The following is a 115,343-nucleotide window of genomic DNA, read 5'->3' as shown; positions in this document are numbered from 1 at the left end:
TGAAGTTCAGTTGGCTATTAATCAAATCGGTTATTCAGACTGGATCACTATTGAACAAGAACGTGATCCCCAAAATTCTGCTGGAACTTTAGCTGATATTAAACGCAGTCGATTGTTTTTAAAGCAAAAAGGGTTTGGTTAATGGTAAGGAAGGGCAAAGCTAAAGTAGCCTTCGTCAACAAATGGTAGAGCTCATGCCCATTGTAACCGAACTTTGGTTTTACGTGACTGCGATTCCCGCCGTGTTGATTTATGGAATTGGAAAGGGGGGGTTAGGCGGTGCCTTAGGTATTATCGCTGTTCCCCTCATGGCTATGACCATTGCACCTTCTCAAGCTGCTGCCATCTTATTGCCAATATTGTGTGTAATGGATGGGTTTGCGGTAAAACATCATTATCGTAATGCTGATTATTCAGTCATTAAGAATATGCTTCCGGGGGCAGTTTTTGGCGTTATCTTGGCAGGGTTGTTTCTGAGCATCACACCTGAGGCTGGATTGAAGTTACTCATTGGTCTTCTTTCCCTGCTGTTTTGCGGTCAGTATTTACTCTTGGGTGTAGATGAGAAAAAAGCTGGTGGAAAAATAAGTGCATGGTTTTGGAGTACGTTGAGTGGCTTTTCTAGCACTGCGATTCACGCGGGCGGTGGACCAGCCAGTATTTACATGTTGCCATTGAAGCTAGATAAAGTTGTTTTGGTAGCGACCATGGCCGTATTGTTTGGCTTAGTCAACTTAGCCAAGCTTGTTCCTTATGCTGCATTAGGTGAATTTGACACGACCAATATGATGACAGCATTGATTCTGATGCCTTTAGCTCCTGTTGGGGTTAAGCTAGGAGTGTGGTTGTTGCATCGCGTCAATCAAATATGGGTGTATCGATTGTGCTATCTGTTTCTCTTCATCTCGGGAGTGAAATTGACCATTGATGGTTTAAATCTTTGAGCGTTTATCGTGTTCTATAGACCCCGAGTAATGTAAAAAAAGCAGCCTTTAAATCGGCTGCTTTTTTGATTGATGAGTTCCTAATCTGCCTATTTGGCAAGCTTAGCTTCAACTTGGCCTAAAGCGCGTTGGTACATAAACCATGCACACGTTCCGGCAAACACATTACCTATCATGGCACCCCAGAACAGGCCTTCAATTCCAGCCAGATGAGAGCCAATCCATAAGCAAGGCAAGAAGAAAGCGAACAGACGCAGTGCTGAAATTGTTAATGCGGTATAAGACTTACCTAGGGCGTTCGAAACCGACACCATAAGCATGCAAATACCCAAAGGACCAAGGCTGATTGGGACAATCATGAGGTGATAGTTGAGGATTGTGGTCACTTCACTATCGCTCGTCATTAATCCTGCTAATCCACTTGAGAATACCCACGTAACAAGCGCAATTACGACTTGAAAGCCAAGCACAAAGGTTGCGGCAATCTTGATCAAGCTGCGAATATCAGTCAGGTTCTTTTCTCCCAACATGCGACCAACCATTGGTGGCATCGACATGGTCAAGGCAAGCACCGCAACAATCGAGAAGAATTCAAAACGAGAACCCAGCGCCCAAGCCGCAACGGCAGCCGTACCGTAGCCTGCCAGCAGTTTAGTCGCCAACATAGAGGACACAGGTGGAAGCAATTGACTTACCATCGCAGGCCCCATGATGTTGCCAATTGAGCGAACACTCTTGCCGATATCAAGATCGTGCCAGTCGAACGTCATCCAATGTTTCTTGGTTACTTTGGGCGCCACGATAAAGATGCCCGCACCAAAAGCTAAAATGGTCGCGATAGCCGCACCATTGATGCCCATGTCGAGAGTAAAGATAAAAATCGGGTCCAATATTAGGTTGATGATACTGGTTGCGATCATCATCGAACCGGGCAGCATAGTATTACCGTTGGCACGACATACACTGTAGTAAAAGTAGAGCAGTGCACCTGTCCAAGAACTGACTAGCCAATAGATCCAGTAAGAATCAATGATCGGTAATACCGTCGGTGGCGCATCCAACAACTGTAAAATTGGCCCACGTAATAGATAGATGATGACGGAGAAAAGCGCGACACTCACGCTGCCCATCGCAACCACCAATCCACCTAGCTGCTTGGCGTAGCGCATTTCGTTAGCACCAATTGCACGAGCAATTACGGCTGTCGTCGCAATGCCTAACCCGACTTGAATACCGATGATGATCATCTGGATTGGCAGAGTGAAACCTTGAACAGCAAGCGGCAGTACGCCCAATTGGCCAATAAAGGCACTGTCTACAAGCTGGAAGCTCATTAGGGAAAGCACTCCGAACAGCATTGGCCATGTCATGGTATAGAGTTGTCGGCCAAGTGAAGGCGTGGGAGTTGCGGTAGTAGAATTCATATTAATCTTTTTGGTCTTGAAGATAGACTCACAGCGGTAAACATCGAGCTGTGAAGAATTGTGTAAAGGATAACGTAAGGTCAGCGCGATACCAATCATTGTTACCGGATCTCGGTAGATTCCTTAACTCTGCGGTTGATAGAATTGGCGCATTTTGTGCTGCGACTTTATGGAACTACCTCTCAAACCTTATTTATTTTATAGGGTTACCCTTGTTGGCTAATGTAATTATCAAATCCATAAACTAGTATCGTTATAGGAAAAAGGATTGCTAATACGACAGCACAGAATCAACTGCATATTGGAGAGGGAACTAAGATATGCCGACCACAGAAGAAATTCAGATTAGCCAAGAGCAAGTTAGGAAGAATAAGGCAAAGGTGCTTGCTAAGATAAACCAGCAAGGCATCATGTCTCAGGGCTTTCGATTGGTTAACGTCAAAGATTACCAACAGAAGTTACAAGCTCTGAAACAGAAGGTCGAAAACTTCGATTACCTGAATGACGCCAATAAAAAGCAAGATCAGGTGATTCTCGACATCATGACTCAGAAAGAGAAGATCCATAACTATCTAGATGAAACATCGAGTCAGAAGCTAGCGAATGGGAGCCTTGATTTTGGTTCTCGAAATCAGGTAGCTAATGCCACGCTCAAGAAGAAGCAGCTTTTCATGATGTTTATGGAAACGGTTGAAGCACAAGAGGCGCTTAGGGAGTTTGCTGTCAAGGTGGCTTCGGTGTGTAACGGAACACTCAAACAGCCACCCGGTGCTTATTTAGGTGTAAAAGATTTCCATGGTGCGCTAGATAAGATCACCAATCGTAAACGTCATTACGACATTGGTGATCTGAAAGATGCAGCTCGTATGACCATCGTATTCGAAACGATGGAAGATATGATCATAGCCAAAGCGATGATCATCCTGACCAAAGAGTTTGTAGAGCTGAAACATCACCAGTCTGCGATGAAAGATCGCTACGGCACCAGCCAAGGCGACAACGCTAAGTTCAACTGTGGTGCAACTGACGCTGGCTACAAAGACATTAAGTTCTTCTTAAAAATGGCCAACGGACACATTGGTGAGCTGCAACTCAATACCAAGAACATGATGGTGGCTAAGAAGAACGGCCACATCATTTATGACATCCTTCGAGACGGAGGAAACCTTGATAAAGCATTTACCATTACCAATAGCGAAGTGCTTGCCAAGATAAGCCGTAACATGAGTGAAAAGTGGTTCACCTTTATGAATACTCGAGTGCCAAAAGCGAGAGATGATTTGCAGGCAGTTCAACAACTCGTTAACCGTCTAAGAGCGAATCTAGGAAGAGGGCAGAACTCACTTCAAGTCAGCATGGAAGAGATAACCATACTGTCTCGCGTCAGCCTCTATATCTACGAGCAGGGCGATAATGCGAGAGCTTTATTGGAGTAGGTGGAAATAAAAAAGCCAGTCGTAATGACTGGCTTTATTCGTAGCTCGATTAGAGAAGGTTACTTGCTAGCAACGTTGCCTAATTTCAACCAAGTATCGATAACCGTGTCTGGGTTCAACGAAACAGAGCTGATGCCTTGTTCCATTAACCATTCCGCTAGGTCATCATGGTCAGATGGACCTTGACCACAAATTCCCACGTACTTACCCGCTTTGGTTGCCGCGTCGATAGCCATTTTCAGCATCGCTTTCACAGCAGGATTACGCTCGTCGAATAAGTGCGCAACGTCACCTGAATCTCGGTCTAGGCCAAGTGTCAGCTGTGTCATGTCGTTCGAACCAATAGAGAAGCCATCGAAGTACTTCAAGAACTCATCAGCCAAAATCGCATTGGATGGCAGCTCACACATCATGATGACTTTCAGGCCTTGGTCACCACGGCGAAGGTCGAACTTAGCCAAAATATCGATAACCGATGCCGCTTCGCTTGGAGTACGAACGAATGGGATCATGATTTCAACGTTCTTAAGACCCATTTCGTTGCGAACACGTTTGATCGCTTGAGTCTCTAGCTCGAAACAGTCTTCGAATACTGGCGAGATGTAACGAGATGCGCCACGGAAGCCCAGCATTGGGTTCTCTTCATGTGGTTCAAACGTTTTGCCGCCGACTAGGTTGCTGTACTCGTTCGACTTAAAGTCAGACATACGTACGATCACACGCTTAGGCCAGAATGCAGATGCGATAGTCGCGATGCCTTCTGTCAGTTTGCTTACGTAGAAGTCGATTGGATCTTTGTAGCCGCGAATGCGTTCGCTGATTTCTGCTTTTAGCTCGTCAGTTTGTGCATCGAAGTTTAATAGGGCTTTCGGGTGAATACCGATCATCTTGTTGATGATGAACTCTAAACGAGCAAGGCCAACACCTTCGTTTGGAATCTGTGCGAAGTCGAAGGCGCGATCTGGGTTACCCACGTTCATCATTACTTTGGTTGGCAGCATTGGTAGCTCATCAACTTCAGAACGTTTGATTTCGAAGTCGAGCTCGCCTTGGTAAACGTAGCCAGTTTCACCTTCAGAACATGACACTGTCACGGTGTCACCGTCGTTTAGGTTACTTGTCGCTGTACCACAGCCAACGATTGCAGGAATACCGAGCTCACGAGCGATGATTGCTGCGTGACAAGTACGGCCGCCACGGTTAGTGACAATCGCAGAGGCTTTCTTCATTACAGGTTCCCAGTCTGGGTCTGTCATGTCTGTTACCAGAACATCGCCTTCTTGAACCAGTGACATTTGGTCTAGTGAGTCAACCAAACGAACAGGGCCAGAACCGATACGTTGACCTATAGCACGGCCTTCAACTAAGACATCAGCCTTGTTGTTTAGCTCGTAACGCTCGATAACGTTTTGGTCGCTTTGAGAACATACAGTCTCTGGGCGAGCTTGAACAATGTATAGCTTGCCGTCGATACCATCTTTTGCCCACTCAATGTCCATCGGACGTTGGTAGTGCTTCTCGATGATCATCGCTTGTTTTGCTAGTTCTTTGATCTCTTCATCGTTCAGTGAGAACTCGTTACGCTCTTGAGTATCGGTGTCGATGATATCAACTTGCTTGCCAATCTCTTGGTTGGTTGAGTAGATCATCTTGATCAGCTTAGAACCAAACGTCTTCTTAACGATTGGGTAGTGACCCGATTCTAACATTGGCTTGTGGACGTAGAACTCATCTGGGTTCACAGCGCCTTGTACAACCATTTCGCCGAGACCCCAAGACGAAGTGATGAACACGACTTGGTCGAAGCCTGACTCTGTATCAAGTGTGAACATCACACCTGAAGAGGCTTTGTCTGAGCGAACCATGCGTTGAATGCCCGCAGACAATGAAATGCCACGGTGGTCAAAGCCTTGGTGTACACGGTAAGAGATAGCGCGGTCGTTAAACAGAGAAGCGTAAACGTGCTTGGTTGCTTCTAGTACAGCGTCGATGCCTTTCACGTTAAGGAAGGTCTCTTGCTGGCCTGCGAAAGATGCGTCCGGAAGGTCTTCTGCAGTTGCAGATGAACGCACAGCTACAGACAATTCTTCGTTGTCTTCAATTAGCTCGCGGTAGTTATCACGGATGTCTTGCTCTAGTGATTCTGGGAAGGGGGCGTCTAGAACCCACTGTCGAATCGTTGCACCTGTCTTACGCAGTGCGTCAACGTCTTCAACATCAAGTTCATCAAGTAGTTGGTGGATGCGCTCATCTAGACCTTTGTAATCAAGAAAGTCGTTAAACGCATACGAAGTGGTAGCAAAACCATTAGGTACAGAAACACCAGCATTGGATAGGTTAGAAACCATCTCGCCCAGTGAGGCGTTCTTACCGCCGACTTTGTCGACATCTTCCATGGATAGGCCATTGAACCATAGGGTATTATTTTGCATTTATTTCTCCAGAAACATAGCAAGCATTGTAGGGATTTAAAGGCAAACGATTACGTATCAGTTTAAAAAAATGTAAATTATTTTTAAAAGCTGTGGGGGACGTAATAGTCAGCAGGGTTTCGTTATATATATTATGGTTCCCATCCTACTCAAAATAATTTTAAACATTAAATAAAAAATGCAAATTGATATTCAAAGTCGTGATGTATTCTATGTTTCTGATGGAACGGCCATAACATGTGAGACTTTAGGGCATGTTGTTCTAGGTCAATTCCCGTTCAAAGCCAATGAAAAAACCTTCCCGTTTGTGGAAAGTGAGGACAAACTTTCTGATTTATTAAAAGAGATTGAAATTTCGTATCGCGATAATGGAGTCGAACCATTGGTGTTCTTTTCGATTGTGATACCTGACATCAAAGCGAAATTGCTTCAAGCGCCTGCTCACTGTTATGACGTGTTGGAAAGCATCGTGCAGAAAGTACAGGATGACATTCAGATGGCTCCTGTTCCCAAATTGCAGCGCTCACGCAGTGTAAATAAGGACTCAGTGAAGTATTTCGACCGTATTGCTGCGATTGAGTACACCTTGGCTCATGATGATGGCATCACGCTCAAAGGGCTGGAAGAAGCCGACATCATCTTGTTAGGTGTATCTCGAAGCGGTAAGACACCAACAAGCTTGTACATGGCGATGCAGTTTGGTCTGCGTGTAGCGAACTATCCATTCATCCATGATGATTTAGCGCGCTTGAAGCTGCTGCCTGAGTTTGAGATATACCGACACAAGTTGTTTGGTTTAACGATTGACGCAGAAAGGCTGACTGAGATTCGTGAGAACCGTTTAGCGGGCAGTGAATACGCGAGTGATTCGCAATGTTTGTATGAGCTACAAACCGTAGAGGCGATGTTCCGCAGAGAGGCTGTGCCGTACATCAATACCTCATCGTTATCGGTTGAAGAGATTTCAACGCGAATCTTAGAGCGAACTGGCTTGAGACGCCGGTTGCTTTAGCGTGTTATCGACGATACCTAAATTGTGATTTCATTGCGTCTGTTATAAGGAGCAGTGAAGTCGCTTTTTCTGTTATTTATATCTGCTACATCCAACCTTCCCCTCTCTCATTGTTAGCTCTTTCCTCTAAAATACTTATGAAAAAATAGCTTATTTCTTTGCCTATTTACCGGATGTGTACCTATTGTTTAGAGAACGGTTAACTAAATAACCGATAATTATTACAAATACATACGTCAGTTCATCAACAGGTTAGGGAAAACAGTTTATGAATATATCAGAGCTTACTATTCGCAGTAGGTTACTTTTCGGTAATGTCATCACGGTAAGCATTTTAGTTACGCTGTGCGTCGTCGTGTGGAATTCGATTAAAACGTTGAATAGCACCGATGCAATGGTTACGCATACCTACCAGGTGATTGATCAATCCAATCGCTTAGTTAATTCGATGGTCGACCAAGAGACAGGCTTGCGAGGTTATGCGATCGGTGGCCAGGAAGAGTATCTAGAACCTTACCATGCAGGTAAGCAGGCTTTTGAAGAGAGCTTATCGACAGTCAAAATGCTCACTAGTGACAACCCTGCTCAGCAACAACGATTTGATGAAGTAAATCGAGCAGCTATGGAATGGCAGAAGTATGCTCAAGAAGTTATTGTTTTACGTAAGAGTATCCATGATGGACAGGCTTACGTTAACCAACTCCAAGCATTGATCGCGAGTGGTGTCGGTAAAGAGAAAATGGATAACCTGCGAGCTGAGATTGCTACAGGGCGTTACCTAAATGGCGAGGCTCTTATTAATCACATGGTAAACATGGAAACAGGTTTACGTGGATTTATGCTAAATCGTGAAGAAGCTTTTTTAGAACCTTACCATCAAGGCAAATCGAAAGTTGATAAGCAGCTAGCGTCTATGGGGAATAGCCAACTATCGCGTGATATTCAATCATGGATTGACGATTATGCATCGAGCGCGATTACATTGGTGCGTGAATCCAACCGATTTAGTTCCATTGATGAACTTTACGTTAAGCTTGCCAAAAAGCAGGGCAAGCAATATATGGATGGCTTGCGTAATAAAGTGGCTGAAATCATTAACGTCGAGCAAGTACTCATGGTAGAAAGAAAAGAGGCAGCAAGCTCAGCCTCCGATTTAGCTCTGATGGTACTCGTTGTTGGTGGTGTATCTTCAGTCGTATTCTGTTTCGGTTTCGGTGCTTTGATCTCTCGAAATATCACCTCACAGATAAACTACGTTATCGGTGTCGCTAAGCAACTAGCGAAAGGGGATCTCACCGTAAATATTGAAAAAGGTGCGAAGAATGAAATTGGAGAGTTAACCAACGCGTTGAAAGCAACCGCAGAAAGCTTAAAAACAATCATTGGCAACATGATGGTTGCAAGTGAACGATTGAGTAGTTCATCAACTCAGCTCACCAATATTACGGTGACTACGAATAGCGGTGCAAATGAGCAAATGTTGATGACAGATCAAGTTGCTGTTGCGATGAACCAGATGTCTATATCCGTTCAAGAAGTCGCAAGAAATGCTGTTGATACTGCTCAATCAGCAAGTGAAGCGAGTGAGGAAGCGATGCAAGGTTTGACCGTAGTGCAAGAGACAACGATGAGCATTAATTCTTTGGAGTCTGAGATCGAAAGCACGATGGATCGTCTTGAAGATCTTTCCCGTGAAGCCACCAATATTGGCGGTATTCTTGATGTGATATTAGATATTGCCGCTCAAACTAACTTGCTTGCATTAAATGCAGCTATTGAGGCTGCGAGAGCGGGAGAGCAAGGAAAAGGCTTTGCTGTTGTCGCTGATGAAGTGCGAAGTCTTGCTCAACGAACACAAGATTCGACCTCTGAGATACAAGGCTTAATTGAGCGCTTACAGCTTGGGACGAAAGATGTAGTGAACAGCATGCAGAAAAGCAGTGATATTGCCAAGAAGAGTGTAGAGAATGCTGAGAAATCAGGGCAAGCTTTTGATGTTATTACTCGTTCCATTAATAGTATCTCTGATATGAGTACGCAGAGTGCCAGTGCCTCAGAAGAGCAGAGTGTCACGGTAGAACAGATTAATCAGAATGTAGTGAATGTTAGCCGTATTACTAAAGAAAGCGTTGTGGGTGCTGAACAAACGGTAGAGTCGAGCCAAGAACTGGTGAACTTATCGGAACAACTTCAGAACATTGTTGGTCAATTTAAAGTGAAGAATGTCAGCTGAGAAAACCGTGAAGGAGCTAGAGTTTTTAAACCAGCACAAGAAGTGAAATATCCAGCATTTACTCAATGATATGAGGTGACTTCACTTCACTCACTTTCAGAAAGGAAAAAGCAGCCTTGATGCATGTTTGTATCGAGGCTGCATTGTTTCTAGCGTGTACTTTAGTCTCTAAGCTACTATTTCATCTTAGCTGAGACGACTAACGCAGTAGGCTGATATCGAGCACTTTGCTTTTGTTCTCCATCCAGCGGTTCAAGTCATGTGGCCACTCTATTGTCGCCTCTGCGTAGAAGCCACGAAGCATCGAGAAATACACTGCTTGGTCGATAAGAGGCTGTGATGACTCACCATTCTCTAGATCCAGTAAGAGCTCGGCATCTTTCAGTAATGGGTTAATCAGTTGAACGAACTGAGGTGTCTTTTCTAAGAGCTCTTGAAAGTTAAAACCTTCAGTCTCTTTACTGGCACGCCAAGCTTCTTTGGCTCCTGGAGAGCGATATTCAGCCAAGTCGAGGTTACACCAGCGTGGGCGTCCAATCTGTTGAGTTAGCGGGAATGCGCGAGCTTGGAATACAGTGACTTGCTCTGATGGCACACGCTGCTCATCGCTTGATTTCAAATCCAAGAAGTACGCGATGATATCTAAGCTCTCAGCCATGATAGAACCGTCGTCTTTTTGTAACACAGGCACCATCTTTTTGCCGATCAAATCGATAAGGGTTTGGGCATCATCATAATCCACAGAAACAAGTTCGATGTTTAAGCCTAGAGATTGAGCGATGTAGGCTACTCGTGCGCAGAAAGGGCAGTGGTCGTAAATATAAAGCTTCATAGCTTCCTTTAGTTCAGGTAATTACAAATATAAGATAATGCTAATGTACCAGAAAGTCTTGCAAATACTAAGCTTCAATAGACGCTAAGTCTCAATAAACGTTAAGCACCAATAAACTGTAGGCATTAACAAACAACAAGTACTTGATGCAAATAGTCTTTGATTCATTCAATTGTCTGTTGGAGCTAGTTTTACTGCAATGAGTAAACTAATGGGAGGCTGGTAAGGGATTGTAGGTATAAAAAAGGCCCTGGCTGTTCACTCTAATGCAGAAGAGTGAAATCAGCCAAGGCCTCAATTTTGTTACCTTTAGCAGAGTGACTACTAAAAGAGCGGAGCGGTTAGACTATGCTTTTTTAAGGTCTTTTGCAGGGTAAGTAAGCGTCATTATTGCGCCTTCTACTGTTGTAACGTGAACGTAGCCGCCACCAGCACTTAGGCCAATTACTACCATTTCACCTAGCTCAACACCTTTTGTTGCTACAACGCGATCATCAACTGAAAACACTTTACACACCTTCAATAAATTAAATTAATACGATAGATATCGAACGCGGATTTAAACAGATGGTACCCCAATCGACTAATCCGGTTGTTTGTCGTAAAGATTAAATTTAGTTATGCATAAATCGGTATTTATTAAAAATCAGCTGGTTACCCTAGCAGTGATGTTATTTATCGGCTGGATAAACGACACCGACTTGCTGACGCATCTCTGTAATTAACTTGGCAACAGTTAAAGCGCGTTGTTGGGCGTGAGCTTGAGTTTCTTTATCACCCTCAATGCAGCTTACAAAGCCTTGTGCTTCATAACTCATTGAGTTCTCGCTTTGTGCTTGAGTGAGGTTTTCAATGCTGCCATCACGGTAGCGGATCTTAACATCAGTACATTCAGCGATGTGATCGATGATGATTGCTCCTTGCTCGCCTTGGATCTCGCTTGGTGCGTAAGAGTCGCTGACTTTGGAGTGAGCAAGCGTCACGTCAAACTCAGGATACTGGAAGATCGCACAACCATGCGCATCCACACCGGAATCAAGTAGCTTTGCAGAAGCCTGTGCATTTTTGGGTTTGCCAAATAGCGCGACTGTCGCGGCAACACAGTAGAAGCCAATATCGACTAATGAGCCGTTAGAAAAAGCAGGATTGAAGGTGTTTGGGTTCTCACCGTTTAGGTATTTTTGGTAGCGCGATGAATATTGGCAGTAATTGATGTGTGCCTTATGTACCTTGCCAATCTTTTCTAACCCAAGTTGAACTTGCTTAAAGTTCGGTAGGAATTGAGATTTATACGCCTCAAACAACACTACACCGTTTTGCTGAGCAACCTCAAACATTCGGGTTGCTTCATCAATATTCGATGCGACAGGCTTCTCACAGATGACATGCTTGCCGTTTTCCATCATGAAGATAGATTGCTCGCAATGCAGCGAGTTTGGTGAAGCGATGTACACGGCTTCAACAGTTTTGTCATTTGCCAATGCGTCGAGTGAATCATAAGTTGTTTCAACGTCAAATTCTTGAGCGAACTGTACCGCGCTGTCTAGGTTTCGAGAGTAAACCGCAGCAAGTTGCATCGATTGAGATTCGTGAGCAGCTTGAACAAACTTTTGTGTAATCCAATTGGTTCCAATTACAGCAAACTTAATCATAGTGGTATCCAGTTGTTAGCGTATTGATTCTGCAGAGATAGTAGCACTCAACGCCTAGCAATGTGCCCGAGATTTACGGAACAATTTCCCCAAATTTAGTACCTAATATTAATAATCAGCCTTCACTGAGCGTCTGGGTTGATCAGTGTAACGGTGCACAACTAAGCCATTTTTGCTAAGGTATTATGGAATTCAAATAAGGTAATAATATGCAAATCCGGACCGCCAAGGTAACTGATATTAGCTCGATCTTGGAGCTCTCTGAGCAGATAAACCGTCAACATCATCTAGGTGCGCCTATGGTGTTTGCACCAGTTTCACAGAGCCGGGCCGATAGTGAAGAGTATTGGTTAGGCTTAATGCTTGATCCGGTTGGTGCTTTCTTTGTTGCTGTTGATGATCAGCAGGTGATCGGCTTTTTAGCGGGGAAAGTAACGCAGAACAAAGGTGTCAGTTTCATTCAGTCTCACAAGGTGGCAAGAGTTAATACGATTGTGGTGAATGATCAGACTCAGAGCCAAGGTGTCGGTAGAGCATTAATGAAGTCATTCAATCAATGGGCGCAAGCGAGTGGCGCGATCGAACTTCGATTGGAAGTGATGGAGTTTAATCAGCAAGCTCAGGGTTTTTATGAGTCGTTGGGGATGGAAACCCAGTCACGAACCATGTCCATGCGTTTTGAGGAGCTCTAACGGTGCATCTGTTTTTGCCTTTATCACTGTGTTTACTGTTTGTGACTTCGAGTGTATACGCTGAGAAGGTTGTCGTTGAAAAGATCGTATCTGACGCGACGGCTATCGAAACTATCGTATTTGAATCGACATCTGCTCACTCTCAACGTGTCTCGACTTCTTCCTCTAGTTCAACCTCTTCAGTGAGCTCAAACTCCAAACATGTGATTGTTGTGGATGATGTTCTCAAAAGTGATTCTGGTGAACAAGTTGCTCAGCTATCTCAAGGTTCATCTAAACGTTCGCCTCAAAGTTCCTCTCGGCAGTTTTACAACGTACCGGATATCGATTCTGAGGTAGATTCGTTGTCGCAAGTGGTCACCTTGGTCAAAGTCGATAAATCGAAACGTAGGATGTATCTGCTTAAAGGCGAAAAGGTGATTCAGGAGTTTCGTATTGCGCTAGGCAAACAACCGAAAGGGCATAAACGCTTTGAAGGGGACAACCGAACGCCGGAAGGGACATACCAGCTCGATTATGTGATGGAAGAGTCGGACTTTTATCGCTCAGTACATATTAACTATCCGCAACCTTCAGATATGCAATGGGCAGAGCAAAATGATGTTGATCCTGGGGGGAACATCAAGATCCACGGTATCAAAAATGGAGAGCGTCGTTCGCCTAGTTTTATTCAAAGCTTTGATTGGACGGATGGCTGTATCGCATTAACCAATCAAGATATGGATGAATTTCTCCAACTTGTAAAAATGGGTACCCCTATCCATATCGAATGGTAGGTATCGGTACCCAATTTTCCTGAACAGCACCGCTAGAGCCAGTTACAGCAAGACTCGACCTGCACTGAATATCGCAATCACGATGAGCAGGGCAATGGTGACTGGTTTGAACTTCGCTCCGCCAAATCTCTCGAACAGTTTAGAACCGACATAGCCGCCAAACATGCTACTTGGTAGGAGTGCTAGAGTAAGCCAGACCACATCACGGTCGACTAACCCCGCGATAGATGCCGATACAAACGCACTGGAATCTGCCAACACAAAGAACGCAATCAGGCCTGCTCTGGCAATGTGGGGTGCGACTGGGCTTGCCAATGCATGCGTGCCAATCGGAGGCCCTGACATTGAAGCCGCGCCGTTCATTACTCCTGCAAGACTGCCCAGAATATAGGGAGCAAATCTAGGTTCACTTTTGTACTGGAACCCTTTGTAGATCATAAGTGCAGACGCAAAAATGAAGGCACTAATGATCAAAATTATTGTATCTTGGCTAACAGACTTGAGCAGAAGTAAGCCGACCGGAGTGAAGGCTAGACAAGGGATAAACACCTTTGAAACCCAGCGCCAATTGACGTGTTTTCGAACCTTCGGTAGCAATTGGATATTGCCTAATAGGTCGATAAGCATGAAAACAGGAACCAGTTCGATAACGGGCACGAATAACGCACTCAATGGCAATGCCACTAAAGTGAAACCGAAACCTGAGAAGCCACGAACAATAGCGGCGAAAATGAAGATTGCCCCCAAAATTGGGAAGATTGGACTAAAAATGAGATCCATAAATTAAGTAACCAATGAAGCTGTCTAAATAGAGCGAGCTAATGAAACCAAGTGAGTAGCGGAATGTACTCCTACTCACTTGTGTTTGCTACCTAATTTTAAGGTTTCCCGAGAGTTAATTTTAAAGTCTCTCGAGGCTGTTTTTGCAGTATTCGCGTGCTCAATTTATAGCGCTAAATTGATTCGGAAAATCAGTGAATACGGCATCGACTTCTGAGATGAGTTTGAAGTGAGATGGATCGTTGACGGTGTAGCACCATGTTTGAATGTTTGCTTCACTGAGCGTATTGAGATCGCTCTGATTTACATGCTCATAGTTCATGTGGCAACTGAATGCTTTAACCTCATTAATGAGCATAAGATCAGCTTGAGTCAGTTGCTCTGTGATCACACCGACGCGGTATCTCGGTAAGTGGCGAGCCATTTCAGCAACCACTTGATGGCTGAAGCTCGATAGTAAGACTTTATCGGTGTCCAAATTTGAGCGAATCAACTCTTCGTGCAGTAAATCAACGACATGAGGAGCTTGATGTCGGCTGTCGACTTTGATTTCGAGGTTGACGCTGAGATCATGTTGCTCAACAAGTGCAAGTAACTCTTCTAGCGTTAGTATTTTTTCTCCCGCGAACTGTTCAGATTTCCAACTTCCAAAATCAAGCTGACGCAGCTCTGCAAGAGTATGCTCGTCGACACGACCCTTGCCATCGCTGCAGCGCTCAAGGGTGTGGTCGTGACAAACCACAAGTTGATCATCCTGAGTCGGTTGAATATCTACTTCAATCCATTTCAAGCCGAGTTTAGCGGCTTGTTCAATGCTTGCTTTGGTGTTTTCTGGGTGAGTGCCTGCTACACCTCGATGACCTACGATGATAGACGACATAATTAATCCTTCTTGAATGCGCATCGTAAATAGTTATTAAATATCACTTTTCTCTTTTACGCTAGATTAATCGTTATATTGATTTGTCTAGAGGTTACTCTGCAAATTGAAGGTGTGCTCTAGTGGCACTGTTTTCGTTGTCCACATTAATGAAAAACCTCTCAATCGAGAGGTTTTAAAGTTCCGGTGTTAAAGACCAATATTTAGTGTGCGATATCGAGTTGGTTGTCTTTCACGCCGTTAATACGGAACCAACCTGCGATACTGAATCGCTCTGTGTTTGTCGGCAGTACCTCGTGTGGGAACTGTTCAGACAAGAACACAAATAGACGACCTGACTTTGGTGGAATGGTCGCGATATGGTTGTCTTTCAGATCGTAAACCACAAGCTCACCTGCGTCTTCTTCTGTCCACTCGTCATTCATGTAGAACACGGTAGTCAGACGGCGGTTCTCATTGCCTTTGAAGCAGTCTAAGTGCTTTTGGTAGAAATCACCTTTTTCGTATTTAGCAAAGTGCGCTTCGTACTCGAACAGACCCAAAAAGAACGCTTGGTTTGCCGCTAAACGAATTTGTTCCATCTTGTCTAGGAACAGAGAAGCTGGCTCGCCCATGTCGCGGCGTACCCACTGAATTTTGTCACTACGAATGGTCGACTCTCGTGTTACTTCATCGTTACGGCCAATCCTAGCCTTTTTCCAGTTCTCTGGAATGCAATCCCTCAATGCCACCACTTCTTCATGCGTTAAGAAGTCATCCCAAACAAAGTAACCTTGGGTAGAAAGAGCATCGATTAGTTGGTTCATGTATAGCACTCAGACAATAAATTAGAGGCGCATATATAGTCCTAATAACTCAGGGCAACAAATCACATGTTTTGTCGTCACGATAAATAGTGTTGGCAGCTTGAATCATAAGGTTTATAGAGCAAGGTTTACGGCAATGCTGCATTCGATAATGGTGAAAACTACCGGATGAAATAGATGAGTATTTTCGGAATGTGCTTCCATTGTTCTGAGTTGAATTGGATTTTAGTAACGTTGTGGATACCAATAGAAATCTTGATTGGAGCTCTCTATCTTGTTTGAGATTGTTGCTTTTAACAAAATGATCACAATTGGCTGTAAGTTTGCTATGGTGTAGGTCTGACCAGTTGGTTTATCGCAAGGAGTGGGTTTGCAGCTGCATACCATTAAAGGCTACATCCAAGATATGTACTTGGTGGAGTATCCTGACAAATTACTGTTGCTCGATGGTGCATGTCGAGCCGACATCCCGCATTTGAAGACTTTCATTGAAACTGAGCTTATGCGTGATTTTTCTGATCTACACACGGTGGTGGTGACGCATATGCACCCAGACCATGCAGGCGCTGCGCATGCACTCAGAAAACTGACTAATTGTTATTTGGTGGCAGCAAACCGAGACAAAGATTGGTATCACGGCATTGATGGTATTTTGATGCACTTGACTGATCTAGCCTTAGCAAGATGGATGGCGAACCGTTTAGGAAGACCCAAAGCGAACTTGTGGTATTCAAGAAAGTTGAAACCGGACTATAAGCTGTCGGATGGGGATAGTATTCCGGGGTTTGATGATTGGTTGGTTCTAGAAACGCCGGGTCATACCGACAGAGATCTTTCTGTCTATTGCCCATCACATAGCGTTGCTTATGTGGCTGATTTAATGGTCGAGGTTAAGAAGAAGCTGATTCCGCCTTTCCCTATCTTTCACCCTAACAAGTACCGAGAGTCAGTATCTCGTATCTATGACATGCAGCTGGATACTTTGCTAGTGGCGCATGGAGGACAAGTCGATTTTAGTGAGACAGCCTTTGAACACTTATTGATGAGCGCCCCAAGAAGACCTGTGACGCATTGGCGGGTAACCAAAATCAAAGCTAAGAAACTGCTGTTATCGATTTGGCGTTTTGGTTTGCAGTCTCATGGTAAATCCAAGAAATAGATAAGCCAAAGTAAAAAGCAGAAACTAGAAATTAAAGAATAGAACGCAATAAGGCCAGTCATGAGACTGGCCTTATATCGTTGTGACTAGCTTTAGTTATAACCTGTGGAGCGGTTACGATGACTCTGATTAGTGAGTCAGCAGGAATTCACCCGCTGGGTCAACAATCACTTTGTCACTCATGCCTTGACGACCAAGCAGCATCATATAAGTCATATCTTGACGGTTGCTTAGCGTGATATCGATAGGCCATTCCTGACCGCCGATTTTTAGCATGGTTTCAATCACACAACGGTGTTCAACTTCGCCGTTAGATGATTTGATTTTCTTACTTGTTTTCAGCTTCGCTTTGCAGCGTACTGTTTCTTCTAGGTGGTAAACGTCTGGGTGAAGATCGAATTCAACGAAGTTCTCACCGTCTGTTTTTACACATAGTAGATTGTCTACGTGTAGAGAAGAGGTTTTAGCTCCTGTATCAACACGTGTATGTAGTCCAGTTATCCCTAACTCTGGTAAGCAAAGTGCTTCTGTATTCCCTATGATCATTTTATTGTTCATGTTATTTCCAATCATGAGTTAACGGCGTTAAATCAGCCTTTGCCACGAGTACGGTTAGCGTTTGGTTTTGCATTTTTTTCGATGAATTCGAAAATCATGTCTGCTACATCTTTACCTGTCGCTTTCTCGATACCTTCTAGGCCTGGAGAAGAGTTCACTTCCATTACCACTGGGCCATTCTTAGATTGTAGAATATCTACACCACATAGGTTTAGCCCCATGATTTTCGCCGCGTTGATTGCTGTCGCGCGCTCTTCTTTAGATAGTTTAACCAGTTGAGCTGTACCGCCACGGTGCAGGTTAGAGCGGAATTCACCCTCACCAGCTTGACGCTTCATCGCTGCAATTACTTTATTACCAACAACAAAACAACGAATGTCTGCGCCATTTGCTTCTTCAATGAACTCTTGAACCAAGATGTTCGCTTTTAGGCCCATGAACGCTTCGATAACGCTTTCTGCTGCTTTGTTTGTTTCTGCTAGAACAACACCGATACCTTGAGTGCCTTCAAGAAGCTTGATAACCAGTGGCGCGCCACCTACGTTTTTGATCAAGTCTTGAATCTTATCTGGGCGGCTAGCGAAACCTGTTTTTGGTAAGCCAATACCTTTACGAGACAACAGTTGTAGTGAGCGCAGTTTGTCGCGAGAACGACTGATTGCTACTGACTCATTGATACAAAAAGTTCCCATCATTTCGAATTGGCGAACAACCGCAGTTCCGTAAAAGGTAATGGAAGCGCCAATACGTGGAATAACAGCATCGTATTGAGGTAGCTCTTCACCCATGTAGCGAATCTTCGGATTGTTACTCGCGATATCTATATCACAGTGCAGCGTGTCGATAACATCGACCTGGTGACCACGTGCTTCTCCAGCCGCTTTTAAGCGAGAAGTAGAGTATAGATTTTCGTTGCGAGAAAGAATTGCGATACGCATGGCGTTTCCTTAGTTAATACCTGATTGGTAACTGCAAATAAATTAGTTGTTAGCTGAGCTTTCAGTTTTTCTGAGGCTCTTTGCTTGCTTCGGGGCGAACCTTAAGGCTTTTCGTTTAACTAAGAAAACGAATTAAATTTGTCGAGTCGATAATAGAAATTTATCGAATGCGCGAGCGATTGGTACATCTGGGTTGAGAGGGGATTTGGAATGGAAAAGCGAGTTGAGACCTAACTCATATTGGGGGTAGGAGCATATTAGGTTGTACTCAACTCGCGTTAACTCGGTGCTTAAAAGTGTACTAATAACGCCAGTCACATAGCTCTATAAGTGTTCGTAGTGCTTCTCTTTCGAGCTTGCTACAGGTGCTTTTTAGCTTATTAAGATAGTATTTTCTCATGATGATTACTTCTCTTGTATTGGGCTTTGGTAGGAACTCAAAGTTCCTTGCTGACCCATTAATTATGGTTATTTAATAGGAAGTAATAAACAGATGATTTTTTATATGATTGTTCCTGTTTTTGTCTTTTATCGTCACTTAAAGACAAATGTGTTTTATAATCGGCTTTATGAGGAAGGATTGTTTCTAAAAGGTTCATTATTTGTCTGATCTAAACATGATGCGTTACTACACTCGGCTGGATTTATTCGAGCCTAACATCTCACACTCGGTGACTTTAACTGAGGTCGCAGACAAGCTGTTTACCAGTTTGCGTCATGCACGAACCTTACTCGGCAAGATGCATCAAGCTGAATGGGTGGTGTGGGAGCCAAAAGTCGGAAGGAATCAACGTTCTAACCTGACATTGCGCTTTAGTAATCAACAATTGACGCAACATGTTGCCAGCAAGCTGATAGAGCAGGGCAAGTACGAAAAAGCACTCTCTATTTTGGATAATGACCGCTCAGTGTTTGGCTCTCTTCTCCAAGAAACATCCGGTGCGACGATGCGCGAAGGGTTACTGCACGTCCAATTAACCTACAAACGTAAGTTCGAAGATCTGTTCCCGCATCATATTCACCGCAGTAGTGAACGATTTTTGATCAGGCAAGTGTTCAGTTGTTTAGTGACTTGCAATGGCAAAGGCGAGCTGAAGCCTGAGCTGGCACATCATTGGCAATATGATGCTGAAAAGCTAGTTTGGACTTTCTATCTGCGCCCGGGACTTACTTTCCATGACGGGCAGCTTGTGGATGCTAAGCAATTAGTTTCGATGTTTTCTGCGTTGCAAACTTTACCTTTCTATCAGACAGAGCTCGCCCATGTCGCTTCGGTTTACAGTGAACAACCATTGAGGGTCAGCTTCCAACTCACCAAGGCAGATACCGGCTTTGCTGGTTTACTTGCTGGCGTTAAATATTCGATTCAACCCGCAGCGCAAGTCACCCGTGAACCGTCTCCATTAAGTTCTGTGACCCATGCTGTTATTGGAACCGGCCCATTTAAAGTGGTTGAGACCAACAATGAACGAATCAAGCTCGCCGCATTTGAACATTATTATGGTTGCCGCTCTTTAACCGATGAGGTGACCATCTGGCAGTTTGAGGAATCAATGACGGGCACTGCTCGCTTCGATGGCAGCCAAATGCAGGTATCGCCTTATGAAGATTCATCTTGCTTCCATCAGTTAGGGAAAAGCGATGCGGAACTTGTTTCTGCAGATACAGACGGCCTTCGTAGCCGAGTCGAGGATGGGTGTCTGTTTATCCTATTCAATCAGAACTCAGCGGCCAGTTCACTAAATAATGAGCAGCGCAAATACCTTTCAGAACTGACCAACCCACAAGCGATCTTGTCTCAGTTGGAACATAACAAGGGCCTGTTTAGTGTCTCTTTAGCTCAAAATATACTGCCAAGTTGGAAGAAATTGTATCGAACGCCTTCGAAAGATGCGCAACTGCCACAAAAGATGAGTATTGCGGTTTATGACTATTATGCGTTGTATCGATGTGCGATTTGCGTATCCGACATACTCAAACGATATGGCGTGGAAGTTGAGGTGAACACCTACAGTTTTCGAGAGTTGGCGGAGCTCTCTCAGAGTGGCGAGTTAAAGGAGGACTTGGTGCTGTGTAACTTGAATCTCGATGACAATGCCCCGTCTTCGCTGTTCTCTTGGATGATGAACGATCCTGTTTTGCATTCTGCTTTAGGAGAGATGAACAGTGATTGGCTCAAGCAGCGTTTGGATAGTCATAAAGCATCCGTTGAACTGCCTAATTACTTGGCAGAGTTAGAACCGATCGCGTCTACTCTGATCTCAGATTATTGGTTAGTGCCTATGTTTCATCACTTGCAGACCGTTCGTTTCCAAGGGATTCTGAAAAACGTGGCCATCACCAACTGGGGATGGCCAGATTTCAAGAATGTATGGTCTGCTGATTAATGCTTACCGAGTAGGATAAAGCGTTTTCAAAGTCGATTTTGGCATGCTTATATCTAGGTAAAACCAAATTCTACAAAAAACGCCACCGATTATTCGATTCGGTGGCGTTTTTTCGTTTTATTTTTAAGATCAGCTCTCTAAGTTCTGCGCCATTTTCTTTGCAATTTTCCTGAATTGCTCTAGCTCATCTTCGTTCATGCCTTTAGTCATTCTCTGTAGCATCTCTCGATCAATATTCGAAACCTTAGTCATGATCTCTTCACCTTTATTAGTCAGCACCAACAACTGGCTACGCTTGTCTTCAGGGTTTGGAGACTTCTTCACAAGTTCTTGATTGATCAACGCATTAACTAACCTCGTGACCTGTGCTTTATCGCGGTTTAGGAAGTGCGCGATATCGATAGCCGTACATGGAGATTTCTTAGTAATGATCTTCATGACACGAATATTCATAGGTGCGATCTCAGAATCCAAGCTCTCAATCTGTTCACTCATTTGACGTTTCAAAGAGTGCACTAAGCGAAAGATAGACTCTAACGATGTGTTATCAGACATAAACGATCCTTAGAAATGTAGTTGACAATATCAATCATTGTATTTATGGTTGACATTATCAACTTAATTGTTCGAAAATTCAAGTTAGGAGACAGTAATGACGATGCAAACAATCACAGGCAAACACAATCACTACCGTATCACTATCGAAGAAGTGAACATCAAGGAAGATCGTGAGCTGCAAACCATGCAGTTTGAAATTGAAGACAGAGAAAACATGTTCGCGATTGTAGATAAGATTAAGCAGGACAGTGGTTTAGATGAGCAATCCGCAACGAGACTAGGTGTAAGTATTCGCTTACTGGGACCGTTGATGATGCAAGATAGAAAACACCCTCTGTTTGTAGATTTCATGCCTCACTTCAGAAACTTCATGCAAAATCTTAAGAAGACGCTGAAAGGCGCGTAGCGCTTGTCCGCAATGACATATTCAAAAAGCCAGCAATCTGATCATCAGGTGCTGGCTTTTCTTTTAATATATTGACTTAGCGGTATGTGTTCACTTGCGGGACATGTGACAATAGGCCTTTGAACACTTTATGGTGCAACCATCACATGAGTGATGTCATTGCCCAAGCCTATTTCTAATCGTTCTAAATTAAACGGTATATTATGACAAGTGTATTTGAGCAGGCGGCTAAAGAGTTATTAAGCCGTCGCACAGCGGGAACTAAAGCGCCAAGATTAATCGAACAATATCGCCCAACCAGTTTAGATGATGCGTTAGCCATTCAAGAATCCATGATTGAAATTCGCGCAGATAGAGTGGGGGGCTGGAAGTGTCTGTTACCTCTTGCAGAAAACAAATTTATCGTAGCGCCTATTTTCGCTGGCAACGTGCAGCAAGGTGAAATTTGTGAATTATTCGCAGACACAGGTTCAGTGCCAGGTAAAGAGGTAGCCCGAGTAGAGCCAGAAATCGCTTTTGTACTGGCTAAGCCTTTGCCTGCAAACTCAAATGGCTACAGCGAAGCACAAGTCAATGATGCCATTGGATCTTGCCATATGGCACTTGAGTTAATTCAATCTCGCTTTGCTGATGACAGTGGCGCGGAGTTTTACGAGGTTTTAGCCGATTGCTTGGCAAACCAAGGCCTGTTTCTTGGTCCTGAGATAGAGAAAGATAAAGCGTTTGCTGCGGCCAAGGTTGAAGTGGCCATAACGCAAGCTGGAAAAGTACAGGCATTTTCTGGTACTCACCCTAACGCATTAGCTCAAAATCCCGTTTACTGGTTGATCGATACCATGACCAAGCGTGGAGTAAGTTTTGAAGCGGGTGAGGCAATCATTACAGGGTCTTACTGTGGTGTGGTTGAGCTTGACTTCGACGAGCTAACAACCGTTGCTTATGATGGTATCGGAGAGTACCAAGTGACTTTCTCACCAAAGCGCTAGGTTATTTATAAGCTCTATTGATTAAGAAAGCAGGTCTCTAAAAATCTGCTTCACGTATGAACAATTTGTTCTCGAAAGGCTATTTACTGGTGAGTAAATAGCCTTTTCTATTATGTGATGTTCAATAGAGTTCTTATTACTTTGCATTATATTGGGCGTTTAGACGTCTAGACGTTGACAAGTCCTAAGTGTGACATTAGTCTGCTCTCCTTCCTGTTCTATAGTGTTGTCGTTCCATGTCCAATTCAAAAAATTCTAATGCGGTTATTGCCCCTTCGGCAGTAGCGCTTATCCCTCTGATCGTGTTCCTAGCGCTGTTTATTGGCGTAGGTACCTACTTGTCGTTGCAAGGCGTCGATTTTGCTTTCTATCAGCTTCCAGCTCCGATTGCGGCTCTACCTGCTGTGATGTTGGCGCTGCTGTTGAGCAAAGATAAATTGAACCGTGCTATCGAACAGTTCTTGAGTGGAGTAGGTCACAAAGACATTATCGCAATGTGTATGATCTACCTATTAGCGGGTGCTTTTGCGGCGGTTGCTAAGGCTTCTGGTGGTGTGGATGCGACGGTAAACCTTGGTTTGTCGGCAATCCCGACGAGCATGATCCTACCGGGTATCTTCCTAATTTCTGCTTTCATCGCAACAGCAATGGGTACGTCGATGGGCACCATCGCCGCGGTAGCTCCTGTAGCACTAGGCATTGCTGATTCAGCAGGCATGAGCATTCCACTGACAGCAGGCGTTGTTTTAAGTGGCGCGATGTTTGGTGATAACCTTTCTATCATCTCTGATACCACGATTGCTGCTACGCGCTCGCAAGGCTGTGAGATGAGAGACAAGTTTAAAGAGAATATCCGTATCGCACTTCCTGCTGCACTTATCGCGATTGTTATCTTTGCTTTTAACAGCACAGCGACTCAAGTGCCTGAAACGGGTCCTATTGAGTGGCTTAAAGTACTGCCTTACATCACTATCTTGATTCTTGCAGTATCAGGTATGAACGTGTTTGTTGTGCTAACCATCGGTATCTTACTGGCGGGTGGCGTTAGCTTAGGGTCAGTGGAGAACTACGGCTTAACGGATTACGCGCAAGATATCTATGCTGGCTTTGGCAACATGCAGGAAATTTTCTTACTGTCGATGCTGATCGGTGGTTTGAGTGAGCTGATGCGTCGCCAAGGTGGTCTAGCTTTCTTGACTAACCTAGTAAGTAGCATGATTCGTGCGTTCGGCTCTTCACACTCTAAGCAAGCGAATGGCCGCGCAAGTGAGTTGGGTATTGCTGGTTTGGTGTCTATGGTGAACATGTGCACGGCAAACAACACAGTAGCGATCATTGTCTCTGGTAGTGTTGCTCGTCAATTAGCAGAAGAGAACGACGTATCTCCTCGTCGCTCAGCAAGCTTATTGGATATTTTCTCTTGTGTGATCCAAGGTGTGTTGCCATACGGTGCTCAGGTATTGCTATTAGGTTCGGTATTTAACCTATCGCCGTTAGAGATCGTTTCTAACTCATACTACTGTTTTGCACTTGCTATCGTGGCTGTTGTTGCTGTGTTTATCAAACACCCAGCACGCCAAGTGGTTCAAGCTTAGTAAAAATAGATTTTAATGAGAAGGCGCCGTAATCGGCGCCTTTTTTGTATCTACAAGAATTGTTCAGAAGCTGGCTTTTGATTTTGAGCTTTATTTAAGCAGGCTCTCAAGCTCGTTTGCTGTCGCGACATTGCAATAACCAAAGCTCAGTGCAGCCATGAATGCGGCGTGGACATGCGCTGCTGGAACCTTAACGCCATTGAACTCCATGTCTAAGGTTGTGCAAGCATCATGCGCTACGTGGCATTCATAGCCTAAATCGGTTGCTGCGCGGGTCACTGCGTCAATACACATGTGGCTCATCGCGCCAACAATGATCAACCTTTCAACGCCTTGTTCCTTCAATACTTTGTCCAGTTCTGTATCTCTAAAGCTATTGATTTGATGCTTTACGATGACTGGCTCACCTTCTCGCGGAGTCACGCTGCTGTGGATTTGAGCACCGTCTGATTCTGGCAAGAAGAACGGAGCATCATTCGTCGGAAACTCATGACGTACATGAACCACAGGAAGTTGCTTGTCTCTGAAAGCTGATAATAACTGTGCACCTTTTTCGGCTGCTTTTTCTGTTTCAGATAGCGGCCATTTTGCACCTTCGTATGAAGGGAAATAGTCATTTTGAAAGTCGATAAGTAGTAGGGCTGTGTTCTTCATAGTCTATACCTTTGTATTTAGTGTGTTGCGGTGTAGGGATATTATGACTACCCTGTGTTTTTTAACGCACGTCAAAAATGACAGACTATATGGCAATAGTGACAAAATCAGTGAAGGTCGAAATCATCGATTACCCAGGGTCTCTGCAGAGCGCTGTGTTTGGAGTAAAAGAGTTCCTTCAGATGGCGAACAGCCTTGATTCTGGCAATAAAGCGGTTCAGTTTCAGGTTGAGATTAAGCCTTATGGCGACTTATCGGTTTCATCGGCTAATTCAGGTGAAGAGTCTAAAGCCGATATCATTTTATTACCGCCCAACCTAGATGGCAGTTACTACCTAGACCGTGATGATAGGCTAACGGATTACCTGATTGACTCTCATCAAAAGGGTTCAATATTGTGCTCAGCGTGCGCAGGCGTGTTCATTCTTGCTCAAACAGGATTGTTGGAAGGGCGAACCGTCACAACGCACTGGCAAGCTCAACAGTTGTTTTCGGATCTACATACTGGAATCGAAGTGGATATCGATAAAATCCTGATCGATGACGATGACATCATTACTGCTGGTGGTTTGATGTCGTGGATGGATTTGGCTCTGTTTATCCTGACTAAATACACGACGCCGACCAATACGCGTAATTTGGGTAAGTATCTGGTGTTGGATACGGGGTTGAGAGAGCAGCGCTACTACCAAAGTTTTGTGCCTAACTACGCTCATGGGAATGACAAGATTGTCTCTGTGCAGCGCTTTATTCAAAAGAATCACCACCTTCCTTTGACGCTTGATCAATTGGCGGAGGAAGCCTTCATGACGCGAAGAACCTTTATCCGACAATTTACCAAAGCGACGACCTTGACTCCGATTAACTATATTCAACACGTGCGTGTTCAAAGCGCGTGTGAGCTACTGGAAAGCTCACACAAACCTGTAGAACAAATCAGTTACTTAGTTGGATATGAAGACGTTAACAGCTTCCGAAAAGTCTTTATGAAAATCATTGGTTTAACACCATCAAGGTTTCGCTCTAGATTTTTATCGGAGGAATGATTTACCATAGATTGATATTCAATATGTATCACTGGTTCGCTCAGTCACTTCGCTAATGAAGTGCTTGAAGCGGAGTGATCTTTTCTCGAACTCAAACGGACTATTGATGCTTGCCATTCCTTTACCATTTGTCGCAGCGCTGTTGTTATTGATGACAGGTGTGCTGCTTCGATGCCGTTACCCACAAACCAGTCAAAAGCCATTTTGGTTTATCATTCTCTGCGCGTTGATGGTGACGGTAGTGGGCCTGCGATGGACGTTTGATATTGCGTTGTTTCGCTTCTTACAACCCATTCTCGGTGCTAGTGTTCCAGTGGCGGCTTGGTTATGCTTTGCAGGAGCTCATCGAAGTCAATCCAGTACACATTTTCATTGGCTAGGCCCAATTGCTGTTTTAGTTGGCTCACTTTTTTATGCGCATCTCTGGGCGGGAACTCTTGATGTATTGCTGATCTTGCTCTATCTCGGATATGGTAGTTTGCTGCTGAAGTCGTCGCTGCGAGTGCCGGAACAAGTGCGGCTGACCGATGTATCGAAAGTGCTGGCTGCTGAAAGAGTTGCAGGTGTAATGCTACTATTTTCCGCCTTAGTCGACGGTGTGCTCTTTTACGATATCTTGCTGTTGGATGCGCAGCACACCCACCTGATTTTATCGCTAAGCTACCTTGTCCTTATTCCCGCCATTGTGTCCGCTGTGATGGTGGTCAGTATGAGCACGCCTGACGAAGAAAAAACCAAGCAGGTTCAGGATTTATCTTCCATGTCACAACGCTCTCCAGAAGAAGTTGACACATCGACTACACTAGCGAGCAGCCTAGATGAAGACCAAGCAGAAGAAACCGCGCAGATCATGGTTAAGTTCGATGCATTAATGAGGGAGCATCAATTATTTAAGGATCCTGATCTGTCTCTCAATCGCTTGGCACGAAAGCTAGGCATCCCAGCTCGCAAGATATCGTCAGCGGTAAACCAAACTCATAATGAGAACATTTCGAAGGTGATCAACGCTTATCGAATTGAGTATGCCAAGACTCTATTGAAGCAAAGTGATGACACGATAACCGATATCTTCCTCAATTCAGGTTTTCAAACCAAGTCCAATTTCAATCGAGAGTTTTCAAGGATTACTGGGCAAACTCCGAGTGAGTTTCGAAGCTCGCCATAAGTGTTAGATTGAGTTTGTTTACTTCTAAGTTTATCGATTCAGGAAGCCAATAATGTCATTCAATATCAATTGATGTAGCTCACCGCGTGAAGATCCTAAGCCGTCTTTACAAATAATGCCATCGCCCGGTACTTCCTCTTCAAGTATTACTTCGGCTCCTGATTTACATGGTTGAATGAAACTGAAATGAGTGGCGTTTTCGTAGACTTTGTATTGTCTCGAACTAAGAGGAATATGCTCTGCCATGTAGCCAGACTCTAATGCCTGAGGTAAGTCGCCAATATCAATCCCAGCCGCCAGTATTAAGATTGGCACTTTAATGTCATTTAGGCTGCCGACTGAAAAGCTGCGTGAAAGCCCCAGATCAAGGCTAACTACACGTTGAATTCGAGGATCTGAAAGGTCTTTTTGGTTTGGTTCTTCAGCTTGGACTTTGTCTAGCCCTAGCTCTTCAGCAAGCCCACAAGTTCGTGGGTTAGGGTATATGAGACAATTGGCCTCAAAGGTTGGTCTATCGATTTTCGCTCCTGCCAATTGCATCACTGTCCAGCCTCCTAATGAATGTCCGATTGCAGTGATATTGTTGGCGTTAACAGATTGCTTCCATAGCACTTCGCTTAACAGGTAATCGAGAGTTCGTGTGATATCTCGCGGTCTTTCCCACCATTTCGCTGCTTGCTTTGGGGATTGGTCAAAAGATGCTGTTCCCGGATGATTGACTGAGGCGACTATGTATCCGAGATGTGCAAGTTCGGTCGCCAACCAATTCTGGTTTCGCCAGTTACCACGATAACCATGCGATATGAGGACAACGGGAAACTTACCTGATTGGATCTTGGCATTTTTGATGACTCTCGTGCCTATAAAGGCTGGGTTATCGCCAATCAAGGACGTGTTTGATTCATCTTGTGTGGGATACCAAATGGCAGTGTTGAGGGGGCGAATAGGGTCGTCTGTTAAGGTTATCTGGGTGAATCCGACATCGGAAGCGATTGATGAAGCGCAAAGGAAAAGTAGGGGTGTGAACAGTAAATGTATCCATTTCATGGTTTAACTCCAATTGAGGTAATTGGAGTCAATATGCGCTCAAGTCAGTGAGGGCGAGACCTCAAACACGATCGAGGACGCCCTAGATCGTGTTTCAGTACCAAAATTAACGACTTGGCTCTAGTCACCTTCTTCTAGGGCGTTTCTCTACCAAGCCGTTTCTTTCTAAGCCGCGTCTTACGCTGCTGCATAGCTTGCCAAAACGACGCAGTTCTTCGAAGTTTGGTCCTTGTCCCATTGAAATGCTGTGCTCCCAGTACATCAATTCTGTGTCGACCATCTCTAGCAATTTCTTAGAGCAACCTGAGCAATTTCCTTTTGGTCCACAAATGAATGTCTCTGACTCATAGAGCGGGAGTTCATTTTTAACTTCTTCGATGAGACTCAGCATTGCCGAATTCAGATCCGGTTTTTTCGTTGTGATTGGCTTTAAGTTTGTTGGTGTTCGTGTTGGTATTGGCGCAGTAGCCAAAGAAGATGTTTGTGTATTGGAATGCAGATTCAAAGCAGCTGATGACATATCAAAGGCCTCAAGGAAAGGTGAAGAGGGGCATCCTACACCTCAAAATGAAGTGAACCTTGATGTAGTGCAATAAGCGTGGAGATATATCCGAAAGAGTTAGGCAAAACGAGGGCGTGAAATGCGGGGAAATGGGAGAAGAGGAGCCACAAATGGTGTGACTCCTTTCATTAAGACTCGTTATTGATGAGAATCTTTAGAACTCTGCTTCAAATTGGAATTCCATCCACTCTTTAGTAATTGGGTGGTGTAGAGCAAGTCGTTCTGCATGTAGGTGAAGACGGTCAGCTTTGTTGCCATATAGGCCATCACCTACGATTGGCATATGGAGCCCTTCTTCGTGTGAACAGTGAACTCGTAATTGGTGTGTGCGTCCTGTTTTAGGGTGTAGGTAAACCTTGGTGGTTTCTTGATTGCGTTCAATCACTTCCCATTTAGTTTCTGCAGGCTTTCCGTGTTCGAAACAGACAATCTGACGAGGGCGATCGTACAAATCACCACGCAGCGGTAATCGAACATAACCTTCATCTTCAGCCAGAACACCTTCAATCATAGCTACGTATCGCTTCTCGACTTCACGAGTAATAAACTGCTTCTGCAAGCTTTTGTTCGCACGTCGAGTAAGGGCAAATATCAGAATGCCAGAGGTCGCCATGTCTAAGCGGTGTATAACGAATGGCCCTTCAACATCAGGATGCATTTCTTGAACGCGAGTGTAGGCCGAGTCTTTGATGGTTTTTCCCGGTACGGATAGAAAACCAGCTGGCTTATGAACCACGACAATGTGTTCATCTTGGAACAGAATATCGAGCTCTTTGCCTTCAGCAGGGTTCTCTAATAGTGGGTTTGGATCCACTTCAAGGCCCTTCATCATGTGGCCAAGGATTGGTACACATTTGCTTTGACAAGAAGCGTAGTATTTTTTGTGTTTGCGAATTTCCGATTTCGGAGAACGGCCCCACCAAAATTCCGCCAGTGCCAGTGGCGTATAGCCATTCAGATACGCATATTGCAGAAGCTTTGGCGCAGCACATTCGCCAGAACCTGCTGGTGGAATCTTGTTTGGCGTATTTTCAAAGATCTGGTTAAGGTCTTCGACATTGCCTTCCGCATTTTGGAAAGCGTATTGTGAAAACAGTTTGTGTTGAAGCTGATGAGATATATGTGCTCTTTGCTCTTTGAGTTCAGCTAATTGAGTGGTAAACACGTCAACTTTGCCCTGAAGCTCATTCAGAGTTTGTTCCCAGTTGAGCTTAAGGTACTTCTGCTGATTCTTGTCGGCAACACTGGCTTTGTTTAGCTCGTTATTTAGTTGTTCGAAAGCTTGCTCATCAAGATTTTCTTTACCTTGTTCACGTTGTTCTTTACGTGTTTTTCGGCCTTCAATAATCAACAAACGTTGCGCTTCGATCTCTTGCTCTGCCTGTGCTTTCTGCTGTGCTAACTGCTCACACAATTCGAGATATTCAGCGCTGACTTGCAGCGCTTTAAATTTCGCATTCACAGCCATCATGTCAGCCGTGTCTTGATGGAAAAAGCTGTCGCTGCTCAACATATCAAATACCGGTGGCACGAAATGGGGCAGCAGGTTTTGGTCGGCGATTTTCCCAGAGAAAGCAGAGAAGTAACCCAGATCACCTTCTGGGCTTCTTACTAACAACACACCAAACATTTTGCCGCGACCAGAGTCAGAATCTAGCCCGAAGTCATGCTGCCAATCGGTTTGTGTGTCTAGATATTGTTGAAGCTGTTGAGAGGCGATCTCACACAATGGGTGCGGTTCATAGTAGAACGGAAAGGTGAAACGTTCAGGCAACGAATATGACTCGATCGACTGTTGAAAACGAGTGAAGCAATGCTCAGGTGTATGGCTGTTTTCTGAGTCGTGCGTTGGTTTTGATGAGTGCATATAGTCGTCTTACTTGATGGTGATAAATGGCTATGAGTCTACTGTGTTTTGAGAGCTTAAATACAGTATAAGGTAGGCGATTCTACTCTTTATCTAAAAGCGCCTCAAATAAGAAATCGCACCGTCGTTTGATACAGTAAATTCGATTGTCCGCATAAGGTTGGAGTGCTTGGGGAGGAATACAAATTAATGATTAGTATCTCGTTTTCCATCATCAAGGACTACTTACTGATGGAAGGGTGCTAGGCTTGCTCGCTTCGTGTTCTAAAAAGGTAACGTTATGATTCCACTCAATACTTCGATTGTGGCTGGTGTCGCTCTTTCTGAGATCGACGGACAGACGAAAATGCTATTAATGAAGCGCGTAAAGGGCGGCTATTGGTGCCATGTTGCAGGCTCGATTGAAGCGGATGAAACTGGTTGGCAGGCAATCGTACGTGAATTTGAAGAAGAAACTAAAATCGAAGCGAAAGAACTGTATAACGCTCAATTTTTGGAGCAGTTCTACGAGGCGAACGTCAATGTTATTCAACTTATCCCGATATTTGCTGTGCTTTGCCCGCCAGACCAAGCGGTAGAATTAAACCATGAACACACTGAGTATCGATGGTGCAGTTTAGAGGAAGCGAAAGCGTTAGCGCCATTCCCTAACCAACATGCGGTGTATGATCATATCTGGGCATACTTTGTTGATACGCCAGCTAACCCACTTTATCGAGTAGACGTGGGTTAGTCTCGGTTGACTGGATGTTGAGTAACGAGTACTCAATAATCCTAGTGCAATAGCTAAACTCCACAGATACTGAGCACTAAGACTTACCAAGGTATGGGGTTAAAAAGGCACTCGCTTGTGCTTGGCATAGCCCCACATCGACTTTGACACCATGAGATTCCAGTATTGCTACACCACGACCATTATTACGAGGGTCTGGGTCTAGCATCGCCACCACTACGTGTTTCACACCGGCTTTAACCAATGTATTGGCGCAAGCGGGAGTTCTGCCGACAAATGAACATGGCTCTAAAGTTACGTAAGCGGTAACCCCTTCCATTGCTCCATCATAGCTATTGAGCGCTTCGACCTCGGCGTGGTTTCCGCCGACTTTTTGCGTGTACCCAACAGATACCACCTTATCGTTCTTTACCAAAACGCAGCCTACTGGCGGGTTTGGTTGGCAATCAGGTAAGGCTTGGCGCGAAGCTTCGAGTGCTTGCAGCATGTATTGTTGGTTCATGGTCGTTACTCAGTATGACGAGAGAGCGTAGCTGCTAGTCGCCACGCGCGGTTGATGAGTTAGTTACTAACTTACTTAATAAGCTAACAAGTGGGGCATGTTCGATCTGATTGGGATTTTAGTCAATGGTTTTAGCGTTTGAATTCGACTGCTAGTTAACGGTGACTAATCGTTAACTTGGGCCACTGGATCAGCCAGTCCTTGGATTGTACTCTTTGATCAAAGATCTCTCGGCTACGCTTTGGGTTGGGTGTGATTTGCAAATCAAACAAACTTTCTAAGCCAAAAGCAGAAATACACTCAATTTCTCCGGCTAGCTTTTGTTTGATACCAACTGCAGTCTCTTTCTCTGGCCAAAAACTCATTGCTTCTAATGAGCTTTGGTAAGGCTTATCCCCATTTCTGATGTGCATGCAGGCTTGATTACGAACTTGCCAATTCAGTTCGGGTAAGCGTTGTTTAAGCAGATCCTCGTATCGAAGAGTCGATTCGCAAGAGGTATCAATGGGATCAAAGTAGATCACATCAATATCATTGAGTGGAGTCGGGGAGGCATAATCATGCAGGTGATCCCAAGCGAGGTTTCTCACAAAGCCCGCAGCAACATAGCACTGCGGTAAATCCAGCTGAGCGACACAGTCTAAAACCTGCATTCGTAAGGGATCTTGTTTGATCAATGTGACGATGCGGTTGGCTAGTGGATGTATCATTATGATGTCGGAACGTCGGAGACTTGGTAATGACGGGTCACGTTTTTGGAGATTTCACCCCATTCAGAGGCTTTTACTCGCTGTTGGTGGGATTCAAATGCTTCTCGGCTAGTGAATTCTTCATACACTTCAAAGCGATTAGGTTGAAGCGTGCTTTGACTGACTCGAAACACGATACAACCAGGTTCTTCCAGTGTCAGTTCTTTGTGCACAACTAAGGCTTGTGTCACTGCTTCTAGATCGTTGTCTAGCACCAGAATATGCCCTTGCAGAATTACTTTACTCATTATTACGTCCATTTAATTGTATTCATTACGGCTTTTTTCTATCAAAAGCTCTATCCGTTACAACATAATCCCATTTTGATGTTGTGACGTATAGACTGTTGTGGTCACTATTTGTTCACATTGAACTTGGTTTTAGTTACGCCGTAACCTTTGGGGTGGTATTAGCAATAAAAGATAAGACGTTGGAACTAAATCCGCGTTGGTCCGGTCTATTAAATTAGTATCATTGAACTGTATTGATACTGAAATGAATTTGTCATCTGAGAGAACTAACCTTAATTTTGAACAGAGGCTCATAGGATTGAATTGAGCCATAGTTGATATCTAGGTCATACTTTGATGTAAATGGTACTCAAAACTCTATATATTTTGTGATTTGTATCATTGATCTGGGCATCAAACACCGTTAGATTCGAATGGTTGGCAATAAAAATAGCTCATGAAGAGCAGTTAAAGAAAAGGAAATATCCCTTATGAAAAAAATGAGAAGAGCACAGCTTCATCGCGTTCGCATCCAATACTGGAAAGACACAGCGAAAGAAGCTTCAAAGAAATAAGCTTTATATCGATAACTGAAAAGCGAAAGAGCTTGAAGTTAAAATGATGAATTAAAAGCTTATAAGCAGAACTGATTACAAGATCTGTAAACGCAACAAACCGATTTCAATAGCACTCTCAAGGACCTTCATCTGGTCGGCGACTAAAGAAATCATCCCCCAAAGAGCTGGCAGGCATTAACAATAATGCAATTCAATGTCAGCTCATTAATACCTCCTAGTTTATCTTTACCTCATTCAGCATCCTGAACCAAAACCAAAACCAAAACCAACCACCAATCCGTACCTTTGCCTCTATCACCAAAACCGTTGTTAGGGTTTAAAGTGCCTAACAATAAACAGCATCCAATAAAAAAGCTCCTGATTTCTCAGAAGCTTTGATTTAGATTTTGATATCTGATGAGGCTAGCCGCTCAGGGCTCAGGGCTCAGGGCTCAGGTTCTGGTTCAGAATAAGTGACTCTAGCGTTGGAACAGCGTCTTCAAGCTCACATCATCAGTTCTGTTTAACTTAAGGCTCAGTAGGTAACCACCAATACCGAGCAGTACGTAAATACTTAGCGACAGAATAGAGACTTCTGAAAGCGCACTGAATGGATTGCTGGTCGTCAGCACTTTCATCGGCAACGATGCGATGACAGAAAAGAAATCATTGATACCATAGAATCCGAATAGCGCGATAGCCAACCACTTAATCGCAAAGCTTGAGATGAAAATAACAAGCAGCGGAGAGTTAACCAGTTGCGAAATCGCCAGAGTAACCGTTGCTAATGGCAATAGAACTAACGCAACCAGCAGCATTCGACCAAAGAAAACCACCCAATTGGTTAGCACATAGAATAGCGATTGTTGCTCGACTATCAGTGCTAATTGTTGTTCGCTTGAAATGTTCAGAATCCAAAACAGAGAATCAGCGAACAGAACCAACAGAGCGCAGATAGCGGGAATCACCACTAAACCGAAACCTAGCTTCACACCGTGAGTCATGGCATTCGATACTGGCATACTTCTCCAAAACATTGAGCTGCCTTCTTGGCGCTCTTTACGCAGCGTTTTAGGGATATAAAGCGTCGAAAGCAGCAGTGAAATCAAGCCTGCGCCAAAGTAGATCACTGAGTTAAGATCTTGTGCGAACTCTCTGTGGATGTCGCTCACGTCGCCGTTGACTTCCATTTGGAAGAAAAACTCGTGTTGTGCCTGACCACTAAAGAACAAGCTAACGAACAGCAAGAAGCCACACAACCCGACAAACAGAGGCAATCGAGTGTTGATTTTGTGCTCGATAAGCTCTTTTTCTAGCATGTAAAAACTTGGATGCATTATGCCTTCTCCGTCTGTGTTGCAAGGAATAGGTCCGCGAGACCCACGTTGTAGATGTTACCCAATGACTCAACTTGCGCTTTGTATTGGCCTTCCAGTAACCACTTGGTAGTTCCCAGCCCAGGCTGTGAGGTCAGTGGGTTGAGACTTTGGATCTCGCTTGAATGGTTGTTTGCGACATCGATAATGAAATAGTCGTTCTCGATGTCTTCCATGCTCTTTTGCAACACACAGTGGCCTTGTTTCAGAATCAATACGTCCGTTAGTAGGTGTTCAATCTCTGAAACCTCATGGCTAGCGATGATCATCGCGCGTTCGCCGTCATGGAACCACTCTAGTAGGTGACGATAAAAAGTATCGCGGTAGAGTAGATCAAGACCCAGCGTTGGCTCATCTAAGATCAACACCTGTGTGTCGGTTGCAATGATGATCGCAAGGTGAAGTTGTACCTTCATCCCTTTAGAAAGCTGCTTAATCGTTGAAGAGAGCTTAATGTTAGTGCTGCTTAACGTCTGTTCGGCTTTTTGCTTGTTGAAGCTTGGGTGTACACCTTGGGTATAGCGAAGCAGTTGTTTCACTGTCATCCACTCTGGTAACACGTTTACATCTGAAATGTACGATAAGTGCTGCATGAGTTCTGCGTGCTGGTGGATAGGATGGTAACCATTGACCTCAATCTCACCTTGATAGTTATGCCCACCAAGCAGTGATTTGATCAGTGTCGATTTACCCGCGCCATTGTGGCCAAGCAGCCCAAGCACTTGTCCCGGCTTTAACTCAAAGCTGATGTTCTCAACACCCACTTGGTTTGAATAAGTTTTGGTTACGTTTTTCACTGAAAGTAAAGTACTCATGACTTGTCCTTTATATGTTGTTCTAGCTGTTTCACGAGTTCTTCGACACTCATATCAATGATGCCTAGCGTCTCAGCGATGGCTGGGATCTGTGTGTTAATGAAAGTTTGGTGTGCCGACTCTTTCAACTTTTGAAGTGCACCTTCCGCCACATACATGCCTTGGCCGCGTTTTTTCTCTACTAGGCCTTCATCAACCAGTAACTGATAGCTTTTCATGACTGTAAGGTGGTTGATCTTGAGATTGGCGGCAACCGCACGCACAGAGGGCAATGCTTGTAGCTCTAGCCAAACACCTTGAAGAATTTGGTCACTGATCTTTGCGGCAAGTTGCCTAAAGATCGGTTGGTCGTCTTTCCATTCGGTCATAATTAAAACTGCATGGTGATATACATGTGTATAACACTATCCTTTTTTACGAGATAGACAAGCTTTTTCTATAAATTAAATGAATGTTATCTTTTATGGTTGGCTGTTCAGTAAAATAATGACATTATATAGAGCTCTGTTCTGCTCTGTTCTGCTCTGTTGTGTTTATATGTTGCATATTAATGACAAAAAGTTGGTCTGGTTTACCAAATATTTGCCGATCACCATCATCATCTTTTCTGCAATCGTCTTGAATGTGGCGATGTTTACCAGCGTAGATCAGAAGGTCAAGGCATTGGTAGACCTCATCAGAACAGACTACATCTCTGCTCAAAAGGACTCTATTGAGGCGCAAGTACTGCAAGTATCGCAACAGATAAAGCACACTCAGCGCCTTGTTGAAATCGAGGTAAAAAAGCGCATTACACGTCGACTGGATAGAGCCTATACCGCTGCACAGAATATCTACTCCTCGAATCAACACCTGCCGGAAGAAGAGCTTAAATTGCTCATTTTTAATGAAATCAGAAAGCTGAGCTACGCGGACAAAAAAGACTACATTTACGCCTACGATATGCAGGGTACAGTGCTGGTTCACCCTCGCGATCCAGAGCTAGAAAATACAAATCAACTTGAAACGACTGATAGCCGTGGTGTGGCGGTCATCAAACAACAAATAGCGCTTCTTAAGCAGAATAATGGTGCTTATTCCCGCTATTTTGTGCCTCGTCCCGGCTTTGATGGGCAAGACTTTGAAAAGCCACACATCGGCAATACGCACTTCGAAAAACTCAGTTACATTCGTCGGTTCGAACCATTTGATTGGTATTTCGGCACTGGTATTTCTCTCGATGATGTTAAACGAGTCAGTTACCAAAGAATTCTCGATATATTGTCGAAGATAACGGTCGGTGATAATGGATACTTGTTCGTTTTTGAACAGAATGGTGACAGCTTACTTCACGCACACCAAATCCATATTGGGCAAGATCTTAATGTTTACGATGACCTTGGAAACAACTTCAAGCAAGACGTTTTAGCGCAAGCTGAGTCTGGCGGGTTTGTTAACTACATCACCGTTGATAAACAGGGTTTTATCGGTCCCAAAAGTAGCTACGTCAAAAAGGTAGGTGATTGGGGGTGGATAGTGGGTACTGGCGTGTACTTGAATAATGTTAATGCTTCCATTGAACACAGAAAAGACCAACTACTCTCGGAATCTCGTAATGAATTTGGGCTAATTCTTATCTTGAGTGTGCTGGCTACCTTGGTCTGTATTTTTACCAGCGTTCTAGTGAGCAGACGAATATCGCTGCGCTTTGATCAAATGGAGCAGAGAATTTCCGACGACTTCAATCGAATCCAAAATAGCCGCCGTCGTTTGCAACATATGGCAAGACACGATTCTTTGACCGCTCTCCCTAATCGCTCTGAACTTGAAGTGCAAGTGAACCGAGCCATCGCTCACTCGAAACTTGAAGGCAAGCTGGTGGCGTTAGTCTTTGTTGACTTAGATAACTTTAAACGCATCAATGACCAATATGGCCACGCAAGCGGAGATGAGCTGCTGAAACAGATAGGTTCGCGATTTGAACAAATCTTAGGGACTAACGATATCGTTTCACGCTTTGGGGGTGATGAGTTTGTCTTCTGTCTGCCGGGAGTTTACGATCTTGTGGAAGCGGAACAGAAAGTCCAACAAATCCAAGATGTATTCCAATCGCTATTTAATATTCAGGGTACTTCGGTCTCTATCCAGTGTTCGGCTGGCGTGTCGATGTATCCCTATGACGGGACTGAGGTAGAAGAACTGCTAACCAAAGCCGACATTGTGTTGTACAAGGCTAAAGAATTGAATAAAGGCGAAGCAATTTTCTATGACGATGTGATCAATCGAAAAGTGAAGTACGAATTTTCGGTGGAAGAGCAGCTTAGAACTGCGTTAGAGAGGGGCGAATTCAATGTACTATATCAACCTCAAGTGGATTCTCATACTGAGCAGCTAAAAGGCGTTGAGGCATTGTGTCGTTGGAACAACGGCTTACTTGGTTTTGTGTCTCCGTTGGACTTCATTCCTGCGGCAGAGCGGTTTGGTAAGATTCATGAAATTGGAGAGTTTGTACTAAAGAAAGCATGTGAAGACACCTTAAACTTGATGCCAAACGGACCTGAGGCGGTAGGAGTTTCTGTAAACGTGTCACCTAAGCAAGTTTTCGAACTTGGTTTCGATGATAAGGTCATTCGCCTCGTCGAAGAGGTGGGTATAGCTCCTTGCCGAGTGACGCTAGAGGTGACCGAAAACATTCTCATCAAAGATCTGCACATTGTCGAGCCGGTACTGAGAAGGCTTAGAGAATATGGATTTGGTATCTCGCTCGATGACTTTGGTACCGGATTTTCATCACTGAACTACCTGAATACCTTGCCGATCACAGAGATAAAGATAGACCGCTCTTTTATTGGAAAATTGAATTCCAGTCAGCACAGTGAAACCTTGGTTAAAGCTATCATCGATATTGGTGCATCGTGCCAGATGAAAGTGGTCGCAGAAGGCGTTGAAACCCCAGAACAGATGGCGAAGTTACAGCAATACCACTGTGATTTACTACAAGGTTATTACTTTGATAAGCCGCTCTCTGCCCAAGGGTTAGTTGACGCGTACTTTCCTGCGAAGCTTGAAGACTGCGTTCGATCTAAGATTAGAGCTACGCCATATCCATTCGACGCAGCAGGGCCAACAGGTGCTGAGCCATAGACGTTTGATATTATTATTAAGTTACCCGTCGGTTGTGCTTTGAGGTCTGCTATACAGATAACCTTGATGTAAGTTGTAGCCCAACTGACACAAAATATATTGTTGCCTACGTGTCTCGACACCTTCATAAATCATCGTGATGTTTGATAAGCGTCCAATTTCCGAGATATTAAGCAATACACCCTGATGGTGCTCTCCTGACTCGATATCCTTAACAAAACAGCGATCCAGTTTTAAATAGGTGGGAGATATAACATTGATGATTTCGATGTTGTTATTGCCCGTACCAAAGTCATCCAGTGCGATGGTGATACCAAGCTTTTTGACATCCTTAATGTTATCGATAACCTCACATCCATAGCCAATGTTTGAATACTCGGTAATCTCGACGACAAATTCATTCGCTTCCATCATGACTAAATGCTCTTTTAATTTGGCAAAATTAGAGCCGACCAAGGCACTCGGGCATACATTGACACCATAGATTTCATGGCTGTTGTTTAATTTAGTTCTTCTTACCGTTTCGATGATCAAAATAGTATGAAAGGTAAGTAAATTGGAGCGTCTCATCGTGTTGATGAAGCTCAAAACGCCAACGTTACGAACTCTCGATAGCAACTCGTAATATAGAACGCTGTTATCTTCGGTGTTGATGATGGGTTCTTCTTCGAAGGAGATGTTTTTCCAACGAAACATGTATATGACGAAGCCAAGAATGTAGGAGCGATAAAGTAGAGTGGCGAGAATCAGAGAAAGTGCAGCCCACAGTGCAACAATATCGTCACTGTAGAAGGTGATGGTTGCGCCGGTTGGCAGTGATGCTTGATAGATAGCTTTACTTTCTTCTCCTAGATTAAGAATGTAATAACCATTCTTCTGGATAGAGACTGAATCGACTAACAGAGGCAATAATGAGTTATTGTATCTAGCTTCAATAGAGCGCTTAGAAATTCGCACAGTAAGGTCAATGTCGCGCTTGGTATCTGCAAAACGTGAATAAGCAAAATCGGCACTATCATAGAAGTCATCAACTTGATCAAGGTCTACTATTTTCGAGCGCGTCTTGGATATATAACATGAACCGCGAGACGTCGTCATAATGACAGAATCAAGGTTGAGTGAGTGCCTTAGCGAGTGTACGGCCCCTTCGTTATTGCAACTGTAGTCCATGATTTCTTGCGCAATATGTTTGGTGTTTTCGCTGTATTCATCTGCAATCTTCGTCGTATAAAGGATTTGGAAAAAGTAGACAACGAAGAGGCAAAATGAAGAGATGGTGAGCACGGCTATCAGAGCCTTAATCAGTTCTCGATGATAAGTCTTGAACATCAGTTTTAACATCTCTATCTGACTGGGCTTGAATCGGTTGATGTCGTATTTTGGTGCGATACTGTTTGTAGAGCTTTTGTCGAGATCGATGAAGTAACCCACCTTATAAAGGTTAGAGATAAGTTCGCTGTTATTATCGATCTTCGCTTTTTTACATAAATTCCGATACTTTTTTCTTATTGAAGCGATAATGTTCTTTAATGCGTATAAGCTGAACTCTTCATCAAAATGTAATTTAAAAGATTCTTCAACGTCTCTCGCAGATTGAGGGTTAGATATTGATGAGTGTTCAATAAGATATTTGAAAACAAAACTCTCTTTACTATTGAGACTTTCCTCTGATATCTTATTGCTGTCGTTTTTTATATATATTTTTTCTTCATTGTAGATCAGTTGCAAGCTCTCATTATTGTTATTTATATTGAAAGAACAGTGCATGGCTCAACTCCTAAGCGATAGTTATTATATTGGCGTGATGGCTGGGATTTTCATTCAACACAAGAGTTCGATCTAAATAATATAACCAAAATGTCACCATTTTCTCTCAAGATGTTGATATTAATCGCAGAATTTGGTCTTGAATGAAAAGTTATGGAGATGTTCACCCAAAAGTTGAATTTATAAATGAAAGCCAATTATTTACAAGGGCTAGGGGGGATTTATCCATTTATTTTGGTATTTATCCATTCCACAGCTCCTATGTGGTAGTTTAGTTACAAGGTTTAGAGGTTTCTAATGTAGCTTTTGTTGGTATTCATTCAGTTTATTGATGTGTAAGATTTATCAGAAATTTTCAGGATAAAATTAAAATATGTCAATTTATGTGATTGTTAATATGATCTAATTTATATGTAATTTTGGTTGTATAAATAATGTGACAAGATGATATAGTCGATGATTTTATTTTTGTCGTGTGTTTTATTCTTATTTTTATATGTTAGTTTTATAATGAAGAGTGAAGGAGGGAGGTGTTAGATAGCGCAAGGAATCTATTTATACCTATCTATTTATGAAAGGTATTTAATGAAAACACTGTTAACATTTATATCAAAAATGCACCCACATAGAAATTTACAGACTAATTATAAAGAATTAAGTTTGTATTATACCTTGGGCAGTGCTTAAAGACGTAAAATAGTAACAAAGTAGTGTTATTTTTTAGCAAATGTTAGCGTAACCACATGACATTCAAAGATCTGTTGCGGTGGCTTTGTGTTAACTATAGAAAGCGTACAATCGTGAGTATTTAACATGCACCATCAAGTACGACGATCTGAGGTTCTTTTTCTGGTTGATAAAGTACCTGACAAAAATTTCCTTCAGGTGAATAGGTGTAGTTATCCGCGTCAAAAGAGATAGCGGCCACTCTCTCAGCATTGCTGTCAGGAACCACTTCTTTATTGATTACATGGAGCTCTGTTCTGTCGATATTGAGCAGTCTTCTTAGTGAATCAACATAGGCTATCGGATAGCCATGGCAGACGTAGTAGGTTTCAATTTCCGTCTTCTCAACATAGTTGCACTCACCCTCGACACCTGCAATCGTAGACTTAGCGTAAATCATATCGATACCAGTACGTAAGTTACCTGCCACATCGTGTATTTTACTCGCACGGGCGCTCCCCTGAACGTCTAAGAACTTGACCATAGCCGTAGAAGACAAGATCGCTAGAATCGATACTGCGATGATAAGTTCTAAGAGAGTGAAGCCGTTTTGTCTGCTCATATTTACCGGTTATGTGATTTAATAAAGGGAACGCTTGAGGGTAATCGAAATACCAAAGTCATTACAGAAAATAGGTATATCTGCTATATAGTTTATGGATTGCCTCACTAATTAATTGTTATAAAAAACAATAGCTTGTTGTTGTTTTTTCATTGTTTTGTGTTGTGTAAGCATACGTAAGCGTTCATATTGCGCCACTCTGCTGATTACGGAGTGTTCTAAAACTTGACCTTATTGATAAGTAATATTTTAAATATCGATGAATCGACCCGTTAAAAATTGGCTTTCTACTTCATTTGATGGGATGGGCTTGCTAAATAGAAACCCCTGCAAATACTGGTATCCGCAATCGATTAAGAATGCTTTTTGCACTTCTGTTTCGACACCCTCAGCTACCACTTTAAGCCCCAATTTGTCGCAAATAGCATGGGTAGCTTGAACAATTGCTTTGCTCCCTTTATGCGAACCATGGACAAAGCTTTTATCGAGTTTGACTGTGCTAATTGGCAGATCATGCAACATCGAGAGCGACGAGTAGCCTGTACCAAAGTCATCAAGGTGAAGCTCTACCCCCAACTTGGAGATATCGTTTAACGCTTGTCTGACTTCACCGTGCTTGAAGATCATTGAGGACTCGGTAATTTCAAGGGCAACACTTTGAGACTGGATATTGTAGAACTCAAGCATTGCCGATAATTGCTCGGCAAAGGACGCGTGCATCTGAATGCTTGAGATATTGATGCTCATCATTAATTCGCTATCAAACTCTCGTTGCCAAATCGATAACTGTTTAAGTGCCGAGTTAAGAACCCATTTCCCGAGCGGTACAATCTGACCTGTTTCTTCCGCCAAGGTAATAAACTCATCAGGCCCGATGTTACCCAGCTCTTTGTCCGACCATCGAAGTAGCGCTTCGAAGCCCTTCACCTTATCACTGTTGGTGTTCATGATCGGTTGGTAATGAAGATTGAGATCATCGTTTTCTAGTGCGCGTGTGAGTCGATGGCGGATTTCTACCTTACGGTGAAGAGTTTGTGCCAAGCAAGGAGTAAAAGTTTGGAAACGATTTCGACCATTGGCTTTAGCAATATGCATCGCCATACCTGCTTGCTTAAGCAGTGATTCTTGATCGACGGCATTATCAGGGAAATGTGCGGTACCGATGCTACAACCAACAGACAAGGTACCAATGCCTTTGATATGAAAACTCCGGTTCAAGGCATCAATAATACGAGTGCAAAGCAGAGGGATGTTTTTATTTCGACAGGTATGAGCAATAACAATGAATTCGTCGCCCCCAAATCGACCGATCATGCACGTTTCATCAACCAACTGTTTAAGACGCTCGCCAACTTGTTTGAGTAGTTGATCACCGACACTGTGTCCATAAGTGTCATTGACCAATTTGAAGCCGTCAAGATCAACAAACATCAACTCAAAGGGCGAGCGATAGGCAATGCTGGTTTCTAGAAGATTAGTTATTCCACGACGATTATAAAGCTCAGTTAAACAGTCGTGCTCTGCGTTGTATCTGGCTTTGAGTAGCTTCTCTTTCTGTTTGGTTGTACAGGTGAGGTTTAACAGCAGCTCGCTTTTATCAAATAGCCACTTTCCTTGAACGTCAAAGTGATGGGTTTTGTTATCTATTTGACAGCTGACTTCTTCTAGAATTTCACGACCTTTACGTGCGGCAAACAACCACTGTGCAGCGGTCTCTTCGCTAGAAACAAAGTCGGATAGCGTGCCAAACGGTGAACCATAGTTTTGATAAAATGCGGAGTTAGCACTCACTACGTTTCCAGTCCTATCAAACAAAAGGGAAAGGTTTACGCCATCTGAGCAAGTTAGGTCGTGCTTTAAGCTGCCTTCTTCAGCAATGACTTGCACCAACATTCCTGTCCGACCATCGGGCAATGGGATTCCAGAAAATAGACACAATGCACGCTTAGAGATGTAGTTTGGGGTGAAGTTCCACCAAATCTTGATGCTTTCGTTACGTAGAAATTGCCTTTGGTATTCTTCCAAGGTCGCTTCTATTGCCTTTGACATCTCTATACTAAAGTCGCGCGACGTCAGCTCAAACATAGATTCTGACTCCCAAAGAGGGAGGGCGCTGCTATTTGCCCAAGTTATTCTCTTATTATCAATGTCATATATCCAAATAGGACACTTTAGATGCTCGAAGGGTTGATAACTGGTCATCATATTGAACTCGGTGAACTGATGTTTGGTCGAACCGCGCCCACCGAACTTACTATGTTCAGCCAGTCGCTGGTCAAATTGAATTCTGGCCTTTAACAGCCTTTAAGAAGCTGTTTCAAACAAGAACAAAATGGTATAGAAGAAACAGCGCGTTAAAGATTCAGTGAGCGGATGATTTTGGTCACTTTGCCTTCAGCGTTGCTTTCAATGACATAGCCTTTTTTATCATCAAAAATCTCACCATCGATGAAGTGCCAACCATTTGGCTTATTGATGATCTCTTTAGGAAAGTTCTCATCGAACATTGAATGGTTTGGGTAGACCGTTTCAATAGCTTCAAACAATAACTGAGCTTCATCTTGGTTGGTGACTACGAAGTCTTCTTTAAGGCACATCGTCAACTCCGGAAGGGGTTGAGTGGTGAAGGGTTCTGTCATCGAGCCTAAAACACCGTTGTGCGAGTAAAAACGGTATGAACCAGAACTGCTCTCGCTCCCGTCAGGCGACTTGATATAAGGGGTTGCACTGTAGAACTCACAGTTGAAGACCATCTTTTGAATGATGCTAGTTTGTGGTGTGACCTGAATGTCTATCCAAGAGTTAACTTGTGCTTGAATCTGCTTCACCATTTCTTGTTTATTGGTGTCAGCCAAGAGCGATGTTGAAAATAAAGCTGTGGTGGTGAGTAACAGTGAAAGCGTTTTATTCATCTTAAAGTGAACCCTGTGAGAAAGTGATAATGACCAAATACTGAAGCGATGTATCAATTGGCTGAATGTTACTTTAAGAAGATATTACTTAATAGGACATGCCTCACACTGAGAAATGGAAAGCACTGGTGCTAGGTTGAAGTAATCGATTTCTTTTGGTTGTAAGTCTTCTATTTTGGTTTTTTAGCCTGACAAATCGTTGTTTTATGGTTTTATTGACTATCATGTCGTTAGTGTATGGATGGTTGATTTGATAGGGTTTTGTAAATGCCTCAAATGTAAGTGCAAGTAAGAAAATAAAGCGAATGTAAGTGGTGGATAGGCGATTAATACAGCCCTAGCAGATCGTTCTGAATGGTGAAACCTTCATAAATTGAGGCGTATTGGTTGCTGAACCCTGTGTTTGTAAACGTGTATGTACAAAAGTGATTACTATGTTTTGCGTACGGTAAAATTGGGGCTCTAACCACAATGTTGATGATATATGAACAGTATATATACTGCCCTCGCTTTTAATAAATACTGGTGATAGAAATGTCAAAAACCAAAGTGCTCATTGTTGAAGATGACCAAGAGATAGCTCGTTTAACGACGCTTTACCTCGAAGCTGAAGGCTACAATGTTAGCGTTGTTCATGAAGGGAATTTGGCACTTGAAGCGATCCGAAGTATTGAACCTGATTTAGTTCTGCTGGACTTGATGCTTCCAGGTATGAGCGGCGCGCAAATCTGTCGTCAAGCTCGTGAGTTTTACAATGGAATGATCTTAGTGTTGACCGCCTCTGCCGATGAAATGAGCGAGGTTAGCTTGTTCAAGTTTGGAGCGGATGATTACGTTGCAAAACCAATTCGTGGTCATGCCTTGTTGGCACGAATTGAAGCGTTATTACGTCGAGCTGTTCCTGCTCCGGAAGTAACAGTTGAAAAACAGTGCGATATCGTGATCAACAATGCAGCCCAAAGTGCCACTCTGTATGGACAAAACCTCAAGCTCACCTCGGCCGAATTTGAAATCTTAAACCTTCTTGTTAATAACATTTCTCAGGTTGTCACTCGAGACCAGTGCTGTCAGTTATTTAGAGGCATTGATTATGCCTTTAACGACCGCTCGATTGATATGCGAGTATCTGGTTTGCGCCGAAAGCTACGTATTCACGCCAAAGACAAACAGTTAATCCGCACGGTTCGCAACAAGGGGTACATGCTGGTTGCGTAAGTTCATTACTGCGAAACTTCGCTCGGTTTCGATGTTTGCTCGTTTATACCTTGGGATTGTGACTGGGATGTCGGCAACGATATTTTTATTTGTGAACCTTGGTGAAGGGTACATGCGAAGGACCGAGATCGAAACCTTCCTTAATTATGGGAGCTACTTTGCTGAACAGTATGTTCGCCAACACAACCAAGAAGACTCGCTATATAAAACACTCGATAGAACAGGCTACCAACAATTTTATATCTTCGATTTACGCCTGTTGAAAGATTGGTCGGGAGAGACTCCCTGCCAACGATGTGAGTTATATACGACCTTAAACGGTGTGCCAATATATTTAAGTGAAAATAACCTCTATTCGGCAGTATTTCAGTTGCCAAACTCTGAATTTAGCTTTGGATTCAGTGAGGTTGGGGATTTTTTCTCTCCTGATATTGAATGGTATGAGGATTCAGAACGGCACTTTTTGCTAGGGCTGTTATTGGCTGTGATTGTGGCGATTGGAGCAAGTGTTTACTTACCTGTGAGGCGTTTTCAAGAAAGAATAGAGTTGCTCGTCGAAAAGCAGAAGCAGTTTGGTAAGGGGAAGCTTAGTACGCGCTCTGATTTGGATGACATCCATCCTGTTTCGGATTTAGCTAGCAGCTTTAACTTCATGGCTGAAGAGATCGAGAGCAAGGTGAAACAGAGTCATATCTTTGCTCAAGCTATCCCACATGAAGTACGAACCCCGTTAAGTCGTATTCAATTGGCGACCGATATTTTAAGAAGGGGAGCGCCAAATAATCATCAAGTTCTATTCGATGATATTGATAACTACATTGAGGATATCAACGAACTAACGTCAGAAATTATCATGCTGTCGAAGTTGAATGTAATGGACAACTCGTTTTTTGAGTTAGTGAAAGTCAGAGCGAGTTTACTTGAGTATTGTTTAGATCGGATCCGTTATTCTGAGTTGGACAATGTCAACTTCGAATCAAAGGTACAACAAGACAGTACGATAAAATGTGATTGTTCAATGGCGCGTTTAGTGTTCGATAATCTTCTTAAGAATGCTGGCAACTACACTCAAGACCAAGTGTGGGTGACGTTAGATGAGAACTCAGAGAGTTGGTTAGTGGTTGTTGAGGATAATGGGCCTGGTATTCCTTATGAGCGCCGTGATGAAGTGTTTCTTCCGTTTTCTCGACTAGATTCAAGCAGAACGTCGACCACAGGGGGATTGGGATTAGGCCTCGCGATTGCTCTATCGGCGGCTAAAAAACTTTCTTGGGATATCAAAATTGACGACAGTAACCACGGTGGTGCCAAGTTCAGTATCGTGATTCCAAAGGTTGCTTAAGCTGTAGCTTTAAGAGCTCTTCAGGCTCGTCAAGTAACAAAGCCACGGACTTATACTGTGGCTTTTTCATATAGTTAATTACTAAATTATATTACTTATTTTACAAAACGTTAGCGCTCTTGTTGCTTTGAACGATGAAGGCCATAAATAGCGTGGTCAATGATGCGACCATTCAAGTTCTCGTTACGTGTAATGATACCTTCTAAGGCGAAATGTAAGCGCTCACATACCTTGCGACTGCTCTGGTTGCCCGTTGCTGCTGATATCTCGACCTTTTCCATATCTAACTCATTGAAAGCTATATCAATCAGCTTCTGGACAACGCGTGTCACAATCCCCTTTCCTTGGTATGTCTCAGATAACCAATAACCTATCGTCACCTTTTGCTTATCATGATCAATGGTATTGAAACTACAGTTACCGACGACCTTGTCTTTATAGATAATCGCACATGTCATGCTTTTACCTTCCGCATAATCGTGCAGCGAGCGTTGGATGAAGATCCTAAAATCTTGCTCAGTTTTGCAATGTGGCGGCCACACAAGCCATTGGCTTAGGTACTCATTCTGGCTTTGTGAGATCTCTGCGTAATGAACAGCGAAACTCTCTTCAACCAATGCGATGGATAGTTCGTCATCAATAACTGTTTTAAACATGTCTTTCCTTTTCTTATGGCTGCTGATTTTAGTGAATCTTAGTCGGCAGTATATAATGTCGCATGATTTTTAATATGCAACCACTTGTAGCACGGAATTTTCGTGATACGTTAGATCTATCACGAAACTCATTAAACCTTACAATAGTTGTGTATATAATCATTAAGTATGCATTAGTATTAGCGGCCTAAATATATAAAAACTATAAAAAATCTAGGCTTAATTAATGAATCAACATTGCCAGGACGTGACCGTAGACCTAAGGAAGGCTCTATTTGGTATTGCTAAGGCGCTTGATAACGTCGGTTTCGAAAGCAAAAATCATGGACAGAGGGTGGGTTACATCGCGTATCGATGTGCTCTGAGTGTGGGATGGGAAGAAGAACAAGCGCAACTTGCGTTCTCATTGGGGTTAATTCACGACTGTGGTGTCTCTCAAATTGATGAGCAACGTAGTTTGGTTTCAGGGTTCATTCCTGACTCGAGTTACCACCATTGTCAAAAGGGCTACCAAATTCTAAAAGAGTGCCCGGTTCTTTCTATATTCGCTAAGCCAGTGCTTTATCATCACACCCCTTGGGTTGAGTTAAAGGCTATTCATATTAGCGAGTTAGAAAAAGAGTTAGCTGCCATCGTGATGCTTGCCGATAGGGTCGACTACTTGTATGGCATCACTTCTTCAGATCGTTATGGAAACCTCACACCCGGTGGCAAAGCCAGCATTATTGAACTCTTAACAGAACAAGCGGATGAAATGTTCGAATCCAACCTTGTGCAACACATGTGCGAATTGGTCGATTTGGATGATTTCTGGTTCTCGATGGAGATCCCTTACATTGAAAATATGAGGGATAACTTTGAACCTGTGCCTTTCTTCTCTCAGCAAATGTCGTTGGATGAGACGGTCGCCTTCGCTGAATTTATTGCCAATGTTGTTGATACCAAGAGTTCGTTTACCTTTAAGCACTCGCTGAAGGTAGGGCAGCTCTCTGAATACCTCGCCAAGCAGATGGGTTATTCATACACCACTCAGCGTAAACTTTATTTAGCGGGTTTGGTTCATGATATCGGTAAACTGCAAACCCCTAACGACATTCTGCATAAGCCGGATTTACTTACTGAAGAAGAATATTGCTGCATTAAACGCCACGCTACGGACACGCGATTCGCTCTGCAGGAGCTATTCAGTTCTCCTCAGGTTTGCCAATGGGCATCTAATCACCATGAGAGGTTGGATGGCTCGGGCTATCCAATGGGAAAAACGGCTGAAGAGCTGGATCAACCGAGTCGAATTGTTGCTGTGGTGGATGTGTTCCAAGCGTTGACTCAGTCTCGCCCTTATCGTGCGGGCATGACGCTAGAACAGACGATGGCTATTTTAACGGACCACGTTGATAACTTTAAGCTGGATAGAGAAGTGTTTGAGTGTCTTAAAAAACACGCGCAATACTGCTTTGAATTATCGACAGATAAAAGAATGTACGCGTTTTAGCAATAAATGAGTCTTTTGGGGTGTGATGCCTTAAGTCACTTTCGATGAGAAATACCTAAACACCAGAAGCAGAAAAGCGATAGCCGAGGCTATCGCTTTTTATTTGGGGGCTTATTCACTTAGGAGCAAGATAGCGAGGTTAGTAGCGCTTTAAGATCTCGATGATCGCTTGCTCAGTTTCCGCTGCGATAATGGCATCAATGTCATCATCATTTTGGAATAACTCTGATAGCGCCATAATCGTATGGATGTGGCTATCTGAGTCCATTGCCGCCAGAGTAATTGAAAGGTAAACGTCACCGTTGTCTTCCGACTCTAAATCAACACCCTTCTTGAATACCGTCACTTGCAGTGATGCTTCGTTAACGCCATCTTCAGGACGAGCATGCGGCATGGCAATCTTTGGTGCTAGAACATAGTACGCGCCGATGTCTTTGTGCTTTTGCTTGATAGCTTCAACATAGCTAGCTTCGATTTTGTTGCTCGCGAGCAGTGTTGAACATGTCACATCAATTGCTGCATCAACCGTTAGGTTCTCTTCAGAGTTGATGATAACGCCTTGGTTACCAATTAAATCGAATAGGCTCATGAAACAATCCACCCTAGGATAAGACCAACCACACCGAAGTCGAAGTCCGCAAATGTTGTTGCTTCAAGACCTAGGCCGCCTAGTACTGGAAGCAGTAGCATTGGTAGGAAAGAGATACATAGACCTTGTGTGAATGAACCTAGAATTGCACCGCGAAGACCGCCTGTCGCGTTACCGTAAACGCCTGCTGCACCACCTACGAAGAAGTGTGGAACTACGCCAGCTACAATAATTGTCCAACCAAGGGCACCTTGTACAGCCATCGCTAGTAGACCAGCAGCGAAAGAACAAAGGAAACCGATAAGTACCGCGTTTGGCGCTACAGGGAATACCATTGGGCAGTCTAGAGCAGGTTTCGCGCCCGGTACTAGCTTGTCAGAGATACCTTTAAATGCAGGAACGATTTCAGCAATTAGCATCTTCACACCTTGCAGTACGATGTAAACACCACCGGCAAAGATAAGAGATTGCATGAAAGTAAATACAACCCAGTTTTGACCACTTGATACTGTTTCTACAAACTCGCCGCCTGCGATAATAGATGCAAGCATGAAGAAGATAGCCATCGTTGTTGCTACGGCTACTGGTGTATCACGTAGGAACATCAAGCTTTTTGGAACTTGGATGTCTTCAGTTGTTTTCGATGTGTCACCGAACTTGCTACCAATGAAGCCAGATACGATGTAAGAAAGGGTAGAGAAGTGACCGATAGCCAGCTGATCAGTACCCATCACCTTTTCTGTGTACTTTTGACCTAGAGCTGGCATCACAACCATCAATGTACCCACAATGATCGAGCCGATTGCGACGAGTGCCGTGCCTTCAATGTTTGCTGTAGATAGAATTACTGCCACTAGCATAGACATGAACATTGTGTGGTGGCCCGTTAAGAATATATATTTTAAAGGAGTAATACGAGCCAATAAAATATTCACAACGAACGCGAAGAACATAATTAGAGCCATTTCATAACCGAATGCTTCTTGTGCTAATGCAACAATTGCTTCGTTATTTGGAATAACACCACTTACGCCGAATGCTTCAGTAAATACAACTGAGAAATTATTTAGTGCGCCAACAAGAGCACCTGCGCCGAAACCTAAAATTAGGAAACCCATTACGGTTTTAATGGTGCCTTTCAGAATGGTAGAAATATCAGCCTTCTGTGCAACAAGGCCAATAAAAGCTATTAAACCTACCATGATTGCCGGCTCTTTTAATAAGCCGAGCATGAACTCGAAAAAGTTTTGCATAATTTTGACCTTACATGAAAGTTTTTAGTTGTTCTTCAATTGATGCTTTGTCAAAAATATTTTTCAGGCTGATGATGTTCTCTTTACCAGCATCTTTTAGTTGGTTGGCAACATCTGTTGCTGCAACCCAAATATCCGCATTGCTTGATGCTGCAGATGATAGATCTTCGTGATCAACTTCTGCTTCAAAACCAATTTTCTTAGCGACTTCTTTCACTGCCATTTCCATCATTAGAGAAGTACCAAGGCCGTTACCGCAAACTACAAGAATCTTTTTCATAATATTTGTCTCAATTGGATTTTTGGGGTTGAGAAACTTCGTTCTCTTATTGTGTGAGAGCATAGTAATGGAAATATTCAGATTTCAATAAGATCTCCATCACAAAGCTAAAATGATATTGTGATGGGGATCTCGTTAATTTGTGGTAAAGATCCAGAGTGAGACTTTGATCAAATTTAACTTTTCACTCGAATATGCAACGTATTTTATTGAGAAAGGCAGGCTTAATTAGTTTTTATATCAGAATATAAATCTATAGAGGCTTTATTGTAGAAAATAGAGAATTAATCGTATCGACCGTAGTCAGTAAGCATTTTCTTAAGCATGCTATTAACGTCTTTGGTTTTTTTATTTCTTTTCGTCAACTGGCTAAGCGAGGTTGGTTTTGGGGAGGCAATACTTTCACTGTCGACTTCTTCAGTTTTATCTTTCATTTTCTGCACTGCAGGCAATAACATTCTAATTTCTTCATTATTTGCATTGGTCAGTACAACAATATTTTCAGATTCAACTTGAGTAATGGTTAATATTCCGTGTTTAACAGATTCAACCTTTTCTCCAATCATAATTGATTCAGGTGCGACAGAGCGATCGGTTAGTTGGCCTGTACGTAATTTCGCCGCACTGATAGCACGGATATTTCCGGTGTTTTCAAACGCGACAATAACAGTATAGGTATTATAATATTCAACTACTGTCACATAGCCGTGTCTATTTGTTTTGAATCTAGCTCCATTGCTCATATCGTGCGGAGCTTCCATTTTCTTCACGTGTTTCCTCTCTTAGTCTCGATGGCTGTTATATCTAATCAGCTCTATTGGTATTTTATAGATAATTACTTGGTGAGATCATACAAAGTATATACGCATCTAAACTTAAGATGAATCTTGAAGTCTCGGGAAATGAGGCAGAGCACAGAAAAGTAGTAAGAATCACACAGAATTAACCGAGTGATTACGCTCACACACTTAAAGACTTAACATTACAAATTCAACTCCCTACAAATTGTCTACAGTTTTGAAGCTCGAAAACGACGACAAACAATACATTTTGTTTAATCCTTGACCGCGCGATCGTTTGCGTTAAAAAATGTGATGAAAGTCTCACTTAACTGTTTATACTTCTCTTCCGGTTTTAAGCCGGTGCTTAGCCAATACAAGCCGTCACATGGATATGTGAATGACCCCACGGACCGGACCAGCTACGTTCCACTGCTTGTATAAGGTGATTTTTTACATGAACAACTCGTTGTTACAGTCGCTAACTCTGTTAGCTCCTTCATCGCGTAGCGTTTTGCTTGCGGTTCTTTGTCCTGTTCCTTTGATGTCATTTGCTTGGCTCATGTTCACTCTATAAGGATTACTAGGACACATTATGAATATTCTATTTGGTTTTGTCGGTGTTATTGCACTGATTGCTTGCGCGTACCTGCTATCTGAAAGTCGTTCTTCGATTAACTGGAAAACGGTCTCTCGTGCTCTATTACTTCAGATTGGCTTTGCTGCTCTAGTGTTGTATTTCCCATGGGGACAGTTGGCGTTAACAAGCCTGAGTAACGGCGTTTCTAGCCTGCTTGGTTTTGCAGATGCTGGTATTGCTTTCCTTTTCGGTGACCTTGCTACTGAAGGCTTCATTTTCGCGGTTCGCGTACTTCCAATCATTATCTTCTTCAGTGCTTTGATCTCTGCGCTTTATTACTTAGGTATCATGCAGAAAGTGATTCAAATCCTGGGCGGAGCGGTGCAAAAACTGCTGGGTACAAGTAAAGCTGAATCTCTGGTTGCGACAGGTAATATCTTCCTTTCTCAGGGTGAGTCTCCTCTTCTTATTCGTCCTTTTTTAAAGTCTATGACTCGTTCTGAACTGTTTGCTGTCATGGCAGGTGGTATGGCGTCGGTAGCCGGTAGTGTACTTGGTGGTTATGCTGGTTTAGGTGTTGAACTTAAATACCTTATTGCCGCAAGCTTCATGGCAGCTCCGGGCAGCTTGTTAATGGCGAAGATCATTGTTCCTGAACGCAGCACACCGAGTGACTACGACCACATTGAACTAGATAAAGCAGACCAAAGCAACGTGATTGATGCATTGGCAAGCGGCGCGATGAACGGTATGAAAGTCGCAGTGGCTGTTGGTACTATGTTGATTGCATTCGTGAGTGTGATTGCCATGGTCAACACAGGCCTAGAAAGCCTAGGTGAGACGTTCGGTTTTGCGGGTATTACGCTGCAAGCTATCTTTGGTTACCTGTTCTCACCACTAGCGTGGCTGATTGGTATCCCGAGTGATGAAGTATTGATGGCGGGTTCTTACATCGGTCAGAAGATCGTAATGAACGAGTTTGTTGCTTTCATCGATTTCGTTGAGAACAAAGCACTGTTATCTGAACATAGCCAAGTGATTGTGACATTTGCTCTATGTGGTTTTGCTAACATCGGCTCTATCGCGATTCAATTGGGTTCTATCGGTGTGATGGCGCCAGAGCGTCGTGCTGAAGTTGCTAACCTAGGTTTGAAAGCAGTAGCTGCTGGTACGCTAGCAAACCTAATGAGTGCATGTTTAGCGGGTATCTTCATCCTGCTTTAAGCTAGATTCAGTTAAAGCGGACACTTTTCTTGCGGATTCAACGTGAGAAGGGTGTCCGCTTTTTTGTGCCTGATCGTTAAGTCTGGCCATTACGTCATTGGTTATACGGTAGGTAACGCTCACTCGGAAGAGTAATAGAGGCAACCTCTTTTATCCGATATACTCGTATATCATCGGGTTGCGATTAAGAACACTAGGTTGTGATTCAGAACAAAGGCAACCAAGTCCAATAAATCAAAGGTTTTTCCATGAATATGCGCGTTATCATCGGTCTTATTGCTACTTTCATTGGCTTGTTTACGATGGTTTATTTTATTGCTGGTGGATCTCAGTTTCCTATCTATCAGTGGCCACAAGAGGCTTATCTCGGTTTGGTGTTTAGCGTCGTGTGGGGTACTGGAGTAGCAGCATCGGTCGCGTATTTCTTCTCGGCACTGGTGTTTGTGACTGCCGCTGTGGTGTGTTATGCGATTGGATACAAGATCGGTGGTCTGTTTTCGAACGACTCTAAAGTCTAGCTGATTTGATCATATGATTGAGTAGTATGTAATGCATTGGCGTGATCGTTTTAAGGTGTATTGGTATCACCGAAAGCAAACCAAGCGTTGGAAAGGGGATAAGGCAAAGTCTTTAGGTTGGACCAATGAAGAGAGTCAGTTGTGTCGCTTCGAAGTGATTGCTCGTTCGGCTGATTTCGAAAATAAGAGTGTTTTGGATTTAGGGTGTGGCTATGGGGAATTGTTCGAGCTGCTCGACAGCATCTACCACATTCAATCTTACACCGGTGTTGACCAACACGCAGGCTTCCTCAAAAAGGCCAAGCAAAACTACACTGAACCACGCAGCCAGTTCCTTGCGGGTGACATGAGTAAGATGAGCCTAGAAGCACACGATATGGTTATCGCAAGTGGCTCTTTCAACTACATTTGCCGTGATTCTGACTATCTGACAAACATGATTACTCGTATGTTTGAGTTGGCGAATCAAACCGTCATATTTAATCTTCTCGACTCTAGCCAGTACCCTTCGCGCAATACCTTGATGAGCTATCATCCTCAAGGTGTTTATCGCTTTTGTAAAACGCTGTGTGACGATGTCTCTTTGATTGAGGGTTACACCGAAGGTGATTTCACTATAGTGATGAACAAGGCTGTCTGAGCGTTTTAGCTTTATGCTTTGTACGCGCTATTGATATTTTTCAGGTATTAAAAAGCCGCACGCCTTAAAGGTGTGCGGCTTTTTGGTTTTTGTCGTCTGGCTTAAGTGTTCTATTTATTCTCAACGAGCCCGTAAGGAATCGTTTTAAATATCTTTGGGTTCCCTTTGAAGGTTGGTGCTTCATTCACTTGTTGCCAGTCAAGCAACATGATTGCCAATACGTTACGGTGCTCTCCGTATTCAAGGTCAAAATCACCGGTGATTGAAGGGATCATACCGCGCTTCTTATCAATCGAGGATTGGATAGCAAGTCGAGTCTTCTCTACAACTGGATCATCTTCAAGGCCTGCCAACAGGAAAGTTAAGCCAACCTCGGCAATGACATCTTCTTTCGCACGAAGCAATATTGTATCGATGTTTTCTCTGAAGTAATCGTAGATCCATTGATGATCTTGTTCGCTTACTTGGTGTTGATAATATTCCGAATCACCAAAGATCACGTGTGTCATACCATAGATCTTATTGCCGTATTGTTGGCTAGAGAGCTTCTTGTCTTTATCGTCTGGGTACGCTTTTTTGAAGGTGTCGACGAACTCATCAACCACATCTTGTTCACCTAGCTGGCGTAGCCAGTAGACTTGATTGGCTAATTGAGCTGCCCACGCTTTCACCATGTCTTCATTGGTAACGTATCGTGAGAAGTCATAGCGACGAATGATTTCACGTAGTTTGGCATCGTTCTTGTGTTCTAAACCGTATTCATTGGCACGAGCCATAGAACCAAGAAGGTCAACGCCTAGGTAAAGGTATTCTGGCATGTGCTTGGTGATGTTGTAGCGTCGAACACTGCGTTCATCGCTATCGCCAACATAAGATGCAACGCGCTTTTCTGAGTAGAGTACGATTTGTTCCATGGTTTGAACGTCATTCGACAGGGTGTTGAGCTTGCTTGCCACTCGTGCCATGTCACTCCATACCGCAGCAGAATACTTATCATCTAATGTCTGGCGATACATGCGCAGTCCGTAGTGACCCTCTTTGAATGCAGGCAGGGTGTAAAGTTGGCTTTCGTAGGTAGCGCGAATGAGGTCAGCAGATTGCTTGAAAGATTGTTCTTGAGAATTGAGCGAATCGGCTTGGGATTGAATACTCGATACATTTGTCGCCAGAGCGTTCTCTTGTGCGTGAACAGCGACCGTAATTGAGGCCGATAGTAATGTGCACAGTGTAATCGTTTTTAGCTTCATGTCGTGAGGTACCAAGCTGATTAATAGTCTATGTAAAATAACATCGATGAATCCTTTAATGTAAGGTTTGAGTCAATACAATGTAAGCTTTATAAGGTTTACTAACCCTTTTTGATTAAGTAATTAGTATAGTTAACAGACCTGAAGTGATGAATGGCACAATATTTGATAGATAGTAGACGTTAGTATAGATTTTTAATGACTTAGCGGCATACTGGAGCAATAAGCCAGAAATGAGCCGTTATCAGGCAGTATATAGAACAAAAGTGTTAGAGGTTCGTAAATGCCAAGTGGTTCTAGCAAGCAGTGGTCTGCCAAAATAGTATCTGTTCTTTTTTTCCTTACGATAGTTGGCGCGATTGAGTTTTTTCACGCCAAGCAATTAATTTTTCTTAAAAACGAATCGTATTCAGAGGCAAAAAAGCAACTATCCATTATTCGTTCTCGGATTGAAGTCGCGATCGTGTCGGATATGTATATCCTCAATAATTTCTCGACTTTAGTGACCATTAACCCTGATGGTGAAGTGAAAAACTGGGACAAGATTGCTGAGAATATCATTCAAGATGGCTTCCATATTCGACTTATCGCACTCGCCAAAGACGACATTCTAAATTTTGTTTACCCTCTGGAAGGTAATGAGCAGGTTCTAGGTATTAATTATCGCGATCACCCAAATCAATGGGAGTCTGTAGAGATAGCTCGTAATCTTGGCAATACGTTTATTGCGGGTCCCTTTGAGCTGTTTCAAGGAGGGCAAGCCCTTATTACACGTACTCCGATCTTCCGAGATCCGCCTTTCAATCAAGATTACTGGGGTGTATCTAGCGCTGCTATTGGCTTAGACGAGCTGTTTGAAGATGTCGGAATCGGGAAGATCGAGAACAAGTATCAACTTGCGATACGTGGTAAAAACAGTTCAGGTAAAGATGGCGCTGTCTTTTATGGTACTCAGGATGTGTTCGATAATGCGTTTGCCACCGAACAGGTAAGTTTCCCATATGGTGGTTGGTACCTTGCTCTTTCTGGTAACGAATATGTATTGATGGATGAACCTTGGTACCGAATCCAAGCGGTAAGGCTAGTGGGTTATTCCATAATGCTAGTGCTGGCGTTTGCCTTCTTTACGATTTATCGCCTGTACCGCATTGCAGATAGCCGCTCAATGCATGATGAGCTAACGATGTTACCGAATCGTCGATACTTTATGTATAGCCTCAAGCAGGCCTTTAAAACTACTCAAAAACAGCGAGCGAGAACGTTTGCCGTTGTAAATATCGACCTCGATGGGTTTAAAGCGATCAATGACACTTATGGTCATGCAGCTGGCGATCAGGTATTGATCGAGTGTGCAAACCGAATTAGGAGTGAACTACGAGTTTCAGATATCGTCGCAAGGATAGGCGGTGATGAGTTCTTAGTTTTATTGCCACGCATCATTGATGATCAACACGTATCGTCGATCGTGACTAAACTACGAAAGGCGATGTGCGCGGCACCAGTTGTTTACGAGGCGCACTCTATTTATCTTCGAATTAGTGTTGGTTGGGTTATTCATAATAACAACTACAATGATGTCGATGCGCTCTTGAAAGCGGCTGATGAAAAAATGTACGAACAGAAGCGTCAAGTTATCTAGGTTGAATTTGAGCTGCGATTAGAATTTAGTTGCTGAATGTGGGGAAAAGCCTCAGAATACCGCGCTTTGCTCCGTATCAATGTATTTGATGAGCAAAAGCTGAAGCAACGCATTTTTTAACGTGTTGCTCATACTAAATGTTATTCAACTGAGAAAATAATCTATGAGTTTTACCTCCCTTGGCCTTTCTGAACCGATCCTTAAAGCTATTGAAGCACAAGGTTACGATAAGCCATCACCAATACAAGAGAAAGCCGTGCCAGCTGTCCTAACGGGCAAAGATGTGATGGCCGCTGCTCAAACAGGTACAGGTAAAACTGCAGGCTTCACGCTACCTATTCTTGAAATGTTGTCAAAAGGCCCTCGCGTACGTCAGAACCAAGTACGTGCGCTGGTGTTAACGCCAACTCGTGAGCTTGCTGCGCAAGTAAATGGCAGCGTAGTGAAGTACGGTATTAACTTACCGCTTACCTCTACGGTTGTGTTTGGTGGCGTGAAGATTAACCCTCAGATGCAAAAACTGCGTAAAGGTAGTGATGTGTTGGTGGCGACACCGGGTCGTCTACTTGACCTATATAACCAAAATGCCGTGCGTTTTGACCAACTAGAAATCCTAGTGCTAGATGAAGCTGACCGCATGCTAGACATGGGCTTCATCCGTGACATCCGTAAGATCTTGGCTTTCTTACCTAAGAAGCGTCAGAACCTACTGTTCTCAGCGACGTTCTCTGATGATATTCGCAGCTTAGCAAAAGGCTTAGTTAACAATCCTGTTGAGATTTCAGTAAGCCCTGCTAACTCGACGGCAAAAACCGTTGAGCAAAGCATCTACCCAGTAGACAAAAAGAAAAAGAGCGCAATGCTAGCGAAGCTAATCAAAGATAACGATTGGCGACAAGTGTTGGTGTTCAGCAAGACGAAACACGGCGCGAATAAGCTTGCTCGCTTCCTTGAAGAACAAGACATCACTGCTGCACCTATTCATGGTAACAAGAGCCAAGGTGCACGTACTAAAGCCTTAGAGAACTTTAAAACGGGTAAAGTACGAGTACTTGTTGCAACTGATATCGCTGCTCGTGGTATCGATATCCCACAACTGCCCCAAGTAGTTAACTTCGATCTTCCACATGTATCAGAAGACTATGTACACCGTATCGGTCGTACTGGCCGCGCTGGTGAAGTAGGTAAAGCGATTTCACTGGTTTGTGCTGATGAAGTGGGCGAGTTGTTCGGTATTGAACGTCTTATTCAACAAGTACTAGAGCGTCGTGAGCTTGAAGGCTTCTCGCCAGTAAACAAGCTACCAGAATCTCGTTTAGATACACGTCCAATCAAGCCTAAGAAGCCGAAAAAAGCAAAACAGCCACGTGAGCATGCTGATGGTCAACGCTCTGGTGATAACGCTCGTGGACACAAGCCAGCAGGTAAGAATAAGCGTCATGTAGCAGGTAATGGCTCAGCGCCAAAACGTAATCCAACGTCTGGAAAGAAGCCTACTGAAAACAATTCAGCCGCGACTGGTGAAGATAAATCAGTAAGAAACAACGGCAGTAACTTTAAACGCGGTAATGCGGGCAATAAACCTGCTGCAAATAACGCAGGTTCTCAGAACACTCTGAGCAAGCCAAGCGGTGCGGGTAAAACTACCGGTACAGGTAAGCCAAACAACGCAGGTAAGCCTAAGAAGTCTGGTTACGGTGGTAGCTACGGTCCGAGCAAGTCGTCAAATAAGCCGACAGGCAACAAACCGTCACCGTCTAGAAGCCGCTCTAAGCCAGCTCCTCAGAAGTAGAGTCTCTTAGATAGATCATAAAGGTCCAATAACGAGAGTGCTTTTTAGGAGAGTTCTCGTTGATTCGGGACTTTCTGCTATCTAACTCAAATAAGCGCGAATATTGAATTTCAATGTTCGCGTTTTTTTATGGGCGTTGATTTGTAACTCAGGAGAGGTTTATTGCTGTTTAAAGTGATTGAACCTAAGGGAAGTACGGCATTTTGGGAAAGGGAAATGAATCTTTAAGGATTTATTAATAACAACATAATCACTAGCGTTTTTGTTGGATTTTGCAATTTGCAATTTCAGTTTGCAAAACAAATAAGCATTTACGAACAATACGTGTCCAGATGCGTAGTAAATACGTGTTTTAAAAGTTGGCACGCATACTGCATTAGTAATGGTGACCCTTCTTAAGCCGAGGGTCACCTAGCCAACTGACGTTGTTAGTGAACCTTTTTTGTTCACACAAAATATATGACCAATCACCCTTATTGTGATTGGTTTTTTTTTGCCTGAATTTTAGGTTCTATTTTTTGTTATTACTTCTTTACTCACCACACTTCGAATAACAGCTTGGTTGGCGAGGGCATTCTCCACCTCTGGAGCAGATAAGCCTTGCCTCTGTCTCTATCCCACGTTCAATCCAATTTATATTTAGAATCTTGGCTATTGTCGTGAGATCTTTCTTGATGTTGCGCGGGATTGCCACAGAGCCACCGTTGTTAACACATGATGCTTTTAGCTGCTCTGCTATGTCTCTTGAATTACCGCCTTGAGCATCAATCGCAGGGTTGAGATCTATACCAGCACACAACACACGATTGTTACCCGCGGGATCCGTCATATTGATGGATTCACAGCAGTAGATTCTTGGCTCGTCTCCCACATTTAAAATGGAGATTTGAGCCGAGCTTCCCGCTCGAGGCTCCGATAATCGACGGAACACAGCCCAATGTTGACATGGATCAGCGACCGTTCTCATATTTCCCCAAGGCAGTGGAATCCCGTTCCCGCGGTATACCGCCTTGAGCTTCCCAGGCCCGTAAGCATCAAAGTAATGCCAGTGAGGGTAGGGCGATACTACTGTCATTCGGCGCATTGCAACAGAGGGGGAAACCCCTGCTCTTTTGTGAACGTCGATTTCGTAACCAGTGCGGTCGAGTAACTGTCTAAATGGGACTTTCGGACACAGCAGTGCTCCGGCAAAGAAGCTAGATTCGAAGTCACGCCATGCTTGAAGAATGTCTTGAGAGTTCAGCTGAGAAGAGCCTGAAACTTGGTTGTCGTCCCATGTATTGTTGTTACCTACCGACAACACACTTTTTAGCCCCTCTTTGCTGTGCAGAATGCAATGGCCGATATAAACCGAGAGGTCGTATTTTAGACGAGTTGGGTATTCCTTGAGAATTTCGTTTAAGAAGATAGTTCCGGGAGGCTCAAAAAATGAAGTAACCAGTTGCTTGGCATTAATTCCTAGCTCGTCGACTACGTCTTGAGGTGTCCGTGTAACCCAGCGGATGTTGATTCCTAGGCTTCTAGCGATGTCTATGAGGTCTTCTACGCTGAGGTTAAGACGTTTTAGACCAACTTCTTCTGCAGCTCGCTCAAGGTCAGGGAAGTGGTTCTGGTTGCTCTCTTGGTGTGCCCGAATCAATAGATGCGCAAACTGGCGACCGGAGATTCCCGTTTGCGAAAGCATCTCAGGAATCGCGATTTGAAGAATGTCGTTGGAAAAAAGGAAGCTCGGTTCGAGTGCCATGCCACTTATTCCACCCCGATTTCCTTTATCAGGTGCAATGGCTTGTTGTTCCGATTCATCGTCGAGGAACCACGTTGGGTTTTTCTGAAAGACCTGGGCAATCACTTCTAGCATATCGATGCTTGGGACCCGCTTTCCACGCTCAATCATTGAAAGGTAAGAAACGGAAGGTGCGTATTCTGGGTTGATCCTAATACAACGCGCAGACAGGTCTTCCATCGTTAAATGGTTACGTTTTCGAAGGTTACGTATTTTCGTACCTAGGAAATGTGACTGACGAACTAAACTTTTTGACAAGGCCATATTTGTAAAATTCACATTGTAAAATTTTTGTTGTGAAATTGTATGTAAAAAAGCGCTAATCTACAAACTAAGCAATTCACAAAATGACAAATAAATTAAACGTTAGTTTGGAATAATTGCTCTAGGACACATTTTCGCTGTAGAAATCGGTGAGTTTCACCGGACTGGTCAAGAGGGAAAGACTATGAATATGCTGACATTCGATAAAACAGAAATCCAAAAACAATCAAAGCCATTTATCGCTGAAGCTGTCTTTGCCGTGGAGACAATCAGTGCCAACCAGCAAACTGAGAAGCAAGTTAAAGCAAAACAGCTGCTTGATCGACTATTCCCACTAGAGAATGGCTCACACCAAGACGTAACCAGCTATGTAGTCGATTACCGTCATATCATGGCTTACTTTAAAGATGGCCAGCATAGTGGCCTAAAGCACCCTAAACAGTTTGTAGCGTACATGGGGGAGAAGAATGACCCAGACTCAATCTTATTCCGAGATGGCAGTGGCAGCCACTTAGAGGTGATGTTTGGTTGCCATAAAGGGACGGGTTGCATCGAATTGGTGGAGATTGATGATATTCAGTTAGAATCATGCACCACATTCGGCCAATCACCAATGGAAGCTACGACTACAATGCGCGAAGAGACTATCGCAGCTATGCGCCACTGGATCAGCTTGATTCAAGGTGATTCAAAAGGTAAACCAAAGGCATGTAGCGAAGATAAAGAGTTCAGAGCAAAGAGTGGCGAAGATTACTGCTTGAATTACTGCTATCAGCTTTAGTGTCACAAAGTAGGTTTAGCTCACTGTAGAGTCTTAACCCTGTAAGTAATAAGTCAATACTTATAGCTGAACAAAAGCCGCCAAGATTAACGTACTAGTTAGTCCTGGGGGCTTTTTGTTGTTCTTTTTAAACGTATGTCGATGAATGCTTCACTGCCTTTAGTTAAGTCGTGTCAGTGATAAAGCTAAAGAGGCATGACTCGATTGCGACCAAGTGATTTTGCTTCGTAAAGCAGTTTATCTGCACGTTCGATCAACGATTGTGCTGATTCGCCGGGTTCAAGTTCAGCAACCCCAAACGATGCGGTGATGCTGCCGACTTGTTCACCACTGCGGCGATCTTTAATTGACAGCTTTTCAAGAGATCGACGATTGGTATCTGCGAGCTGACGGGCAATACGCAAAGACTTGTTTGGCACTATGAGTGCGAACTCCTCACCGCCAAATCGATAAGCAGAGATACCTTCTCGGCAACTTAGCTTCAGCTTACGAGCAATTCCTTTAAGAACCATATCGCCAAATAAGTGGCCATAGGTGTCGTTGAAGTTTTTAAAATGGTCGATATCGAGAAGAATCAAACACAAAGATTGCTGCGCTTCGCACAAGGTTTCCATATCTCGATCGAAAGAGCGTCGGTTATAGAGTGTCGTAGTGCTATCAAAGAGTGCATCTTTCTGAACTTCTACCAGCTGGCTTTTAAGCTTGGTGATTTCTGACGTTGCAGAGTTTAGCTGAGAGTTTAAAAACTGAGTGGAGTGACGAATGTGACGTGATTCAGAAACCAGTTGACGAACCAAAGACATGACTTCATCGATCGATAAACTTTCATTATCAACACGAGCTAAATCTTCAAAGCTTTTATCGATCATGTCAGAAAATGCAGAGGTGTCGGTCAGGGTGTCGTTCATCGAATTCGAAACTTCAGAAACTAACAGTTCCAAATTAGCGCGAAGGTCATTGATATTTGTTTCGGATTTGCTCGCAACATAATTGTTATATAGCTGCTCACCAACGGCTGGAGGGCAAATACCGTAGTGTTCTAAAACACCGTCCATGTCTTGAGTCAGCTGTGGGATAGCGTTATCGACATAGGTGTACCAAAGTGCGTAATTTGCAGGTGTAGTAGACACCCTGTTTTTCATCATAAGAGGCACCGCTTTTTTTAGATTTGCGGTGGATTTCTGAAATTCGTCTTTGTTCATTATTTTTACTGCAGATACCAAAATAACTAAAGCCACTTGTCGACAAGGTTAGCGGATTTCGCAGGTATTTGCTTTAAAAATTATATGATTAATGGATGAGGATTGGATAAATAACTCATTTTTATTATGAATATCGATTGCGTATTCATATGTAAGATCTAATGGGTTGTTCTTTAAACATATTTTTGGCTATTCACTTTGTATCAGCGATGTAAATATCAACACTAAAGCTTAGCAATGATTTCAGAAAATGACGCTCTAAATTGATGAGTAAAAGTGTAGTTGTTTGAAATAGGGGGCTAGAGATTGAAGAGTGTGGTAGAGGAAGTTATCAACGGAAAGGGAGTGTCGAAAACTTTTCGACAGATACAAAAAAGCGCCGATAAAAATCAGCGCTTTAAAATTCTTTTTAGCTAAAAGCTAATTATTGAGCAACAACGTTTGCTGCTTGTAGGCCTTTTTGACCGTTTTCAACTTCGAAAGAAACCTTTTGGCCTTCTTTCAGAGTTTTGAAGCCTTCAGAAGCGATTGCACGGAAGTGTACGAATACGTCAGCACCGCCGTTGTCTTGAGAAATGAAACCGAAACCTTTCTCTTCGTTAAACCATTTTACAGTGCCAGTATTTGTGTTAGACATAATTTGTCCCTTATTCATAAATTTTCTAAATTGTTGATTGCATTACTGCAATGCGCTGATAATTGAATTATTTAATATTGCTAAGAAATAAGGAAAAACTACTTACAAAAACGGGTAACGATTTTACATGTCATTTTTTACTATTCATCTAACTTAAATAACTCCGGCTAACAGAGCGAGTGCATGTTAACACAGTCTTTCCTGTTGTACACTCATTGATTGAGAAATCAGCGAGTTTTTTTGTCATGTTGTGCTGGTTAACAAAAACTACCTAAAATAGCTGATGGTTTTATAAAATTACGCGCCATGACAAACTGAAAAGGAAGCCTAAGCCTCCTTTTCATGATTAGTATAGACGATATTAACGCTTAAAGTTGATATCTTCAGTCTGATCTAAGTTAATTTTTGTTCTAGCTGGTTGAGTCTCTGCAATCACCTTACCGTGACGCACAGAGTACTGCACTGGTACCTGGCGACGTACTGCATCAAAGCCATTGTCAGCAGGAAGAATCAGTAGGCTACCAGGCTTACCTTCTTCAATACCGTAGTTGTCTTGGATGTTCAGCGTGCGAGCGGAGTTATTACTGATCAGATCAAGCGAGTTGTTGATTTGGTCGTAGCCCATCACTTGTGTTACATGCAGCCCCATATGTAGTACCTGAAGCATGTTCGCTGTACCTAGTGGGTACCATGGGTCAAACACATCATCGTGGCCGAAACATACATTGATGTTTGCCGCTAGCATCTCTTTAACTCGTGTCACGCCACGACGTTTTGGATAATCATCAAAGCGACCCTGTAAGTGAATGTTCACTAACGGGTTCGCAACAAAGTTGATACCAGACATCTTCAATAGACGGAATAGGCGAGAGGCATAAGCACCGTTGTATGAACCCATCGCAGTAGTGTGGCTAGCGGTGACCTTTTCGCCCATTTCAAATTTATGAGCAAGGGCTGCAAGTGTCTCAACAAAACGAGATTGCTCGTCGTCGATTTCATCACAGTGAACGTCGATCAAGCAGTTGTATTTACGTGCAAGTTCAAATACATAATGCAGCGATTCAACACCGTATTCGCGAGTGAATTCAAAGTGTGGGATAGCGCCAATCACATCAGCTCCGATTTTCACTGCTTCTTCAAGTAACTCTTTGCCATTAGGGTATGAAAGAATGCCTTCTTGAGGGAATGCAACGATCTGAATGTCGACCCACTCCTTCATCTCTTCACGAACTTCAACCATCGCTTTTAATGCAACTAAGGTAGGGTCAGACACGTCAACGTGAGTACGAACGTGTTGAACACCATTAGCAATTTGCCATTTCAGTGTTTGCTTCGCACGAGACTTTACGTCTTCAATTGATAGTAGTTCTTTACGCTCAGCCCAACGCTCAATACCTTCAAACAGAGTGCCAGAAATGTTCCAGTTAGGTTCTCCAGCTGTTTGAGTAGTATCTAGGTGGATATGCGGTTCACAGAAAGGAGATACTGCAATGCCACCTTCAGCATCAAGGATGTCACCTTGATGGTTAATTTGTGCGTCATTATCGAGAATGCGAGAAAATTGACCATTTTCAATCAGGATTTGTTTCAAGCCCTCTTGGTCTTGAAGTTTCGCGTTCTTGATTAATAAGGTTGTCATAGTGTGTCCTTAAGCGGCCTGAGATTTCAGAGCTTTTTTATTCAATAGAGGATTGAGCACGAGGTAACTGATTGCACCGCCTAATACTGCGTTTAAAGGAACAACGCCAGGTAGGAAGTGACCAGCGGCTACGCCTGTTGCTACCGCGATAATGCCAGCCCAGTTAACGGTTTGGAACTCTGCATTTGCAAAATCTTTGTAACGTTTACGATTCGCGAAGAAGTCGGCGATGATTACGCCACCAATGGGTGGGATTGCCAGCGAAAGAAAGGTTAACCAACCTACGAAGTTGTTGTATAACCAAAGCGCAAAAATCGTACCGATAATGCCGTTAATGATAGACATTGTAGTACTTGAGCGGCCTGTAATGTTAGATAAACCCAGACCCGATGCATAAAGTGCATTTTCATTGGTCGTCCAGATATTCAAGCCAAGCACGATGATAGCTGGAAGAAGTAGACCCTGCGCGATCATGACGTCTGAAATGTCAGCTTGGCCTGTTGCGGCAGCGCCAGCAGCACCAAAGATGAACATCAGTGAGTTACCGATAAAGAATGCGACCATAGTAATCAATACTGCGCTTGCTGGCTTTTTACCAAAGCGAACGAAATCGGCAGTCAACGTACCCGCACTTACAAACGAACCGACAACCATTGCTAGGGCCATAGAGAAGTCCATTGGTGTTTCTGGTTTGATAAGTTGTAGCTGCTCTAAGCCGCCAACGCTATCTACTGCTGTTAATACTGAGTAACCACCAAGAATGGCAATGGCAGGAACGGCGACCGCCGAAAGCACCATGAGCGCTTTGATACCGAAGTACACGGTTCCAGTCATTAGTAAGCCAGATACTATAATCAGGGTATTGGTATCAATGCCAGTCGCTTTTTGTACTGGAATCGCGAACATTGCCACACCTACTCCAAACCAACCGACTTGTGTACCGCCAAGTAGAGCAGAAGGGAGCCATGAGCCTTTGGTACCGAAAGAGAAACGAGCTAGAAGGTGAGTAGAGAGGCCAGTAGATGAGCCGATGTAGCCAAGAAAAGAAGTGTAAATACCGAGAATTAGGTTACCGATGAGAACGGCGAGGAAGAAATCGTTGAATGAAAGGCCTGTCCCGAGTGAACCACCGGTCCACATACTTGCAGAGAAGAAAGTGAGCCCAAGCATTACCATGGTGAGTGAAGCGACTCCTTTCCTAGCCGATGTAGGAACCGGCCCTAGACTGTAGTTATTATCAGCAGCCATTTTTTACCTCCGCAAATGATCAAAATTAAATTTAACGGTCGCCGTATTGCAGGCAAACGTGCGCATTATGGTGATATAAATCACGTAGTCAATGCTAATTTTGTCAATAAAGGTGCTCAAAAATCAGTTATTGCACTAATTGTCTTATATAACATAGGGTTATTTTTTCTATTTATTTCAAAAAAATCAATAGAAAACGTTTTCTATATCGAATTGGGTATCTGCTGCTTAGGGTTGGCTATGAATGTTGATTATTATGCGTTTGAATGGGTGTCTGTATCGAAAGGGGAGCGGTTGACCAAACTGCAGGTAAAAAAATAGCCAATCGCAATAACCGCAATTGGCTTATATATTTCGTGAACAATAATAGGTTCACTAACAACGTCAGTTGGCTAGGTGACCCTCGGCTTAAGAAGGGTCAATAGTTACATTGCAGTTAGTGTGCCAACTCTAATAATCTTGTTTATTGGTTGTTTTATAGCAATGTGGTGCGTATTTGGGCTATTTATTCGCGTTTCAGTACTTCTGCTTTGCGTTTTGCAAGTGCATTTTGCAATTTGTGGTGATTTGGTGATGGTTGAAAGAAGAGTTAATTCTTTGGCTATTGGCTATTCTTTGTGCTTAAAGTCTCTCATTTTAGGTTTAAGTGACGAGAAAGCCCGTGTGATACCTGATCACACGGGCTTTGTATTTTTTCACCAATGAAGGTGTTTAGATAGAGTAGAAGAAGTACAACTGAGACTTCATCCGAATGATTATTCCGCGTATTACGTCTAGGAATGCCATAAAACCGATCGGCTTCTCACCGCTTACCCACGCTAACCCGACAGAACCAACTGGAATGTCGTAGCCTTCTGCTTCGTCGATTTTTAAACGAACAAAGTGGTGCTTGTTCTGAACGTTTCGACCAGTAGTGACACGTACCTGTTCATCTATACCTAGCAAGCTCGCTTGTGCTTCCCCCGTCGCTTCAACGATACCCTCAACCGTTGCAGAAAATATTTTCCCCGGGTATACCGCTGTTGCAAATTCTGCTGGTTGCCCCACCTTAATATTACGAATCGCTTGGTGATTGACTCGCATCAGTACGTACTTTTCTTCGGTATACATCTGAATACGAGGCATTAACGAAACACGCTGTCCTTCACGAAGAATAAAGTTCGTCACAAAGCCGTCAGTTGGTGCAGTGATTTTGGTACTGTTAAGATCCCACTGAGCTTGCGCTAATGTTGCCTTCGCTGAATCGACCTCAGTCTGTTTCTTGTTCACATTGGTTTCAGCTTTGTGGATGTTTAATTTCGCATTCTCGGCATCGACTTCTTTCTTGCTAAGCTGAGATTCTAATGTGGTGACGTTATGTGTCGCTAAGTCTACCTTCGCTGTTTGTTGGTCGATGTCAGTTTCAGTAATCGTATGCTCTACGACACTGTTTTGCTTCTGGTAACGATCAAGCGTCTTTGATTGCAGCACTAAGTCTGTCTTTGCTGATTCTATCTGCGCGACTGAAGCCTTGATGTCTTCAAGTGCCGATTGATAGCTTATTTTAGCAATGCTCACTTCTTGGCGTGCTGTATCGAGCGCAACCTCTGCAGACTCAAGCTGAACGCTAGCTTTGTCTTTTGCGATGACATATTTGGTGTCATCAATTTCATAAATTAGCTGTCCTTCAGTTACATCTTGATTCGGGTGGATGTGGACTTTGGTGGTCTTACCCGACACATTAGTTGAATCTGGACGTAATTGGATATGTGGGGATTGAACGACAGAGCCTCCTGATAAATCCATCGGAGTGAAGTTGAGTAGGCCAACCCATACAAATAGTAACCACGATGTACCACCGAGATATGCAAATGCCTTGGTGCCTTTATTCCAAGGCATACCAACAAGTCTGAGTAAGTAAATGAACAGTGCCCAAATTGCTAAGCCTTCTAACATGCTTGGCTCTCCTCATCTTGCTTGTCGGAAGTTGCTTTGTCCCTAGGTGCTACTGGTGATTTCCAAGTATCTCTTAGATTGATGATGGCTTTTTCCATGTCAACAAAGGCTAAGATAACGGCTAGTACCCATACCCAGTGCCATACAAAACCAATCCATGTTAATGCGGTGATCAAACCGAGTTGTTGATGCTCTTTACTGTGAGCCTTATTGATTGGTAATTCATGCACACGCCAGAAGCCGTAACATGCAGCAGCGATGGTTGCGATTAACACAACGCCTGCCACTACGTGTAGTGCGGTATCTGCGCCGGTTCCGACAAATGGGACACTGACTAAACTCATTGATAAACCCTAGGTTAAATTGAGCGCCGAGTGTGATTGATATCAGATTTAGAGGTTGAAAATTTACCAATTACTTTAATAATGATGCCAATATGATTTGATCTGTAATGGTGACTTCTAAGTATGGTGGCTAATGAATAATTGTAACTTCTTAAGAGCATTAGGAATTTTGGGTATTTACCAACATGCGATGACCAATAAGCTCGTGAATGTCGAGCAATTAGGCATTCCCAGGTCGGTATTTAATAATCCGATGAATCTTATTCCTGTTAGTGAGGTGGATAAATGGTATGGCTTACTTCAGCACCAAACTGGTGACTCCGATATTATTTTGAAACTCGCCGATAGAGTCGATATTGAAAGGTTAGGTCCTCTTTCTAATTGGTTTTTCTCTGGACGCGATCTGGCTTCAAGCATACGCCGAGTTAACATTGGACTGCACTGTTTGCAATCTGGCGCCTTTCTCTATGGCACTCAAGTTGGAAAATTTATCAAGTGGTGTTACGACAACCCAGCTTATAGCGAGGCGGGCAAAGTCCATGATTCTATTCGAGTCGCCATCTTTATGATGAAGATATTAAGGCGCTACTTGGGAGACGATTTTACCCCTGCAGCTGTGTCTATAGCTGGTTATCGAGAAAACACTCAACTTTATCAAGAGTACTTTGGGTGCAACATTCAATGGGGACAACCACGAACTGAGATTTGGATACCAAGCAACTTGAGATTGTCGATCAACCAATCCCCTTCAGTTGGTAAGATGAGCTTGGCGATGAACTTTCATGACTTAGATCATTATCTCAACATGCCCGATGCCGCTGATGAGCATAAGGTGGCCTATGAAATGATCAATTACAGTCGCCATTTCGGACTCCCAACGCTACATAAAGTATCAAGTTTACTCGGTTTATCTGAGCAGCAATTTCAACGTCGATTACATAAATTAGGTGTCAACTTTTCTACCGTTATGGGGTATGCGTTAAGTAACGTGGCTGTAGAGCTTTTGATGTATTCAGTGCCGATAGAAGAAGTCGCGACGAGGCTAGGCTATACCAACGTCGCGAGTTTTAACCGGATGTTTAAGAAACATCGAGGTCTGACACCTAGACAATATGTGGAGCGCTTGAACAACAGTCTTTGAGTAACAAGGCTTTTCTTAGCTTAAGCGCTCACATTTTTTCTGATCTTGTAGTTTTCGTACCAGTAACCAAGAGTATAGGTACAGATGGTGATGTCTGTAATGGCGAACGGGATGAAACTGGCGTTCAAGTGTGCTGTTTCTGGATTGAAAAAATTCGAAACGAACAGATACACCATAAAGAGCTTTTCGAGAAACGAGTACAGGATGATTGATTCTCTCCAGCGGCGTACGTAGGCTGAAGCTGCAATAAAGAATCCCATTAACCCAACCATGATTCCCCAGTGTCTGAACAAAAACACATAGTTAGAGTCGTAGGGTAGGTTGTTCATATCAAGCAGCGCAGTTTCAGGGTTAATTGCATAAATCCCTGCGTACATTGTAACTAAGCCGCCAATCACAAGGAAAGGTTTGAGAAAACGGTTAAAGAACATATTAAGGCTCCTTTTGGTGATTGATTAATTCAAGGCCAAAATATTGATTTCAACACGGCGATTACAGGCTCGGCCTGCTTTCGTGTCGTTCCCGCAAACAGGGTAACGCTCACCGTAACCTTGTGTTACGACACGACCAGATGCAACTTGCTGACCGATAAGGTAGTTACCAACAGATTGTGCGCGCTGTTCTGAGAGTGTTTGGTTACTTGCATCGTTGCCGGAGCTATCGGTATGTCCTTTGATTTCTAAGCGTGTATCTGGGTATTCCCCAAGAACAAGCGCGACACTGTTTAAGGTTGGGTAAATGCCGGATGACAAATGATATGATCCCGAGTCAAAGCCAATGCCATTTTCCATCACCAGCTGAAGCTCTTTGTCGTTGATACGTTTAACCTGTACACCAGAACTTACCAGTTGTTGACGTAGTGCCCGTTCCTGTTTATCCATGTAATAGCCTGCACCTCCACCTACAACTCCACCAATAGCCGCACCGCGCAGAGCGTCAGAGCTATTTCCTGTCGCAGCACCGATTGCCGCGCCCGCTAACATGCCGGCTAAAGCACCTTTGGTTGCTGAGTTAGTTTCGGTTTCACCGGTGGTGGCATTTTGTCGTTGAGTTGCCTGGCAGCCCGAAAGCAAAGCCGCGATAGAGAGGGTTACGATTACACGTTTCATTGAATCTATACTCTTAATTAGTGAGTGACTAAATTTAGTTATATCTATGAGTGTTATCTTAATCGGATYAATATAAATAATGATCCGAAAAAATACTGCAATAAAGGTTTTTTAAAAGATAATCATTATATGTTTTTATAAATTTTATTCTTCGACATAGAATTAATTCTCATATCATATAATTTAAGTTTTTTAATCAGTAAATATACCCAATGACTATGTATTTATCTTGGTTCTCAGTTTTAACGTATCTAATTTCTCTTGTAGAGAAGTTCGTACAATATTGATACAGAATCTGTATAAAGGGTGGTTGTGATTTCGCTCTAAGTAGTAAATAGAGTGGCTCATTTGATCTGGCGCTAGCTCGTTTAACCAAGCAGGTTGGATGCAATCAATCGTATTAGGACACATTGAGGCAGAGAGTGTTTCGGTAATCGCTAAAATGTAAGAATGTTCAGCGAGACATGTTAAAACAGACATACTGGCAGAGCGATATTTAAAATTAAAAAACTCAGGGGCTCGACGCTCTAGTATTGCGTTGAAGCCAGTGAGCCCGGGAACCAGAATGCCACCCGTTGGATATTTATTGAAACCTTCCAATTTAAAATCCCCATCAGACCATGGGTGGTTTTTCCTCATGATAACAATGGGTTCACTAGAGGTGAGAGCAACGGAACGGATAGATTTTGGTGTGTCAATTGGACCGAAATTCAACCCAATATGGACATCACCATTTTGTATGTCGGTGAGCGTTCGATCTGTCCAGGTAGTGACATTCAGTTTTGCTTTGGGAAATGAGTTAAACACAACCGAGCTCGCTAATTCTGTAGCCATTGCTTCAAGAAATACGCTTGATACTGCGATAGTGAGTTCACCATTGAATTCACTTGGATCTTCAAAAAGTTCTGAAAAAATCCGATTGTCTAGCGCATCGAGTTGCTCATTTAGGCCTAGACCAATAGCATCTGCTCTATGGGTTGACTGTAACTTACCATTGGCTGAATAAAATAATTTGTCGCCAGTGTAATCACGTAATTTTGCTAATGTTTGGCTAACCGCCGATTGGCTAATACCCAATGCCGATGCAGCTAACTTGGTGCTTCTATGAATGTAAATAGCATCAAACACGCGTAGATAATTTAGGTTCACCTGTTCATTATATTTTTTGTACATAATATCCCTATCCTCTGCTTAACATTATTAATCGATGGAATAAGTGATGCTTATTTTTCGTATAAGTAGCGTGGAAATAGTCATCTAAATATAGTGGCACCATCTTCTTAAGTGTCAGTTTTGGTGTATACAATGAAAAATATTAAAATCGCTTCTCTTTCTCTAATTAGTACAGCATTAGTTTTGGCTTCAACTTCGGTATTTGCAGAGCAAAATTCTAAAAAAAACAGTCATGAGTATCATGATGCTGACCCTCGAAACAGCAGCATGAGAGCGGCGGTATTTTCAGATGATGAAGGCGAACTTAAACTCCTTGCTGGTGGTGGTGCTTCAGGCCTCACCAGTGATATATCTCAGACGGTTGGTTTCGCTGAATATTACACTCAGTCAGAGAATGCGCGATTGAGAGCTGCTCACTTTGATTCTTTTGGTGGTGTTTATGTAGATGTTTACCAACTAAAAGACGCAGCGAACATGTACACCACAGGTTATATGCTGCCGTTAGGTAGTGAAGATGGCACCTTGTTTTTCCCTTCGTTGAACTATACCTATGTCGATGGTGGTGATGCGTACTCAACATTGAACGGATTAGGCGCTCCTCTGCAGGGCAACGAAGAAGCGCATTTGGGTTCTGTTAACATGTACGCATTACACCCTTGGAACGATACTCACTTTTCGGTATTTAATATTAATCTTGGTTCGTCATACGGTGGCGCTGAAATGCAGGTTGCTAACCTAATGTGGCTGCAAGGCATCAAAACCAAAGTAAAAGACAAAGATTTCAACATCATGTTTGAATTTAAATACGATGTGATTTCTGTTCAAAATGAGCGAGGCATTGATGAAACTTCAGAAGAAGTGACCGCCTCGGTTGGTATTGATTACCGCTTTTAATATTGATAACAAAACGCTGAACTTGATAGTTCAGCGTTTGAAGTTACTGCGAGCAACATTAGAAAGTGAAGTTTGCACCAACGAAGTGGATGCTTCCTTCAAATTCACCTTGAATCTGAGTATATGACTTGCTGGAACGGTCAATTTCCATCGTGCCAAAGTCTGCGTATTCATAGAAAATATCGACACGAGTTGAGTTCCAATATGTACTTGCACCCAGTGAATAACGGTATTGCTCACCTACAGGTAAGTCGACCCATTGCTTCGTTGGGTCATCCTGCGGAGAAGTTTCGTAAGAGAATCCAGCTTTAAGATCCCAGTCAGAGTTAAGCTGATAATCTACGCCCACTGCGAATTTCCACACATCTTCCCAGTTACGATCTATTGCTTGTGGAAGAGCTGGTGCTGAATTTAGTGTGTCGTTGTAGACGGGAGTCTCTGAGAATTCGCTCCATTGGTGGAATTGAATGGAAGACAATAGAGTTACTTGAGCATTAAGGTCGTAGCTTGCACTGATGTCAGTTATTGCTGGAACAACAAGTTCAGTACCCACAATCGCATTGCTACCATTGACCAGAGAGGCTGAGATGTCATCAAAATCATGAATCAATTTCGAACGGTAACTAAGACCTAAAGCCCATTGCTCGGCTTTGTACATTACTCCTGCATTGTACCCAAATGCCCAATCGGTACCCATATCAGACTCAAAGCCAGTCGTACTAACTTCAATTAAACCGTAGTTTATTTGCATACCAGCTGCGATCGACCAGTTGTCATCCAGTTGGTAGCTGATATTTGGGTTTAACTGCAGTGCCGACATGAACGCTTTATCCAAATGGTTAGCGCCGTCCCAGTCATTACCATACTCAATAGAAGAGCCGCCAATCGCACCAAAATTGATTCCGATGTGTGTACTTTCAGTTACTTGACGTACATGGAAGATCCCAATCGATGGCATCAAAGTTTCTGCACTTGCATCGCCATCTGGGGTGTTTAGGAGGCTGCTATCTTTAGATGCATCGGTATAGTCCATCTGGAGATACAGTGCCATCGTGTTAATGGTTGTTTTTTGTTCGCCCATGTAGCTCATGGTTGCAGGGTTGGTGTAGCCAGCAGTCGCCGTTTCAGTATAGACACCGTCACCAGCCCCTGCAGTACCAGCATTAGCAGTGACAGCTTCTTGGAGCAATAGACCACTAGCATTGGCTAAATTTGAAAAGATAAGTAAAGCGAGAGCAGTTTTTTTCATTTTTTTTCCTGCAGGTTAGCCTTGAGGGCATGGATTAATAAACTGCAGATAGTGTAAGGAAGGAGTGGTTGGAGATATTCAGTATTTTTTCCGTATTGCATAAATTTCAGATGTTCAAAATTCGCGAAATAATATGAATTAGACACGAGTATTAGCCTAAAGCTCAGCTCGCGTAGTCGGATTTCAAGAAGGATGGAAACTCAGCAGCCTATAGGGGAGGCACATCATCCTTGATGTAGCTGAGTTTCCAATATGGTTATATAGCTGTTAGTACACTACTTAGCGCAATGTGAAATGAGGTAAATGAATACTGAAAGTAGAATAAATTGACTCTTTTTTCGATGCGTAATATCTACAAAATCACAAATTTTATGAAATGTATTCATGGTCTTACATGCTATATATGAAGTAAATTTGAGCTTTCATTCGGATGATGATGCCGCGAATGACATTCAAGAAATTCAAGAATGGAATTGGTTTCTCTGCGTTAACCCAAGCTAGTCCAACGGCACCGACTGGAATGTCGTAGCCTTCAGGTTCGGTAATACGCAGACGAACAAAGTGGTGCTTGTTCATCACGTTCTTTCCTGTTGTTGCACGCACGTTGGTTTCACGAGCAAGCAAAGAACCTTGAGACTCACCTGTCGCTTCAACAATTCCTTCTACGTGAGCATTGAATACTTTACCCGGGTAAATGGCGGTAGCAAACTCGGCTTCTTGGCCAACTTTGATGTTTCTAAATGCTTGATGGTTAATTCTCATCAAGACAAACTTCTCATCGCTGTACATTTTTAGTCGAGGCATAGCACCAACAAATTGACCTTCACGAGCCATAAAGTTGGTGACATAACCATTGCTTGGTGCGTAGATCTTTGTTTGTGCCAAATCCCATTCTGATTGAGCGAGAGCGGCTTTCTTGTTTTGAAGATCGGCCTGTTTACTGATCTCGGAAATTTGTGATTTCTCGATTAGGTTTAGGTTTTTATTTGCCGTAATTTCTGACTTCTGATATTGCGACTCAATGATCGTGAGCTGGTTCTTTGCAACTTCAACGGCTGTTCGTTGTTGATCAAGGACGCTTTCTGTAATCGTTTTTTTAACTTTTGCATTCTGGTCGACATAGCGCTTTAGCGTGCGTTGTTTTAGCGTCAGGTCTTGTTTTGCTGCAGATATCTGGTTCTTGATTATCTCAATATCTTCAAGCGAAGCTCGGTAGTTTGTCTTTGCGATATCGATATCTTGTAAAGCTGCTTTATGAGCCATTTCAGCAATCGCTAGTTGCGCTTCTGCTTTGTTAACGGAGATAACGTATGAGTCATCGTCGAGCTCGTAAATCAACTGGCCCTTTTTAATTTCACTGTTCGGTGAGATGTGAAGGGCTTCAATATTGCCCGTTACTCGTGTTGAACCTGGTCGTAATTGAATATGTGGTGATTGCACAACGGAACCGCCGGATAGATCCATCGGAGCCCACGTAATAAGGCCAACCCATACGAATACAAGCCAGATAGAGCCACCACCATAAGCAAACATTTTAAATGGTTTTGTCCAAGGCACCCCAACAAGGCGAAGTAGATAAATAAACAAAGCCCAAACAGCTAAACCCTCTAACATCGTTATTCTCCTGCCTTTGTAGTTTGAGTTGGTGCGGTGTCATGCCAAATATGACGAATGCGGCGTATGCTCTTTTCCGTGTCGACAAAAGCGATAATAACGGCCAGCACCCAAACCCAGTGCCAGATAAAGCCTATCCAGGTGAGAATGGTGACTAACCCCATTTGACCATGTTTCTTTTTATCTGCGTGATGGATAGGTAGTTCATGGAACTTCCAAAACGCATATAACGCGCCTAAAACAGTACCAACCAGTACCAGTCCTGCTACTACGTGTAAGCCAGTGTCGAACGCAGTGTCGACGAAAGGCATGCTAATTAAACTCATAAAGCTTCCTAAAAGGGGTAATGAAAAATTAAGCTAGAGCGAGTTCACTCAAGAATAGTGAACGAGTGGAGAAATGGTACGGAGCTACTAAACCGAGTGAATCAGTAAAAATACGGGTCATGATTTTTAGTCGAGAAAAATATGATCTAGAGCGAATTTAAAGGGTAGGTGAGTGAGTAGAAAGCCAAAAATAAAGCCTGTCGTTTGATGACAGGCTTTCGTTATTCATCGCTTTAAGTCGACGCAGATTCTAGAAGCGTTTAGAAATTACCGCGGTGAGCGCGATAAATGCGATACCCATTAACATGACTTCGCCTTTGCCGCTGTCAAAACCAGCTTTCACGCCCATAAAAGCAACGATTGCGATTGCAAAAGGAATGATGTATTTAACTAAGCCGTACCAAAGGTTAAACAGAGGGAATGAAATTTCACCATTGTTGGTGATCTCATTTTCTAGGTCTTTTTTGTTCAATCTCCAGCCTGCAAAGATACAAATGAACATGCCGCAAACGGCTAAGAATATCTTGTCAGTCAATAGATCGAAGATATCGAACACGCCGGTATCGAATAACTTAGGGCCAATACCTCCCAGTGACAGTGAAGAGAGTACACACATACTGATCATCGTAATGCTTGATACCAGTACCGCTTTAAAGCGTGTCATCTGTTTCTCATCGATTAAGTACGAGACCGCAACCTCTAAAAGAGATACAGAAGAAGTGAGTGCTGCAACACTAAGGCCTACAAAGAAAAGTAGTGCGAATAGTAAGCCGATCACGCCACCCATTTCTGCAAACAGCTGAGGTACAACAACAAAAACTAAGCCAGGGCCAGCAGCAGGCTCCATGCCAAATGCAAACATTGCAGGGAACATTGCGATACCAGCCAGTAGAGCAACGCCACTGTCCATAGCAACGACCATCGCCGTCGTTTGTACTAGGTTCTCTTTTTTCTTTAGGTAGCTACCGTATGTGATCATACAACCTGTTGCTAGGCTTAAAGAGAAGAAGGCTTGTCCGAGTGCTGCAAGCACAACGTTGCTGTCTACTTTAGAGAAGTCAGGGCTAAATAAGAACTTAAGGCCAGCGCTTGAACCCGGTAATGACAATCCTTTTATCGATACGATCACCAAGATCATGAACAACATTGGCATTAGGATCTTGCCTGCTTTTTCAATGCCGCCAGAAATACCTTTCATGACGATAAGTACATTCAAAAAGAGATAGACACTCATCCACATTAAAGGCTCTACTGGTGTAGAAATGAAGCCAGTAAAGCTTTCCCCTATTAGTTGGGGAGTGTTGAGTAAGCCTGTGGCAATTTTATAGATGTAAGCGATAGACCAGCCACCGACAACCGGGTAAAACCCCATAATTAGCAGTCCACTTACCACGCTTATTACGCCGGTAAATGTCCAGCGTCGATCAGTCGCTTTAAATGCACCCACGGCTGATTTTTGTGTATGTCGACCGATAGCAAATTCCGTTAGCATGACACTAAAGCCAATGAAAATGACAAAGGCTAAGTAGATAAGAACGAAGGCGCCGCCACCGCTCTCACCTGCGGTATAGGGGAATTTCCAAATATTCCCAAGGCCCACAGCAGAACCTGCCGCTGCCATTACAAAGCCTAGCTTTGATCCCCATGTGTCTCTTGATTGTGAAAGGTTACTCGCCACAACATCTCCGAAAGTGTTCTAAATAAAATGATTGAATTTGATTTCGTTTACTAATGGTCATGAGAGCAATATGCAGTTGTGAACGTTGCACTGCTTCAAACCACCGTGCAGTGTATGGGGCGTGAACGTGAAGCTAAACCGTAGAATTACGGTATAAGTGCGTGTTGGTTTTGCTAAGAGCCAACTTTTTAGAAAAAGGAAAAGAAAAAGACAGGTAAGAGAAATGGAACGGTAGATAACCTTGGGGAAGTAGGTTCGAGGATGAATGCGGGCATCCGAATATTAGCTGAAGGTAGCTCCATGTTCCCATTCAGCTAGCAATTTAAGTGTTCAAGCTAAGTGCTCAAGTATTATCGAGTTTAAATTGACGTGCGCTTGATCAGTTTTAGAAATATAGAGCCTAGCGCTTTTTCACCGATTACTCGCTGTACGAAAGTCATTAGCTTTGCGTCTAGTGTGGTTTGGTAACTAAGCTTGGGTTTTGAATCAAACCCTGCTTTTAGCATGTGGTTTACGGTTGATTCTGGCGTTGCACCTTTTCTATACGCGTCGTGTAAGAATTGATGAGATTTGTCGACGATCACTTTATAAGCTGAAAGCTGATTGGTTTCTTTCATATCCCGTAGTTGGATTGCATCAAGCTCTGTTTGCACACAACCCGGTTCAATAGTTGAGATTTGAATATTAAAGTCGGCGACTTCTTGAGATAGCCCTTTTGCCATGCCGTTTAATGCATGTTTTGTCGCGGAGTACCAAGAGTTCATGCTGGTGGAGACACGCGCAGCAATAGAGGTAGTAAAAATGATGCGGCCTTGGTTTCTTTCTCGCATGTGAGGTAATACAGCTCTTGCAACACGCGCAGCGCCGTAAACGTTAGTATCGAAGAGGGCGTGTACTTTTTCTATCGGTGTTTCTTCAACAGGGCCTGCGATTGGGTAACCAGCATTAGAGTAAACAATATCAATATTGCCTACTTCTGAGATCATTTGGGTTACAGCAGCATTTACCTGCTCTTCATCACGGACATCGATCTCTAAAACGTGAGCTCCCAATATTCTCAAATCGTGCATGTTTTCAACGCGTCTAGCACCGCAGTAAACGGTGTGACCTTGCTTGAGTAGCGCAATGACCAGATCTTTGCCAATACCTGATGAGGCCCCAGTAACAAGAACATTTTTGATTAACATAGATAAGCTCCAAGAAAGTAATTGGGAAGCAAACCTTATTATATGCCGCGACGTTTGCACTTTTATCAAATGAAGGGCTGATAGTCATTAGAAACATATTGAGATAATAGGTTTACTGATACTTTAAATTAATTTATGAGCTTGCTTTTGTAATCAGTAGTATTACGGAAATAACGCCTATTATTTGGAAGTAACAGGCGTCCTACTTAGTAGAATGTTGGAAGTGTTAGTATAGTTAGGAAGGTTATTGTTCGATTCCTAGGCCATTACGAAGTGCGAACTGAATGAGTTCTGTATTGTTCTCAAGCTCTAATATGTCGATCATACGATATTTATGAGATTCGATGGTTCGGGGGCTTAAGAATAGCTTTTCTGCACACTGTTTTGCGGTAAACCCTTGAGCGAGCAGTGTTAATACAGAGCACTGCTTAGGTGATAATAGAAGAAGCTTCTCACCTTCATTTGCATTAGTCGCTTGGTCTTGTTTTAGGTTTCGAGCCATTGTTGAGTGCTGCCAATAACACAGCCAAATATCACAAATAAGTTTGAGACGTTTCATGTCTTGATCTGATAGTGGCGATAACTCATTGTTAAATCTGGAAAAGGATAGCGCCCCCCAATCTTGACCAAACAGTTTCAGAGGGATGATGCCATGCCAACGCCCACCTTCCGTATACAGTGTTCTGAGGACGGATATCTTGTGGTCACTCATATCTTGTTCGCTAAATGTCAGCCAACGTTTTTTGGTTCTTAGTTGTTTTAGATAATCTAAATAATTGCCACTAATAAAGCTCTGTGCGTTGAGCTCTGGAACTCCCTCACGAGCGATAGTAACGGTCTTTCCGTCGTTTAGCATGATCATTGAGTTGGGAAAAAGCGTGACTCTATCAATGTCAAACCAATCTAATACAGAGTGCGCGATTCTTTGCCAAGTCATGTCAAAATCTTTGGGAGGCGAGCCAATTAATGCGTCGGATTGTTCCGTCACTAGGTCTTCAAAAGATATTTTAGTGGTATTTGTCATCAAAAATAATCAGCCTCAACAGTAATAATACTAAACAAACTAGCGTTTTTTAGGGCTACTCGTCAAACGTTTCATTATATAACCGAATATTATCGCCAACGTTTGATATATCACTATCATTTAAATCAGTAATACTACTGATTACCCAAATTCATGTTTCTTAAATAATAGCTCACGGAAAGAAATTACTTTTAAAATTACAAAAGGTCTTGAGCTATGTTCAAAAAGAAAACCTTCCTACAACTTGCGATGGGCGCCGCGCTTGCATCAACTGCAATGGCAAGTTATGCGACGACGGATACGAGCCGCCCTAACATCCTAGCTATCTGGGGTGATGATATTGGTATCGACAATATTTCGGCATATACACGTGGTCAAGCTGGTCACTGGACTCCGAATATTGATCGTATTGCAAACGAAGGCGTGTTGTTTACTGACTTCTACGGTGAAAACTCTTGTACAGCGGGTCGTAGTGCATTCATCACAGGCCAACACCCAATGCGTACGGGTTTGACAAAAGTAGGCATGCCAGGCGCTGCTGAAGGTATGCGCCAAGAAGATCCTACAATCGCAACGATGCTCAAGGCCAAGGGTTACATGACAGGGCAATTTGGTAAAAACCATCTTGGTGACCGAGATGAGCACTTACCAACGGCTAATGGTTTTGATGAGTTCATGGGTAGTCTTTACCACCTGAATGCAGAAGAAGAACCAGAACACCCAGATTACCCACAAGCGCCCGGATTTAAGAAGCGTTTTGGCCCGCGTGGCGTTATTCATTCATACGCTGATGGTCGTATCGAAGATACAGGTGCTCTAACGATTAAACGTATGGAAACTGTGGATGAAGAGTTCCTAGAAGGTGCATTAGACTTTATCGACCGCGCTCATAAAGAGAAAAAACCATTCTTCGTATGGTTTAACTCAACGCGCATGCACGTTTGGACCCACTTGAAAGAAGAGTCTAAAGGCTTGTCAAAACGTGGTGGCCTTTATGGGGACGGTCTAGTTGAACACGATAACATGGTCGGTCAACTGCTTGATAAACTAGATGAACTTAAAATTGCAGACAACACAATCGTTTCGTACACCACTGATAACGGTGCAGAGAAATGGTCTTGGCCCGATGGCGCAACATCTCGTTACTACGGTGAGAAGAACTCAACGTGGGAAGGTGGTTTCCGTGTACCAGCAATGATGCGCTGGCCGAACAAAATCCCTGCGGGCTCTGTTGCAAACGAAATTGCAGCGCACAATGACTGGGCTCCAACATTCCTGGGTGCAGCTGGTGAGAAAAACATTGTTGCTGACCTGAAAAAAGGCAAAAAACTTAATGGTAAAGAGTACAAAGTTCATCTAGATGGCTTTGATTTAATGCCGGCTCTTAAGAAAGGTAATAACACAACAGCAGACAACTCTGTTGAGTGGCCTCGTAAGGGCTTCGTTTATGCAGCTGATGATGGTCATATTTCAGCCGTTCGTATGGGCGACTGGAAAGTGATGTTCACTGTGAACGAGTGTCATGGTGTTGAAACGTGGCAGTGCCAGTTCGAAGAGCTGCGTTTCCCTTACATCTTTAACCTACGCCAAGACCCATATGAGAATGCGCATAAAGATGGCGTAGGCTACCAACAGTGGCGTGTAGAGCACCTTCCATACATGTACTTGGGTGCGGCTTACACATTCCAGTTCTTGAAAACATTCCAAGAATTTCCACCACGCCAAGTTCCAGGTTCTTTCTCTATCGACAAAATCGCCGATAAGATGCAAATCTGGCAGCGCGCTCAATACCAATAATATTGAGTGACTAGCTAATAATATTGATCAATAAAGTCATATTTTTTAGTTGATAGGTGAGTCAAATCAGCCCCCGCTGAAAAGTTGATAAACCCCTAAAAAGAGCGGTCCTAGTGACCGCTCTTTTTTTGATTTTAGGAGATCTTTGGTTTTTATTAACAATGAACAGAATCCGTAATACTACTGATTACGACTGATAAGTGCTGTTGAATAATAGCCTTAGATAACCGTTACAGGTTTCCATCTTAGGGAAGTAATCGCACAGTGAATGTGAGTGAACGAGAAGAGGAATAACAATGACCCAATCAGCTCAACACAACACCATTATGTTGCCAAAAGCAGCCCCCGCGAAACGTATGAATATCATGACCAAGCCTATTGGATCAGCATGTAATATTGATTGCACTTACTGTTACTACCTAAGTAAAGAAGAGTTGTTGGGCCATGAGCGTGGCTGTGCGACTCAAATGAGCGAAGAGATGCTCGGCACCTACATCAAAACCTATATTGAGCAGCAAAATTTTCCTGAGATTGTTTTCCATTGGCAAGGTGGAGAACCGACGTTATTGGGTGTGAACTTCTTTCGTGACGTAGTCCGCTTGCAAAAAAAATACTGCCCAAAAGGTGTGAAAATCGAGAACAACCTGCAGACTAACGGGACGTTACTTAATGATGAGTGGGGCAAGTTTTTAAGCAAGAACCACTTCATGGTCGGCCTGAGCATTGATGGGCCAGAAATGATTCATAACGCTTATCGTACCAACAGATCGGGACGAGGCTCGTTTAAACAAACCATGAGAGGTGTCGACATTCTTCATAAACACAAGGTCAACTTTGCGACGTTGACTTGTGTAAACAACCTTACGGGTTCAAATCCACTCGAAGTATACCGCTTTCTACGTGATGAAATTCGCTCACCACAGATGCAGTTCATCCCTATCGTCGAACCGAAATCATTCCGAGAGACAGCACCACAGAAGTGGTCAGAAGGTGAGATTCTTTTTCAAGGTATGCCTGAAACTGAGCCTAGTCACCCGAATTCAATTGTCGAATCTTGGTGTGTTTCTGCTCATCAATGGGGTGATTTTTTGTGCACCATTTTTGATGAGTGGTTAGAGAATGACATCGGTAACGTGAATGTACCGTACTTTGAATCTTGCGTTGAAACTTGGATGGGACGAGTGAACCCACTTTGCACGCTTGCTCCCATGTGTGGAAAGGGCTTAGCCATTGAACATAACGGTGATGTTTTTGCTTGTGACCATTACGTTTACCCCGATTACAAACTCGGCAATATCAAGGATGCCAAGCTCGAAGATCTGCAATTTTCAAAAGGCCAAGAAGAATTTGGCCGAGCAAAAGAGTCAACGTTACCTAAACAGTGCCGAGAGTGTGCTTATCAGTTTGCTTGTTTTGGTGAGTGTCCGAAAAATCGCTTCATCAAAACCCTCGATGGCGAAACAGGGTTGAACTATTTGTGTGCAGGCTGGAAGCAGTTCTTCTCACATATTGATCCTTATATTTCAATGGTTGTTGCGACGATGGGCTACCCAGTGAATAAAGGCATCAATGGCGATGCAATGAAGATCAATTTTAAATAGAGGCATTATCTGATGAAACTAAAAACTATTGTGCTGCTTGTTGTTGCACTGATTAGCCAAACGGTTACCGCCCAGACCAAAGCGGTCTCACCGACAGACACTCTATTTAATCAAGGATCGGTAAAAGCTGTGATTGATATGGCTTTCCAAACTAAAAGTGAACGATATACAGAATTTGCTTCGCTTTTTAACCTTTGCCAAAAACGCCCTAATAACGCTCAATGCGATGAAAAGTACGAACTAAAACGCACAAACTACGAGATAGCTAAAGCGAATTACGATGTACTTTTAATGACTAATGAGCCGCAATTTATCACTTTGATGATGCCTCCGGTTAACTATGAAGAGTTGGTTTCTGGCTTAAAAACGTTGGGTTACTTAAGCGATAAGCAAGAAAAGGTCGAGCAAGCTCAAACACTTGAAGGGCTAAATCAATGGCTTGAATTTCATGACTTCGAGACAACGGATGAGATTTACTTTATGCATGCGCTTTTGGTAAGGGCTGAAGAGTTATCTCAACAACTGTATATAGAGCGCCATCCAATATGAAACATCGGTTAGTTAGTTGGTTAGCAGCACTGCTCATTATCCTTGGAATATTGCTTAGTCTTTATTCTCGAGTCTCTCTGGCGAAAAATGTTCAACCTTTAAGTAATGGAAGCGCAAGCCAAGTGGCCACTGTTGCTGAACAGCGTGAGTTGTTACTCGCGGAGTATTCTCAAAATGAAGCTCTACCTATAGACCAACGTACAGCTGCGACTGTTAACTTGGGGATATATTATGGCCCGAATTCGGTTATTGCCGTCGCTAGAGCTTCACGCTCTGAACATCCGCAAATGCGTTTGGCTGCAATACAAGCCGCAGAACAGTGGCAGGGCAAAGCAAAATGGGATGTTGTCTCCCCAATGCTAGACGATGTTGATCGCGATGTTGAAGCTCAAGCAGTTCGAACTTTGATTGTTCTTTGGCCTCAGTTGTCTGGTGAGTATCTCGACCGCTTGGCTCCAGCAATCGATAGGCACCTCACTTTACTCTCCAACGATCTTGATGGTGATTTAGAGCGAGCTTGGATCTACTCCTTACAAAGCAAGTTTCAACAAGCCGAGCAGATCTACTTAGATAGATTTGAAAATCATAAAGAGCCTAGGGTGGCCATTGCTTACGCAGAGTATTTAAAAGGTATTGATGACGATGAACAAGCTCAGCATGTTTTAACGCAGACGTTGGTTGAGTTTCCTGAATCTGCGGCATTGCACTATAGCCTTGGCTTGTCTTACTTGCGAACTGGGGAAAGAGTGAAGGCGCTACGTCGCCTGAGAAATGCATATGAACTTGAATCGATGAACGGTTCTTATGGATACACTTACGCGACCTTGGCAAGAGAAAATGATGCTGAGACAGCGATTACTGTTTACCAATCTATCTATCAAAATCATGCTCAACCAGCTTATCTATACGCTTTGTGCGACACACTATTGAATGCTGGACAAGATGCAAATACGTGCCTTGCTGAGCTTGAATCTATCGCTCCTCAAAATGTTGTCTCAAAACTAAAACAACTCTATCTGCCAAATTAAATCAATGCTGATATCCCAATTCAGGTACTACAGCTTATTTAGGTAGCCTTACAAGGTAACGTTATGTCCACAGATACTCGTGCAGCAGTTTGTCATTTAATTGAACAGACAAACCTATCTATTATCGGCCAAGCTCATGTTACACAATCTATGATGATTGCGTTGTTGTCGGGCGGTCATATTTTATTGGAAGGGCTTCCTGGAACGGCAAAAACTCGCGCCGCTAAAATATTGGCAGAACAATTAAATATGGCCTTTAGCCGTGTGCAATTCACGCCCGATCTACTTCCTTCTGATGTAACTGGCACGCAGATTTATCATCAAGAGCAGTCGAAGCTGGCGTTCCAACCTGGCCCTATTTTCAGTTCTATGGTGTTGGCCGATGAAATTAATCGAGCTCCAGCCAAAGTTCAAGCCGCACTGTTAGAAGCGATGGCTGAAGGCACAGTGACGGTTGCGGGTGAAACCATGTCATTGCCAGAACCTTTCTTAGTGATAGCAACACAGAACCCTGTTGAGCAAGAGGGCACATACCCGCTACCAGAGGCGCAGATGGATCGTTTCATGATGAAAGTGAATGTTGACTATCCAGACCGAGACTCTGAAATGTTGATTATTGATTTAGTGCGTCAGGAAGAGCTCGCAGTAATGGATGAGGAAGTGAACAAGAGTATGGATACAGGAACCCTACAACAAGAACAAAATAAATTGCTAGCTGCGGCATTTGAAGGCGGTGTTGAGCACATTGCAGCTGGCAAAGAGGCGGTAAAGCGAATCCATACCTCACAACCGATCAAGCAATATATTGTGGATCTTGTGATGGCTACTCGTTTTCCTCATCTGTATCCAGATTCTAATTTAGACAAATGGATCGATGTTGGCGTAAGTCCTCGTGCATCAATTGCCTTGGATAAATGTAGCCGTGCACACGCATGGCTAGCTGGGCGTGATTATGTGACACCAGACGACGTGAGAACGGTCGTGGTCTCGGTATTGGGTCATCGTATTACTCCAAGTTTTGATGCTTTGTCGAGTTCGGTGACAGCAGAGCAGATTGTTGATGAGCTACTGCTCAATGTGCCTCTTTCTTAGGGAACGTTGTTATGAATGTGTCCGATGACGTGAGGGTTGTTAGTTCTTTTGAATCTCTGATGGCGACAAAATTGAAGTCGACAGGTTTCTCGTTGCCACCCATAGCTAAGAGCCGTTCTCGACAAGCGGGTAACCATTTATCTCGTTACCGTGGTCGAGGGCTTAACTTTGAAGAGTTTCGACACTATCAAATGGGTGATGATATTCGCAGTATTGACTGGAATGTCACACAGAGAATGCTCGAACCTCATGTAAGGGTTAAAAGTGAAGAAAAAGATCTGCCGGTGGTGTTGCTCGTCGATCAACGCAGTAGCATGTTCTTTTCATCGGTCGATACCATGAAATCTGTGGCGGCAGCTCAAGTTGCTGCGTGCTGTGCTTGGAAAGTATTAAAGGACAGTGATCGCATTGGAGCGTTAATCTTTTCAAATGAGCAGTTGTACTGGCATAAACCACAACGTCATTCAGCACATGTTGCACGAATTCTTCAGTCTCTGGCACTCGCGAATCAAGATTTGTCTCGTGCAGAACATAAAAGTAAAGAAGTCTCAGGTTCAGGGTTATCCGATGCTTTGACTAAGCTAACGCAGCAAAAGCTAAAGGGTTGTTTGATCGTGATGATCAGCGACTTCAATGATGCTACAGAACAAGATGTTCAACGAATCAAATGGTTAAAGCAGCACAATGATTTGATGGGTATCGCTGTCAACGACCCTATGGAATTGGAACTTCAATTTTCTCAACCGATTCATATCAGTGATGGTGAGTGGCAGCTATTGGCTGATACCTCATTGAACGAGAAACTTCATCGATACAACCAAGCAATCCAACAGGGCTACCAAGATATCCATCAGTTATTGAGTGCTGGTGGAGTTGATGTGGTTAGATTAGACACGTCTGGGAACCACATCGCTGATTTTATTCAAAAAATGAGTGGGGGCTACCGTGTCCGATAATCGAGTTTTACTCAAAGGTTTTATCGATCCTGCTTCTACTGTGGATGTCATTTGGTTGCCAACAACAATTGGTTGGAAAGTCACCTTTGTTCTGATTTTGGTGTGGGGGGCTTGGAAGTCGTTCTACCTTTTTCACTCCTACAAAGCGAACAAATATCGTCGTCTGGCGGTAAAAGCGATCAGTAGAAGTAAACAAGACACCATTAATGATCAGTTCTTGCAACAAGAGTTACGCAGAATCAACAGCGTGTTGAAACAGGTGGCTTGTTGCTCGTTCCCTGGAAGTAAGGTTGCGATGCTCAGTGGCAATGAATGGAGTGAGTTCCTCACTGTTTCTTCACCACAACCCATTTTTGACCGAGCGCTTTTGTTGCAATGGCAACAAGATATCTACAAGCCCGCATCAGATTATGGTTGGACCGAAAGTAAAGTAAGTCAGGTTCGTTTAAGCGCTATTGCGTGGGTAAAAGGCCATGTGAGAGGTTCTGATGGTCGAGTTTGAATACCTTTGGGTCTTTGCCTTATTGCCCTTGCCGATTCTTATCTACTGTTTTGTGCCGAGTCATCAAACTCCTCAAATTGCCTTGAAAGTGCCTTTTTTTGATGCGCTGGCATCAAGCTTAGGTCTGAGTGCAGAGAAAGGCTCAAACCAGATTAAGGCAGGTATTTGGCAACGTTCTTCCCTGATTCTAGGTTGGCTTTTAGTCGTACTGGCAGCTGCAAAACCTGTTTGGCTAGGGCCTGAAGAGACGAGAGAGAGCGCTGGACGTGATGTGATGATTGTTCTGGATCTGTCAGGCTCTATGGCGACGGACGATTTCTCTAATCGTGCTGGTAACCAAGTGACTCGATTGGCGGCCTCAAAAGAGGTGTTGGACACGTTCAGTCAAAAGCGAAGTGGCGACCGACTCGGCTTGATAGTGTTCGGTGATTCTGCTTTTTTACAATCGCCCTTTACGGCTGATCACACCGCATGGTTAGCGCTGTTAAATGAAACCGAGCCTGCAATGGCAGGGCAAAGTACCCATTTGGGCGATGCAATTGGACTCGGTATTAAGACATTTCTTTCCAAGAATCAGAAAGGCAAGCAGGAGCTGTCATCCGGCTTAGATAGCGCTCAACCTGATCAGCTTTCTTCTGAAGACCTTGTTCCTGAAAACTTAGATCATCAAAACCTTGCTCCTGAAAAACATGAGCATGGGCGCCTTACTCACGAACATCTTAGCCGAGATCACTTGATGATTGTACTTACCGATGGCAATGATACCGACAGCTTAGTGCCGCCGATTGATGCCGCGAAAGTGGCTGCTGCGCACAACATTAAAATTCATCTTGTGGCGATGGGGAGCCCGAACACTTCAGGTGAGCAAGCGATTAATATGGAAATCATTGATACCGTTGCCAAGTTGACGGGGGGACAGAGCTTTCTAGCGATGTCACCTACTGAGCTGGATAACGTATACGACACTATCAATGAACTCGAACCTAGTGTGTTTGAAAGTTACCGTTATCAGCCAAAACAAAGCCTTCACTATGTGCCTTTGCTTATCGCATTCATCTATCACTTAGTGTTTATGGTGGTTCGATCTGTTTTGCGACTTCGTATCAAGCCTGAGACTCTAAATAGGAGGGCTTTATGATGGGAAACTTTCATTTTATTCGCCCTGAATGGCTGCTATTAATCGTGCCACTTATTGTGGTGCTGGTCATGAACTGGCGCCGAAGCCAAGAGCAGAATTCGTGGGTAACTCATTTGCCCAAGCACTTGTCTGATGCTTTGCGTGTTGGTGAGTCGTCTCGTGTTAAGCACCTTCCTATCTTTTTGCTCAGTGTCATCTGCTTGGTCGCGATAGTGATTGCTTCTGGGCCAAGTTGGTATCGTCAGTCTTCGCCTTTTGCAGAAGACACCACGCCATTGGTGATTGTGCTTGATGTCTCTGAGTCAATGTTACAAAAGGATGTTGCGCCAAGTCGTCTGTTTAGAGCAAAGCAAAAAATAGCGCGGCTTATTGATCTGCAAGGTAAAGGGAAAACAGCGTTAGTTGTCTACTCGGGTACTGCTCATTTAGCGATGCCTTTAACGCAAGACGTTGCGGTGTTTAAGCCTTTATTAGAGGCTATTCAACCCGAAGTAATGCCAAGAGAGGGTAAATTTGCGGAATATACCCTACCTATCATCAAAAAATTGGTACCTGAAACTGACAATGCAACGGTATTGCTGGTGACCGATGCCGTTAATCAACTGGCTTACCGTGAGTATCAAGGTTATTTCAAGGAAAAAGGTTATCAACTGCTGATTTATGGTGTTGGTAATCAAGATGTTCCATCTCCGTTACCAATGGAAATTGAAACTCTGTCGAAATTAGCTAGCTCGGTGCATGGTGACTTCGTTGCTTTTACTCAAGATAACCAAGATATAGAAAATCTTAGTGGGGAAATAACGTCTTTTGCTGAGCTCTCAGCAGATCAAGCTGAACCTTGGTTTGATGCAAGTTACCCTTTGGTGTGGGTGGTGCTGGTACCGTATTTATTGTGGTTTAGAAAAGGTTGGCTAGTTCAGTGGTGCGTTGTGGTTTCTCTATTTTATAGCGCGACTTACAGCCCTAATTTATACGCAGCAGAGTTTTCGTTGGTCGATATTTGGCTGACTAAAGATCAGCAGGGCGCTCTGTATTATCAAGATCAAGAATACCAACAAGCCGCGCAAATCTTTGAAAATGAGTACTGGAAAGCAACGGCCTATTACCAAGCTGGCGAATACGAAGTGGCACAACAATTCTACATGCGCAGTGATACCTTACAGGGGCAATTAGGTGCGGCGGCTTCATTGGCGAATCAAAAAGAGTTTGTTGCTGCAAGGTCATTGTATCGAGAGATCTTGGAGCAAGACCCTGACAGTCAAGAAGCACTTCATAACTTAAAGATTGTTGAAGATGTGATTGTTTATATTGATAGTTTTACGAAGGAACAATCGAAAAGCAATGAACGTCAGGTGAGCCGAGAAAATGGTGATAAGCCAGAACGCTCGGATGGTGTAAAGCAGCAAGTAGAACAAGATCAAGTGATTCAAGAAGTCTTATCCGCTGAACAAATCTTGAGTGATCCAGGCGCCAACGAAAAATGGATGAAGCGAGTTCAGAGTGATCTATCGAGCTTTATCTCAACCAAGTTTGCATTGCAGTATCAGCAAGGGGTGGCTAACCAAACGGAGTGGAAAGATGCAGCTAAGTAGGTTATTTCAGCTTTTGTGTTTGGTCATTAGCTTAATGAGTCATTTTGCTTGTAGCCAGCCTAATACCCACAGTCAGAAGCTAGCTTCGCTCTACGATCAAGGCAATGTGAGGCTTAACGTGTGGTTGAGCCACGTCAGTTCGGGTATTGCAGTGCATGAGCAGGTTACTCTCAATATTGAAGTGATGACAGACACATGGTTCACCAAAGGCACCAAGGTGCACCGTATCGAGGTTGATAATGCGGTCGTGTTGCCTATGAGTTCTTTTGCTGTGAACTCCACAGAACGTATTGATGGGAAAGTGTACTCCAAACAACTCTGGGAAATTGTGCTTTACCCATTACATAGTGGAGAGTATCAAATCCCTCCTGTCGCGCTTGAGATTGGCGTAAAGCAGGGCAGTAATAATGTTGATGGGGTGGTGATGACGAAGGCTTTGTCTTTCAATGCTCATAAGCCTTCTGCCAATATGACTTCTGATCAGAAATGGTTAACAGGTACTGAAGCTAACCTGAAAGAAAAGTGGACGCTTGTCTCTCAAAATGAAAGCTCACAGGGCTTGGAAGAACAGCTCAGTGTGGGCGACGCGATTACCCGTGAAATTACATTATCTGCACACGACACCATCAGCGCACTTTTGCCGGAAATCACGACACTTCCAGATACCTTAACGAGTCAATTTTTGGTATATCCTGAGTCAACTCAGTATAGAGATGATGAGCAAAGGGGTGTGCGTCAGGCTCAAAGGTTAGAAAGGGTGACTTATATAGTGAACAACGCTGGCCGGGTTACTCTTCCTGCGGTTAGCGTTTTTTGGTGGGATTCAGAGTATCAACAGCAAAGAACTCTTGTCTTACCTGAGCGAAGTTGGCAAGTGTCGCACACTTTCGCTTCTTTTGTGGAGCAGTACAAGATGCTAATGGTCGGACTCGCTGTCATCGTTGTTCTTGTGACTTTGAGTACAGCACTGTTGTACCGCTATGTTAAAACAAGGCCTAAAAGCAAATGGCTTTGTTTAGCTCAAGCTATCCATAAGAAAGATATACCTTTGTTCGAGAGTTCGATTTATCTGGTTTTACTGGAGCATTTTCAATCTAGAGTGCTGGCCCCCAGAGTAGAAACGGTCGAAGGTATTGAGATGATATGGCAAAGATATAAGGAAAGCTCTGAGCATGAAAAACTACGAAAGAATGAATGTTCTCGATTAGTCTTGTTTAAAGTACTGATGGCTTTCTCTTGTCAGCTAAATCAGGCGGATTAAACCGTTAACTGGTAACGCGATTTTTTTTCATCACTCCAGACAGATAGACAATCCCCCAAGTACTTAAAACAAAAGGGGCGGTGAGTGGCAGTAGTGACAGTTCATGAAAGCCAAGTGTCACAAGGCAGCTCAAAAGAATGCCTAATAGGATTAACGGCCAAGGGATTCGCGGATAGAGCACAAGCGCTAGAGTGGCAAGAATGGCGTTGTACCCATAAAGACCTTGGGCAACCAGCTCGTTAGAAGCACCAATCATCTTACTAAAAATGGTGCTCATTATTACTGCTAGCACAACCCAAGTGGCATGCTTTAGGTTGTTAAGTGCGATGGCGATTAAGATAACGAGCCCTGACAACGCATTGTCTATAAAGCTGACTTGGCTGATCCCTTTTAACAACGGGATCACCACTATCGGTAGGTTGAACCACGAGTTTGCCTCAAAACTGATTATTGGTATCAATACGGAGTTGGATGGAGAAAATGCCGATAGATCTAAGGTCGATTGGATAGCATAAATCAGCCAAGAGGTGAGGATAAAGGCGCTAGTGTAACCGCGATATTTTTTAAATCTGAATACAATGTTGGCAATCGGGACTGTGAGTAATGCGCCTAAGACAGCCACTAGAACCAATAATGGTGTGACACCAAAAAAGTTACCGATAAATAAACCAATTAAAGCCCCATTTAACGCATACATACCACTATCAATATCGTAAGCTGCCTTGTTGGTGTTGGTGTTGGTGTTGGTGTTGGTGTTGGTGTTGGTGTAGATATACCAACAGAAGGCTAATGCATAGCTGCAACTGGCGCCAAGCAAGGTAAGAAAAGCCAGCGCAAGTGACTCAATAGAAATGGCAAATAATAGCAAAATCGACGTCATAACAGACGGTGTGAAATAGACTTGCCCAATGCCATTGAGCAAGCCTTGAAATGGTGGAATATCCTTATTCGTTCTCATCGTCTGACTACATTATTTTGCTATGTTGAATCTTTGTATCTCAGATTGTATGCAATTTTATTAAGTTGACCATCTTTGTGTATCAATTCTGATACCAGCGCTCACCATAGGCTTGTTGGTAATCTGGTGTTTCAATGATGCCTTCTTGCTCTGGAACTGTTTCCAATGGCCCTACAACCGTTCGATAAGGTAATACGCCAGCCCATACTGGGATATCCATATCAGTCTTATCATCATTCACGCCATGTTTACCAATCTTCACGGAGGCTTCCGTTAAAGGTATTGCCAATAGCTCGGTTGCGGTGAGCTCTTTCTCATTACTGAGCCTGACTTCATCGGTTCTGCCCGGCGCGATTTGCTCAATGAAGATGTTCAATAAGCGATCTTTTTCTTGGTTGTCCTCGATGACTGAAAATGACCCCAATACCACAGCAGAACGATAATGCGCACTGTGATGAAATGCAGAACGAGCCAACACCCAACCATCGAACAAAGTGAACGTTAAACAGGTTGGGTCTCCCTTCTTCAGGCCTCTCAATAAGCGACTGTTTTTGGCCCCATGAATGTAGACCATGTTATCCACTCGCCATGCGAGCATCGGGATAACCATTGGGCCTTGTTCGCCTTGCAGTGCAATGTGTGCGATTAAGCTTTCGTCGATGATTTGATGCAGTTTCTCTTGTTCAAATACGGCTTTGTGAGCCCCTTTTTTAATCGTGGTTCTTTTCGTGTTAGATAACATAATCGCTCCTTAATCATTGCCTTTTGATTAATGTAGCGATTAACTGGTCTATTAAATAGAGCCACTTTTAAACACTATTTGGATCCAGTTATGCAGCCTATTGATGTCGGTGACTTACAGTTAGACGAGCAACATGACACACGTCAAACCGCCTTGTTCCACGCGATCAGAGAGAAGATCGTTCAAGATTTATGGAGCAAGGGCAGCAAGTTACCTTCAACACGTAAGCTAGCCGTCGAGTTATCAGTGAGTCGAAATACGGTGATTTATGCGTACGAACAGTTAGTGACGGAAGGCTACATCGAGAGCAAGCAAGGTTCAGGGTTTTATGTGTCGGTTGAACAGCCCGAGCACTTCCTAAGTTTGTCTCAGCCGAAGTGTGTTCAGGATGCGAAGATTCAACAAACCGTCAGTAAACCGAGTGCAAACATAGCGACACCTAACGACATTAACCGCAGCTTTGCCCCCGGAGTTCCTGACTTAGATGCATTCCCTTTTGCGAAATGGCAGAGGCTGCTGCAACGTCACTCTACACGTCAGAGCATTGCGGGCAATCAAGAGGTTCAGGGAAGCTTAGCCTTGAGGGAAGCGTTGAGCAGATATCTTGCAAGCAGTCGCTCGGTTAATTGTAGTGCCGATAGAATCATCATCACCGCTGGTGCGCAGCAAGCCATCTCAATCGGTTTGATGGCGACGTTAGCGATGGGCGACAAAATCCTTGTGGAAGAGCCCGGCTATCGACAAGTGCATAAAATTATCGATCTGTTGAGGCTAGAGCTAGACGGTGTGAGTGTGCGTGAAAAGGTTGGGTTAGATACTGAAAAAGTGTTGTCCAGTAATGCTAAGGCTCTCTATGTCACGCCAAGTAACCAATACCCAATGGGCACGACCCTCAATACTGAGCAACGCCTCAAGTTGATCGATTGGGCTAACAAACATCAGTCATGGATCATTGAAGATGATTATGACAGTGAGTTCCAGTTTGCTCATCGCCCTTATACCAGCATGCAAGGTTTGGCGGGTAAGTTAGGGTTCGATGATCGCATCATCTATGTCGGCTCTCTGAGTAAGGTGATGTTCAATGGCCTGCGATTAGGTTATTTAGTGGTGCCTGCAAATCTCGTGGCAAAGTGTCTTGAGATTAAAGACGCGCTCACCGGAGACACTGCGTCTCATACACAAGAAGCTTTGGCGGATTTTGTTCGCGAAGGCGATTTATTGCGTCATATTAGAAAGATGCGTCGTTCATACAAACTCAAGCATGAAGTGATGATAGAAGCGATTAAAAGTGAGTTTCATGGCGATCTTGAAGTGATTAGCCAAGCGGCAGGGTTGCATGTGACAGTTAAATGGTCGAACGGAATATCAGAACAGGAATGGAACCGTAGAGCAGAGCTTGAAAATATCATCATTCGTCCTTTTGACTTTTATGAATATGGATCAAGTGAAATTCGTGATTGGAGTGGTGCGGTGTTGGGGTTTGGAAATATCCGTTTGGCTGACATAAAGCCGAAGATCAAACAGATCGCTCGGCTTTTTTATCAGTAATATTGGTAGGGCTTGCTTACAGTTTGTCGATTCATCATTAATCGAGTTATAACTTGTCGACAGAAACGGTTTTACCTTTACCTAGCCACTTACGCCAAGGGAGTGACAATGTCACAAAAATAGTGACAGCATAGAGCATCGACCAGCTTAAACAAATAAACACCAAGGTACAGATGACCAGTGAGAGCATGGCGGTGTATCTAGATGCGCCAGTCAGTAATCGGCAAGCGGCTAACATCGCGAGCAGATAAACCAGAACAAAAATACCGTTGGCGAGCTTGAGAAAGAACTCAAGGTCCAAGTTAGACAGCTCACCAATCACACACGAAATAAGCGCGATAAAGCCAATTGCTAATGTTGGGTAAAGTGGTACGCCGCGGCTGTTCAATTGAGCCATTCTACTTGTCGGAGTGTGTTGTCGAGCTTGAGCCCAGATCATTCGTGATAGGCTTTGTGTGTAAAGGTTGAGACTGGCAAAGCAAGCAAAGAAACCAAGTACACTGATGACCGTTTTGAAGCCATTGCCAAACAGTTGCTCTGTTACCCACGGGATGGATGCGGCATCAAATTCAGGTGAGCCGTAAGCCCCCAGTTTAAGAATCACCACGGAACAAGCCCAGTACACTAACCCCGCAACAAAACAGCCTGCAATGATGGCGATTGGGAAGTCACGTTGTGGATTTTTGAACTCCTCTCCCATGTGAGCAAAAGCTTCTATTCCGACAAAGCACCAAAACATAACAGCCAAAGCTGCGCCGATAGACCACATCGAATCGGACGAGATAGCAGGAAGAGTAACATCGGCTATCGTGATATCGGCTTTCCAAACAAAAGCGCTAACTAAGGCGAAAATCGACAACGCGATTACGGTTTGTAGGCGGCCAGAAGATTTACTGCCCATCAAGTTGACGGCAATCAGCAGGGCTACGGTAAAGGACTGAGCACCAAGCGGTGTGTCGAGAGGTGCGGGTAACAATTGTTGAGCAAAGCCGCCCGCTAATGCAATCGCAGCTGGAATGCCGACAGGAATAACACTCACAAACAACCAAGCAACACTTGTTTCTAAACGCTCGCTGAACGCTTGGCGTACAAAATAGGCGGTGCCACCTGCGTTGGGGTAGCGTTTTCCTAATGCTGCAAAGGTAAGGGCGATTGGGCAAATGGCGATAAACAAGATTAACCATGCCAGCAGTGACAACTGACCTGCAATACCTGCAGCGATAGCGGGAATCATAAATAGCCCAGTACCCAGCAAGGTCGTAGATAGCTGTCCAATTCCGGACATTAGCGTGATTTCTTGTTTGAGTTGTGTCATTCGCTCTCCTAGCTTTTGGTGCTTATTCTGGGATGGGTAATATTGAGATTGAAATCATACATTGTCGACATCAATAATACAGCTAGCGAAACGTCGTAAGACACCGCTATTTTGACGGTATTAATCCGTTTAAGCGTGAAAATGTCGGTTGTCATAATGGCTGTTATAAGTCGGAAAGTTGTGTCAAATTAGGCGTTATAAATAGAACAATAAGTGGAAAGAATCAAAAGTATGGATAAATTTGATCGCCAGATTTTGGATATTCTCAAAACCAATGCACGATGCTCAGTGAGCGATATCGCCCGAGATGTCAGCCTCTCGCGCTCGGCAGTGAATGCCAGAATCAAAAAACTGGAAAGCGACAAAGTGATTACGGGTTACTGCGCTCAAGTGACAGAGCCAAATCAAACGAAGAATGTGTGCGCTTATATTTTGCTGAAATTCGACATGTCGAGCAGCGACCATAGTTGTGAATCTTACGCGCAACGAATCCAGAGTATTGATGGTGTGCAATGGTGTCATTCGATAAGCGGTGAGACCGATATGATGCTGTATGTTGAAGTAGAAAGCATGGAGCGTTTAAATCAAGTTCGCGACCAACTGCAAAGCTATCCAGATCTGCGTCACCTAATGACTCATACTGTGCTGACCGAGTTTTTTAACAAACTGAACCCGACGGTAACTTCATGCTAGGCAATATCAACTTAAACCTATTGCGTTCATTGCATGTGCTTCTTGAAGAGTGCCATGTCAGTCGAGCCGCTCAGCGTCTGCACATCACGCAGTCGGCGGTTAGCCGTCAACTGGCTCAGCTTAGAGAGCTATGTGGTGATCCTTTGTTGGTTCGTGATGGGAACAAACTGGTTCCAACCAACCGTGCTTTGTTGCTTAAAGGCAAGCTCGATGACTTGCTGGGCGAGTTTGACCACTTATTAGATGATAAGCCATTTGATCCACAAGATTGGCAAGGTGAATTGGTGTTGGCTTCGAGTGATTATGTTGCCCAGTATATCTTGCCCATTATTGTGTCCGAGGTGTCGAAGGACGCGCCCCATATCAACTTGGCTTATCGCTTGTGGCAGCCTAACTTCCTTGAAACGCTCAATGAATCAGGTATTCACTTGGCGTCGAGTATGTTCCCCCAAAAGCCGGATCATGTCTCAAGTATCAAACTCGGAGAGGATAAGTCCGTGTGTTTGATGAGAGCCTCTCATCCGTTGGCTAAGCAATCAGCCATAAGCTCGGAAGACATCGTGAGTTACTCACATATCAAAGTCACGGGTGGGGGAGACAAAGACAGCTATTCGGATATTGCGTTAAAGAAACAGGGACATAAACGCAGAATCGCATTGCAGGTACCGTTCTTTTCATCGGCGGGAAACGTGTTAATGCAAGACGATTACTTGATGATTGTGCCGGAGCATATTGCTTATAACTTGGGGCGACATCTCGATGTCGCTTACTTTTCGCTGCCGTTTGAGACAGAAATGCATACCTATTGGCTGATATGGCATCCTAAGTATGACAACGACTCTGCCCATAAATGGGCTCGAGAGAAAGCGTTTAAAGCCATCCAAAAGTCGAGCTACAATATAAGTATGATTTCAAATCATACTAGTAATGATAATCTTTGATTTCAAATAATACCTGCTGCGGCATATTGTAAGCGCTAAGTATTGAGTATTAATTGTAGAGTGTTCAGCTGGAACGCTTTGTTTTACTAGGAATGGAATGATGACAGTAACAATTTGGTTTTCTTTATTAGCGATTTGCTTGTTGGGTGCAATGTCTCCGGGCCCAAGCTTGGCGATGATCGCTAAGCATAGTTTGGCTGGTGGCCGTATCAATGGACTTATCGCAGCTTGGTCACACGCGGCTGGCATCGGTATTTATGCCTTCGCAACCATCGTCGGTTTGGCTGTGTTACTAGAACAATCGCCAATGCTATTTAAAGGGATCAGCTTGGCGGGGGCTGCGTATCTGCTTTACCTTGGTGTGAATGCGTTGCGTTCGAAAGGCGGCGTTGCAGCGAAATTGGAAGCGGGTGAACAAATGAGTTATATGCAGTCTGCTCGCGAGGCTTTCTTGATCTCTATCTTGAGCCCAAAGATCGCGCTGTTCTTTATCGCTCTGTTTAGCCAATTCGTAGCGTTAGGTAATGAACTCAGCAATCAAGTGATCATTGTTTCAACACCGTTGATTGTTGATGGTCTTTGGTACACCTTCATCACCTTGGTGCTATCGAGCCCACTGATCGTTGAAAGAATCCGTTCTAAAGCGCAGCTGATTGACCGACTTTCAGGTGTGGTTTTGATTCTGCTTGCAGTTCGTGTGGTGTGGACGATCTAGCGGTAGTCCGGACACCGAAAAATGACGCGGATAGCAACGACACGGATCTAAACTATATCCATAAAAAAGGCTCACTAGACATTATCGAGTGAGCCTTTTTAGGTTTTTATCGAGTGAGTCTTTAGCCTTCTGAGTTCAGAACTTCGTCTAGCTTTTTCATCGAATCGGAAAAGTAAGGGTTGTAGGTTAAACGCGCATGGTTTTTACCTTCTTCGCGATATCCCCACGCTGAGTACCATACTTCACTGGTCGCATTGCACTGTTCTTCAAAACCTTGAGCCTGACCATTCGAGCAGATCTTCTCGCTGCCATTGATGCCGTAGTACGGATTGTTTGGCGAGAATAACAAGCCCATGTGCGAACCGTTAGAGATACGTTGTTCAGGGATCTTCATACTGTATTGAACCGCGCGAGGATCGTCGAGTGTGGTTTCCCCTTGCCAAATCAATACGTTGTTTGGGTTTGGCATAGACTCAGTAAACGCCTGCTGAACATAGCTAGTATCAATCACACTGTCGCCTTCACTCATCATAATGAACACTGGCTTATCGAAGTGTTTATCTTGTAAGTCTTCGCGAACCACTTCTGAAGTTTCGTAATAAACCGAAGCACCATTCATTGGCAGTGAGTTATAACGCAGTACATTGTCTTCAGGATCTTGATCGGCCCAAGTGACAAAATAGCTCGCTAGCCCAGCATATTGAACCGCAGGTGAGCTCGGTTGAAACGCTGGAGAGAACAGCAGTAGCCCAGAGATCTTTGGATCATGCATCGCTTGTGACGTTACAAGGTTCGCACCTGTTGAATAGCCGCCTAGCCACACAGAGTCATACTCTTGTTCGAGTAACTTCGTATGGTGAGCCACTACGCCTTGCCAGTCTTCCAAGCTTGGCTGCATTAAATCACCCACACGACTACCGTGACCCGGAAGCAATACCGTTCTCACTAGGTAACCTTGCTCAGCCAAATGGGTAGCTATGTCGTTAAATGAGTAGGGTGAATCACCTAATCCATGAACCAATAACACCGCCTTGCCGTTAGGTTCGGTAGGTTTGTATTCAGTCGGGGAGTTCAGTTGAATCTCGAGTTGCTTGTCTTCCGTCATGAACACACGGTTATTCAATAACCAATCTTGGGTGTCATTGACGTAGGCATTAAAGCTGCCTTGCTGATAGTTAGGCAAGTCTGGAGAAGTTTCGTAAGCGGGTATAGATGTCTCGTTGGAACAACCAACGAGATTTAAAGTTGTTAAGGCCAGCAGTGCTAGGAGGGGCTTTTTTTGCATTATGTAATCTTGTCTCTGTTGTGCTTTCACTATGCTTGAAACTAAAGTTTAGGTTACTTTCTGCTTGAAAGATCTTCGTATTCACCTTCAATAACACCGGCATCACTGGTTGATGATTGACGTGTGTTCATGTGGGCTGCGAATCCCTGTTTCTTCATTTGATTCTGAATGCGCTTGCCAGTGATTAAAGCTGCAATAGCTAAAGGAATAGCAAGGATCAAGCTAGTGAATAACGCCAAAAGGCCAGTAAACAACGCAACAATCGTAACTAATATATTTTTCATGTTCATTCCTCTTTTTCTATGTTGTTACTTTATCGCTTCTATTCTGAACGAAACATGAACGTCGTTAATTAATCTTCGAGAGTCACTATGACACGCATGTGTGCCCTTAAGGAGTTTATATGTAGTCATAATCACGCACTAAAATAAGGGAATAAAACTAAGTTCAATAAAATCAATTAGTTAAAAGTTGGCACGGTTGATGCTTTATAGGGTTTGGAATAAGTCACTGTAAGCAAAGCACTTATAGTTAACAAAAATATTACTGGAGCCCTTATGTTCTGTATTCAATGTGAACAAACAATTCAAACCCCAACCGTAAAAGGCTGTTCTTTCGCACAAGGTATGTGCGGAAAAACGTCGGAAGTATCCGACCTTCAAGACGTGTTGGTGCATTCTCTGCAAGGTGTCTCTTTTTGGGCAAGCTTAGGTCGCGCTTGCGATGTTATTGATACAGAAGTTGATGAGTGGGCACCAAAAGCATTCTTCGCAACACTGACTAACGTTAACTTTGACCCTGCTCGTATTATCGAATTCGCACAACAGTCTCATGAATTCAAGCAGCGTTTAGAGCAAAAAGTTCGCGCAGCAGCAACATTGATTGGTTTTGAAATTCCAGCACTTTCGGCTGCTGCGCAATTCGATCTTCCAACAGATTCTTCAGAGCTATTGGCACTTGCGCCTCAAGCTGCGGTAAACCGCGGTCACGACTCTCAACACGAAGACGTGATTGGTCTTCGCCTTCTTTGCCTATACGGCTTAAAAGGTGCGGCAGCCTACATGGAGCATGCTCGTGTTCTTGGTCAAACTGACAATGCTATTTTCGCTGAATACCATGAAATCATGGCATTCCTAGGTACAGATCCAACCGACCTAAAACAGTTACTTGATACATCAATGCAGATTGGCTTGATGAACTACAAAGTAATGGAAATGCTAGACAAGGGCGAGACAGATACATTCGGTCACCCACAACCTACAACGGTGAATGTGAAGACTAAGAAGGGTCACTGCATCCTTGTTTCTGGTCACGACTTACATGATCTAGAAAAGATCCTTCAACAAACTGAAGGCAAGGGCATCAACGTTTACACTAACGGTGAGATGCTACCTGCACACGGTTACCCTGAGTTGAACAAGTACCCACACCTTGCGGGTAACTACGGCAGCGCTTGGCAGAACCAGCAAAAAGAATTCGCTAACTTCCCTGGTGCCATCGTAATGACATCTAACTGTCTGCTTAACCCTGATGTAGGTTCATATGCAGACCGTCTATTTACACGTAGCATTGTAGGCTGGCCGGGTGTTGATCACCTTGAAGGCGACGATTTCAGCGCAGTAATCGACTGTGCTCTTGCGCAAGAAGGTTTCAAACACGACGAGATTGAGCAGATGATCACTGTCGGTTTTGGTCGTAACGCACTGATGGAAGCGGCACCTGCGGTTATTGAGCAAGTGAAAGAAGGCAACATCAAGCACTTCTTCCTAGTGGGTGGTTGTGACGGTGACAAGTCTGAGCGTAGTTACTACACAGACTTCACAGCTCAAGCGCCAGAAGATTCAGTAATCCTGACATTGGCATGTGGTAAATTCCGTTTCAACAAGAACCAATTCGGCGACATCAACGGTATCCCACGTCTGTTAGATGTTGGCCAATGTAACGATGCTTACTCCGCGATTCAGCTTGCTATCGCACTGTCTCAAGAGTTTGATTGTGGCATTAACGAACTACCACTAACGCTGGTTCTATCTTGGTTCGAGCAAAAAGCAATTGTTATCCTGCTTACTTTGTTCGCTCTGGGTGTGAAAGGCATTTACACTGGTCCAACTGCACCTGCATTCCTAACAGAAAACTTACTAAAGATTATTCAAGATGAGTTCGATATGCGTTCTATCACAACGCCAGATCAAGATCTTAAAACAATCTTAGCAGCTTAATTTAAGCCAACCTGAAGCCTCGTTGTTGTGACGTTTTTAATAAAACAGTCAACGGCGGGGCTTTTTAGATTTAAATCTTTAGTCATCAGCAAGGTGCGTGAACTATGTATGCATGGTCGGATAGCGATTCAATCAATTTAGTGTGTTTAAAGAAATGGCACGAGACGCCAGATACGGTCAGCTTTGAGCTTGGTAGTATTCCACAAGACTTACATTTTAATTTTAAGCCAGGGCAATTTATTACTCTGGGTTTGGATATGCCGACGAAAACGGATTACCGTGCCTATTCTGTGGCCTCTTGCCCGGAAGATAACCGCCTGAAGTTGACGGTAAAGCGTGTGGAAGGTGGTTTGGTTTCGAACTTTATTGTTGATGAACTTGACGAAGGTGATGAGGTTTCAGTATTGAAACCTGCAGGTGTGTTTAACTGTATTGATTGCATGCCAACGGCGACGAAAAAAGTAACGCTAGTGAGTGCGGGCTGCGGCATCACACCTGTGATGGCGATGGCAAAATACTGGCTCGCTCAAGGTAGTGACATCGAGATAGATTTCGTTCACATGGCACGTAACAAGCTTGAGACTATCTATTTTGAAGAGCTTCATAAAATGGATGAAGCGCACGCGAACTTCAATTTAAGATTACTTCTGAAAGACAGTGAGGGAACAACAGCTCCTCAAGGTCGTTTAGATAAGAACTGGTTGGTAAAACTGAGCCCAGATATCTTAGACAGAACTGTTTACTTGTGTGGGCCTGTCGGTTTTATGCAAGACATAGAAAGTTACCTGAAAGAACTAGAGTTCAACATGGAAAACTTCTATCAGGAAAGTTTTACACCAGCAACTCAAAGCAATAATTCACTAGCTAATAGCAATACTGCCTCAGCAGAATCACAAGCAGAAGGGTCTGCGGATTCGAATGGGACTGTTAAGGTATTTGTACCTGCGTTTGGCGCAGAAGTTGAAGCGGAAGCGGGCACACCATTGGCGGATTCATTAGAAAAAGCAGGCGTTCCAATTATTATCGCTTGTCGTAGTGGGATCTGTGGTTCTTGCAAATGCAAAGTGACCAAAGGGTCTGTGGAATCCAGCAGTCAAGAAACATTGACGCCAGAACAGATTGAACAGGGGTACGTGCTTGCATGTTCAAGCTCGATTCAGTCAGATGTTGAGGTTGAGTTATAACAGAAGTGAAGCTGTGCAAGAGTGATGAAGACAAAGTCTTGCAATAGCGATAAAAGTGAGGGCGCTAGATGTAAAAAGGCCACCTAGATCCGTTAGAGAGAGCAGATCTAAGTGGCAACCCTCTTGTTTATACGGGGGAGTAAAACAAAAGAGGTTGCGAAGCCCATACAGACTTCGCAGATATAGTTATTATGTTGTGGAGCTTTTTGCGATGGACGTATCTACAAGAGCGAAGTTGATTAAACTTCAGGGTATGTCTTGTAGCGTACACCCATCATCTGTTCCATACAGTGAACAACCTGACAGCTGTAGCCAAACTCGTTGTCGTACCAAATGTACAGCACGGCACGGTTGTCTTGTGCGATAGTCGCCACACCGTCAACCACACCTGGGTGACGAGAGCCAACCAAGTCCGTAGATACAATCTCAGTCGAGTCTGTGTAATCGATTTGTGCAGACAAAGCAGAAGACAGCGCCATTTCACGTAGGTACTCGTTCAACTCTTCTTTGTTTGTGCCTTTCTCAAGGTTTAGGTTAGCTACAGCCATTGAAACGTTTGGCGTAGGTACGCGAATCGCATTACCTGTTAGCTTACCTTCCATTTCTGGCATTGCTTTTGATACCGCTTTAGCTGCGCCAGTCGATGTCAGAACCATGTTCAATGAAGCAGCACGACCACGACGGTCACCTGAGTGGAAGTTGTCGATTAGGTTTTGGTCATTCGTGAATGAGTGAACCGTTTCGATGTGACCAGACAGAACACCAAACTTGTCGTGAACCGCTTTCAATACTGGTGTAATCGCGTTGGTTGTACAGCTTGCTGCCGAGATGATTGTGTCTTCTGGCTTAATCACATCTTCATTCACACCAAATACCACGTTCTTGATGTCGCCTTTGCCTGGCGCAGTCAGTAGAACTTTCTTCGCACCGTTACACGCAACGTGTTGGCTCAGGCCTTCCGCGTCACGCCATACGCCTGTGTTATCAACCACAAGTGCGTTTTCAATACCGTAAGTCGTGTAATCCACTTCTTCTGGTTTGTTTGCGTAGATAACTTGGATGAAGTTACCGTTAACGATGATCGCTTTGCGTTCTTGGTCTACCACGATGCTGCCGTTGAATTGGCCGTGTACAGAGTCACGACGAAGCAGGCTTGCTCGTTTTTCTAGGTCGCCATCTTTGCCGCCACGTACAACGATGGCACGCAAACGCAGTGGGTAACCCGGACCACTTTTCTCGATCAACAGGCGAGTTAGCAGTCGGCCAATACGACCAAAACCGTACAATACAACGTCACGAGGTTCTGTCATCGCATCGCCTTCAAGCGATTCAATGAGTGCAGTTTGTAGGAAATCATCCAACCCGTGTGTGTCTTCGCGATCTTGCCAGAATGAATGCGCAAGGCGACCAACATCAATACGGCATGGAGACAAGTCCATAGAGAGAAGGTGTTGAATGATTGGTTGAGTCTGTTCTGCTGTAAGAGGAGAACCAGTGTAACGTTTTGCGATGCGGTGAGCTTTGATGATGTCGATAGTTGTCGCGTTAACCAGGGTCTTACCGAAGAGGATAACTTCTACGCCTTTTTGACGGTATAACTGACCTAAAGTTGGAGCGATGGATTCAGCAATAGTTTGACTAGTTTGCCAGTCTAGGAGGTGCTTTTCGGGACTCATCTTTACTCGGGACCTTTCACGTTAAGTTTCTGCATTCATGGCGGTTGTAGGGAAGCCAATCAGCATAGGGGATTTGAGGCATCAGGCTGTGGTCTTTATTGCCACTTAAATGTGCTTGATATGCCTTGTGTGCAACTTGTAATTTTTATGTGGCAGGATTGTAAGGTACGACGGGTTATTCTGCTAGGAAAAATAAATGCAGACAGATTATCTGTAAGTTGGCTTTATATTAGCCATAAATCAAGATTTGAAGGTCGATAAAGACTATTGACTTTAACAATCTGTAGCACTTATTTTTCGCCAAAAAATACTCAAATCAAAATATTATATGTAATAAAAGTCATAGTGATCATTAAGGGTGTGATCGTTAGCTCAAGTTACACGTAAACAGTAAACGACAAATAAGGGAATCAACCAGTATTGTTGTTCGACCTTTGAATAAGCCTAGCTTGAGCGTGAAAAGTGCATCACGCAAACGTTTGGATGTCACAATTTTACCCTAACTATCCGCTTTGTTAGCGCGCAGAGTCATTATTTACAGTCTAGTTGAGCCTCTAAATGTGGCCGTTCACTTGTTATGTGGGTGATAATAACTTGAGAAAACGTCTTTTGTTTACATTTTGCTCACTGAAACCTCGCTTTTCTAAACTTCACTTAGCAAAAGCACGCCTCTCCGCTTTAAAGCTCTGTTCTTCGAATTTTTCGTTCTGGGTTCAGAGTATCGTTTGTTCATATCCAATTTGATCAATAACCCTCTGTTAATGTCCTATTCTTAACTTGGGCTAGGTAAAATTACTTTCGGGAAGGGAGTTGTTATAAAAATGATAAATATGTCAATTGGATGGCGTCTTATATTTCTTTCCACGGTTTCTGTATTCATCATGTTTGGTTTTACAGTAAATGAAGTGCTTAAGAACGATAAGAAGATGAACCACCTCGAAACAACACGCATTAAAGTTGAAGCGCTTCAATCTTTTAATACGGTTTCAAGTGATGCTTATCGATGGTTAGTTTTGTCTAATGACTCCCTTGAGAAAGGTCAGCTGCTTTTAAACCTGCATACGGAATTGGATAGACTCACTCAGTATGAGGCACAACTGCAACAGCTAGACAGTAATTGGAGTGTTGAATCACAATTGGTTGAGCTTAAGGAGGTTTTAGCAAACTTAGCTAGTGCGACCTCGAATATTAATAACAACGCATCATTGATTACTGACAACAACACACATCTAACAGAGCAGGCCTTTGACTTATTGAAAGATGTGTTAATGGAGCTATCTGAATATCGTCTTAACATAGTGGATGAAAAGATCGCTCAAGCTGATGCGATGTTTGTCAATCTTACGCACTATGTGTTCTGGACTCAGCGAGAAGCGTGGTTGAGCTACCGCTTGTATCGTGCTCCAGAGTTGATAGAGCAATATTTATTGAGTTATGTTGGTGCTTTAGAAAGGCAGCAGCAGTTATTAGATACGTTTTTCCGATCAGGAAGCCGCTCGCCTGAAATTAGAAAGTTATTAAGTACGTTTTCTAAAGATGAATTTCAAAACCGTTTTACAGCTCGAATCCTTAAAGGAGATTTCTCGTCACCTGAAATATATGACTATGTGCAAGGTCTAGAACGAAAGAAACTGGCGATTTCAAATGCGGTTGGTGCTTATACCAAGCAATTACAGTTTGACCTGACGAGAAACATTGCGCTGCAAAAAAGACAAACCTTGATCATGACAGTTCTGATTCTTGCTGTATCTGGTGTTTTATTATGGCTAGGTGTTGCGACGTCTCTTCGCCTAAATAGAAACCTATCGATTATCTTGAAAGGAGTCTCTGAATGCGCAGATAGCTACGGCAAGCCAAAGGTCATTCATATTCAAGGGAATGATGAACTTGCCCAGTTCACTGAAACTCTAAATCGAGTGATGGAGCGCAACTATCAACATAACAAAGAGCTAGTACAAGCAAAAGAAGATGCGATCTCGGCTAACAAGGCCAAGAGCGCATTTTTAGCCAACATGTCCCATGAGATACGTACGCCACTCAACGGGATTATTGGGATGGCTGAGATCTTATCTCAAAGCCAACTGAGCGTGAATCAACAAGAAGTGTTAGGAGATATCGAATCGTCTTCTCACTCATTGCTGGTTCTGCTGAATGACATCCTTGATCTGTCCAAAATCGAGTCGGGTAACTTAATGCTATCGCCACACAATGCTGATCTGAGAGAGGCGGTATACGACTCAGTAAGTGTGATTTTATCCAAAGCGATAAGTAAGGATATCGAGCTCGACATCAATATTGATTCTCAAACGCCGCCACAATTGTTTTTCGATGAGTACCGCGTGAGGCAGGTACTGACTAATCTGTTATCTAATGCCATCAAGTTTACGTCCAAGGGTACAATTACAACAGACATTGCTTATACACCCATGTCTATGGGGAGAGGCAAGCTGGAATGCAGTGTGTCTGATACCGGTATTGGAATTGAGCCAGAGAAGTTAGAGTCTATTTTTGAACCTTTCACTCAAGAAGATGGCAGTATTACTCGCCAATTCGGTGGAACAGGACTAGGGCTTGCGATTTGTCGACAGCTTGTTGATTTGATGGGCGGTTATATTACCGCGCGCTCAGTGAAAGGGAAGGGATCTACATTCACATTTTGTCTGTATGTAGACACTATCGAAGTTCACGTTCAAACCTTCAACAACCTAAGCCGTGCGACGATTATTTCGAATTCTTTCAATTACCTCGATCAACTGGTCAAAGAATGCGAACGCTTAAACGTTCGACCTAATGTCGTGTCATCCATTTCGGATCTTGATGAGAGCCTGAAAGAAAGCGACTTCATACTTTATTGTCATACGCTGCATCACTCCATGGAGAAAGATCTTGCTACGTTGAAGGAAGCATACCCTTTGACTCGAGTCATCGTGTGTCAGCATCATCTATTTAAAACCAATCTAATCACAGAAACGGTTCACTCAACTCATACATTGCCATTCTTGGGTCGACGATTCTTAAACAGCTTACAATCGCTTGATGTTGGTGAAGAACAAGCGCCGACGGTGGAAGCAAAAGATGAAGAGGTTCGTTCTCTGAACCGACGTATTCTGATTGTTGAAGACAACCTAATGAATCAGAAGATAGCGAGCTTCTTCCTTGAGCAAGCGGGTTATGAATATTTGATTGCCAGTAATGGCCAAGAAGCGGTGGACGTGATTACTCAAGGTGCTCAGTTTGATGCGATCTTGATGGACTGTATGATGCCTGTTATGGATGGGATAACGGCGACTCGTGCGATTCGACAGTGGGAAACCGTTCAACAAGCCGTACCATTACCCATCATTGCTTTAACCGCGAGTGTGTTAGAAGAAGACATTAAAGATTGCTTTGAAGCGGGCATGAATGCCTATTTACCAAAACCTTATAAGTCTCACCAACTGTATGATCTTTTCAGTAGCCTTGATATTGTTTAACTGCTTCATTATCAGGCTAGCGATGTGCAAACTAACGAACTTCCAATCCAAGATTGTATTGTGCAAGGCAACGACCTACATAACTAATCTTTAGTAATGCAGCCACCAAGATAGTGCTGATGTGTGCCATTATTTGAATTGGCAGTGAGAAGTGATCGGCCATCGGATAAGCAACAATAATGCTGAGTAGCATAAGCAAGGCGGTGATAGCTAAACTGAAGTTTGAAACAGAAAGTAGAGTTTGAAAGCGTTGAGTCATCGTCTTCATATTGAATTCCTAGTTACTAATAGTTCTTTTGATACTTAACTAATAGCAATTAGCGATCCAAGTTTAAAGTTGTTATTTATCAGTGTTTTAATTTTCATTGAGGTCTGTTGGGGTCAAAAGGACACGCTGTTTTATCGTGTCGTTTTGACATTTATGTGTTCTTTTACCATTGCCTAAAGCCACAGGTATCAATATGGAACCGAACACCAGAATACAAACCTAGACCAACGTTATTTTTCTGACCAAATTCAGCATGAACCTTTTTAAGCTTCACGTGTAGATCTTCACGAGTAATATCATTGGCGGGAACCAAGTCCAACGCGCAAAATTCCAAGTGTTTACTTCGTAGTGCACCGCCAGCTTGCTGATTGTAGATATCGGTTCGCTCTCCAGATACTGGTATAACAACACCGATTTCAGGCTCAATATATTGCTGTATGTACTTAAGGGTGTTGATCATGTTTGGCACATGTTTCTTATTCGGGAGGGTAAACAAGGTTGTATTACTCATTGCCCAATCCGTCCCTTGCAGCAAGACTAGATGCAGAGGCATGCTTTGAGTTATGCCATTGTCCTTGAGTTGTTGTCCGATTGCTTTGACTTGGTCTTGAGCGTGGTTGAGGAGCATCCAACCTCGAAATGCTGAGCGGGTTGGAACCTTATAGCCATGAACATCGACCACGAGATCGTCATAAGTGATTTCTGTCTCTTCGGTATAAAGCTTCTCAAACTCTTCAGGGTAGGGTTGTGCAGTTGATAGCGCTAAGGTTATCAGAATACTTGCGTACATAAGGTCTCTCCATAGCTGATGTTCACTCGTTATTTTGTTTCATACTGCTGTTGAGTTTTATATCGTTACTTACGTACGCTTAAGTATAGACACTAGAATTTAGGCACAAAAAAACCCACTACAAAGAATGGGTTATTAACATTATTACAAGTTAATCAACGAGGTTAGATTACTTCTTACCCTGGATTTGCTTGTCTTCTTCTGTTAGTTCACGAATGCGGCGGCTGATGTCGCGACGAGCTTTAGAGATCTCTGCACTCTTGATGATGTGATCGTCAACACGGTCTTCGTAGTCAGCCTTCATGTTTTTGATAATGCCTAGGATCTCGTCGTGAGTCATCTCTGGCTTGATGTAATCAAGTAGGTTATCAAGAAGGTCGACACGCTTACGGTTGTCACGAACTTTCTTTTCGTTGTCTAAAAGTTCACGCTTAAGTTTGTTCTTACGTCGTGCTTGGCTAACAATTTCAAATACGCTGCTCATAGATTCCTTTTCCTAATCTTCAAATACATTGTCTGGATCTGATTAAAGCACATCAATTGATGATGTAACAGTCTTTAGATCAAAGCAAAAGTAAGGTTGTTTAATTATTCGTCACTCTCGCTGATGTGTGATTGTTTTTATCTCACCGATCAAGTTAGTATCCCATGTAGATACTGCATTGATACGAAATGTGAAATGAATCAACAACAATTAGAAACCGAAGAATTGGACGATAACGTCACTGAATCTTCAGCAGAACAAAACAAGCTTCGTGATGCGTATGTACAAGAGCGTACTTATTTGGAAGTCGTGGAAATAGAGCTAAACCGTTCTAAGATCATAATGATTGATGAGCAAGGCAGAAAGAAACGAGTACCGATTTTGTCTGAGCACTAGTCTTCATTGACTGCATTGTTAGGTGTTGAGATGGAATTATCAAAATAATAAAAAGGAAAAACGATGAACACAGTACTTTCCCCAATTGAAGCGAGAGTTATCGGTTGCTTGATCGAGAAAGAAGTCACTACTCCCGATCACTACCCATTGACACTGAATAGCTTAACAACGGCTTGTAATCAAAAGAGTAACCGTGAACCTGTTCTTTCACTGTCTGAATCAGACGTTTTAGATGCGGTTGATGGTTTGATTTCGCGTCGCATGGTAAGCGACGAAAGCAGTTTCAATAGCCGTGTTAATAAGTATCAGCATCGTTTCTGCAACACTGAGTTCGGTGATTTGCAATTCACAGAGCAAGAACGCGCAATCATCTGTTGTATGTTGCTGCGTGGCGCTCAAACTCCAGGTGAACTCCGCACTCGAACTGGCCGACTAGCGAACTTCAGCGATGTAAAAGAGGTGGAAGCGACACTTGAGAAGCTAGCTGCAAGAGAAGCGGGCGCGCTAGTGGTCAAGCTACCACGCGAAGCGGGCAAGCGTGAATCACGTTATCAACATCTGTTGAGCGGTGAAGTGGATGTTGAAGCGTTTGCGACGGCATCGGTAAGCGCGGCAGCACCTTCTGCATCGAATGAAAAGTTTGAAGAATTAGAGTCAGAAGTCGCAAGCCTGCGAGCAGAAGTGGCAGAGCTTAAGGCTCTGGTTGAATCGCTGCTTTAAATGTCAGACGTTGATAAAAATGCGGATTGGGTCGTGTACTTGGTCCGCAATCGTTACAATGCCCTTTATTGTGGCGTGACGAATAATTTGGAACGTCGGTTTGAACAACACCAAACGGGCAAAGGTGCAAAAGCACTAAAAGGAAAAGGACCGCTGACGTTGGTTTGGAGTTTTGGGGTTGGGTCAAAAAGTGAGGCGTTGAAAACCGAATACGCGATCAAACAATTACCCAAATCTCGTAAAGAAAAATTGGTATCACTCAAACTAATAATTGAGTGGCAAGAAGACCAAATTCAATATATCGAAGTCTCATAATTCATAGCCAAAATGTTTGTTATTGATTAAATCTTAATAATGTAAGGGTCTATAATAAATCAAGCTAAGCTTATGAATTTAAATGGTAATTACTCTTACTGTTAATAGGCTGAAATCATGATTGAACTAGTTGTTCTTAATCTCCATTCCAAATTAACATGTTACTCATTTAGAATGTCGTTCTAATTATTGTTAGACGCTATCATTTCTCATCGTTGTCCTACATAATATCTTTCAGCCATACAAAGAGATGGTGTCATGCTAGGTTAAAAAATGAGCCAAAGTAGCTCATATAAAACGAGAAAAATATGAAACGTTTACTGATGTTGTTTGGACTTGCCGTATTTTCTGCGTCCGCTCTATCCCATGGTACTCATGTCCTCAATGGGTACTGGGAATACCAAGATTATCTTTCCACTTTTCCAGAGCAAAAAGCATTGACCGATAAAATGGTCGAGGCTGTACAAAATCACCCTGTGCCATTGAGAAGAATCCAAGACGAGCCAATTACGATTTCCGTGGTGTATCCGGGTCAACAAATCTCGGATTACTGGGTTCGTAATATTCAAGCTTTTGAGAAGCGTCTCGATAGGCTGAAGATCCGCTACCAAATAAATCAAGTATTTACCCGTATTAATGCTGATCTCGCGCAGCAGAGCATTTCATTGCAAGAAGCGATTGAAAACAAGACGGATTATTTGATTTTCACGCTAGATACCACGCGCCACCGCAAGTTTATTGAGCACGTGTTGACCTCTACAGATACTAAGTTGATTCTTCAAAACATCACAACGCCAGTGCGAGCTTGGGCAGATAGACAGCCATTTATGTATGTGGGTTTTGATCATGCGACAGGCAGTTTAAAACTGGCGGACTATTTTAAACAAGTAAGCCAACCAAACAGTAAGTATTCTGTTTTGTATTACTCACAAGGCTATATCAGTGATGCGCGTGGAGATACTTTTATCCATGAAGTGAATACTGATACGAACTTTACCCTTAAGTCTTCGTTTTACACCAAATCAAACAAAGACAGTGGCTACCAAGCGGCGAAAATCAGCATAGAGAACGATAAGGATCTAGACTTTATCTATGCATGCTCAACGGATGTCGCTCTTGGTGCAGCGGAAGCCATCCGCGAATCGGGTCAAGACATCTTAGTGAATGGTTGGGGAGGCGGCTCTGCTGAACTTGAAGCCATTGCAAGGGGTGACCTAGATGTTACTGTCATGCGTATGAACGACGACACGGGCATTGCGATGGCAGAGGCGATCAAGTGGGATCTAGCCGGTTTGGAAGTACCTACCGTTTACTCTGGTGAATTTGAAATTGTGACCAAGGAAGATTCCCCAGAACGTATTTCAGAACTTAAACAGCGAGCATTTAGGTACTCAGGTCAATAATGAAGAAAAGCTATGCCAGTACACCAAGGAACACCTTAGCAAAACTCATTACACGTATCATTATTTTAGTGATAGGCGTGATGGCACTTGGCGTGCTTATTCATAATTATGAAACCAGTAGTAGCATCGTCAAACAAGAAACTAATCGAACGGTTCAGCAAACCTCTAGCCTGATCCAGAATATGTTTGATTATCGTTTGTCGGTGTTGCAAATCCACCAAGATAGTAGTTCACACAGTGAGACGCTACGGGAGTATTTTGATACCAACGATGCAGATGCTCTGAGCTACTTTTTCTTTGGTGTTGACCAACGTGAGCCTGATCATGCGCCAGATTTACGCTTTGTCTCTACCCACGATGGTTTGGCTTGGGAAGATGGCAACAGTCAGTTTTATGGTTTGGATGAGTCCAGCTTAAAGCATATTTCTGATGAGGTTTCGTTCAGCAGTAATTGGCATTTTATTAAATTGAGGACCAATATAGGTAAGCGTCACTTGTTGGCTCGCCGTACCCCTATTGTTGATAACGCTACTGGGGAAGTTCTTGGTCAGCTCTACATCGCTATTGTGCTTGATAACAACTTCTCGTTGGCTGAGTCAATCCAACAGGGCAGTAACTGCGAAAATATCGTTATTGAGGCGCATGGTACACCGGTTACATCGACATTCAGTGGTGATGAAAGCTATACCATTACAGACATCCTCAATTATCAAATGTACGAGCAGTTGCCTCGTCATTTTGTCACTATCGCAACCATTAAGATCAATGCTGTTGAAACTCCTTTAATCATTCGAGCTATTCAAAAAAACAACAATTTCATTGCGTTAGAAGAGAATTATCAGCGCGCAATCATCGTGGTGATTGTGGTGATCATATTGATGTCTTTTTTTGCGCGAACTTGGATTCAAAGAAGGGTCGCTGCTGAACTAGATAAGCTGATGGATTTCACTCGCTCAGCAAGTGATGGGGAAGAGTACAGCAAGTTCGATGGCTCTAACATTTTCGAATTTCATCATATTGGTTGTACCCTTGAAGACACCTTTGAGCGTTTATCGGAACAGAATCAAAAGTTCCAAGATCTCTTTAACTTTGCCCACTCACCGATCCTGGTTTGGTCTGAGAAAGGCGACTTAATCCAGATGAACCCCGCGGCTCGAATGGCGTTATTTGATGCCGATGACAATTACGGATCGGTGGCTCAAGAGTTTGAAACCCGAATGCTGCCGAATATTCAGATGGTCGTTCAAGGCTCGAAACTAACGGGTATCAATGTGCCGATTGGCAAGAAGGTATTTCGCTGGAACATGTCTGCAATAAGCGTTGAACACGGTATCACTGGTGTGGTAGTG

At 43.4% G+C, this 115,343-nt stretch carries 107 protein-coding genes (2 of these 107 running past the window's edge); 51 read left to right on the top strand and 56 right to left on the bottom strand.

All coding sequences use genetic code 11. The features are described from left to right. Positions 1–142, top strand: partial view of a TIM barrel protein gene (locus L4C44_RS05565; protein WP_428804555.1) — the final stretch only. Its footprint begins 662 nt before the window's first position; only the last 142 of its 804 coding nucleotides appear in the window; its start codon lies off the left edge, out of view; it ends in the stop codon at positions 140–142. 52 nt (positions 143–194) lie between these two features. After that, a complete protein-coding gene (locus tag L4C44_RS05560) occupies positions 195–944 on the top strand; it encodes a sulfite exporter TauE/SafE family protein (protein ID WP_086712756.1) in 750 nt (249 codons plus the stop codon). Positions 945–1,033: 89 nt separating this feature from the next. On the opposite strand, the gene L4C44_RS05555 is transcribed toward L4C44_RS05560, so the two are convergent. Continuing rightward, complete coding sequence (locus tag L4C44_RS05555; protein WP_428804554.1) at positions 1,034–2,368, bottom strand: MATE family efflux transporter; 1,335 nt, start codon at positions 2,366–2,368, stop codon at positions 1,034–1,036. A gap of 320 nt (positions 2,369–2,688) precedes the next feature. Between L4C44_RS05555 and L4C44_RS05550 the strand changes: the two genes are divergently transcribed. Further along, entirely contained in the window at positions 2,689–3,804 is a 1,116-nt protein-coding gene (locus tag L4C44_RS05550; protein ID WP_239718385.1) for a hypothetical protein, read from the top strand. A 59-nt stretch (positions 3,805–3,863) separates the two neighbouring features. Here the strand turns inward: L4C44_RS05550 and ppsA are convergent, their stop codons facing one another. Beyond that, positions 3,864–6,236, bottom strand: a complete 2,373-nt coding sequence (gene ppsA / locus L4C44_RS05545) for a phosphoenolpyruvate synthase (protein ID WP_428804553.1) — start codon at positions 6,234–6,236, stop codon at positions 3,864–3,866. A gap of 178 nt (positions 6,237–6,414) precedes the next feature. Here ppsA and ppsR point away from each other — a divergent pair, with 178 nt between their 5' ends. Both ppsR and L4C44_RS05535 read left to right on the top strand, forming a co-directional pair. Then, positions 6,415–7,248, top strand: a complete 834-nt coding sequence (gene ppsR, locus L4C44_RS05540; protein ID WP_146492702.1) for a posphoenolpyruvate synthetase regulatory kinase/phosphorylase PpsR — start codon at positions 6,415–6,417, stop codon at positions 7,246–7,248. A gap of 268 nt (positions 7,249–7,516) precedes the next feature. After that, on the top strand, positions 7,517–9,481 hold the full coding sequence (locus tag L4C44_RS05535) for a CHASE3 domain-containing protein (RefSeq protein WP_428804552.1): 1,965 nt from the start codon (positions 7,517–7,519) through the stop codon (positions 9,479–9,481). Positions 9,482–9,680: 199 nt separating this feature from the next. On the opposite strand, the gene grxB is transcribed toward L4C44_RS05535, so the two are convergent. The 3 genes from grxB to L4C44_RS05520 all read right to left on the bottom strand — a co-directional run bounded on the left by grxB (position 9,681) and on the right by L4C44_RS05520 (position 11,965). Further along, entirely contained in the window at positions 9,681–10,313 is a 633-nt protein-coding gene (gene grxB / locus L4C44_RS05530; protein WP_371714759.1) for a glutaredoxin 2, read from the bottom strand. A gap of 346 nt (positions 10,314–10,659) precedes the next feature. Beyond that, positions 10,660–10,821, bottom strand: a complete 162-nt coding sequence (locus L4C44_RS05525) for a hypothetical protein (protein WP_009846296.1) — start codon at positions 10,819–10,821, stop codon at positions 10,660–10,662. A gap of 163 nt (positions 10,822–10,984) precedes the next feature. Then, entirely contained in the window at positions 10,985–11,965 is a 981-nt protein-coding gene (locus L4C44_RS05520) for a Gfo/Idh/MocA family protein (RefSeq protein ID WP_239833989.1), read from the bottom strand. Between the two features lie 209 nt (positions 11,966–12,174). On the opposite strand from L4C44_RS05520, the gene L4C44_RS05515 reads away from it, so the two are divergent. Beyond that, positions 12,175–12,657, top strand: coding sequence for a GNAT family N-acetyltransferase (locus L4C44_RS05515; protein ID WP_146492706.1), 483 nt, complete (start codon positions 12,175–12,177; stop codon positions 12,655–12,657). 2 nt (positions 12,658–12,659) lie between these two features. Beyond that, positions 12,660–13,433 carry a L,D-transpeptidase family protein gene (locus L4C44_RS05510; protein ID WP_146492707.1) on the top strand — a complete coding sequence of 258 codons (774 nt, stop codon included), beginning with the start codon at positions 12,660–12,662 and terminating at the stop codon, positions 13,431–13,433. 42 nt (positions 13,434–13,475) lie between these two features. On the opposite strand, the gene L4C44_RS05505 is transcribed toward L4C44_RS05510, so the two are convergent. The 3 genes from L4C44_RS05505 to L4C44_RS05495 form a co-directional block, all read right to left on the bottom strand. Continuing rightward, complete coding sequence (locus L4C44_RS05505) at positions 13,476–14,213, bottom strand: sulfite exporter TauE/SafE family protein (RefSeq protein WP_060981690.1); 738 nt, start codon at positions 14,211–14,213, stop codon at positions 13,476–13,478. A gap of 160 nt (positions 14,214–14,373) precedes the next feature. Continuing rightward, positions 14,374–15,093 carry a glycerophosphodiester phosphodiesterase family protein gene (locus tag L4C44_RS05500; protein ID WP_285955101.1) on the bottom strand — a complete coding sequence of 240 codons (720 nt, stop codon included), beginning with the start codon at positions 15,091–15,093 and terminating at the stop codon, positions 14,374–14,376. 203 nt (positions 15,094–15,296) lie between these two features. Further along, complete coding sequence (locus L4C44_RS05495) at positions 15,297–15,899, bottom strand: 2OG-Fe(II) oxygenase (protein WP_108020116.1); 603 nt, start codon at positions 15,897–15,899, stop codon at positions 15,297–15,299. A gap of 370 nt (positions 15,900–16,269) precedes the next feature. Between L4C44_RS05495 and L4C44_RS05490 the strand changes: the two genes are divergently transcribed. Beyond that, positions 16,270–17,058, top strand: coding sequence for an MBL fold metallo-hydrolase (locus L4C44_RS05490; RefSeq protein ID WP_371714753.1), 789 nt, complete (start codon positions 16,270–16,272; stop codon positions 17,056–17,058). Between the two features lie 129 nt (positions 17,059–17,187). On the opposite strand, the gene L4C44_RS05485 is transcribed toward L4C44_RS05490, so the two are convergent. After that, a complete protein-coding gene (locus L4C44_RS05485; RefSeq protein ID WP_017631356.1) occupies positions 17,188–17,616 on the bottom strand; it encodes an ATP-dependent zinc protease family protein in 429 nt (142 codons plus the stop codon). A gap of 32 nt (positions 17,617–17,648) precedes the next feature. After that, complete coding sequence (gene rimK, locus L4C44_RS05480) at positions 17,649–18,554, bottom strand: 30S ribosomal protein S6--L-glutamate ligase (protein ID WP_017631357.1); 906 nt, start codon at positions 18,552–18,554, stop codon at positions 17,649–17,651. 602 nt (positions 18,555–19,156) lie between these two features. Between rimK and L4C44_RS05475 the strand changes: the two genes are divergently transcribed. Then, the gene (locus L4C44_RS05475; RefSeq protein ID WP_428804551.1) at positions 19,157–20,941 is read left to right on the top strand and encodes an SgrR family transcriptional regulator; all 1,785 of its coding nucleotides are present in this window, start codon (positions 19,157–19,159) and stop codon (positions 20,939–20,941) included. 129 nt (positions 20,942–21,070) lie between these two features. On the opposite strand, the gene L4C44_RS05470 is transcribed toward L4C44_RS05475, so the two are convergent. Continuing rightward, positions 21,071–21,496: a MarR family winged helix-turn-helix transcriptional regulator gene (locus L4C44_RS05470; RefSeq protein WP_428804550.1), complete on the bottom strand. Its 426-nt coding sequence runs from the start codon at positions 21,494–21,496 to the stop codon at positions 21,071–21,073. 103 nt (positions 21,497–21,599) lie between these two features. Between L4C44_RS05470 and L4C44_RS05465 the strand changes: the two genes are divergently transcribed. The 3 genes from L4C44_RS05465 (at position 21,600) to L4C44_RS05455 (ending at position 24,486) form a co-directional block, all read left to right on the top strand. Then, positions 21,600–21,905: a DUF3861 domain-containing protein gene (locus tag L4C44_RS05465; RefSeq protein WP_102423021.1), complete on the top strand. Its 306-nt coding sequence runs from the start codon at positions 21,600–21,602 to the stop codon at positions 21,903–21,905. 203 nt (positions 21,906–22,108) lie between these two features. Then, a complete protein-coding gene (locus L4C44_RS05460) occupies positions 22,109–22,891 on the top strand; it encodes a 2-keto-4-pentenoate hydratase (RefSeq protein ID WP_428804549.1) in 783 nt (260 codons plus the stop codon). Between the two features lie 236 nt (positions 22,892–23,127). Then, the gene (locus tag L4C44_RS05455; RefSeq protein WP_428804548.1) at positions 23,128–24,486 is read left to right on the top strand and encodes a Na+/H+ antiporter NhaC family protein; all 1,359 of its coding nucleotides are present in this window, start codon (positions 23,128–23,130) and stop codon (positions 24,484–24,486) included. 90 nt (positions 24,487–24,576) lie between these two features. Here the strand turns inward: L4C44_RS05455 and L4C44_RS05450 are convergent, their stop codons facing one another. Beyond that, positions 24,577–25,140: a cysteine hydrolase family protein gene (locus tag L4C44_RS05450; RefSeq protein WP_372385279.1), complete on the bottom strand. Its 564-nt coding sequence runs from the start codon at positions 25,138–25,140 to the stop codon at positions 24,577–24,579. A gap of 89 nt (positions 25,141–25,229) precedes the next feature. Between L4C44_RS05450 and L4C44_RS05445 the strand changes: the two genes are divergently transcribed. Further along, positions 25,230–26,186 carry a GlxA family transcriptional regulator gene (locus tag L4C44_RS05445; protein WP_428804547.1) on the top strand — a complete coding sequence of 319 codons (957 nt, stop codon included), beginning with the start codon at positions 25,230–25,232 and terminating at the stop codon, positions 26,184–26,186. 106 nt (positions 26,187–26,292) lie between these two features. Then, complete coding sequence (locus L4C44_RS05440; protein WP_146492716.1) at positions 26,293–27,351, top strand: helix-turn-helix domain-containing protein; 1,059 nt, start codon at positions 26,293–26,295, stop codon at positions 27,349–27,351. A gap of 30 nt (positions 27,352–27,381) precedes the next feature. Here the strand turns inward: L4C44_RS05440 and L4C44_RS05435 are convergent, their stop codons facing one another. Both L4C44_RS05435 and L4C44_RS05430 read right to left on the bottom strand, forming a co-directional pair. Beyond that, complete coding sequence (locus L4C44_RS05435) at positions 27,382–28,398, bottom strand: alpha/beta hydrolase family protein (RefSeq protein WP_285953543.1); 1,017 nt, start codon at positions 28,396–28,398, stop codon at positions 27,382–27,384. A 124-nt stretch (positions 28,399–28,522) separates the two neighbouring features. Continuing rightward, complete coding sequence (locus L4C44_RS05430) at positions 28,523–28,870, bottom strand: hypothetical protein (RefSeq protein WP_371713601.1); 348 nt, start codon at positions 28,868–28,870, stop codon at positions 28,523–28,525. Here L4C44_RS05430 and L4C44_RS05425 point away from each other — a divergent pair. Further along, positions 28,776–28,994: a hypothetical protein gene (locus L4C44_RS05425; protein WP_371713602.1), complete on the top strand. Its 219-nt coding sequence runs from the start codon at positions 28,776–28,778 to the stop codon at positions 28,992–28,994. The genes L4C44_RS05430 and L4C44_RS05425 overlap by 95 nt on opposite strands. 120 nt (positions 28,995–29,114) lie before the next feature. Here the strand turns inward: L4C44_RS05425 and L4C44_RS05420 are convergent, their stop codons facing one another. After that, on the bottom strand, positions 29,115–30,827 hold the full coding sequence (locus L4C44_RS05420; protein WP_146492719.1) for an RluA family pseudouridine synthase: 1,713 nt from the start codon (positions 30,825–30,827) through the stop codon (positions 29,115–29,117). Between the two features lie 280 nt (positions 30,828–31,107). On the opposite strand from L4C44_RS05420, the gene L4C44_RS05415 reads away from it, so the two are divergent. Next, entirely contained in the window at positions 31,108–31,560 is a 453-nt protein-coding gene (locus tag L4C44_RS05415; protein ID WP_146492720.1) for an NUDIX hydrolase, read from the top strand. A 76-nt stretch (positions 31,561–31,636) separates the two neighbouring features. On the opposite strand, the gene L4C44_RS05410 is transcribed toward L4C44_RS05415, so the two are convergent. From L4C44_RS05410 to L4C44_RS05385, 6 genes are all read right to left on the bottom strand, one after another. Then, positions 31,637–32,062: a bifunctional diaminohydroxyphosphoribosylaminopyrimidine deaminase/5-amino-6-(5-phosphoribosylamino)uracil reductase RibD gene (locus L4C44_RS05410; RefSeq protein WP_285953541.1), complete on the bottom strand. Its 426-nt coding sequence runs from the start codon at positions 32,060–32,062 to the stop codon at positions 31,637–31,639. A gap of 155 nt (positions 32,063–32,217) precedes the next feature. After that, positions 32,218–32,772 carry a nucleotidyltransferase family protein gene (locus L4C44_RS05405; protein WP_146492722.1) on the bottom strand — a complete coding sequence of 185 codons (555 nt, stop codon included), beginning with the start codon at positions 32,770–32,772 and terminating at the stop codon, positions 32,218–32,220. Then, entirely contained in the window at positions 32,772–33,059 is a 288-nt protein-coding gene (locus L4C44_RS05400) for a putative quinol monooxygenase (protein ID WP_146492723.1), read from the bottom strand. The genes L4C44_RS05405 and L4C44_RS05400 overlap by 1 nt, the downstream gene beginning before the upstream one ends. A gap of 1,018 nt (positions 33,060–34,077) precedes the next feature. Further along, positions 34,078–34,935 carry a hypothetical protein gene (locus tag L4C44_RS05395; RefSeq protein WP_146492724.1) on the bottom strand — a complete coding sequence of 286 codons (858 nt, stop codon included), beginning with the start codon at positions 34,933–34,935 and terminating at the stop codon, positions 34,078–34,080. Next, positions 34,935–35,789, bottom strand: a complete 855-nt coding sequence (locus L4C44_RS05390) for an ABC transporter ATP-binding protein (RefSeq protein ID WP_285953538.1) — start codon at positions 35,787–35,789, stop codon at positions 34,935–34,937. The genes L4C44_RS05395 and L4C44_RS05390 overlap by 1 nt, the downstream gene beginning before the upstream one ends. After that, positions 35,786–36,157: a GntR family transcriptional regulator gene (locus L4C44_RS05385; RefSeq protein WP_428804546.1), complete on the bottom strand. Its 372-nt coding sequence runs from the start codon at positions 36,155–36,157 to the stop codon at positions 35,786–35,788. The genes L4C44_RS05390 and L4C44_RS05385 overlap by 4 nt, the downstream gene beginning before the upstream one ends. A gap of 169 nt (positions 36,158–36,326) precedes the next feature. On the opposite strand from L4C44_RS05385, the gene L4C44_RS05380 reads away from it, so the two are divergent. After that, complete coding sequence (locus L4C44_RS05380; RefSeq protein ID WP_428804545.1) at positions 36,327–38,912, top strand: bifunctional diguanylate cyclase/phosphodiesterase; 2,586 nt, start codon at positions 36,327–36,329, stop codon at positions 38,910–38,912. A 21-nt stretch (positions 38,913–38,933) separates the two neighbouring features. On the opposite strand, the gene L4C44_RS05375 is transcribed toward L4C44_RS05380, so the two are convergent. The 4 genes from L4C44_RS05375 to L4C44_RS05360 all read right to left on the bottom strand — a co-directional run bounded on the left by L4C44_RS05375 (position 38,934) and on the right by L4C44_RS05360 (position 44,879). Continuing rightward, positions 38,934–40,679, bottom strand: a complete 1,746-nt coding sequence (locus tag L4C44_RS05375) for an EAL domain-containing protein (RefSeq protein WP_146492728.1) — start codon at positions 40,677–40,679, stop codon at positions 38,934–38,936. Positions 40,680–41,487: 808 nt separating this feature from the next. Further along, a complete protein-coding gene (locus tag L4C44_RS05370; RefSeq protein WP_428804544.1) occupies positions 41,488–41,967 on the bottom strand; it encodes a type II secretion system protein in 480 nt (159 codons plus the stop codon). A gap of 249 nt (positions 41,968–42,216) precedes the next feature. After that, the gene (locus tag L4C44_RS05365) at positions 42,217–44,172 is read right to left on the bottom strand and encodes a putative bifunctional diguanylate cyclase/phosphodiesterase (RefSeq protein ID WP_285953534.1); all 1,956 of its coding nucleotides are present in this window, start codon (positions 44,170–44,172) and stop codon (positions 42,217–42,219) included. A gap of 149 nt (positions 44,173–44,321) precedes the next feature. Beyond that, on the bottom strand, positions 44,322–44,879 hold the full coding sequence (locus L4C44_RS05360) for a hypothetical protein (protein ID WP_285953533.1): 558 nt from the start codon (positions 44,877–44,879) through the stop codon (positions 44,322–44,324). A gap of 534 nt (positions 44,880–45,413) precedes the next feature. On the opposite strand from L4C44_RS05360, the gene L4C44_RS05355 reads away from it, so the two are divergent. Together L4C44_RS05355 and L4C44_RS05350 are read left to right on the top strand one after the other, a co-directional pair. Further along, positions 45,414–46,094, top strand: a complete 681-nt coding sequence (locus tag L4C44_RS05355; protein ID WP_285953532.1) for a response regulator transcription factor — start codon at positions 45,414–45,416, stop codon at positions 46,092–46,094. Next, the gene (locus tag L4C44_RS05350; protein ID WP_428804543.1) at positions 46,087–47,436 is read left to right on the top strand and encodes a sensor histidine kinase; all 1,350 of its coding nucleotides are present in this window, start codon (positions 46,087–46,089) and stop codon (positions 47,434–47,436) included. Before L4C44_RS05355 ends, L4C44_RS05350 begins: the two co-directional genes overlap by 8 nt. Before the next feature lie 110 nt (positions 47,437–47,546). Here L4C44_RS05350 and L4C44_RS05345 read toward each other — a convergent pair whose 3' ends face one another. Next, positions 47,547–48,092, bottom strand: coding sequence for a GNAT family N-acetyltransferase (locus L4C44_RS05345; protein ID WP_285953530.1), 546 nt, complete (start codon positions 48,090–48,092; stop codon positions 47,547–47,549). A 226-nt stretch (positions 48,093–48,318) separates the two neighbouring features. Between L4C44_RS05345 and L4C44_RS05340 the strand changes: the two genes are divergently transcribed. Then, positions 48,319–49,584 (top strand): HD-GYP domain-containing protein, encoded by a 1,266-nt coding sequence (locus L4C44_RS05340; protein WP_285953529.1) that lies wholly within the window; start codon positions 48,319–48,321, stop codon positions 49,582–49,584. A 139-nt stretch (positions 49,585–49,723) separates the two neighbouring features. Here the strand turns inward: L4C44_RS05340 and L4C44_RS05335 are convergent, their stop codons facing one another. From L4C44_RS05335 to L4C44_RS05320, 4 genes are all read right to left on the bottom strand, one after another. Continuing rightward, the gene (locus L4C44_RS05335; RefSeq protein WP_017070990.1) at positions 49,724–50,173 is read right to left on the bottom strand and encodes a PTS sugar transporter subunit IIA; all 450 of its coding nucleotides are present in this window, start codon (positions 50,171–50,173) and stop codon (positions 49,724–49,726) included. After that, on the bottom strand, positions 50,170–51,426 hold the full coding sequence (gene ulaA, locus L4C44_RS05330) for a PTS ascorbate transporter subunit IIC (RefSeq protein ID WP_146492736.1): 1,257 nt from the start codon (positions 51,424–51,426) through the stop codon (positions 50,170–50,172). The genes L4C44_RS05335 and ulaA overlap by 4 nt, the downstream gene beginning before the upstream one ends. Before the next feature lie 10 nt (positions 51,427–51,436). Further along, positions 51,437–51,706, bottom strand: coding sequence for a PTS sugar transporter subunit IIB (locus L4C44_RS05325; protein ID WP_017064872.1), 270 nt, complete (start codon positions 51,704–51,706; stop codon positions 51,437–51,439). 284 nt (positions 51,707–51,990) lie between these two features. Then, positions 51,991–52,467, bottom strand: a complete 477-nt coding sequence (locus L4C44_RS05320) for a hypothetical protein (RefSeq protein ID WP_146492768.1) — start codon at positions 52,465–52,467, stop codon at positions 51,991–51,993. A 613-nt stretch (positions 52,468–53,080) separates the two neighbouring features. On the opposite strand from L4C44_RS05320, the gene L4C44_RS05315 reads away from it, so the two are divergent. The 3 genes from L4C44_RS05315 to L4C44_RS05305 all read left to right on the top strand — a co-directional run bounded on the left by L4C44_RS05315 (position 53,081) and on the right by L4C44_RS05305 (position 55,447). Continuing rightward, positions 53,081–54,289, top strand: coding sequence for a NupC/NupG family nucleoside CNT transporter (locus L4C44_RS05315; RefSeq protein WP_146492737.1), 1,209 nt, complete (start codon positions 53,081–53,083; stop codon positions 54,287–54,289). 248 nt (positions 54,290–54,537) lie between these two features. After that, positions 54,538–54,807, top strand: coding sequence for a hypothetical protein (locus tag L4C44_RS05310; RefSeq protein ID WP_146492738.1), 270 nt, complete (start codon positions 54,538–54,540; stop codon positions 54,805–54,807). A 31-nt stretch (positions 54,808–54,838) separates the two neighbouring features. Beyond that, positions 54,839–55,447 carry a class I SAM-dependent methyltransferase gene (locus L4C44_RS05305; RefSeq protein WP_428804542.1) on the top strand — a complete coding sequence of 203 codons (609 nt, stop codon included), beginning with the start codon at positions 54,839–54,841 and terminating at the stop codon, positions 55,445–55,447. 110 nt (positions 55,448–55,557) lie between these two features. On the opposite strand, the gene L4C44_RS05300 is transcribed toward L4C44_RS05305, so the two are convergent. Then, on the bottom strand, positions 55,558–56,694 hold the full coding sequence (locus L4C44_RS05300) for a DUF3541 domain-containing protein (protein ID WP_146492740.1): 1,137 nt from the start codon (positions 56,692–56,694) through the stop codon (positions 55,558–55,560). A gap of 283 nt (positions 56,695–56,977) precedes the next feature. Here L4C44_RS05300 and L4C44_RS05295 point away from each other — a divergent pair, with 283 nt between their 5' ends. Then, a complete protein-coding gene (locus L4C44_RS05295; protein WP_146492741.1) occupies positions 56,978–58,333 on the top strand; it encodes a diguanylate cyclase domain-containing protein in 1,356 nt (451 codons plus the stop codon). 163 nt (positions 58,334–58,496) lie between these two features. Beyond that, a complete protein-coding gene (locus tag L4C44_RS05290; protein ID WP_146492742.1) occupies positions 58,497–60,125 on the top strand; it encodes a DEAD/DEAH box helicase in 1,629 nt (542 codons plus the stop codon). A 532-nt stretch (positions 60,126–60,657) separates the two neighbouring features. On the opposite strand, the gene L4C44_RS05285 is transcribed toward L4C44_RS05290, so the two are convergent. Next, positions 60,658–62,187, bottom strand: coding sequence for a DUF3612 domain-containing protein (locus tag L4C44_RS05285; RefSeq protein WP_019823380.1), 1,530 nt, complete (start codon positions 62,185–62,187; stop codon positions 60,658–60,660). Between the two features lie 169 nt (positions 62,188–62,356). Between L4C44_RS05285 and L4C44_RS05280 the strand changes: the two genes are divergently transcribed. Beyond that, positions 62,357–62,953 (top strand): aldolase/citrate lyase/malate synthase family protein, encoded by a 597-nt coding sequence (locus tag L4C44_RS05280; protein ID WP_146492743.1) that lies wholly within the window; start codon positions 62,357–62,359, stop codon positions 62,951–62,953. A gap of 185 nt (positions 62,954–63,138) precedes the next feature. On the opposite strand, the gene L4C44_RS05275 is transcribed toward L4C44_RS05280, so the two are convergent. The 4 genes from L4C44_RS05275 to codB form a co-directional block, all read right to left on the bottom strand. Further along, positions 63,139–64,155 carry a GGDEF domain-containing protein gene (locus L4C44_RS05275; RefSeq protein ID WP_060981653.1) on the bottom strand — a complete coding sequence of 339 codons (1,017 nt, stop codon included), beginning with the start codon at positions 64,153–64,155 and terminating at the stop codon, positions 63,139–63,141. Between the two features lie 424 nt (positions 64,156–64,579). Further along, positions 64,580–64,792 carry a transcription antiterminator/RNA stability regulator CspE gene (cspE, locus tag L4C44_RS05270; RefSeq protein WP_004730009.1) on the bottom strand — a complete coding sequence of 71 codons (213 nt, stop codon included), beginning with the start codon at positions 64,790–64,792 and terminating at the stop codon, positions 64,580–64,582. A 361-nt stretch (positions 64,793–65,153) separates the two neighbouring features. After that, positions 65,154–66,431, bottom strand: a complete 1,278-nt coding sequence (locus L4C44_RS05265) for a cytosine deaminase (RefSeq protein WP_146492744.1) — start codon at positions 66,429–66,431, stop codon at positions 65,154–65,156. A 9-nt stretch (positions 66,432–66,440) separates the two neighbouring features. After that, positions 66,441–67,679, bottom strand: a complete 1,239-nt coding sequence (gene codB / locus L4C44_RS05260; protein WP_060981651.1) for a cytosine permease — start codon at positions 67,677–67,679, stop codon at positions 66,441–66,443. A 15-nt stretch (positions 67,680–67,694) separates the two neighbouring features. Between codB and L4C44_RS05255 the strand changes: the two genes are divergently transcribed. Next, positions 67,695–68,000 carry a hypothetical protein gene (locus L4C44_RS05255; RefSeq protein WP_327784453.1) on the top strand — a complete coding sequence of 102 codons (306 nt, stop codon included), beginning with the start codon at positions 67,695–67,697 and terminating at the stop codon, positions 67,998–68,000. 390 nt (positions 68,001–68,390) lie between these two features. Here the strand turns inward: L4C44_RS05255 and L4C44_RS05250 are convergent, their stop codons facing one another. After that, positions 68,391–69,614, bottom strand: coding sequence for an HlyD family secretion protein (locus L4C44_RS05250; RefSeq protein WP_146492746.1), 1,224 nt, complete (start codon positions 69,612–69,614; stop codon positions 68,391–68,393). Next, complete coding sequence (locus L4C44_RS05245; RefSeq protein ID WP_146492747.1) at positions 69,608–69,958, bottom strand: MFS transporter; 351 nt, start codon at positions 69,956–69,958, stop codon at positions 69,608–69,610. Before L4C44_RS05245 ends, L4C44_RS05250 begins: the two co-directional genes overlap by 7 nt. 133 nt (positions 69,959–70,091) lie before the next feature. Between L4C44_RS05245 and L4C44_RS05240 the strand changes: the two genes are divergently transcribed. Next, complete coding sequence (locus tag L4C44_RS05240; RefSeq protein ID WP_146492748.1) at positions 70,092–71,099, top strand: AraC family transcriptional regulator; 1,008 nt, start codon at positions 70,092–70,094, stop codon at positions 71,097–71,099. A 20-nt stretch (positions 71,100–71,119) separates the two neighbouring features. Here the strand turns inward: L4C44_RS05240 and L4C44_RS05235 are convergent, their stop codons facing one another. The 3 genes from L4C44_RS05235 to L4C44_RS05225 all read right to left on the bottom strand — a co-directional run bounded on the left by L4C44_RS05235 (position 71,120) and on the right by L4C44_RS05225 (position 73,381). Next, positions 71,120–71,530 (bottom strand): hypothetical protein, encoded by a 411-nt coding sequence (locus L4C44_RS05235; RefSeq protein WP_060981647.1) that lies wholly within the window; start codon positions 71,528–71,530, stop codon positions 71,120–71,122. Positions 71,531–71,554: 24 nt separating this feature from the next. Beyond that, positions 71,555–72,208: a YiaD family glycine zipper/OmpA-like lipoprotein gene (locus tag L4C44_RS05230; protein WP_428804541.1), complete on the bottom strand. Its 654-nt coding sequence runs from the start codon at positions 72,206–72,208 to the stop codon at positions 71,555–71,557. A gap of 216 nt (positions 72,209–72,424) precedes the next feature. Then, entirely contained in the window at positions 72,425–73,381 is a 957-nt protein-coding gene (locus tag L4C44_RS05225; protein WP_428804540.1) for a LysR family transcriptional regulator, read from the bottom strand. A 132-nt stretch (positions 73,382–73,513) separates the two neighbouring features. Between L4C44_RS05225 and L4C44_RS05220 the strand changes: the two genes are divergently transcribed. Further along, on the top strand, positions 73,514–74,275 hold the full coding sequence (locus tag L4C44_RS05220) for a hypothetical protein (RefSeq protein WP_372385264.1): 762 nt from the start codon (positions 73,514–73,516) through the stop codon (positions 74,273–74,275). A gap of 58 nt (positions 74,276–74,333) precedes the next feature. Here L4C44_RS05220 and L4C44_RS05215 read toward each other — a convergent pair whose 3' ends face one another. The 6 genes from L4C44_RS05215 to L4C44_RS05190 all read right to left on the bottom strand — a co-directional run bounded on the left by L4C44_RS05215 (position 74,334) and on the right by L4C44_RS05190 (position 81,353). Continuing rightward, entirely contained in the window at positions 74,334–75,524 is a 1,191-nt protein-coding gene (locus L4C44_RS05215; RefSeq protein WP_428804539.1) for an OmpP1/FadL family transporter, read from the bottom strand. A gap of 390 nt (positions 75,525–75,914) precedes the next feature. Then, complete coding sequence (locus L4C44_RS05210) at positions 75,915–77,138, bottom strand: HlyD family secretion protein (RefSeq protein ID WP_428804538.1); 1,224 nt, start codon at positions 77,136–77,138, stop codon at positions 75,915–75,917. Positions 77,139–77,140: 2 nt separating this feature from the next. Beyond that, on the bottom strand, positions 77,141–77,464 hold the full coding sequence (locus tag L4C44_RS05205) for an MFS transporter (protein ID WP_061017572.1): 324 nt from the start codon (positions 77,462–77,464) through the stop codon (positions 77,141–77,143). 250 nt (positions 77,465–77,714) lie between these two features. Continuing rightward, entirely contained in the window at positions 77,715–79,142 is a 1,428-nt protein-coding gene (locus tag L4C44_RS05200) for a sodium-dependent transporter (protein WP_327784449.1), read from the bottom strand. 359 nt (positions 79,143–79,501) lie between these two features. After that, entirely contained in the window at positions 79,502–80,329 is an 828-nt protein-coding gene (locus L4C44_RS05195; RefSeq protein ID WP_146492756.1) for an SDR family oxidoreductase, read from the bottom strand. Positions 80,330–80,573: 244 nt separating this feature from the next. Beyond that, positions 80,574–81,353 (bottom strand): response regulator transcription factor, encoded by a 780-nt coding sequence (locus L4C44_RS05190; protein WP_146492757.1) that lies wholly within the window; start codon positions 81,351–81,353, stop codon positions 80,574–80,576. Positions 81,354–81,569: 216 nt separating this feature from the next. On the opposite strand from L4C44_RS05190, the gene L4C44_RS05185 reads away from it, so the two are divergent. The 10 genes from L4C44_RS05185 (at position 81,570) to L4C44_RS05140 (ending at position 92,869) form a co-directional block, all read left to right on the top strand. Further along, complete coding sequence (locus tag L4C44_RS05185; RefSeq protein WP_061017566.1) at positions 81,570–83,150, top strand: arylsulfatase; 1,581 nt, start codon at positions 81,570–81,572, stop codon at positions 83,148–83,150. Positions 83,151–83,440: 290 nt separating this feature from the next. Beyond that, positions 83,441–84,751, top strand: coding sequence for an anaerobic sulfatase maturase (locus L4C44_RS05180; protein WP_409994461.1), 1,311 nt, complete (start codon positions 83,441–83,443; stop codon positions 84,749–84,751). A gap of 12 nt (positions 84,752–84,763) precedes the next feature. Further along, positions 84,764–85,300 carry a hypothetical protein gene (locus tag L4C44_RS05175; RefSeq protein WP_146492759.1) on the top strand — a complete coding sequence of 179 codons (537 nt, stop codon included), beginning with the start codon at positions 84,764–84,766 and terminating at the stop codon, positions 85,298–85,300. Then, entirely contained in the window at positions 85,297–86,328 is a 1,032-nt protein-coding gene (locus L4C44_RS05170) for a tetratricopeptide repeat protein (RefSeq protein WP_428804537.1), read from the top strand. The genes L4C44_RS05175 and L4C44_RS05170 overlap by 4 nt, the downstream gene beginning before the upstream one ends. A gap of 63 nt (positions 86,329–86,391) precedes the next feature. After that, a complete protein-coding gene (locus L4C44_RS05165) occupies positions 86,392–87,420 on the top strand; it encodes an AAA family ATPase (RefSeq protein ID WP_428804536.1) in 1,029 nt (342 codons plus the stop codon). 11 nt (positions 87,421–87,431) lie between these two features. After that, on the top strand, positions 87,432–88,376 hold the full coding sequence (locus tag L4C44_RS05160; RefSeq protein ID WP_428804535.1) for a DUF58 domain-containing protein: 945 nt from the start codon (positions 87,432–87,434) through the stop codon (positions 88,374–88,376). Continuing rightward, positions 88,366–88,878 (top strand): DUF4381 domain-containing protein, encoded by a 513-nt coding sequence (locus L4C44_RS05155; RefSeq protein WP_327784441.1) that lies wholly within the window; start codon positions 88,366–88,368, stop codon positions 88,876–88,878. Before L4C44_RS05160 ends, L4C44_RS05155 begins: the two co-directional genes overlap by 11 nt. Beyond that, positions 88,865–90,016, top strand: a complete 1,152-nt coding sequence (locus tag L4C44_RS05150) for a VWA domain-containing protein (RefSeq protein ID WP_428804534.1) — start codon at positions 88,865–88,867, stop codon at positions 90,014–90,016. The genes L4C44_RS05155 and L4C44_RS05150 overlap by 14 nt, the downstream gene beginning before the upstream one ends. Next, entirely contained in the window at positions 90,013–91,608 is a 1,596-nt protein-coding gene (locus L4C44_RS05145) for a vWA domain-containing protein (RefSeq protein WP_428804533.1), read from the top strand. The genes L4C44_RS05150 and L4C44_RS05145 overlap by 4 nt, the downstream gene beginning before the upstream one ends. Beyond that, positions 91,595–92,869: a BatD family protein gene (locus L4C44_RS05140; RefSeq protein WP_428804532.1), complete on the top strand. Its 1,275-nt coding sequence runs from the start codon at positions 91,595–91,597 to the stop codon at positions 92,867–92,869. Before L4C44_RS05145 ends, L4C44_RS05140 begins: the two co-directional genes overlap by 14 nt. A gap of 4 nt (positions 92,870–92,873) precedes the next feature. Here the strand turns inward: L4C44_RS05140 and L4C44_RS05135 are convergent, their stop codons facing one another. Beyond that, complete coding sequence (locus L4C44_RS05135) at positions 92,874–93,827, bottom strand: urea transporter (RefSeq protein ID WP_428804531.1); 954 nt, start codon at positions 93,825–93,827, stop codon at positions 92,874–92,876. A gap of 82 nt (positions 93,828–93,909) precedes the next feature. Then, positions 93,910–94,569: a pyridoxamine 5'-phosphate oxidase family protein gene (locus L4C44_RS05130; protein ID WP_428804530.1), complete on the bottom strand. Its 660-nt coding sequence runs from the start codon at positions 94,567–94,569 to the stop codon at positions 93,910–93,912. A 90-nt stretch (positions 94,570–94,659) separates the two neighbouring features. Here L4C44_RS05130 and pdxR point away from each other — a divergent pair, with 90 nt between their 5' ends. Next, on the top strand, positions 94,660–96,117 hold the full coding sequence (pdxR, locus tag L4C44_RS05125; RefSeq protein WP_428804529.1) for a MocR-like pyridoxine biosynthesis transcription factor PdxR: 1,458 nt from the start codon (positions 94,660–94,662) through the stop codon (positions 96,115–96,117). Positions 96,118–96,163: 46 nt separating this feature from the next. Here pdxR and yjeH read toward each other — a convergent pair whose 3' ends face one another. Next, positions 96,164–97,432, bottom strand: coding sequence for an L-methionine/branched-chain amino acid transporter (gene yjeH, locus L4C44_RS05120; protein ID WP_428804528.1), 1,269 nt, complete (start codon positions 97,430–97,432; stop codon positions 96,164–96,166). A 231-nt stretch (positions 97,433–97,663) separates the two neighbouring features. Between yjeH and L4C44_RS05115 the strand changes: the two genes are divergently transcribed. From L4C44_RS05115 to L4C44_RS05105, 3 genes are all read left to right on the top strand, one after another. Then, positions 97,664–98,125: an Lrp/AsnC family transcriptional regulator gene (locus tag L4C44_RS05115; RefSeq protein ID WP_146490040.1), complete on the top strand. Its 462-nt coding sequence runs from the start codon at positions 97,664–97,666 to the stop codon at positions 98,123–98,125. Further along, positions 98,119–99,066: a LysR family transcriptional regulator gene (locus L4C44_RS05110; RefSeq protein WP_146490041.1), complete on the top strand. Its 948-nt coding sequence runs from the start codon at positions 98,119–98,121 to the stop codon at positions 99,064–99,066. Before L4C44_RS05115 ends, L4C44_RS05110 begins: the two co-directional genes overlap by 7 nt. Before the next feature lie 100 nt (positions 99,067–99,166). Continuing rightward, the gene (locus L4C44_RS05105; RefSeq protein WP_017630487.1) at positions 99,167–99,781 is read left to right on the top strand and encodes a LysE family translocator; all 615 of its coding nucleotides are present in this window, start codon (positions 99,167–99,169) and stop codon (positions 99,779–99,781) included. A 121-nt stretch (positions 99,782–99,902) separates the two neighbouring features. Here the strand turns inward: L4C44_RS05105 and L4C44_RS05100 are convergent, their stop codons facing one another. Then, the gene (locus L4C44_RS05100; protein ID WP_428804527.1) at positions 99,903–101,066 is read right to left on the bottom strand and encodes an alpha/beta hydrolase; all 1,164 of its coding nucleotides are present in this window, start codon (positions 101,064–101,066) and stop codon (positions 99,903–99,905) included. A gap of 53 nt (positions 101,067–101,119) precedes the next feature. Then, entirely contained in the window at positions 101,120–101,350 is a 231-nt protein-coding gene (locus L4C44_RS05095) for a hypothetical protein (RefSeq protein ID WP_009845683.1), read from the bottom strand. 273 nt (positions 101,351–101,623) lie between these two features. Between L4C44_RS05095 and hcp the strand changes: the two genes are divergently transcribed. Further along, on the top strand, positions 101,624–103,285 hold the full coding sequence (hcp, locus tag L4C44_RS05090) for a hydroxylamine reductase (RefSeq protein WP_146490043.1): 1,662 nt from the start codon (positions 101,624–101,626) through the stop codon (positions 103,283–103,285). 104 nt (positions 103,286–103,389) lie between these two features. Further along, on the top strand, positions 103,390–104,469 hold the full coding sequence (locus tag L4C44_RS05085; protein WP_371713566.1) for an FAD-binding oxidoreductase: 1,080 nt from the start codon (positions 103,390–103,392) through the stop codon (positions 104,467–104,469). Between the two features lie 239 nt (positions 104,470–104,708). Here the strand turns inward: L4C44_RS05085 and L4C44_RS05080 are convergent, their stop codons facing one another. After that, positions 104,709–106,145 carry a glyceraldehyde-3-phosphate dehydrogenase gene (locus tag L4C44_RS05080; RefSeq protein ID WP_428804526.1) on the bottom strand — a complete coding sequence of 479 codons (1,437 nt, stop codon included), beginning with the start codon at positions 106,143–106,145 and terminating at the stop codon, positions 104,709–104,711. A gap of 881 nt (positions 106,146–107,026) precedes the next feature. On the opposite strand from L4C44_RS05080, the gene L4C44_RS05075 reads away from it, so the two are divergent. Continuing rightward, positions 107,027–109,618: an ATP-binding protein gene (locus L4C44_RS05075; protein ID WP_428804582.1), complete on the top strand. Its 2,592-nt coding sequence runs from the start codon at positions 107,027–107,029 to the stop codon at positions 109,616–109,618. Between the two features lie 31 nt (positions 109,619–109,649). Here the strand turns inward: L4C44_RS05075 and L4C44_RS05070 are convergent, their stop codons facing one another. From L4C44_RS05070 to L4C44_RS05060, 3 genes are all read right to left on the bottom strand, one after another. Next, positions 109,650–109,886 (bottom strand): SMP domain-containing protein, encoded by a 237-nt coding sequence (locus L4C44_RS05070; protein WP_146490044.1) that lies wholly within the window; start codon positions 109,884–109,886, stop codon positions 109,650–109,652. A 163-nt stretch (positions 109,887–110,049) separates the two neighbouring features. Further along, the gene (locus L4C44_RS05065; RefSeq protein WP_146490045.1) at positions 110,050–110,676 is read right to left on the bottom strand and encodes a D-Ala-D-Ala carboxypeptidase family metallohydrolase; all 627 of its coding nucleotides are present in this window, start codon (positions 110,674–110,676) and stop codon (positions 110,050–110,052) included. A 169-nt stretch (positions 110,677–110,845) separates the two neighbouring features. Then, positions 110,846–111,160 (bottom strand): DUF496 family protein, encoded by a 315-nt coding sequence (locus L4C44_RS05060; RefSeq protein WP_060981617.1) that lies wholly within the window; start codon positions 111,158–111,160, stop codon positions 110,846–110,848. A gap of 195 nt (positions 111,161–111,355) precedes the next feature. Between L4C44_RS05060 and L4C44_RS05055 the strand changes: the two genes are divergently transcribed. The 5 genes from L4C44_RS05055 to luxQ all read left to right on the top strand — a co-directional run. Then, complete coding sequence (locus L4C44_RS05055; RefSeq protein ID WP_017630496.1) at positions 111,356–111,556, top strand: hypothetical protein; 201 nt, start codon at positions 111,356–111,358, stop codon at positions 111,554–111,556. A gap of 63 nt (positions 111,557–111,619) precedes the next feature. Continuing rightward, complete coding sequence (locus tag L4C44_RS05050) at positions 111,620–112,276, top strand: YceH family protein (protein WP_428804525.1); 657 nt, start codon at positions 111,620–111,622, stop codon at positions 112,274–112,276. Continuing rightward, entirely contained in the window at positions 112,277–112,591 is a 315-nt protein-coding gene (locus tag L4C44_RS05045) for a GIY-YIG nuclease family protein (RefSeq protein ID WP_428804524.1), read from the top strand. A 308-nt stretch (positions 112,592–112,899) separates the two neighbouring features. Further along, the gene (locus L4C44_RS05040) at positions 112,900–113,994 is read left to right on the top strand and encodes an autoinducer 2-binding periplasmic protein LuxP (RefSeq protein ID WP_146490048.1); all 1,095 of its coding nucleotides are present in this window, start codon (positions 112,900–112,902) and stop codon (positions 113,992–113,994) included. Continuing rightward, positions 113,994–115,343 carry the 5' portion of a quorum-sensing autoinducer 2 sensor kinase/phosphatase LuxQ gene (gene luxQ / locus L4C44_RS05035; protein ID WP_428804523.1) on the top strand. Its footprint extends 1,221 nt past the window's final position, so 1,350 of the gene's 2,571 nt are visible here — the first part of the coding sequence; the start codon lies at positions 113,994–113,996; the stop codon falls past the right edge of the window. Before L4C44_RS05040 ends, luxQ begins: the two co-directional genes overlap by 1 nt.

Source organism: Vibrio satsumensis (genome assembly GCF_050337435.1).
GTDB lineage: Bacteria > Pseudomonadota > Gammaproteobacteria > Enterobacterales > Vibrionaceae > Vibrio > Vibrio satsumensis.
Note: the sequence above shows the minus strand (reverse complement) of the source record. Positions and strands in the feature narration are given on the sequence as shown.

Bases quoted from the DNA above. Each gene is read 5' to 3' on its own strand.
- L4C44_RS05435 (WP_285953543.1), bottom strand. From the start codon at position 28,398: ATGAAATGGATACATTTACTGTTCACACCCCTACTTTTCCTTTGCGCT.
- L4C44_RS05255 (WP_327784453.1), top strand. From the start codon at position 67,695: ATGATCAAAATTAAATTTAACGGTCGCCGTATTGCAGGCAAACGTGCG.
- L4C44_RS05065 (WP_146490045.1), bottom strand. From the start codon at position 110,676: ATGTACGCAAGTATTCTGATAACCTTAGCGCTATCAACTGCACAACCC.
- L4C44_RS05390 (WP_285953538.1), bottom strand. From the start codon at position 35,789: ATGAGTACTTTACTTTCAGTGAAAAACGTAACCAAAACTTATTCAAAC.
- L4C44_RS05110 (WP_146490041.1), top strand. From the start codon at position 98,119: ATGCTAGGCAATATCAACTTAAACCTATTGCGTTCATTGCATGTGCTT.
- L4C44_RS05160 (WP_428804535.1), top strand. From the start codon at position 87,432: ATGAATGTGTCCGATGACGTGAGGGTTGTTAGTTCTTTTGAATCTCTG.
- L4C44_RS05055 (WP_017630496.1), top strand. From the start codon at position 111,356: ATGAATCAACAACAATTAGAAACCGAAGAATTGGACGATAACGTCACT.
- L4C44_RS05095 (WP_009845683.1), bottom strand. From the start codon at position 101,350: ATGAAAAATATATTAGTTACGATTGTTGCGTTGTTTACTGGCCTTTTG.
- L4C44_RS05340 (WP_285953529.1), top strand. From the start codon at position 48,319: ATGAATCAACATTGCCAGGACGTGACCGTAGACCTAAGGAAGGCTCTA.
- L4C44_RS05205 (WP_061017572.1), bottom strand. From the start codon at position 77,464: ATGAGTTTAATTAGCATGCCTTTCGTCGACACTGCGTTCGACACTGGC.
- L4C44_RS05420 (WP_146492719.1), bottom strand. From the start codon at position 30,827: ATGCACTCATCAAAACCAACGCACGACTCAGAAAACAGCCATACACCT.
- ulaA (WP_146492736.1), bottom strand. From the start codon at position 51,426: ATGCAAAACTTTTTCGAGTTCATGCTCGGCTTATTAAAAGAGCCGGCA.
- L4C44_RS05050 (WP_428804525.1), top strand. From the start codon at position 111,620: ATGAACACAGTACTTTCCCCAATTGAAGCGAGAGTTATCGGTTGCTTG.
- grxB (WP_371714759.1), bottom strand. From the start codon at position 10,313: ATGAAGCTTTATATTTACGACCACTGCCCTTTCTGCGCACGAGTAGCC.
- L4C44_RS05165 (WP_428804536.1), top strand. From the start codon at position 86,392: ATGTCCACAGATACTCGTGCAGCAGTTTGTCATTTAATTGAACAGACA.
- L4C44_RS05520 (WP_239833989.1), bottom strand. From the start codon at position 11,965: ATGATTAAGTTTGCTGTAATTGGAACCAATTGGATTACACAAAAGTTT.
- L4C44_RS05225 (WP_428804540.1), bottom strand. From the start codon at position 73,381: ATGTACAAAAAATATAATGAACAGGTGAACCTAAATTATCTACGCGTG.
- L4C44_RS05190 (WP_146492757.1), bottom strand. From the start codon at position 81,353: ATGACAAATACCACTAAAATATCTTTTGAAGACCTAGTGACGGAACAA.
- L4C44_RS05445 (WP_428804547.1), top strand. From the start codon at position 25,230: ATGGCAATAGTGACAAAATCAGTGAAGGTCGAAATCATCGATTACCCA.
- L4C44_RS05045 (WP_428804524.1), top strand. From the start codon at position 112,277: ATGTCAGACGTTGATAAAAATGCGGATTGGGTCGTGTACTTGGTCCGC.
- L4C44_RS05460 (WP_428804549.1), top strand. From the start codon at position 22,109: ATGACAAGTGTATTTGAGCAGGCGGCTAAAGAGTTATTAAGCCGTCGC.
- L4C44_RS05085 (WP_371713566.1), top strand. From the start codon at position 103,390: ATGTATGCATGGTCGGATAGCGATTCAATCAATTTAGTGTGTTTAAAG.
- L4C44_RS05355 (WP_285953532.1), top strand. From the start codon at position 45,414: ATGTCAAAAACCAAAGTGCTCATTGTTGAAGATGACCAAGAGATAGCT.
- ppsA (WP_428804553.1), bottom strand. From the start codon at position 6,236: ATGCAAAATAATACCCTATGGTTCAATGGCCTATCCATGGAAGATGTC.
- L4C44_RS05060 (WP_060981617.1), bottom strand. From the start codon at position 111,160: ATGAGCAGCGTATTTGAAATTGTTAGCCAAGCACGACGTAAGAACAAA.
- L4C44_RS05280 (WP_146492743.1), top strand. From the start codon at position 62,357: ATGAATATGCTGACATTCGATAAAACAGAAATCCAAAAACAATCAAAG.
- codB (WP_060981651.1), bottom strand. From the start codon at position 67,679: ATGGCTGCTGATAATAACTACAGTCTAGGGCCGGTTCCTACATCGGCT.
- L4C44_RS05075 (WP_428804582.1), top strand. From the start codon at position 107,027: ATGTTTGGTTTTACAGTAAATGAAGTGCTTAAGAACGATAAGAAGATG.
- L4C44_RS05240 (WP_146492748.1), top strand. From the start codon at position 70,092: ATGAATAATTGTAACTTCTTAAGAGCATTAGGAATTTTGGGTATTTAC.
- L4C44_RS05320 (WP_146492768.1), bottom strand. From the start codon at position 52,467: ATGGAAGCTCCGCACGATATGAGCAATGGAGCTAGATTCAAAACAAAT.
- L4C44_RS05535 (WP_428804552.1), top strand. From the start codon at position 7,517: ATGAATATATCAGAGCTTACTATTCGCAGTAGGTTACTTTTCGGTAAT.
- L4C44_RS05410 (WP_285953541.1), bottom strand. From the start codon at position 32,062: ATGAACCAACAATACATGCTGCAAGCACTCGAAGCTTCGCGCCAAGCC.
- L4C44_RS05315 (WP_146492737.1), top strand. From the start codon at position 53,081: ATGAATATTCTATTTGGTTTTGTCGGTGTTATTGCACTGATTGCTTGC.
- L4C44_RS05455 (WP_428804548.1), top strand. From the start codon at position 23,128: ATGTCCAATTCAAAAAATTCTAATGCGGTTATTGCCCCTTCGGCAGTA.
- L4C44_RS05295 (WP_146492741.1), top strand. From the start codon at position 56,978: ATGCCAAGTGGTTCTAGCAAGCAGTGGTCTGCCAAAATAGTATCTGTT.
- L4C44_RS05325 (WP_017064872.1), bottom strand. From the start codon at position 51,706: ATGAAAAAGATTCTTGTAGTTTGCGGTAACGGCCTTGGTACTTCTCTA.
- L4C44_RS05275 (WP_060981653.1), bottom strand. From the start codon at position 64,155: ATGAACAAAGACGAATTTCAGAAATCCACCGCAAATCTAAAAAAAGCG.
- L4C44_RS05100 (WP_428804527.1), bottom strand. From the start codon at position 101,066: ATGCAAAAAAAGCCCCTCCTAGCACTGCTGGCCTTAACAACTTTAAAT.
- L4C44_RS05385 (WP_428804546.1), bottom strand. From the start codon at position 36,157: ATGACCGAATGGAAAGACGACCAACCGATCTTTAGGCAACTTGCCGCA.
- hcp (WP_146490043.1), top strand. From the start codon at position 101,624: ATGTTCTGTATTCAATGTGAACAAACAATTCAAACCCCAACCGTAAAA.
- pdxR (WP_428804529.1), top strand. From the start codon at position 94,660: ATGCAGCCTATTGATGTCGGTGACTTACAGTTAGACGAGCAACATGAC.
- L4C44_RS05365 (WP_285953534.1), bottom strand. From the start codon at position 44,172: ATGATGACCAGTTATCAACCCTTCGAGCATCTAAAGTGTCCTATTTGG.
- L4C44_RS05550 (WP_239718385.1), top strand. From the start codon at position 2,689: ATGCCGACCACAGAAGAAATTCAGATTAGCCAAGAGCAAGTTAGGAAG.
- cspE (WP_004730009.1), bottom strand. From the start codon at position 64,792: ATGTCTAACACAAATACTGGCACTGTAAAATGGTTTAACGAAGAGAAA.
- L4C44_RS05400 (WP_146492723.1), bottom strand. From the start codon at position 33,059: ATGAGTAAAGTAATTCTGCAAGGGCATATTCTGGTGCTAGACAACGAT.
- L4C44_RS05040 (WP_146490048.1), top strand. From the start codon at position 112,900: ATGAAACGTTTACTGATGTTGTTTGGACTTGCCGTATTTTCTGCGTCC.
- L4C44_RS05145 (WP_428804533.1), top strand. From the start codon at position 90,013: ATGATGGGAAACTTTCATTTTATTCGCCCTGAATGGCTGCTATTAATC.
- L4C44_RS05465 (WP_102423021.1), top strand. From the start codon at position 21,600: ATGCAAACAATCACAGGCAAACACAATCACTACCGTATCACTATCGAA.
- L4C44_RS05185 (WP_061017566.1), top strand. From the start codon at position 81,570: ATGTTCAAAAAGAAAACCTTCCTACAACTTGCGATGGGCGCCGCGCTT.
- L4C44_RS05560 (WP_086712756.1), top strand. From the start codon at position 195: ATGCCCATTGTAACCGAACTTTGGTTTTACGTGACTGCGATTCCCGCC.
- L4C44_RS05380 (WP_428804545.1), top strand. From the start codon at position 36,327: ATGTTGCATATTAATGACAAAAAGTTGGTCTGGTTTACCAAATATTTG.
- L4C44_RS05245 (WP_146492747.1), bottom strand. From the start codon at position 69,958: ATGAGTTTAGTCAGTGTCCCATTTGTCGGAACCGGCGCAGATACCGCA.
- L4C44_RS05335 (WP_017070990.1), bottom strand. From the start codon at position 50,173: ATGAGCCTATTCGATTTAATTGGTAACCAAGGCGTTATCATCAACTCT.
- L4C44_RS05555 (WP_428804554.1), bottom strand. From the start codon at position 2,368: ATGAATTCTACTACCGCAACTCCCACGCCTTCACTTGGCCGACAACTC.
- ppsR (WP_146492702.1), top strand. From the start codon at position 6,415: ATGCAAATTGATATTCAAAGTCGTGATGTATTCTATGTTTCTGATGGA.
- L4C44_RS05170 (WP_428804537.1), top strand. From the start codon at position 85,297: ATGAAACATCGGTTAGTTAGTTGGTTAGCAGCACTGCTCATTATCCTT.
- L4C44_RS05080 (WP_428804526.1), bottom strand. From the start codon at position 106,145: ATGAGTCCCGAAAAGCACCTCCTAGACTGGCAAACTAGTCAAACTATT.
- L4C44_RS05250 (WP_146492746.1), bottom strand. From the start codon at position 69,614: ATGTTAGAAGGCTTAGCAATTTGGGCACTGTTCATTTACTTACTCAGA.
- L4C44_RS05235 (WP_060981647.1), bottom strand. From the start codon at position 71,530: ATGTTCTTTAACCGTTTTCTCAAACCTTTCCTTGTGATTGGCGGCTTA.
- L4C44_RS05425 (WP_371713602.1), top strand. From the start codon at position 28,776: ATGAGACTCAGCATTGCCGAATTCAGATCCGGTTTTTTCGTTGTGATT.
- L4C44_RS05305 (WP_428804542.1), top strand. From the start codon at position 54,839: ATGCATTGGCGTGATCGTTTTAAGGTGTATTGGTATCACCGAAAGCAA.
- L4C44_RS05210 (WP_428804538.1), bottom strand. From the start codon at position 77,138: ATGTTAGAGGGTTTAGCTGTTTGGGCTTTGTTTATTTATCTACTTCGC.
- L4C44_RS05515 (WP_146492706.1), top strand. From the start codon at position 12,175: ATGCAAATCCGGACCGCCAAGGTAACTGATATTAGCTCGATCTTGGAG.
- L4C44_RS05370 (WP_428804544.1), bottom strand. From the start codon at position 41,967: ATGAGCAGACAAAACGGCTTCACTCTCTTAGAACTTATCATCGCAGTA.
- L4C44_RS05415 (WP_146492720.1), top strand. From the start codon at position 31,108: ATGATTCCACTCAATACTTCGATTGTGGCTGGTGTCGCTCTTTCTGAG.
- L4C44_RS05215 (WP_428804539.1), bottom strand. From the start codon at position 75,524: ATGAAAAAAACTGCTCTCGCTTTACTTATCTTTTCAAATTTAGCCAAT.
- L4C44_RS05135 (WP_428804531.1), bottom strand. From the start codon at position 93,827: ATGAGAACGAATAAGGATATTCCACCATTTCAAGGCTTGCTCAATGGC.
- L4C44_RS05345 (WP_285953530.1), bottom strand. From the start codon at position 48,092: ATGTTTAAAACAGTTATTGATGACGAACTATCCATCGCATTGGTTGAA.
- L4C44_RS05230 (WP_428804541.1), bottom strand. From the start codon at position 72,208: ATGAAACGTGTAATCGTAACCCTCTCTATCGCGGCTTTGCTTTCGGGC.
- L4C44_RS05440 (WP_146492716.1), top strand. From the start codon at position 26,293: ATGCTTGCCATTCCTTTACCATTTGTCGCAGCGCTGTTGTTATTGATG.
- L4C44_RS05360 (WP_285953533.1), bottom strand. From the start codon at position 44,879: ATGAATAAAACGCTTTCACTGTTACTCACCACCACAGCTTTATTTTCA.
- L4C44_RS05105 (WP_017630487.1), top strand. From the start codon at position 99,167: ATGACAGTAACAATTTGGTTTTCTTTATTAGCGATTTGCTTGTTGGGT.
- L4C44_RS05450 (WP_372385279.1), bottom strand. From the start codon at position 25,140: ATGAAGAACACAGCCCTACTACTTATCGACTTTCAAAATGACTATTTC.
- L4C44_RS05310 (WP_146492738.1), top strand. From the start codon at position 54,538: ATGAATATGCGCGTTATCATCGGTCTTATTGCTACTTTCATTGGCTTG.
- yjeH (WP_428804528.1), bottom strand. From the start codon at position 97,432: ATGACACAACTCAAACAAGAAATCACGCTAATGTCCGGAATTGGACAG.
- L4C44_RS05130 (WP_428804530.1), bottom strand. From the start codon at position 94,569: ATGTTATCTAACACGAAAAGAACCACGATTAAAAAAGGGGCTCACAAA.
- L4C44_RS05505 (WP_060981690.1), bottom strand. From the start codon at position 14,213: ATGGATCTCATTTTTAGTCCAATCTTCCCAATTTTGGGGGCAATCTTC.
- L4C44_RS05195 (WP_146492756.1), bottom strand. From the start codon at position 80,329: ATGTTAATCAAAAATGTTCTTGTTACTGGGGCCTCATCAGGTATTGGC.
- L4C44_RS05150 (WP_428804534.1), top strand. From the start codon at position 88,865: ATGGTCGAGTTTGAATACCTTTGGGTCTTTGCCTTATTGCCCTTGCCG.
- L4C44_RS05070 (WP_146490044.1), bottom strand. From the start codon at position 109,886: ATGAAGACGATGACTCAACGCTTTCAAACTCTACTTTCTGTTTCAAAC.
- L4C44_RS05485 (WP_017631356.1), bottom strand. From the start codon at position 17,616: ATGAACAATAAAATGATCATAGGGAATACAGAAGCACTTTGCTTACCA.
- L4C44_RS05290 (WP_146492742.1), top strand. From the start codon at position 58,497: ATGAGTTTTACCTCCCTTGGCCTTTCTGAACCGATCCTTAAAGCTATT.
- L4C44_RS05265 (WP_146492744.1), bottom strand. From the start codon at position 66,431: ATGACAACCTTATTAATCAAGAACGCGAAACTTCAAGACCAAGAGGGC.
- L4C44_RS05395 (WP_146492724.1), bottom strand. From the start codon at position 34,935: ATGCATCCAAGTTTTTACATGCTAGAAAAAGAGCTTATCGAGCACAAA.
- L4C44_RS05300 (WP_146492740.1), bottom strand. From the start codon at position 56,694: ATGAAGCTAAAAACGATTACACTGTGCACATTACTATCGGCCTCAATT.
- L4C44_RS05500 (WP_285955101.1), bottom strand. From the start codon at position 15,093: ATGTCGTCTATCATCGTAGGTCATCGAGGTGTAGCAGGCACTCACCCA.
- L4C44_RS05375 (WP_146492728.1), bottom strand. From the start codon at position 40,679: ATGCACTGTTCTTTCAATATAAATAACAATAATGAGAGCTTGCAACTG.
- L4C44_RS05175 (WP_146492759.1), top strand. From the start codon at position 84,764: ATGAAACTAAAAACTATTGTGCTGCTTGTTGTTGCACTGATTAGCCAA.
- L4C44_RS05470 (WP_428804550.1), bottom strand. From the start codon at position 21,496: ATGTCTGATAACACATCGTTAGAGTCTATCTTTCGCTTAGTGCACTCT.
- L4C44_RS05140 (WP_428804532.1), top strand. From the start codon at position 91,595: ATGCAGCTAAGTAGGTTATTTCAGCTTTTGTGTTTGGTCATTAGCTTA.
- rimK (WP_017631357.1), bottom strand. From the start codon at position 18,554: ATGCGTATCGCAATTCTTTCTCGCAACGAAAATCTATACTCTACTTCT.
- L4C44_RS05495 (WP_108020116.1), bottom strand. From the start codon at position 15,899: ATGAACCAACTAATCGATGCTCTTTCTACCCAAGGTTACTTTGTTTGG.
- L4C44_RS05220 (WP_372385264.1), top strand. From the start codon at position 73,514: ATGAAAAATATTAAAATCGCTTCTCTTTCTCTAATTAGTACAGCATTA.
- L4C44_RS05115 (WP_146490040.1), top strand. From the start codon at position 97,664: ATGGATAAATTTGATCGCCAGATTTTGGATATTCTCAAAACCAATGCA.
- L4C44_RS05405 (WP_146492722.1), bottom strand. From the start codon at position 32,772: ATGATACATCCACTAGCCAACCGCATCGTCACATTGATCAAACAAGAT.